The 102371-nt window shown below is 59.1% G+C and carries 99 protein-coding genes and 2 tRNA genes; 54 read left to right on the top strand and 47 right to left on the bottom strand.

Annotated elements, in window-relative coordinates; genetic code table 11:
- Positions 1-283 precede the first annotated feature (283 nt).
- The 7 genes from AC07VF_RS06445 to rfbB form a co-directional block, all read right to left on the bottom strand.
- Positions 284-751 (bottom strand): YiiD C-terminal domain-containing protein, encoded by a 468-nt coding sequence (locus tag AC07VF_RS06445; RefSeq protein WP_495008403.1) that lies wholly within the window; start codon positions 749-751, stop codon positions 284-286.
- Positions 744-2120 (bottom strand): sigma-54-dependent transcriptional regulator, encoded by a 1377-nt coding sequence (locus tag AC07VF_RS06440; protein ID WP_192171327.1) that lies wholly within the window; start codon positions 2118-2120, stop codon positions 744-746. Before AC07VF_RS06440 ends, AC07VF_RS06445 begins: the two co-directional genes overlap by 8 nt.
- Positions 2117-3931, bottom strand: coding sequence for a sensor histidine kinase (locus tag AC07VF_RS06435; RefSeq protein ID WP_495008404.1), 1815 nt, complete (start codon positions 3929-3931; stop codon positions 2117-2119). Before AC07VF_RS06435 ends, AC07VF_RS06440 begins: the two co-directional genes overlap by 4 nt.
- Positions 3932-4020: 89 nt before the next feature.
- A complete protein-coding gene (gene rfbD, locus AC07VF_RS06430) occupies positions 4021-4902 on the bottom strand; it encodes a dTDP-4-dehydrorhamnose reductase (protein ID WP_495008405.1) in 882 nt (293 codons plus the stop codon).
- Positions 4899-5444, bottom strand: a complete 546-nt coding sequence (gene rfbC, locus AC07VF_RS06425; protein ID WP_427683082.1) for a dTDP-4-dehydrorhamnose 3,5-epimerase — start codon at positions 5442-5444, stop codon at positions 4899-4901. Before rfbC ends, rfbD begins: the two co-directional genes overlap by 4 nt.
- A complete protein-coding gene (gene rfbA, locus AC07VF_RS06420; RefSeq protein ID WP_495008406.1) occupies positions 5441-6316 on the bottom strand; it encodes a glucose-1-phosphate thymidylyltransferase RfbA in 876 nt (291 codons plus the stop codon). Before rfbA ends, rfbC begins: the two co-directional genes overlap by 4 nt.
- Complete coding sequence (rfbB, locus tag AC07VF_RS06415; protein WP_192171322.1) at positions 6313-7392, bottom strand: dTDP-glucose 4,6-dehydratase; 1080 nt, start codon at positions 7390-7392, stop codon at positions 6313-6315. The genes rfbA and rfbB overlap by 4 nt, the downstream gene beginning before the upstream one ends.
- Before the next feature lie 294 nt (positions 7393-7686).
- On the opposite strand from rfbB, the gene AC07VF_RS06410 reads away from it, so the two are divergent.
- From AC07VF_RS06410 to AC07VF_RS06380, 7 genes are all read left to right on the top strand, one after another.
- Positions 7687-10605, top strand: a complete 2919-nt coding sequence (locus AC07VF_RS06410; protein ID WP_495008407.1) for an aminotransferase — start codon at positions 7687-7689, stop codon at positions 10603-10605.
- A gap of 162 nt (positions 10606-10767) precedes the next feature.
- Positions 10768-11874 (top strand): agmatine deiminase, encoded by a 1107-nt coding sequence (gene aguA, locus AC07VF_RS06405; RefSeq protein ID WP_346629470.1) that lies wholly within the window; start codon positions 10768-10770, stop codon positions 11872-11874.
- A 180-nt stretch (positions 11875-12054) separates the two neighbouring features.
- Positions 12055-12285, top strand: a complete 231-nt coding sequence (locus AC07VF_RS06400) for a hypothetical protein (RefSeq protein WP_192171319.1) — start codon at positions 12055-12057, stop codon at positions 12283-12285.
- A 243-nt stretch (positions 12286-12528) separates the two neighbouring features.
- Complete coding sequence (locus AC07VF_RS06395; RefSeq protein ID WP_192171318.1) at positions 12529-13797, top strand: OprD family porin; 1269 nt, start codon at positions 12529-12531, stop codon at positions 13795-13797.
- 295 nt (positions 13798-14092) lie between these two features.
- Positions 14093-14869 (top strand): AraC family transcriptional regulator, encoded by a 777-nt coding sequence (locus AC07VF_RS06390; protein WP_346629469.1) that lies wholly within the window; start codon positions 14093-14095, stop codon positions 14867-14869.
- Between the two features lie 133 nt (positions 14870-15002).
- Complete coding sequence (locus AC07VF_RS06385; RefSeq protein WP_133773621.1) at positions 15003-15176, top strand: DUF1427 family protein; 174 nt, start codon at positions 15003-15005, stop codon at positions 15174-15176.
- A 38-nt stretch (positions 15177-15214) separates the two neighbouring features.
- Positions 15215-16174, top strand: a complete 960-nt coding sequence (locus AC07VF_RS06380; protein ID WP_346629468.1) for a quinone oxidoreductase family protein — start codon at positions 15215-15217, stop codon at positions 16172-16174.
- 34 nt (positions 16175-16208) lie between these two features.
- Here AC07VF_RS06380 and AC07VF_RS06375 read toward each other — a convergent pair whose 3' ends face one another.
- The 3 genes from AC07VF_RS06375 to AC07VF_RS06365 all read right to left on the bottom strand — a co-directional run bounded on the left by AC07VF_RS06375 (position 16209) and on the right by AC07VF_RS06365 (position 18084).
- Positions 16209-16958, bottom strand: coding sequence for a substrate-binding periplasmic protein (locus AC07VF_RS06375; RefSeq protein WP_346629467.1), 750 nt, complete (start codon positions 16956-16958; stop codon positions 16209-16211).
- Positions 16959-17100: 142 nt separating this feature from the next.
- Positions 17101-17421 carry a hypothetical protein gene (locus tag AC07VF_RS06370; RefSeq protein ID WP_037016364.1) on the bottom strand — a complete coding sequence of 107 codons (321 nt, stop codon included), beginning with the start codon at positions 17419-17421 and terminating at the stop codon, positions 17101-17103.
- Between the two features lie 171 nt (positions 17422-17592).
- Positions 17593-18084: a P-loop nucleotide/nucleoside kinase family protein gene (locus AC07VF_RS06365; protein ID WP_495008408.1), complete on the bottom strand. Its 492-nt coding sequence runs from the start codon at positions 18082-18084 to the stop codon at positions 17593-17595.
- 420 nt (positions 18085-18504) lie between these two features.
- Here AC07VF_RS06365 and AC07VF_RS06360 point away from each other — a divergent pair, with 420 nt between their 5' ends.
- Genes AC07VF_RS06360 through acpS form a run of 7 tightly spaced genes read left to right on the top strand, consistent with a single transcriptional unit; the run spans position 18505 to position 23374 of the window.
- A complete protein-coding gene (locus AC07VF_RS06360) occupies positions 18505-18819 on the top strand; it encodes a hypothetical protein (RefSeq protein ID WP_495008409.1) in 315 nt (104 codons plus the stop codon).
- Positions 18816-19181: a helix-turn-helix domain-containing protein gene (locus AC07VF_RS06355; RefSeq protein ID WP_495008410.1), complete on the top strand. Its 366-nt coding sequence runs from the start codon at positions 18816-18818 to the stop codon at positions 19179-19181. Before AC07VF_RS06360 ends, AC07VF_RS06355 begins: the two co-directional genes overlap by 4 nt.
- Positions 19178-20068 (top strand): ImmA/IrrE family metallo-endopeptidase, encoded by an 891-nt coding sequence (locus AC07VF_RS06350; RefSeq protein WP_495008411.1) that lies wholly within the window; start codon positions 19178-19180, stop codon positions 20066-20068. The genes AC07VF_RS06355 and AC07VF_RS06350 overlap by 4 nt, the downstream gene beginning before the upstream one ends.
- On the top strand, positions 20061-20903 hold the full coding sequence (locus AC07VF_RS06345; RefSeq protein WP_495008412.1) for a hypothetical protein: 843 nt from the start codon (positions 20061-20063) through the stop codon (positions 20901-20903). The genes AC07VF_RS06350 and AC07VF_RS06345 overlap by 8 nt, the downstream gene beginning before the upstream one ends.
- On the top strand, positions 20900-22033 hold the full coding sequence (locus tag AC07VF_RS06340; RefSeq protein ID WP_495008413.1) for a nucleotide kinase domain-containing protein: 1134 nt from the start codon (positions 20900-20902) through the stop codon (positions 22031-22033). The genes AC07VF_RS06345 and AC07VF_RS06340 overlap by 4 nt, the downstream gene beginning before the upstream one ends.
- 9 nt (positions 22034-22042) lie before the next feature.
- The gene (locus AC07VF_RS06335; protein WP_495008414.1) at positions 22043-22930 is read left to right on the top strand and encodes a nucleoside triphosphate pyrophosphohydrolase family protein; all 888 of its coding nucleotides are present in this window, start codon (positions 22043-22045) and stop codon (positions 22928-22930) included.
- Positions 22931-22963: 33 nt separating this feature from the next.
- Complete coding sequence (gene acpS / locus AC07VF_RS06330; RefSeq protein ID WP_169868570.1) at positions 22964-23374, top strand: holo-ACP synthase; 411 nt, start codon at positions 22964-22966, stop codon at positions 23372-23374.
- A gap of 34 nt (positions 23375-23408) precedes the next feature.
- On the opposite strand, the gene AC07VF_RS06325 is transcribed toward acpS, so the two are convergent.
- The 11 genes from AC07VF_RS06325 to AC07VF_RS06275 form a co-directional block, all read right to left on the bottom strand.
- Entirely contained in the window at positions 23409-23969 is a 561-nt protein-coding gene (locus AC07VF_RS06325; RefSeq protein ID WP_169868569.1) for a primase 1D-like protein, read from the bottom strand.
- Complete coding sequence (gene dgt, locus AC07VF_RS06320) at positions 23966-25459, bottom strand: dGTPase (protein WP_495008415.1); 1494 nt, start codon at positions 25457-25459, stop codon at positions 23966-23968. Before dgt ends, AC07VF_RS06325 begins: the two co-directional genes overlap by 4 nt.
- A 129-nt stretch (positions 25460-25588) precedes the next feature.
- Positions 25589-25930: a hypothetical protein gene (locus AC07VF_RS06315; RefSeq protein WP_495008416.1), complete on the bottom strand. Its 342-nt coding sequence runs from the start codon at positions 25928-25930 to the stop codon at positions 25589-25591.
- Positions 25927-26907: an integrase domain-containing protein gene (locus tag AC07VF_RS06310; RefSeq protein ID WP_495008417.1), complete on the bottom strand. Its 981-nt coding sequence runs from the start codon at positions 26905-26907 to the stop codon at positions 25927-25929. The genes AC07VF_RS06315 and AC07VF_RS06310 overlap by 4 nt, the downstream gene beginning before the upstream one ends.
- 511 nt (positions 26908-27418) lie before the next feature.
- Positions 27419-27709: a DUF6124 family protein gene (locus AC07VF_RS06305; protein WP_495008418.1), complete on the bottom strand. Its 291-nt coding sequence runs from the start codon at positions 27707-27709 to the stop codon at positions 27419-27421.
- 446 nt (positions 27710-28155) lie between these two features.
- Positions 28156-28231: transfer RNA gene (locus AC07VF_RS06300), tRNA-Thr, on the bottom strand.
- A 295-nt stretch (positions 28232-28526) separates the two neighbouring features.
- Entirely contained in the window at positions 28527-29732 is a 1206-nt protein-coding gene (locus AC07VF_RS06295) for a methyltransferase (RefSeq protein WP_495008419.1), read from the bottom strand.
- Positions 29733-29927: 195 nt separating this feature from the next.
- Positions 29928-30617: an ABC transporter permease gene (locus AC07VF_RS06290; protein ID WP_192171307.1), complete on the bottom strand. Its 690-nt coding sequence runs from the start codon at positions 30615-30617 to the stop codon at positions 29928-29930.
- Positions 30614-31309 (bottom strand): ABC transporter permease, encoded by a 696-nt coding sequence (locus AC07VF_RS06285; protein ID WP_495008420.1) that lies wholly within the window; start codon positions 31307-31309, stop codon positions 30614-30616. The genes AC07VF_RS06290 and AC07VF_RS06285 overlap by 4 nt, the downstream gene beginning before the upstream one ends.
- 67 nt (positions 31310-31376) lie before the next feature.
- The gene (locus AC07VF_RS06280; protein WP_495008421.1) at positions 31377-32141 is read right to left on the bottom strand and encodes an ABC transporter substrate-binding protein; all 765 of its coding nucleotides are present in this window, start codon (positions 32139-32141) and stop codon (positions 31377-31379) included.
- Positions 32142-32154: 13 nt separating this feature from the next.
- Entirely contained in the window at positions 32155-32928 is a 774-nt protein-coding gene (locus AC07VF_RS06275) for an ABC transporter ATP-binding protein (RefSeq protein ID WP_192171304.1), read from the bottom strand.
- A 495-nt stretch (positions 32929-33423) separates the two neighbouring features.
- On the opposite strand from AC07VF_RS06275, the gene gabP reads away from it, so the two are divergent.
- Positions 33424-34815 (top strand): GABA permease, encoded by a 1392-nt coding sequence (gene gabP, locus AC07VF_RS06270; RefSeq protein ID WP_282365668.1) that lies wholly within the window; start codon positions 33424-33426, stop codon positions 34813-34815.
- Positions 34816-34922: 107 nt separating this feature from the next.
- On the opposite strand, the gene AC07VF_RS06265 is transcribed toward gabP, so the two are convergent.
- The 5 genes from AC07VF_RS06265 to AC07VF_RS06245 form a co-directional block, all read right to left on the bottom strand.
- Complete coding sequence (locus AC07VF_RS06265; protein ID WP_495008422.1) at positions 34923-35465, bottom strand: cytochrome b; 543 nt, start codon at positions 35463-35465, stop codon at positions 34923-34925.
- Positions 35466-35555: 90 nt separating this feature from the next.
- Positions 35556-36050 carry a hypothetical protein gene (locus AC07VF_RS06260; protein ID WP_346629455.1) on the bottom strand — a complete coding sequence of 165 codons (495 nt, stop codon included), beginning with the start codon at positions 36048-36050 and terminating at the stop codon, positions 35556-35558.
- A 63-nt stretch (positions 36051-36113) separates the two neighbouring features.
- Complete coding sequence (locus AC07VF_RS06255; RefSeq protein ID WP_495008423.1) at positions 36114-36773, bottom strand: hypothetical protein; 660 nt, start codon at positions 36771-36773, stop codon at positions 36114-36116.
- A 141-nt stretch (positions 36774-36914) separates the two neighbouring features.
- Entirely contained in the window at positions 36915-37322 is a 408-nt protein-coding gene (locus AC07VF_RS06250; protein ID WP_192171299.1) for a PIN-like domain-containing protein, read from the bottom strand.
- A complete protein-coding gene (locus AC07VF_RS06245) occupies positions 37319-38011 on the bottom strand; it encodes a DUF433 domain-containing protein (protein WP_495008424.1) in 693 nt (230 codons plus the stop codon). Before AC07VF_RS06245 ends, AC07VF_RS06250 begins: the two co-directional genes overlap by 4 nt.
- 329 nt (positions 38012-38340) lie before the next feature.
- Here AC07VF_RS06245 and AC07VF_RS06240 point away from each other — a divergent pair, with 329 nt between their 5' ends.
- Positions 38341-38760, top strand: a complete 420-nt coding sequence (locus AC07VF_RS06240) for a glycine zipper domain-containing protein (protein WP_346629453.1) — start codon at positions 38341-38343, stop codon at positions 38758-38760.
- A gap of 241 nt (positions 38761-39001) precedes the next feature.
- Here the strand turns inward: AC07VF_RS06240 and AC07VF_RS06235 are convergent.
- From AC07VF_RS06235 to AC07VF_RS06220, 4 genes are all read right to left on the bottom strand, one after another.
- Positions 39002-39077 (bottom strand) — tRNA-Phe (locus AC07VF_RS06235).
- Positions 39078-39179: 102 nt separating this feature from the next.
- A complete protein-coding gene (locus tag AC07VF_RS06230; RefSeq protein WP_192130801.1) occupies positions 39180-39452 on the bottom strand; it encodes an oxidative damage protection protein in 273 nt (90 codons plus the stop codon).
- Positions 39449-40516, bottom strand: coding sequence for an A/G-specific adenine glycosylase (gene mutY / locus AC07VF_RS06225; RefSeq protein WP_495008425.1), 1068 nt, complete (start codon positions 40514-40516; stop codon positions 39449-39451). Before mutY ends, AC07VF_RS06230 begins: the two co-directional genes overlap by 4 nt.
- A gap of 136 nt (positions 40517-40652) precedes the next feature.
- Positions 40653-42881, bottom strand: a complete 2229-nt coding sequence (locus tag AC07VF_RS06220; RefSeq protein ID WP_495008426.1) for an AsmA family protein — start codon at positions 42879-42881, stop codon at positions 40653-40655.
- A gap of 330 nt (positions 42882-43211) precedes the next feature.
- Between AC07VF_RS06220 and AC07VF_RS06215 the strand changes: the two genes are divergently transcribed.
- The 7 genes from AC07VF_RS06215 (at position 43212) to AC07VF_RS06185 (ending at position 49385) form a co-directional block, all read left to right on the top strand.
- Positions 43212-44873: an OFA family MFS transporter gene (locus AC07VF_RS06215; RefSeq protein ID WP_495008427.1), complete on the top strand. Its 1662-nt coding sequence runs from the start codon at positions 43212-43214 to the stop codon at positions 44871-44873.
- A 292-nt stretch (positions 44874-45165) separates the two neighbouring features.
- Positions 45166-45759, top strand: coding sequence for an imidazoleglycerol-phosphate dehydratase HisB (gene hisB / locus AC07VF_RS06210; protein WP_065987388.1), 594 nt, complete (start codon positions 45166-45168; stop codon positions 45757-45759).
- The gene (gene hisH / locus AC07VF_RS06205) at positions 45759-46397 is read left to right on the top strand and encodes an imidazole glycerol phosphate synthase subunit HisH (RefSeq protein WP_495008428.1); all 639 of its coding nucleotides are present in this window, start codon (positions 45759-45761) and stop codon (positions 46395-46397) included. The genes hisB and hisH overlap by 1 nt, the downstream gene beginning before the upstream one ends.
- The gene (locus AC07VF_RS06200; RefSeq protein WP_037016295.1) at positions 46397-46657 is read left to right on the top strand and encodes a DUF2164 domain-containing protein; all 261 of its coding nucleotides are present in this window, start codon (positions 46397-46399) and stop codon (positions 46655-46657) included. Before hisH ends, AC07VF_RS06200 begins: the two co-directional genes overlap by 1 nt.
- Before the next feature lie 92 nt (positions 46658-46749).
- On the top strand, positions 46750-47487 hold the full coding sequence (hisA, locus tag AC07VF_RS06195; RefSeq protein WP_282365563.1) for a 1-(5-phosphoribosyl)-5-[(5-phosphoribosylamino)methylideneamino]imidazole-4-carboxamide isomerase: 738 nt from the start codon (positions 46750-46752) through the stop codon (positions 47485-47487).
- A 170-nt stretch (positions 47488-47657) separates the two neighbouring features.
- Positions 47658-48428 carry an imidazole glycerol phosphate synthase subunit HisF gene (hisF, locus tag AC07VF_RS06190; protein WP_346629450.1) on the top strand — a complete coding sequence of 257 codons (771 nt, stop codon included), beginning with the start codon at positions 47658-47660 and terminating at the stop codon, positions 48426-48428.
- 201 nt (positions 48429-48629) lie between these two features.
- Positions 48630-49385 (top strand): substrate-binding periplasmic protein, encoded by a 756-nt coding sequence (locus AC07VF_RS06185; RefSeq protein WP_495008429.1) that lies wholly within the window; start codon positions 48630-48632, stop codon positions 49383-49385.
- A 36-nt stretch (positions 49386-49421) separates the two neighbouring features.
- Here the strand turns inward: AC07VF_RS06185 and AC07VF_RS06180 are convergent, their stop codons facing one another.
- The 4 genes from AC07VF_RS06180 to gpmI all read right to left on the bottom strand — a co-directional run bounded on the left by AC07VF_RS06180 (position 49422) and on the right by gpmI (position 54582).
- Positions 49422-50222, bottom strand: coding sequence for a divergent polysaccharide deacetylase family protein (locus AC07VF_RS06180; protein WP_495008430.1), 801 nt, complete (start codon positions 50220-50222; stop codon positions 49422-49424).
- A 1-nt stretch (position 50223) separates the two neighbouring features.
- Positions 50224-51555, bottom strand: coding sequence for a S41 family peptidase (locus AC07VF_RS06175; protein WP_423571067.1), 1332 nt, complete (start codon positions 51553-51555; stop codon positions 50224-50226).
- Between the two features lie 30 nt (positions 51556-51585).
- Positions 51586-52908, bottom strand: coding sequence for a murein hydrolase activator EnvC family protein (locus tag AC07VF_RS06170; protein ID WP_495008431.1), 1323 nt, complete (start codon positions 52906-52908; stop codon positions 51586-51588).
- Between the two features lie 138 nt (positions 52909-53046).
- Entirely contained in the window at positions 53047-54582 is a 1536-nt protein-coding gene (gene gpmI / locus AC07VF_RS06165; RefSeq protein ID WP_495008432.1) for a 2,3-bisphosphoglycerate-independent phosphoglycerate mutase, read from the bottom strand.
- A 161-nt stretch (positions 54583-54743) separates the two neighbouring features.
- On the opposite strand from gpmI, the gene AC07VF_RS06160 reads away from it, so the two are divergent.
- The 3 genes from AC07VF_RS06160 (at position 54744) to secB (ending at position 55984) form a co-directional block, all read left to right on the top strand.
- Positions 54744-55157, top strand: coding sequence for a rhodanese-like domain-containing protein (locus AC07VF_RS06160; protein WP_346629546.1), 414 nt, complete (start codon positions 54744-54746; stop codon positions 55155-55157).
- 1 nt (position 55158) lies between these two features.
- A complete protein-coding gene (gene grxC / locus AC07VF_RS06155) occupies positions 55159-55413 on the top strand; it encodes a glutaredoxin 3 (protein ID WP_192171286.1) in 255 nt (84 codons plus the stop codon).
- 76 nt (positions 55414-55489) lie between these two features.
- Positions 55490-55984 carry a protein-export chaperone SecB gene (gene secB / locus AC07VF_RS06150; protein WP_192171285.1) on the top strand — a complete coding sequence of 165 codons (495 nt, stop codon included), beginning with the start codon at positions 55490-55492 and terminating at the stop codon, positions 55982-55984.
- Between the two features lie 75 nt (positions 55985-56059).
- Here secB and trmL read toward each other — a convergent pair whose 3' ends face one another.
- Positions 56060-56515: a tRNA (uridine(34)/cytosine(34)/5-carboxymethylaminomethyluridine(34)-2'-O)-methyltransferase TrmL gene (trmL, locus tag AC07VF_RS06145; RefSeq protein ID WP_192171284.1), complete on the bottom strand. Its 456-nt coding sequence runs from the start codon at positions 56513-56515 to the stop codon at positions 56060-56062.
- Here trmL and AC07VF_RS06140 point away from each other — a divergent pair.
- Positions 56514-56954: a hypothetical protein gene (locus tag AC07VF_RS06140; protein WP_192171283.1), complete on the top strand. Its 441-nt coding sequence runs from the start codon at positions 56514-56516 to the stop codon at positions 56952-56954. The two genes, trmL and AC07VF_RS06140, sit on opposite strands and share 2 nt — an antisense overlap.
- Before the next feature lie 754 nt (positions 56955-57708).
- Here AC07VF_RS06140 and tauD read toward each other — a convergent pair.
- From tauD to tauA, 4 genes are all read right to left on the bottom strand, one after another.
- Positions 57709-58542, bottom strand: coding sequence for a taurine dioxygenase (gene tauD / locus AC07VF_RS06135; RefSeq protein ID WP_495008433.1), 834 nt, complete (start codon positions 58540-58542; stop codon positions 57709-57711).
- Between the two features lie 58 nt (positions 58543-58600).
- Positions 58601-59446: a taurine ABC transporter permease TauC gene (tauC, locus tag AC07VF_RS06130; protein WP_495008434.1), complete on the bottom strand. Its 846-nt coding sequence runs from the start codon at positions 59444-59446 to the stop codon at positions 58601-58603.
- Positions 59443-60234, bottom strand: a complete 792-nt coding sequence (gene tauB, locus AC07VF_RS06125; RefSeq protein ID WP_495008435.1) for a taurine ABC transporter ATP-binding subunit — start codon at positions 60232-60234, stop codon at positions 59443-59445. Before tauB ends, tauC begins: the two co-directional genes overlap by 4 nt.
- An 80-nt stretch (positions 60235-60314) precedes the next feature.
- A complete protein-coding gene (gene tauA / locus AC07VF_RS06120; RefSeq protein ID WP_192171279.1) occupies positions 60315-61292 on the bottom strand; it encodes a taurine ABC transporter substrate-binding protein in 978 nt (325 codons plus the stop codon).
- Positions 61293-62083: 791 nt separating this feature from the next.
- On the opposite strand from tauA, the gene AC07VF_RS06115 reads away from it, so the two are divergent.
- The 6 genes from AC07VF_RS06115 (at position 62084) to AC07VF_RS06090 (ending at position 67494) form a co-directional block, all read left to right on the top strand.
- Positions 62084-63469: an OprD family porin gene (locus AC07VF_RS06115; RefSeq protein ID WP_192171278.1), complete on the top strand. Its 1386-nt coding sequence runs from the start codon at positions 62084-62086 to the stop codon at positions 63467-63469.
- Between the two features lie 142 nt (positions 63470-63611).
- Positions 63612-64250, top strand: coding sequence for a peroxiredoxin (locus AC07VF_RS06110; protein ID WP_495008436.1), 639 nt, complete (start codon positions 63612-63614; stop codon positions 64248-64250).
- A 390-nt stretch (positions 64251-64640) separates the two neighbouring features.
- Positions 64641-65606 (top strand): sulfonate ABC transporter substrate-binding protein, encoded by a 966-nt coding sequence (locus AC07VF_RS06105; RefSeq protein ID WP_192171276.1) that lies wholly within the window; start codon positions 64641-64643, stop codon positions 65604-65606.
- Positions 65607-65632: 26 nt separating this feature from the next.
- Entirely contained in the window at positions 65633-66421 is a 789-nt protein-coding gene (gene ssuC, locus AC07VF_RS06100; protein ID WP_192171275.1) for an aliphatic sulfonate ABC transporter permease SsuC, read from the top strand.
- The gene (gene ssuB, locus AC07VF_RS06095) at positions 66418-67227 is read left to right on the top strand and encodes an aliphatic sulfonates ABC transporter ATP-binding protein (protein WP_495008437.1); all 810 of its coding nucleotides are present in this window, start codon (positions 66418-66420) and stop codon (positions 67225-67227) included. The genes ssuC and ssuB overlap by 4 nt, the downstream gene beginning before the upstream one ends.
- 51 nt (positions 67228-67278) lie before the next feature.
- Entirely contained in the window at positions 67279-67494 is a 216-nt protein-coding gene (locus AC07VF_RS06090) for a TOBE domain-containing protein (protein ID WP_037016233.1), read from the top strand.
- A 256-nt stretch (positions 67495-67750) separates the two neighbouring features.
- Here the strand turns inward: AC07VF_RS06090 and AC07VF_RS06085 are convergent, their stop codons facing one another.
- Together AC07VF_RS06085 and AC07VF_RS06080 are read right to left on the bottom strand one after the other, a co-directional pair.
- A complete protein-coding gene (locus AC07VF_RS06085) occupies positions 67751-68389 on the bottom strand; it encodes a TetR/AcrR family transcriptional regulator (protein WP_495008438.1) in 639 nt (212 codons plus the stop codon).
- Positions 68390-68497: 108 nt separating this feature from the next.
- A complete protein-coding gene (locus tag AC07VF_RS06080) occupies positions 68498-69874 on the bottom strand; it encodes a glutamine synthetase family protein (RefSeq protein ID WP_065987362.1) in 1377 nt (458 codons plus the stop codon).
- Between the two features lie 652 nt (positions 69875-70526).
- Between AC07VF_RS06080 and AC07VF_RS06075 the strand changes: the two genes are divergently transcribed.
- The 7 genes from AC07VF_RS06075 to AC07VF_RS06045 all read left to right on the top strand — a co-directional run bounded on the left by AC07VF_RS06075 (position 70527) and on the right by AC07VF_RS06045 (position 78865).
- On the top strand, positions 70527-71885 hold the full coding sequence (locus tag AC07VF_RS06075; RefSeq protein WP_037016227.1) for a glutamine synthetase family protein: 1359 nt from the start codon (positions 70527-70529) through the stop codon (positions 71883-71885).
- Positions 71886-71954: 69 nt separating this feature from the next.
- On the top strand, positions 71955-73319 hold the full coding sequence (locus AC07VF_RS06070) for an aspartate aminotransferase family protein (protein WP_495008439.1): 1365 nt from the start codon (positions 71955-71957) through the stop codon (positions 73317-73319).
- Positions 73320-73391: 72 nt separating this feature from the next.
- The gene (locus tag AC07VF_RS06065; RefSeq protein ID WP_282365509.1) at positions 73392-74489 is read left to right on the top strand and encodes a polyamine ABC transporter substrate-binding protein; all 1098 of its coding nucleotides are present in this window, start codon (positions 73392-73394) and stop codon (positions 74487-74489) included.
- Between the two features lie 278 nt (positions 74490-74767).
- Positions 74768-75862 carry a polyamine ABC transporter substrate-binding protein gene (locus AC07VF_RS06060; protein ID WP_192171270.1) on the top strand — a complete coding sequence of 365 codons (1095 nt, stop codon included), beginning with the start codon at positions 74768-74770 and terminating at the stop codon, positions 75860-75862.
- A 56-nt stretch (positions 75863-75918) separates the two neighbouring features.
- Positions 75919-77061 (top strand): polyamine ABC transporter ATP-binding protein, encoded by a 1143-nt coding sequence (potA, locus tag AC07VF_RS06055; RefSeq protein WP_282369842.1) that lies wholly within the window; start codon positions 75919-75921, stop codon positions 77059-77061.
- Positions 77058-77978: an ABC transporter permease subunit gene (locus AC07VF_RS06050; RefSeq protein ID WP_037016213.1), complete on the top strand. Its 921-nt coding sequence runs from the start codon at positions 77058-77060 to the stop codon at positions 77976-77978. Before potA ends, AC07VF_RS06050 begins: the two co-directional genes overlap by 4 nt.
- Positions 77975-78865 carry an ABC transporter permease subunit gene (locus tag AC07VF_RS06045; RefSeq protein WP_122622881.1) on the top strand — a complete coding sequence of 297 codons (891 nt, stop codon included), beginning with the start codon at positions 77975-77977 and terminating at the stop codon, positions 78863-78865. Before AC07VF_RS06050 ends, AC07VF_RS06045 begins: the two co-directional genes overlap by 4 nt.
- A gap of 181 nt (positions 78866-79046) precedes the next feature.
- On the opposite strand, the gene AC07VF_RS06040 is transcribed toward AC07VF_RS06045, so the two are convergent.
- On the bottom strand, positions 79047-81446 hold the full coding sequence (locus tag AC07VF_RS06040; RefSeq protein WP_495008440.1) for a penicillin acylase family protein: 2400 nt from the start codon (positions 81444-81446) through the stop codon (positions 79047-79049).
- Positions 81447-81613: 167 nt separating this feature from the next.
- Between AC07VF_RS06040 and bipL the strand changes: the two genes are divergently transcribed.
- The gene (gene bipL, locus AC07VF_RS06035; protein ID WP_495008441.1) at positions 81614-82555 is read left to right on the top strand and encodes a phospholipase BipL; all 942 of its coding nucleotides are present in this window, start codon (positions 81614-81616) and stop codon (positions 82553-82555) included.
- 44 nt (positions 82556-82599) lie between these two features.
- Here bipL and AC07VF_RS06030 read toward each other — a convergent pair whose 3' ends face one another.
- Complete coding sequence (locus tag AC07VF_RS06030; protein ID WP_282369833.1) at positions 82600-83340, bottom strand: DUF2059 domain-containing protein; 741 nt, start codon at positions 83338-83340, stop codon at positions 82600-82602.
- A 195-nt stretch (positions 83341-83535) separates the two neighbouring features.
- On the opposite strand from AC07VF_RS06030, the gene AC07VF_RS06025 reads away from it, so the two are divergent.
- Entirely contained in the window at positions 83536-84174 is a 639-nt protein-coding gene (locus AC07VF_RS06025) for a 2OG-Fe(II) oxygenase (RefSeq protein WP_065987352.1), read from the top strand.
- A gap of 647 nt (positions 84175-84821) precedes the next feature.
- Entirely contained in the window at positions 84822-85259 is a 438-nt protein-coding gene (locus tag AC07VF_RS06020; protein WP_495008442.1) for a DUF4399 domain-containing protein, read from the top strand.
- 104 nt (positions 85260-85363) lie between these two features.
- On the opposite strand, the gene serA is transcribed toward AC07VF_RS06020, so the two are convergent.
- Positions 85364-86593: a phosphoglycerate dehydrogenase gene (gene serA, locus AC07VF_RS06015; RefSeq protein ID WP_495008443.1), complete on the bottom strand. Its 1230-nt coding sequence runs from the start codon at positions 86591-86593 to the stop codon at positions 85364-85366.
- Between the two features lie 170 nt (positions 86594-86763).
- On the opposite strand from serA, the gene AC07VF_RS06010 reads away from it, so the two are divergent.
- The 4 genes from AC07VF_RS06010 to AC07VF_RS05995 all read left to right on the top strand — a co-directional run bounded on the left by AC07VF_RS06010 (position 86764) and on the right by AC07VF_RS05995 (position 90810).
- Positions 86764-88158, top strand: coding sequence for an FAD-binding oxidoreductase (locus AC07VF_RS06010; RefSeq protein WP_192171480.1), 1395 nt, complete (start codon positions 86764-86766; stop codon positions 88156-88158).
- Positions 88159-88194: 36 nt separating this feature from the next.
- On the top strand, positions 88195-88863 hold the full coding sequence (locus AC07VF_RS06005) for a fumarylacetoacetate hydrolase family protein (protein WP_065987348.1): 669 nt from the start codon (positions 88195-88197) through the stop codon (positions 88861-88863).
- Positions 88860-89759 carry an SdiA-regulated domain-containing protein gene (locus AC07VF_RS06000; RefSeq protein ID WP_346627993.1) on the top strand — a complete coding sequence of 300 codons (900 nt, stop codon included), beginning with the start codon at positions 88860-88862 and terminating at the stop codon, positions 89757-89759. Before AC07VF_RS06005 ends, AC07VF_RS06000 begins: the two co-directional genes overlap by 4 nt.
- 139 nt (positions 89760-89898) lie before the next feature.
- On the top strand, positions 89899-90810 hold the full coding sequence (locus AC07VF_RS05995) for an SdiA-regulated domain-containing protein (RefSeq protein ID WP_192171261.1): 912 nt from the start codon (positions 89899-89901) through the stop codon (positions 90808-90810).
- Positions 90811-91016: 206 nt separating this feature from the next.
- Here the strand turns inward: AC07VF_RS05995 and rpiA are convergent, their stop codons facing one another.
- Positions 91017-91688 carry a ribose-5-phosphate isomerase RpiA gene (gene rpiA / locus AC07VF_RS05990; RefSeq protein ID WP_495008444.1) on the bottom strand — a complete coding sequence of 224 codons (672 nt, stop codon included), beginning with the start codon at positions 91686-91688 and terminating at the stop codon, positions 91017-91019.
- 154 nt (positions 91689-91842) lie between these two features.
- Between rpiA and ilvA the strand changes: the two genes are divergently transcribed.
- Complete coding sequence (gene ilvA / locus AC07VF_RS05985) at positions 91843-93357, top strand: threonine ammonia-lyase, biosynthetic (RefSeq protein ID WP_495008445.1); 1515 nt, start codon at positions 91843-91845, stop codon at positions 93355-93357.
- 62 nt (positions 93358-93419) lie between these two features.
- Entirely contained in the window at positions 93420-93848 is a 429-nt protein-coding gene (locus AC07VF_RS05980) for a DUF2269 family protein (protein ID WP_495008446.1), read from the top strand.
- A gap of 81 nt (positions 93849-93929) precedes the next feature.
- Here AC07VF_RS05980 and AC07VF_RS05975 read toward each other — a convergent pair whose 3' ends face one another.
- Entirely contained in the window at positions 93930-94586 is a 657-nt protein-coding gene (locus AC07VF_RS05975) for a histidinol-phosphatase (RefSeq protein WP_495008447.1), read from the bottom strand.
- 166 nt (positions 94587-94752) lie between these two features.
- On the opposite strand from AC07VF_RS05975, the gene AC07VF_RS05970 reads away from it, so the two are divergent.
- Together AC07VF_RS05970 and ptsP are read left to right on the top strand one after the other, a co-directional pair.
- On the top strand, positions 94753-95232 hold the full coding sequence (locus AC07VF_RS05970) for an RNA pyrophosphohydrolase (protein ID WP_062379340.1): 480 nt from the start codon (positions 94753-94755) through the stop codon (positions 95230-95232).
- A 21-nt stretch (positions 95233-95253) separates the two neighbouring features.
- On the top strand, positions 95254-97533 hold the full coding sequence (gene ptsP, locus AC07VF_RS05965) for a phosphoenolpyruvate--protein phosphotransferase (protein WP_122533979.1): 2280 nt from the start codon (positions 95254-95256) through the stop codon (positions 97531-97533).
- A gap of 55 nt (positions 97534-97588) precedes the next feature.
- Here the strand turns inward: ptsP and AC07VF_RS05960 are convergent, their stop codons facing one another.
- Positions 97589-98335, bottom strand: coding sequence for an NRDE family protein (locus tag AC07VF_RS05960; protein WP_495008448.1), 747 nt, complete (start codon positions 98333-98335; stop codon positions 97589-97591).
- A gap of 266 nt (positions 98336-98601) precedes the next feature.
- Here AC07VF_RS05960 and lgt point away from each other — a divergent pair, with 266 nt between their 5' ends.
- The 3 genes from lgt (at position 98602) to AC07VF_RS05945 (ending at position 101947) form a co-directional block, all read left to right on the top strand.
- Positions 98602-99408 carry a prolipoprotein diacylglyceryl transferase gene (gene lgt, locus AC07VF_RS05955; RefSeq protein WP_495008449.1) on the top strand — a complete coding sequence of 269 codons (807 nt, stop codon included), beginning with the start codon at positions 98602-98604 and terminating at the stop codon, positions 99406-99408.
- A gap of 73 nt (positions 99409-99481) precedes the next feature.
- Positions 99482-100315 carry a thymidylate synthase gene (locus AC07VF_RS05950; RefSeq protein ID WP_495008450.1) on the top strand — a complete coding sequence of 278 codons (834 nt, stop codon included), beginning with the start codon at positions 99482-99484 and terminating at the stop codon, positions 100313-100315.
- Positions 100316-100498: 183 nt separating this feature from the next.
- Positions 100499-101947 (top strand): catalase, encoded by a 1449-nt coding sequence (locus AC07VF_RS05945; RefSeq protein ID WP_192171254.1) that lies wholly within the window; start codon positions 100499-100501, stop codon positions 101945-101947.
- The last annotated feature ends 424 nt before the right edge of the window (positions 101948-102371 follow it).

Genomic DNA, 102371 nt, shown 5'->3' with positions numbered 1-102371 from the left:
CGTGCTCGCGAATAGGCCGTTATATCCATGCAATGTTCAGCGGCTGGAATGCCGTCTTCGTGAGCAAGCTCACTCCCACAGGGGCTGTGTCTGCTGCGAGAAAGCGCGGTGTCAGAAGACGCTGCAGATGTCTCTGCTGAATACGGATTGTGGGAGCGAGCTTGCTCGCGAATAGGTTGGTATATCCACGCAATGTTCAGCGGCTGTAATGCCGTCTTCGTGAGCAAGGTGGAGCGCCACCCCGGTCACTCCCACATAGGCAAGGCGTGTCGGGCAGCTTTGTTCAGCGATGCAGCACGAACTGCCCGACGAATTCCACTGCCGTTTCTTCTGATCCATCAGCCACGATCCGGGTATGCAGCGTCAGGCGCGCACGGCCGCGTCGGTGGTAGAGCTTCAGGAATTTCTCCCAGCTCGCTTCATCCGGTGCGTCGCAAATGGCGACGCCGTCGCGGGTGACCGGCAGGGGATAACTGATCTGGCCGTCCTGAATCACAATGTGCCCGTCGTCGATCCCGGCTTCCTTGAGCCGCAAGTACAGCCAACCCCAGCCCGCCAGTACCGCGCCGCAGTACAGGCTGCCGCCGAACAAGGTGTTCTTGTGATTGACGTTGGGCGCCAACGGCAGGTGCAGGCGCAGTTGATGGTCTCGCCAGCCCAGCACCTTGACGCCCATCTCCCGGGTGAGGGGAATGTCCCGGTGCAGCACCGCTTCCAGGCCTTCAGCGGAAAGACAATCCCGATCAGTCATTGTCGTCGGACCCCGCGCCGTTGAAAGTCAGCCCGTGCTTGCGCAGTTTGTCGTGCAGGGTTTTGCGTGGCAGGCCCAAGGCTTCGGCGAGGCTGCGGACCGAGCTGTGCGGACGGGTCAGTTCGGCGGCAATCAACGCTCGCTCGAACGCCTCGACCTGCTCGCTCAGCCCGCCATTGGACGCCACCAGATCCGGCTGCGCCTCGCCTTCCAGTTCCAGCTCAAGGCCCAAGGCGAAACGCTCGGCGGCGTTCTGCAGTTCACGTACGTTGCCCGGCCAGGTGTGACGCAGCAGCAGCGCCCGATGCCCCGGCTGCAATTCATGGCGGGGCAGACCGTGGCGCAAACTGGCGGTATCGGCGAAATGCTGGAACAGCACCAACGCGTCTTCGCCACGCTCGCGCAGCGGAGGAATGCGCAACGGCGCGACATTGAGGCGGTAATACAAGTCGGGCCTGAAACGCCCTTGGTCCGCCGCCTGGCGCAGGTCTTCTTTGGTCGCCGCGATCACCCGGATGTCCAACGGGATCTGCTGATTCCCGCCCAGCCGCTCAACCACGCGCTCTTGCAGCAAACGCAGCAGCTTGACCTGAACGTCCATGCTCATGCTTTCGATTTCATCCAGAAACAGCGTGCCGCCGTTGGCGAATTCGAACTTGCCGATGCGGCGCTTCTGCGCACCCGTGAAGGCGCCCGACTCGTGGCCGAACAGCTCGCTTTCCACCACCGACTCCGCCAGCGCCCCGGCGTTGATCGCCACGAACGGACCGTTACGGCGATTGGACAAGTCATGCAGTGCGCGGGCGACCACTTCCTTGCCGGCGCCCGTTTCGCCAAGAATCAACACGTCAGCCTTGGTCGCGGCCAGCGCGCCGATCTGATCGCGCAGGCGCTGGATGGGGGCGGATAATCCCACCAGTCGCGTGCTCAGTTGCTGACGATCGCTGAGCTCGAGCCGCAGGCTTCGGTTGTCCAGCACCAGCCTGCGCAGCGCCAGGGCGCGCCGAACGCTGTCGAGCAGTGCGTCGCTGGCAAAGGGTTTTTCCAGAAAATCGTAGGCGCCGGCGCGCATGGCCTGCACCGCCAGCGGCACGTCGCCGTGGCCGGTGATCAGCAACACCGGCAACTCCGGATCCTGGGCGTGCAGCTGGTGGAGCAGTTCGAGGCCGTCGATGCCCGGCATGCGAATGTCACTGACGATCACTCCCGGCCAGTCACGCTCGATGCGCGCTTGCAGGCCTTTGGCGTCGCTCAGCGGCAGGATTTTCAGGCCGGCGAGATCGAGCGTCTGGCTCAGGGCCTGACGCAGGTGCGGGTCGTCGTCGATCAGCACCACCTGAATGCGGCTGTCGATGGCGTCGGTGCTCATGCAGATAAGTCCTCAGACGGTTGAAGGTTGACGCCCGAGGCGCCGGTGCGCATCCGCAACGTCAGCAGCGCACCGCCTTCCGGGTGATTGGCGAACAGCAGCTCGCCGCCCAGTGCGCGCATCAGCGTATCGCAGATCGCCAGGCCCAGGCCGAGACCCTGGGTGCGCGTCTTGGTGGTGAAAAACGGCTCGCGGGCGTGCTCCAGCGCCTCTTTGGAAAACCCCGGGCCGTTGTCGCGAATGTACAGATTGACGCCCTCGGCGTTGTACTCTGCGCTGATCCACAATTTGCGCGGCGGGCCTTTCTCGGTCAGGGCATCCAGCGCATTCGCCAGTAGATTCCCCAGCACCTGACGCAGCCGCGTCTCGCCGGCCTGCACCCACAAGGTCGCGGCGGGTAAATCGCGGATCAATTCCACTTCCATCGCGCGCCGACGCTTGGCGAGCAGGGCCAGCGCATCGTCCAGCGCTGGCTGCAGCGCCACGCTTTCAGGCGCATGCCGGTCACGCCGGGCGAAGGCGCGCAGGTGCGCAATAATCGACGCCATGCGCCCGGTGAGTTCGCTGATCAGCTTGAGGTTGCCGCGGGCGTCTTCGGTGCGCTGATGATCGAGCAGCACTTCGGCGTTCTCGGCGTAGCTGCGAATCGCCGCCAGCGGCTGGTTGAGTTCATGGCTGATGCTCGCCGACATCGTGCCCAGCGCTGACAGCTTGCCGGCCTGAACCAGTTCGTCCTGGGCGCGAAACAGTTCCTGCTGCGCCTGCTCGCGTTCGAGAACTTCCTGACGCAGTCGCTGGTTGACGCCTTCCAGATCGCAGGTCCGCTCGGCGACTCGCACTTCCAGCTCCCGGCGCGCCTTGGCCTCGAAGTTGATGCGATCCAGATAATGGCGGCGGCGCTGCATCATCAGCCCCAATAGAAGCATCAGCACCAGCAACGCACCACCGCCAATGGCAACCACCGTCCGCACCGGCCTCGACACCAGCATCTGGGGGGCGAGGATGTTCACGCTCCAGCCGGTCTCGTCGATCTGCTGGGTTTGCTTGAGCCAGCCGTTTTCATCCAGCTGCAGCGGGCGCGGATCGCGGGTCGGGTAGGGCTGGATGGCGACGATCGCCTGCTTTTCTTCCTCACTCAGCGGGCGCGTGGCGCGGAAACGCCAGGCCGGATTAGAGGTCAGGATCACCACGCCGTTGTGGTCGGTGACGAGCAACTGTTCCGGCGTTTTGCCCCACAAGGTTTCAGTGAGGTCCAGGTCGACCTTGACCACCAGCACACCGATCACAGTGTCGCCGTCGCGCACGGCGGCCGCGAAGAAGTAGCCGCGTTTGGCTGACGTTGTGCCCAGGCCGAAAAAGCGGCCGAGATTGCCAGCCATGGCATTGCTGAAATACGGGCGGAAGGCGAAGTTGCGGCCAACGAAGCTGTCGCGTTTGTCCCAGTTCGACGCGGCGAGGGTGTCGCCATTGGGCGCCATCAGGTAGATCACCTCGGCGCCGGTCTGCCGGGCGGTGTTCATCAGCAGCACGTTCGCCTGGGCTTGCGCCTGTTTGTCTTGGGGGTTCGCCAACATGGCGCGCAGCCCGGGCAGGTCGCCGAGAATCTGTGGCAGAACTTCATAGCGGTGCAACGTGCCCAGCAGGTTGGCGACGTACAGATCGAGGGTCTGGCGATTCTGGCTCAGCAGCTCATTGCGGTAATAGTGTTCGGCCAGGCGTTCGAGCGGCCACAGCAACGGGGCGAGGATCAGCGCCAGTAAGGCAAGGCTGCGCCAGCGAGGGCGGCGGGGAAGGGCGTTAGTGCTGATCATGAAATCGCCGGTGGGTTCGTTGCGGTGTAGAGCGGCTGCGGATGAATCATTATTCCGCAGCCGCTCAACATCGAGTCGGCCCATTATGCCTACCGCTGCTGCGCTAAGCACTCCAGCAACGCTTCGTGCCAGTCCGGCTGGCTGACGCCCCACTCGCGCTGCAATCGGCTGCAATCCAGACGCGAATTGAGCGGGCGTGCAGCCGGCGTCGGGTAAGCGCTGGAAGCAATCGGCTCAAGGGTCGCGCAGGGTTTGCCGCTGTTGATCAACTGCTGACCAATGGCTTCAGCGAACCCGAACCACGACGTTTCGCCGCTGGCCGTCAGGTGATAAACACCCCAGGCGCCTGGCGCACCGTCACGCCAGCGTTCGATCAGTGCACCGGTGCTGGCGGCGATGGTGCCGGCCCAGGTGGGCGCGCCGATCTGGTCGGCGACGATCGACAGCTTCTCGCGCTCCTGCAACAAGCGCTGCATGGTCAGCAGAAAGTTGCGCCCGGTCAGGGAGTACACCCAGCTCGTGCGCAAAATCAGGTGCTGCCCGCCCGCTGCGGCGATAGCCCGCTCGCCCGCCAGCTTGCTGCTGCCGTAGACGCCCAGCGGATTCGGCGCGTCGGACTCAACCCACGCGCCAGCCTTGCTGCCGTCGAACACGTAATCGGTGGAGTAGTGAATCAGCGGAATGCCCAGTGTCGCAGCTTCTTCAGCGAATACACCGGGGGACGTCGCGTTAATGGCGAAGGCCAGGTCCGGCTCGCTTTCGGCCTGATCCACTGCCGTGTGCGCGGCAGCGTTGATGATCAGGTCCGGTTTGATGTCGCGAACCACCGGGCGGATGGATTCCGGCTGACTCAAATCCAGCTGATCACGGCCCAGCACGATCAGCTCACCCGTGTTCTGCAGGCGTTGCTGCAGCGCATGGGAGACCTGGCCGTGTTGCCCGCTGATCAAAATGCGCAGCGGCGCACTCACGGGAACAGGTCCGCGTCTTTCAGGAGCTTGCCGACCTGATCCTTGGCCGACAATTGAGGTGCTTCGCTCAAGCCCCAGTCGATGCCCAGCTCAGGATCGTCCCAACGAATGCAGCGCTCGGCCGACGGCGTGTAGTAGTCGGTGGTCTTGTAGAGAAATTCTGCGTAGTCGCTCAACACCACGAAGCCGTGGGCGAAACCCTTGGGAATCCACAGCTGGCGAGCGTTTTCGGCAGACAGCTCCAGACCGAACCACTGGCCGAACTGTGGCGAACTGCGACGGATGTCGACAGCGATGTCCAGCACGCGACCGACGGTCACGCGCACCAGTTTGCCCTGTGGGTTGTCGATTTGGTAATGCAACCCGCGCAGGACACCTTTCTGCGAGCGCGAGTGATTGTCCTGAACGAACTGATCGGCGACGCCGGTGGCCTCGGCAAAGGCCCGGGCGTTGAAACTTTCGTAAAAGAAGCCACGCTCATCGCCGAACACCTTGGGTTCGATGATGAGGACTTCAGGCAACTTGCTGGCAACCACTTTCACTGACTTTCCCCTGCGATCTTGAACAGGTACTGACCGTAGCCGGTCTTGCCGAAATAGTCAGCCCTGTTCAACAGGTGGGCGCGGTCGATCCAGCCGTTCTGGTAGGCGATTTCTTCCAGGCACGCGACCTTCAGGCCCTGACGGTGCTCAATGGTTTGCACGTATTGCGACGCGTCCAGCAGGCTGTCGTGAGTACCCGTATCGAGCCAGGCGAAGCCGCGGCCAAAGCGCTCGACGCGCAGGTCGCCGCGCTTGAGGTAGGCGTTGTTGACGTCGGTAATCTCCAGCTCGCCGCGCGGGGACGGCTTGACGTCCTTGGCGATCTGAATGACTTCGTTGTCGTAAAAATACAGTCCGGTCACGGCATAGCTGGACTTCGGCGCCTTGGGCTTCTCTTCGATGGACAGCGCGTGGCCGTCCTCATCAAAGTCGATCACGCCGAAACGCTCCGGATCCTTGACCCAGTAGCCAAACACAGTCGCGCCGGAGGTGTTGTCCGCCGCACGCTTGAGCTGCTCGCTGAAGTGCTGACCGTGGAAGATGTTGTCGCCGAGAATCAGGCACACCGAGTCATCGCCGATGAACTCTTCGCCAATCAGGAATGCCTGCGCGAGGCCGTCCGGCTTGGGCTGCTCCTCGTAATGAAAGCGCACGCCGAACTGACTGCCGTCACCCAGCAGCGCCCGGTACTGCGGCAGGTCCAGCGGCGTCGAGATGACCAGGATGTCCTTGATCCCGGCCAGCATCAGCACCGAGATCGGGTAATAGATCATCGGTTTGTCATAGATCGGCAACAGCTGTTTTGAGACCCCGAGGGTGATCGGGTGCAGGCGTGTGCCCGAGCCGCCGGCCAGTACAATTCCTTTAGTCATGCGATCAGTTCCTTCACGTTGGTGCCCAGGCGTTCGCCCTTATAGCTGCCGTCTTGCACGTTGCGGCACCATTCAAGATTGTCGAGATACCACTGCACGGTTTTGCGCAGGCCGGATTCGAATGTCTCTTCCGGTGTCCAGCCCAGTTCGCGCTCGATCTTGCTGGCGTCGATGGCGTAACGCATGTCATGGCCCGGGCGGTCGGTCACGTAGGTGATCAGGTCCGCGTAGTGGTCCACGCCTTTGCGCTGTTCCGGCGCCAGCTCTTCGAGCAGCGCGCAGATGCCGCGCACGACGTCGATGTTCTTTTGTTCGTTATGGCCGCCGATGTTGTAGGTCTCGCCGACCTTGCCCTCAGTTACCACCTTAAGCAATGCGCGGGCGTGGTCTTCGACGAACAGCCAGTCACGCACCTGCAAGCCGTTGCCGTACACCGGCAGCGGCTTCCCGGCCAGGGCATTGAGAATCACCAGCGGGATGAGCTTCTCGGGGAAGTGGAACGGGCCGTAGTTGTTCGAGCAGTTGGTGACGACCACCGGCAGCCCGTAGGTGCGCTGCCAGGCGCGAACCAGATGATCCGATGCCGCTTTGCTGGCCGAATACGGCGAGCTTGGCGCGTAGGGCGTGGTTTCGGTGAACAGGTCGTCCACGCCATGCAGGTCGCCATACACTTCGTCAGTGGAGATGTGGTGGAAGCGAAAGGCGGCGCGCTCGGCCTCCGGCAAGGTCAGCCAGTAGCTGCGGGTCGCTTCCAGCAGGCTGTAAGTGCCGACGATGTTGGTCTGAATGAACTCCGACGGGCCGTCAATCGAACGGTCGACGTGGGACTCAGCCGCCAAGTGCATGATCGCGTCCGGCTTGAAGCGCGCGAGGACTTTGCTCACCGCAGCCTGATCAACGATGTCTTCTTGCACGAACTCATACCGAGTGTTGTTCGCAATGCCCTGCAGCGACTCAAGATTCCCGGCGTAGGTCAGCTTGTCGAAATTGAGGACGTCGTGATCGGTGTTGTTGATCAGATGACGGATCAGCGCAGAGCCGATGAAGCCGGCGCCACCGGTAACAAGTATTCGCATGGATAAACCTTCTTCCCTGGAAAGACGTAAGACGATAAAGGCGTAGGACGATGGAGCATAGCTTGTGGGGCCTTGCTGACTGACGCAAGGAGCAATCCGCCAACAAGCGATGAAATTAATTGATGGCCCATGGCAATCAGCGCCATTAAACCGCCGCGGGTGTTTCACGGGCTTAACGCCTGGCCTATCTATCGGTCCTTTAACGCATTTCTTTACTGGCAAAAGGCGCGGGGTTGATTAACGGTCGCGCAACTGGCGATATTGTTCGCGCCTTTCTCTCTCAGGACTCCTTTCATGTCGCTCGACACCTTGATTCGTCGTTCCAGCCTGCCATGCCCGGACGTCGACGCCGTGCAGGCCGGTGAATGGCTGGCGACGTATTACGGGCTGTCGGGAACATTAAAGGAGTTGGGCAGCCATCAAGACCGAAACTTCCTGCTGGACTGCGGTGACGGGCGCCGTTTCGTCCTGAAGATCTGCCATGGCGCTTACTCAACCACCGAGCTTGCCGCACAGCATGCCGCGTTGCGGCATCTGGGCGCACAGCCGCAGGTGCGCGTGCCGGCCGTGATGCCAGGGCTGAACGGTGAAGACTTGTTGTCTGTCGATCACAACGACAACGCCGTGCACCTGCGCGTTCTCGAGTTTATCGACGGACAATCACTGGCCCACGTCGCGCATCTGAACCGGCACGTCGTGACCGGATTGGCGCAGCTCTGCGCTCGTGTTGATGTCGCGCTGGCCGGTTTCGAGCACCCAGGTCTGGACCGTGTGTTGCAGTGGGACCCGCGGCACGCGTTTGCGTTGATTGAGCATCTGCTCCCGGTCATTGTCGATGCCGACAAGCGCGCCTGTATCGCCGAGGCCGCCGAGCAGGCCCAGGCCTATTTGCTGCCGCTGGTGGCGTCGCTGCCGGTGCAAGCCATTCACATGGACATCACCGAATACAACGTGGTCTGGGCCCGAGACGCCCACCGCCAGTGGCAGCTTCAAGGGCTGATCGACTTCGGTGATCTGGTGCGCACGTGGCGCATCGCCGACCTCTCGGTGACCTGCGCCGCGCTGCTGCACCATGCCGACGGCGAACCGTTTTTCATCCTGCCCGCCATTCAGGCTTACCACCAAATCAACCCGCTTCAGAGCGAGGAGCTGCTGGCGCTGTGGCCGTTGATCGTCGCGCGCTCGGCTGTTCTGGTCTTGAGCAGCGAGCAACAGGCGAGCATCGAGCCAGACAACGCTTACATCCAGGCCAATCTGGCCAGCGAGTGGAACATCTTCGACGTCGCCACCTCCGTGCCGATTGCGCTGATGGAAGCGGCGATTCTCGACGCGGTGGGTGAGTGGGAAGCGGACGAAGAGGCCGAGGCGTTTTCGCCGCTGTTGCCGAGCTTGAGCGGGCAGAGTTTTACCCTTATCGATCTGGGTGTGCTCAGCGAGCATTTCGTGGCGGGCAACTGGGAACACAGTGGCATCGATGAGCAACTGCTGAAAGACGCGGTTCAACACCACGGCCTGGCGGCCAGCCGCTATGGCGAATACCGGTTGTCCCGCACGCTGACAGACAGCGCGAAAGAGCCGGACACCTTCGCGCTGCATGCTGAATTGCAGATCCCCCATGGCACCGCTGTTCATGCGCCATTTGCCGGCAATTTGCGTCACACTGCCGACGGCGCGTTGCAGCTGGTGGGCGCCGAAGTGAGTCTGCGCCTGTGGGGCGTGCGTTCTGATTTCGACTCCGGCGTCGAGTTCGGCGCGGGCGACCTGATCGGGCAGGGCGGCGGCGCGTTGATCGTGCAGCGGTGTTCAGAGCCGGATGTGAGCCCGCCGCTGTTCACCACGCCTTCGCGGGCAGCCGCCTGGCGTGCGTTGTGTCCGTCCCCCAAAGGGCTGCTGGGTTTTGATTGCGATGCGCCTGCGCTGGCAGATTCCGCCGCGTTGCTCGCCCGTCGCGACGCCAGTTTTGCCCGTTCGCAAAAGCATTATTACCAGGCCCCGCCGCAGATCGAGCGTGGCTGGCGCAACCACCTGATCGACCTGCAGGGCCGTTCTTATCTGGACATGCTCAACAACGTCGCGGTGCTCGGTCATGGCCATCCACGCATGGCTGAGGTTGCGGCGCGGCAGTGGTCGCTGCTCAACACCAACTCACGCTTTCATTACGCGGCAATCGCCGAGTTTTCCGAGCGGCTGCTGAAGCTGGCGCCTGCGGGCATGGACCGGGTGTTTCTGGTGAACAGCGGCACCGAGGCGAATGATCTGGCGATTCGTCTGGCCTGGGCCTACAGCGGCGGGCGCGATGTCCTGAGCGTACTGGAGGCTTATCACGGCTGGTCGGTAGCGACCGATGCCATCTCGACATCCATCGCCGACAACCCGCAAGCGCTGAGCACGCGTCCCGACTGGGTCCATCCCGTGGTCGCGCCCAATACCTATCGTGGCGAGTTTCGTGGCGCGGACAGCACGCCGTTCTACCTGCGCAGCGTAGACGCGCACTTGACCGCGCTAAAGGAGCAAGGTCGGCAAGTGGCGGGCTTCATCTGCGAACCGGTATACGGCAACGCCGGCGGGATTTCGTTGCCGCCGGGTTATCTGCAGCAGGTGTACGACAAAGTCCGCGCCCAAGGCGGGGTGTGCATCGCCGATGAAGTGCAAGTGGGTTACGGCCGTCTCGGTCATTACTTCTGGGGCTTCGAAGAGCAGGGCGTGACGCCGGACATCATCACCATGGCCAAAGGCATGGGCAACGGTCATCCCCTCGGCGCCGTCATCACCCGTCGCGAGATCGCGGAGGCGCTAGAGGCCGAGGGCTATTTCTTTTCGTCGTCCGGCGGCAGCCCGGTGAGTTGCCGCATCGGCATGGCAGTACTCGACGTCATGGAGGAAGAAAAGCTGTGGGAAAACGCCCGCGTGGTGGGCGGCTATTTCAAGGAACGCCTGCTGGCGCTGATCGACAAACATCCGCTGGCCGGGGCTGTTCACGGCTCGGGGTTCTATCTGGGGTTGGAACTGGTACGCGACCGCGAGACGCTGGAGCCTGCAACCGAGGAAACGGCCTACTTGTGTGATCGTCTCCGTGAGCTGGGGATCTTCATGCAGCCTACGGGGGATCATCTGAACATCCTTAAGATCAAACCGCCAATGGTGACCAGCCGCCGGAGCGTGGACTTCTTTGTCGACAGCGTGTCGAAGGTGCTCAGTGAGCTGGAGAGTTGAGTGGGCTGTCCCAGCCTTGAATTGGCCGATATATATCGGTGTAAATTGCCACGGCAAGCGCAGGAAGCTTGATTAATGTTTTTAAATCCGATTTTTATCGTCTATAACGTCTCTCTTATTTTGCCGTAGACGCCCTCGTCGTTTCATGGAGTTCTGATTACTGTGACCACTCTCAACAGCACCCCCCGCGCCGATGGCTTCTACATGCCTGCCGAGTGGGCGCCGCAGACGCAAACCTGGATGATCTGGCCCGAGCGCCCTGACAACTGGCGTCTGGGCGGCAAGCCCGTGCAGAACGATCACGTCGCAGTGGCCAAGGCCATCGCCCGTTTCGAGCCCGTCACCGTTGGCGTCTCGGCCGCACAGTACGACAACGCCCGCGCGCGGCTGGACGTGCCCAACATTCGCGTGGTCGAGCTCAGCAGCAACGACGCCTGGGTACGCGACAGCGGCCCAACCTTCGTCATCAACGACGCGGGGGAGGTTCGCGGCGTCAATTGGGGCTTCAATGCCTGGGGCGGTTTCGACGGCGGGCTGTACGCACCGTGGAACCTGGACGAACAGGTCGCCAGCAAAGTGTTGGAAATCGAGCGCTGCCCGCGCTATGTCACCGAAGGTTTCGTGCTGGAAGGCGGTTCGATCCACGTCGATGGCGAGGGCACGCTGATCACCACCGAAGAGTGCCTGCTCAATCGCAACCGCAACCCGCACCTGTCTCGCGAAGACATTGAAGCGGTGCTGCGCGATCACCTGTCGGTCGAAAAAATCATCTGGCTGCCGGATGGTTTGTATAACGACGAGACCGACGGGCATGTGGATAACTTCTGCTGCTACGTACGCCCCGGTGAAGTGTTACTCGCCTGGACAGATGATCCGAAAGACCCCAATTTCCCGCGCTGCCAGGCAGCCATGAAGGTGCTGGAAAATGCCCGCGACGCCAAGGGACGTCCGTTTGTCGTACACAAGATGCCGATCCCGGGTCCGCTGTATGCCACCGAAGAAGAGTGCGCCGGGGTTGATCAGGTGCACGGCAGTCAGGAGCGCAACCCATCGGTGCGTCTGGCCGGCTCGTACGTGAATTTTCTGATCGTCAACGGCGGGATCATTGCCCCGTGTTTCGACGATCCGATGGATGACACGGCCCGCCAGATCCTCCAGCAGCTGTTCCCGGAACACGAGGTGGTCATGGTCCCTGGCCGCGAAATGCTACTGGGCGGAGGCAACATTCACTGCCTTACGCAGCAGCAACCGGCCCCCCACCGGGGCTGAGTTGGTTCGCTTCTTGCTGTCATCAAGCCCATCAGACGATGGGCTTTTTTATGGGCGGACGGTTTCCGGTCAGCCGTAGGAAGATGGGATCCCAGCGGTGCGTAAATGCCCCCGCAAGGTCGTCCGTCTGTAACAAAAGCTCCGTAGATTTCGCAGTCCACGACATAAGAGGTTGTCCTTATGAACGCAGGTCATGAGTTGCGAGTGACTCGAGGTTTTTCTGCGAGCAGTGAAGCACGGCAGATGATGGCGGACTGGTTACGGACGACCCGGATCCCGATGGTGCCCATGCACGACGAACAGGCGCTGAAACAACGGGGCGATTTTCGCAAGATGCTAACGAAGCGGTACCCCAGCGGGCTGATCAACGACGCCGAGATCGAAGCGTTGCTGGGCGTGCTCCACAGCTGACGAAGTTAGAGCAACAGGCATTACAGGGCCTCCGTTTGACTCCCATCAAATTGACACCCTCGGCAGACGGGGGATAGCATTCGCGCCTCCACCGCCTGTGGCCTAGCGCCATGTACGTGCATCAGTAGTCCACTGCGATGATTTCGTGCGGGCTTCCGGAACGGTTCCAGTCCCGGAAGACGCAACTGCCCACCCGGGGCATTTGCCACAGCGCGCGATTAATCCGCTCACAAGGACAACAAGATGAAACAGCGTATCGGTCTGCTCGCTCTGGGCATCCTCGCCGCCACTCACGCCATGGCGGACGGTCAGGCAGATTCCAAAGGATTTGTTGAAGACAGCAGCCTGAAGATCAACCTGCGCAACGCCTACATCAATCGCGATTACAAAAACGGACCGCAGGACCGCTCGGAATGGGGTCAGGCGTTCATGGCCGGCTACACATCCGGTTTCACCCAAGGCCTGGTGGGCGTTGGCGTTGACGCTTTCGGTCTGTACGCCGCGCGTCTGGACGGTGGCAAGGGCAAGAGCGGCGCGGGCGGTATCGACTTCTTCAAGCAGGGCGACAGCGGCAACGCGGCGGACGACCTGTCGCGCTTTGGCGGCGCGGTCAAATTCCGGGTGTCCAATACCGAACTGAAGTACGGCGACATGATGCCGGAGCTGCCGGTGCTCAATTACGACAACTCTCGCCTGCTGCCTGAGTCGTACACCGGCACTATGATCACCTCCAAAGAGATCAAGGGCCTCACGCTGGTGGCCGGCCGCTTTACCGCCGAAACCCGCAAGAGCGCCGAAGGCCGCGACAGCGGTGATCTGAAAAGCATCAACGTCTACGGCGGCAGCTACAAATTCACCGAGGCCCTCAGCGCCGCGTTTTACGCCTCCGACGACGAAGACGTGCTGAAGAAGCAGTACGTGAACCTGAACTACGTCTGGGCGATGCCGAAAGATCAGTCGCTGACCTTCGATTTCAACGGCTACAAGACCAAGCTGGACAAAGACTTCGCCGTCGACGACGCCCGCGACAACAAGATCTGGAGCCTGGCGGCGACCTGGGCGGTGGGCATCCACTCGTTCACGATCGCGCATCAGCGCAGCACCGGCGAGACCGGTTACACCTACGGCGGCTACCGCAACGCAGGCGGCACCGGCGATGGCGGCAATACCATCTACCTGGCGAACTCCTACTGGTCGGACTTCAACGGCAAGGACGAGCGTTCGTGGCAGGTGGGCTATGGCGTGAACCTGGGCACCGTTGTGACTCCAGGCCTGAGCTACCGCGTGGCCTACGTGCGCGGCGACAACATCGACGACGGCAGCGACCGTGGGCGTGGCGAAGAGCGCGAATTGTTCAGCCAGTTGACCTACGTGGTCCAGAGCGGCCCGGTCAAAGACCTGTCGGTGCGCCTGCGTAACTCGTTCTTGCGCGTCTCCAACGATGTGGATCAATACAACGTTGGCGGTAACGAAACCCGGATCTTCGTCGATTACCCGATCAACGTGTTCTGATGTGTGAAGTCTTCTGACCGACGTGAATCTGTAGGAGATTCATGTGGTCCAGACGTCGCGCTTTCGCAAGGCAAACACCGTCCCTGTGGGAGTGAGCTTGCTCGCGAAGACTGCATTACAGCCGCTGGAGATCTAGCGGCTGCACCCGTTTCTTCGCGAGCGAGGTGGATCGCCAGCCCGCTCGCTACCGCAGACTCAGCCGGTCCTCTGCAGCGGTAGCAAGGTGTTCACTGCACTGGCGATCCCTCCCGCTCTCCCGCTACCATCGCTGCATCCCACTCCAGCCGGTTTCATCATGGCAATCGCCGCGCCGCCCGACCTCTCCAACACCGCCGTCCCCGTGCAGCCTTTGTCGCGGACGTATCCGCGGGGCTTGTACATCGAGCCCCATGAGCATGAGTGGGGGCAGGTGCTGTACGCGATGTCTGGCGTGATGTGGGTCGAGACGCCCAACGAAGCGCTGGTCGTGCCGCCGCAGCGCGCGGTCTGGTTGCCGCCCGGCGTGCCCCATGGCATCCGCGTGGTGTCGGATCTGGAAATGCGCAACATCTACCTGCGCCCGGCGCTCGCCCGAACCCTCGACACCACGGTTCAGGTCCTGGAAGTCGGTCGCTTGTTGCGCGAGCTGATCGTCGGTCTGGTGGCCGAGCAGGACAAGGAATCGGACTACTACGACGCCGTGGTGAACCTGGCGTTGCTCGAACTCAAGCGCGCCCGGCGTTCGCTGCTGAAAGTGCCGATGCCCGATGACAGCGACCGCAGACTGATGAGCGTCTGTCAGGCGGTGATGATCGAGCCGTCCATCGACGTGTCGTTCGAGCAGCACGCGGAAAACGCCGGCGCCAGTGTGCGAACGTTGTCGCGGCTTTTCCAAGCAGTGCTCGGCATGGGCTTCGCCGAATGGCGGCGGCAGGTGCAACTGGCGACCTCGGTGGCGGAGATCATTCAGGGCGTGCCGGTCAACGCCATCGCCCGCTCCATGGGTTACTCGCCGAGCAGCTTCAGCGACATGTTCCGCCGCGAACTGGGCATGGCGCCTTCTCAGTACCCGGTCATTGATCCATCCCACTAGCGCCTGCGCCGACTCTGTCCGAAATTCAGAAGCACTTGGCCGGTAGCGTTCGCCGGCCCTGCTTACACTCTGGTCATCGCTTAACGCAGTCGCGCCGCCATCGAGCTGCGCGTCCCACGCACCGGAGTTTGTCATGAGCTACGTCATTTCCCTCGCAATCGGTATCGCCGTCGGCTTGCTGTATGGCCTGCTGGACTTCCGCTCACCGGCACCGCCTCTGGTCGCACTGGTTGGCTTGCTCGGCATGCAGGCTGGTGAATGGCTGTGGCCGGTGGGCAAGCAGTTCTTTTCCAACCTGGCGTCCTGAATCGACGACCTCCCTTTCCTACTCTGGATGAACCCATCATGAAAGCACTGCAATTCTCCCGCACCGGCGACCTGGCTGCGCTGGAAGTCGTCGATCTGCCCACGCCTGTCCCCGCGGCCGGCGAAGTTCTGGTGCAGATCAAAGCAGCGGGCCTGAACCCCAGCGACGTAAAAAACGTCCTGGGCCGCTTTCCCTACACCACGATGCCACGCATTCCGGGCCGTGACTTCGCGGGCGTTGTCGTCGAAGGCCCGCAAGAACTGATCGGCAAAGAAGTGTGGGGCACCGGCAAGGAGATCGGCTTTGTCCGCGACGGCTCCCACGCCGGCTACATCACGCTGTCGGCCAAGGGCGTGGCGATCAAGCCGGCGTCGCTGAGCTTCACTCAGGCCGCCAGTCTGGGCGTCCCGTACACCACGGCGTGGGACGCACTTGAGCGCAGCCTCGTGCAGGCCGGCACTCGGCTGCTGGTCATCGGTGCCAATGGCGCAGTGGGAAGCGCCGCCATCGCACTGGCGAAAGTGCGCGGCGCCCAGGTGCTGGCGGCGGTGCGTAAAACGGACCAACTGAAAGCGCTGCAAGAGCAAGGCTTCAACGCGATCCAGCTCGACAAGCCAGAAGACCTGGGTGCTCAAGTGAATGCCGTGTTTTCAGGCGGCGCTGATGTGATCTTCGACACCACCGGCTTCTGGCTGCCGGCGGCTGTGCCTGCATTGGCGCAATTCGGTCGCATCGCAATCATCGCCGCGCCGGTAGACGGCCACGTGCAATTGCCGGCGCTGGCGCTGTACCGCAAGGGCGGTTCGGTGGTTGGGATCAACTCGCTGCTGTACGGCGTTGAAGCCTGCGCGCGAATGCTTGAGCAATTCGGCAAACAGTTCGACGACGGCACCTTGCCGCTGCCTACCGGGCTGATTGAATCAACGCTGGAAGAAGGCCTGGCGCGTTACGCGGAAGTCAATCAGGGCGGCGCCGACAAGGTGATTCTGGTGCCATGACAGAGACACCTGCCTGCAGACAAGATTGCCCGGTTTACAAGCCGGGCAACCCTTTCAGATAGTCATGCTGAACGCGTTTGATCGACCCGTCTGCCTGAAGCGTGTCGATCGCTGCCTTCAGCTTCTCGACCATCTGGGGGTCGCAGTCCTTCGAGCACGCCAGATACAGATCGGCGGTCATCAACGCTCGGCTCATCATCAGCGGGCGATCGCTGATCTGCTTCCAGATGTAGAGCGTTTCCGGCACGCCGTTAAACCACGCATCTACCCGGCCCTTGAGCAGCATCAGTGCCGGGTTCTCGCCGATCTTCAGCGGATAAATCTGAGCCGCTGAAAAACCCTCCTCACGTAGACGCGTCTCCTGCGCCGAGCCACTGCCGACGGCGATCATCTTGAAGGTCTTGCGCGCCTCCTCAAAACTCTCGACGTGACGATCAAGGCTGAAAAACGCCCTGTCCATCGTCATCAGGGGAGCGATCCAGGTGAAGCTGTCTTCCCGGCTTTGAGTGCGGGTCAGCGGCGCAATGAGCTTGTTCGCCCCAAGCGCCACATCGCGTTGCGCGCGCGGCCACGGCGGCGACAGCAAGTGGGCGGAATACCCCGCCATCGCCATGGCCTGAAGGCTGATGTCGCCCGCGATCCCGTGCCGGTCGCCTTGACTGGCCATCGTCAGCGGCGGCGCTTCGGCCACGAACAGGTCGACGGTCGGCAGCGCAAACGCTGCTGACGAGCACGCCAACAGCGCGCTGGCCGCGCAATGGATACAGCGGGAAATCCATTTCATGGCAGTCATGCTCAAAGGGAATAGGGCGCCGGGACAGTCCTTGTGCCAGGTGTGTTATCCAGTCTGGCATCGGTTTGTCATCTCTGCCGGGCGCAGTGCGCATCCAGCGTCGATTCCGGGGGAATATTTGAGCGAAGGCGAATCAGGTCTTGTTGTGCTCATTGGTGTAGCGCCCGCTCAGCACCCAGCCACACTCCAGCAACGTCTCGATCCAGTCCTCATACGAGTCATCGACATCCAGCAAATTCATGAACTGGTCCTCGATATGGCAGCGGAAGGTCTGCTCCTCGACGTTCCACTCGACATCCCGAATCCGCCAGACGCGCTGCATCGGCAACTGAATGTTCAAGCCATGGAAGGGGACGAACGGCAGCTCCACTTCGTAGAGCAGCTTGGACCATTCGGACGAAATCTCCGGGGTCTGGTGGGTCCAGACGTACTTGATCAATCGGACTTTGTGCACGGTTGGGCCTTCTATCGTGTTTCTGATGGCGGGTCGCTGTCCTGACGCAGACGCGAGGGCCCGTTGGATGGGTATACGTTACTCGATGGGGGCGGGATGGGGGAGGGGGCGCTTTGAATCTAAGGGCGCCATTTGAACCTGGTGGTTTGGTTCTCTTCGGGTGGCAGCCGTTTAGGAGTGATCCCGGTGAATGACTATGTTGAGCCCTTCTTGCTCATATGGGGGCACGAAGTAGCTAGTGATCAGATCGAACTCAGCGTCAGTCGCTGCGAAGTCATGCTCGCCGCGTTGGTTTCTGAGGTGCAGTCGGGCTCGGCAGGTTTCGTCGTCGACGTCGAGGAAGTGAAGGCTGTGAGAGGCCTGGGCGGTATCTGCCAGACTGCGCAACCAGTGGCGGTCTGCGGGAGTGTTGGCGGGGAAATCAAGAACCACACTGATCCCGGCTTTTAGCATGTCGATGACCAAGGGGCCTACGACTTCTCTGAGTCTTCTTGAGAGTGTTACGTAGTCTGCGACCGAGTGGATCTGGTCTGGATAGAGTCTTGAGAGCCAATGGTCTTCGGTTAGCAGGATCGCTGCGTGGTCACGCTGTAGAGAGTTCGCCAGCGTTGATTTCCCGGATGCGATCTTGCCGCACAGGAGGTGGAGGGTGGGCTTGGCCATAGTGCCGCGTCCTTATGTCGACGCACGATGATGCCTGTGGATTCATGCTAGGACAATGAGGGGCTGTGTCGACTGAGGCCCTGTCATTTGGTTCTGGAACGCGCAAACAAAAAAGGCCTACCTTTCGGTGCGTCTCATTGCTGAATCTGGTGGTACCAGGAGTCGAATGAAACACATAACTTTTTGATAAATAGCAATTTTTAGTTTTTCCATCACATCGTCTACCCCTATTACTATCCCTGATAAGGAGCAAAAAAACATTGCTGTTACTACGGGTGGGTGAATTTCTGCGACGTTTCTTTGCGTCCTGTCACTGACCCTATGTCATCTAGCAAAAAAAGTACGAGAGAAGGATCTTGTGAATTCTCAAAATGGTGGTAAGATTTTCTTACTAGCGGTAAGAATTTTATGGGGGTCTATATGAATGCTGACTTTGTGCGGGAAAAGCTCGTAGAGGTTCTTCAGCTCATCCAAGCCACAAGCGGGCTTGATTGTCCAAAGCTGGAAGGTACGACGAAGCCAACGGAAGCACTAGCTGAGTTTGACAGTAAAATTTGGCCGGTCGCTATCGGCATACTTGCATCGAAGCTTGATATTTCGATTGCCGATGACGTGAATATTTTCGCCCAGGAGAAAAGTTGTATCGCTCTGACTATAGATGAAACTGTGGCAGTAGTGATGAAGCTTGCTGAGGAGCAGTCTGCAGAGATTGTTAAGCAGGTTAAATTGAAATGATGGATACGCAGCAGTCAAAGCGCGCTCTAATCGCAGATCGATTGCGGGAGGCCAGAAAAATGGCGGGCTTGTCGCAAGGGCAAGTCGCCAAATTGCTTAACATGCACAGGCCAACTGTATCTGAGATTGAAGCAGGTAATCGTAAGGTGTCTGCAGAAGAGTTAGGAGCGTTCGCCGAAACCTATGATGTAACTGTTCCGTGGCTGATGGGGGAGACACCTGACCAGCTAGACATTGATGATCCTCGCCTGCAGCTCGCGGCAAGAGAACTGAGCAAACTTAAATCTGAGGATTTAGATAAATTGCTTAGGCTTTTAGCTTCGATGAGGGATTCAGATGATAAAGCGGGAGACGCCGGATGAGTGCAGAGACAGGGCAAAAAAAATCGTCTACCGTACAGGCATTGGCAATGAAAGGTATGCAGGCATCTATTACTGCGAGAACTAAAGCAGGAATCGACCTAAAAAGTCCTATATGCATATATGACCTTTGTGAAAAATTAAAAGTAATAGTGCGCTTCAATGACATAAACATGGAAGGCATGTACGACCGAGAGCCAAAACCAAGAATTCACCTCTCATCCTTGAGGCCTCTAGCTCGCAGAGCGTTTACATGTGCGCATGAGCTTGGGCACCATATCTTTGGGCACGGTTCAACGATAGACGAGCTTAATGATAGCCAGTTGAGTAGTGCAAGCCGTCCACCAGAAGAAGTACTTGCAGATGCCTTCGGAGCATTTGTTCTGATGCCGACACTGGGGGTAAAAGAAGCATTTCATTTAAGAAACTTAGATCCTAATAAAGCTAGTCCTTTGGAGCTTTTTGCCATCGCATGTAGTTTTGGGGTGGGACAAGCAACACTTGTCAATCACTTAGCTTATGCGCTGAAATTGATAAACCCGGTTCGACGAGATCAATTGGGAAAAGTTACTCCTAAAGCAATCAGATCAGAAATAATGGGCGAAGTAGTATCTGAGCCTCTTACAATCGTGGATCACCATTGGCTTTCCCCGACGCTCGACATGGAAGAGGGTGCACTCGTTTTGTTACCGGCCGGGGTAGCATTAGATATCACCGTGTTGATGCCAGAGAAGGAACTCGCGAGTGGTAGGCTATTCAGAGCAACGAAAACTGGTATCACGAGAGTAGTACTTCCGGGTACATCTTGGGCGCTTTATGTAAGGGTGTCTCGCAAAAGATATGTTGGCTTAGCTCGGTTTCGCCATTTGGAGGATGCATCTGATGACTAAACGAATTGCTGTTGTGGACGGACCATTACTGATAAATGAGGGTAGCCTTTCAAAAGCTTGGGCCAAAGCCATCCTGCATGTAATTGGGCATACCGGTCATGAGATCGCACCTTTAGTACTAAGCTTCACTGGTTTCGATGAAACGGGTAAAGCGAACGAGCATGCTGGCGTAAGAGCTGCTCTGGATCAGTTGTTGAGGGCGAATGATCACAGATCTGTGTCTGATGTAGCTCATACTATTTTTCCACAGCGTATTTGGCAAATCGCGCAGGGTAATCGATCCTACTTTTACTCGTTGTATAAAGATGTGTTCCCCAGGTATCGAGCGATGAATGCAAAGGGGAATCGACGCGGTCTGTATTTTGAACGACTTATAGATTACAAGCGCGGTCCAAATGACGGCAATCAGTTGGAATGGATACTCTCTCAGTATAATGGCAGAGCTGGAGTGAGGAGGTCGATGTTTCAAGCCAGCATATTCGATCCTGAGAGAGACCATATAGCGGATGCACAGCTTCAGTTTCCATGCATGCAACAAATCAGCTTTGAGCCTACTAAAGATGGATTGGTTGTAAATGCTTTCTATGCAACGCAGCAGTTATTTGTCAAAGCGTATGGCAACTATTTGGGTATTGCTCAGCTAGGTGCGTTTATGGCTAATGAAATGAATATGAAGTTAAGTCGAGTAAATGTCATTGTCGGTGTGGCTAAGCTCGAGAGAATAACAAAGACCAATGAAGCGTTAGATCCGTTAATAGCGGAATGTGAGAAATGTATTGAGGGCGAACTATTAGAATTTGATGTGAGAGCTTCTGAAGTCGGAGCTGTGGCGTGAAGAAGGGGGAAAACGTTCGGTTGGACTTCGGTCCGGAAAAAGAAGCTAGTATTTCTGTACCGTCGAAAAAAGTGATTTCTCATCTGCTACCAATAAAAATAACAGAGGCATATGATACATATTGGAAATTTGCAGTTGAAAGACAGAATATTTTCTTTCGACGTTTAGAAGGTAGTCCCAAACCTTGGACAGAAGACCCTATTTTATCTGTTCATAAATTTACCAATGCGTATCGTGCATCCGATAGAGTAAGTCAATACTTAATAAGAAATGTTATCTATAGAAAGGATCTTCCGAATTCTGTAAATGAAGTTTTTTTTAGGGTGATGCTTTTTAAGATTTTCAACAAAATTGAAACCTGGCAGCTTTTAGAAAATGCCTTTGGTTTGATAACGTATGAGGATTACAGTTTTAATTCTTACGACCGTATTTTGAGTCAGGCGATGGCTTCTGGGAGGCGTATATACTCGGCCGCATATATTATGCCTCCGGGAAGTTCAGCTTTTGGGCATTCGGCGAAACATCAAAATCACCTGAAGTTATTAGAAATGATGATGTCCGATGAGTTGGCAAGTAAGCTTGCGAGCTTAAAAAAAATGCAGCCAGCCTTCGAACTTTTTAAAGGCTACCCTACGATTGGGGATTTTCTTGCCTATCAGTTTGTTACGGATGTCAACTACAGCAAAATAACTGATTTTACAGAGATGGATTTTGTTATACCTGGACCCGGCGCCCGAGACGGATTACGGAAGTGTTTTGAATACACGGCAGGACTCAATGAGGCTGAGTTGATCCGGCTAATGGTTGATAATCAAGAGCTTGAGTTTGAAAGATTGGGTCTAGAATTTAACTCTTTATGGGGAAGGCGATTGCAGTTAATTGATTGCCAGAACCTTTTTTGTGAAGTGGATAAGTATTCTCGAGTTGCTCATCCAGATATCAGTGGGATATCGGGGAGAACTAAGATCAAGCAGAAATTTACTCCAACAGGTCCTATAGAGTTTCCTTGGTATCCTCCAAAATGGAAGTTGAACAACAAAATTGCTGAAGATGCTGTGGCTCGCCACGGAGTTGATATTAAAGAGCTGTCTGAAGATGAAGAGTTTCGCCAAACCAAAATGATACTGTAGGAGCGTTTTATGAAACTTAATGCTTATCAGCAACAAGCGCAATTCACTGATCAAGTAGCTCTGCGAGATAATAGTGCACTTGATTCGAATGTTATTGTACCGCTTCTCGGTCTTGCTGGTGAGACTGGTGAGTTATTAAGTGAATATAAAAAGCATCTAAGGGATGGTAAGGCACACTTGCTATTCAAGGATCGGGTAGCTGAAGAGCTGGGGGACTTGCTTTGGTATGTTGCGAACGTCGCAGAAAAATTTGATCTTAAACTCGAAGAAATTGCTCAAAAAAACTTGCACAAAACTTTGGGCCGCTGGGGGGCGCCAGGTTCACTTTTGACTAATTTTGATTCTGGGTATGAACATGGTGAAAGCTTTCCTAGAAAATTTGAAGTCGAGCTTCGCGAAGTCTCCGCTGAGGGTGGCACTAAGATTCGTACTTTTATTGATGGGGTAAAAATCGGCGATGATTTAACTGATAATGCTGATGACGCTGACGGATACAGATTTCATGATGTCTTCCACTTGAGTTATGTTGCGATTCTTGGATGGTCTCCTGTGATTCGTAAACTGCTTGGACGGAAACGGAAGAGCGTTTCAAAGGTAGATGAAGTGCAAGATGGAGGGCGGGCTCAGGTTATTGATGAGGCCGTTGCTGCGTTGGTTTTCGATTATGCTAAGGAACATAATTGGCTTGAAGGAGTGGGTGATATTGACTACAAGTTGCTTCGCACTATTAAAGGTATTACTTCTCTGTTGGAAGTAAAACAACGGACGATGGGGGAGTGGCAGAGAGCTATCTTAACTGGATTTGATGTTTGGAGAAAGGTCTTGGCTAACTCCGGCGGCTTGATTGTTGTGGATCTAGATAGTAAGTTGTTGAGCTACGTTGAGGCTGATAAGTGATTGATTGTTAATTCGAATTCAAAGGAATGTCCGATGAAGATGCCAATGGCGGCAGGTCATCTAAAAGGTCACGGTGTCGATATAGTAGACATTGATCGTTTTTCAGTATTGCTAAATGCTGAATTCGAACCTTTTCTTAATCGATATTTTACAAGTATTGAATTGAATTCGATAATTGGAAGCTCTTCTCGTTTAGAAAAATTGGCTGGAAAATTTGCTGTAAAGGAATCCGTATTAAAAGCTCTGGGAGTAGGGTGGGGTAATGGAATCTCATTCGTAGATGTGGAAGTTTATAATCACGACAGCGGCGCTCCCGCCGTCAGGCTTTTCAGGCAGTTAGCGGAGCTAGAGACTGAAATGAATATCACGGGATGGCTCGTAAGCTGTACTCATACAAGGACTATCTCTATGGCTAGTGTTGTAGCTGTAGGAGCAAATCCTTAGTATGGATTTTAATTAACTTAGCGCTATGTGTTATTTATATTATTCGAGTTGGCGATTTCAGATATTGATGGGTATTTTTACTCCAGCGTAGTGCGGCATATCCAGCTATCAGGCGGTGCCCTATCCAGCGAGTATCTACTATTGAGATAGTCCCTGGAGCGCTGGCAAGGAGTAATAAGCCCATAAATTTTATCCACTCGTCCTGGGTGAGTAACTTTTCGCCATATCCGTGATATGAACGTCCACTTTCATAAATATTAAACTTTAGGTTTGAGTGTTTTTCAATCCAACTCAAGTCCTCTTCGGATGGTTTGGTTGGTTGAGAAAAGTCGATCATTGGTATATGCAGTTTTTTGTTCTTGCTTATTAGTTCGGAGTGTAATGCTAGCTCGGAGCCGCTAGGTAAAGCTTCGAGTTGTCTATTAAGCCAGTCTGGTGTTAACTCTTTAGCTCTAATGGGGATTATTATGCGCGCATCGTCTACCTGCTGTGGGCAATACTGATAAATTGACACGTGTGCGGTCCACTCCCCCTTCAGTTCATTAAGCCAAAGGGGTGTCATTTCAATTGGATGTGACTCCAGGATGGAACTCATATGTTGTTTGCTCCGCCGCCGTATAAGCGCCGATATGTTACTATTGCAAAATCATCCGTCATTCCTGACAAGTAATCCACAATTAAGTGCGCTCTTGCTGTCCATTCAAGTAGTTCGAATCGCTTTCTTGAATGTTTAGTTTTCCGTATTTCAAGCAACGTATGCTCGTATACTTTTATATGCTTGCGAGGTAGAAAACTTTGTAGCGTTGAGGCTAATGCCGAGCCTGTAGTCTTGGGTTGTACTTTCTTGATTAAAAGCTGTTCTGCATCATGACTAGATAGGTCAAGTAAAAGGCCAAATCTATCTAGGATGCCGGTAATTACTTGAAAGCCGACAAGCTCTCTTTCCCTGATGACGGCACTGGAATATAGATATTCTTTCGAGAACTTTCTGATGATATCTAGCAAAGCTTTAGCAGCTTTTGATTTATCAAGAAGTGAGAAATATTCACCCGCCTCTATTTTAGCATGATGTCTTATATATAGCTGGCATGAACGGTCAACCAAAACATTTGTCACAGTGGTTCGGAAAGAGGTAAACCATGCAGGATCTTCGGAGTGTTCCAGTGGCAATGAGTTGAGAATTTCCATTGCAATTCTATTTTTATTGAGCTTTCCTAAGCCGGTCCGTAACGCAAATACAACATCATAGCATCTGACAATGTTCTTTTCTAATGCATCCTCAATGTCGCTTAAGCAATACGATATGTCATCCGCAGCTTCCATTATGTATGATAACGGATGCCTGGACATCGTCTTCATATTTAATTTACTTTGTAGTTCTGAGAGTATTTTTTTCTCGCTATGGAATACTCCTGATTTTTTTACAGGTTTACCATTTTGGACCTCGCCAATACGTTCTGGGGTCCATGGGTACTTTAGTGTTGCAGATAATTGTGAGTAAGTTAGATTGTAGCCAAATTCATCTTTGTTCCATTGCAACCTTGTTGCCATCCGGAAACCTTGAGGGTTGCCGTCAAAATATGTAAAGTCCTGGTACAGTTGTGTGAATTCAGAATGATAATATTTAGCGAATTTTTCTTTGTGTTTTTCGATTCTTGCAGCAAACCACTCTTGGATTGACGCCTCTCCGAAGTGCCCAAACGGTGGGTTTCCCAAGTCGTGCATCAAGCATGAAACTTCGACAAACGAGATGAAGGCGTTGGTTCTATAAAGGGTCTCTATGCTATTTTGTTCTCCGAGCATTCCTTTTTCGAATAGCTGCTCTGAAATCTTTTCCGCTAGGTAACGTCCAATTGATGCTACCTCTAGGGAGTGTGTAAGTCTCGTTCGTACCGATGCGTTCCACTCTTGTGGAAAGGCTTGGGTTTTAGATTGAAGCCTGCGAAATGCTGCAGAAAATAATACTCGCCCCCGGTCACTCGCTGCCTGCATCGCGAGATTTCTACCAGAAGGGCCAGCAGAGTCGCGTCTGCGAATATCTGTAAGCATAGAGAGATAAAACTGAGATATTCCTGATTCGCTCATGACAATCCTTATCTGATATTCGCTGACGAGCCTTGCCACTGCTAAGTCGGTTTTGGGAGCTAGCCCCAAAGGTGGCCTTTGAGTTCACCTTATCCGTTTGATTTCAAGGACACAAAGGTTTCCGGGGGCTCATCTGTGGGTAATCGCCGTTGCCGTATTGTCTTGCCCGATGAGGTTAGCTCGGGTCTTTCTCAAAAAATGCTTCCATGATTCGTATTTCTGAATCCGCCTGCTGCTGATGCAAGCCGTCAGCGAATAATAGTACTGAGTGGAGGCGGACTTTTCCTGGAGAAATACCTCTAGAAACCAAAGGACGTGTTTCATCTGCCAGCTCCATGGCGTTTTGCGTCGCCAGCGCTGCTCGATGGCCATCTGCACTACTTGCGCTTGCCTGACGTGGCGACGTTGAGAGGCGGGGGCGCCTTTCAGGGTACAGCTCAGAAACAGCTCCATATCGAATACCTTACTCATGCTCGGCCACCAATGTAAGCCGACGCCACGTCGATACGACCGTGTCTCAGCTCATAGCCGATTTGTGCTCGGGCCTCCTGATCGAGGTGATGATCAAGTTGGTAGCAATTGCCACCGTTGATGGGCGCAGGATGCTGGGTGATTTGCTCATAGCGTTCGCACGCATAGGTCGCCCGCAATTCGTGGAAGCCCTTAAAGTTGTGCGTATGGAGAATCTCCCGTGCGGGGCGAACGATTACCTGTTGGAAATCGAGGTAGCGTTCATTTGCTGCAAGCAGATTGCGGCTACCATCAGGCGAGACTTGAAGGGCGAATGCCAGAGCGTCGTGGATGTGCTCATCCACCGTTATCCATCGAGGGGCCGAGGCTCCCGAGCGGCCACCTTTGGTGCCGTCTTGGATGTTGATCCTCCCGAGTTGCTCGGCTTCCCGTTGCAATCGAGGAAGGTCGGCCAAAATGGCCTCGCGCAAGCGAATTCCGGCGGCTCGCGCCAAGTACACGATGGCGGCAGCGCGTTGCATTTGGTGTTCGGAGAGTACGTCGACGATCCGTTTCACATGTTCGCGGTCTTGGCCTTGCGGCACCGATTGACGAACACTGATGCGCCGCATTCCCAACGCCTTGCTTGGACTCACGACCTTCACATACTGATCACCGCGAAGCGCGGCCATGGTCCGGTTCACGCTGGACAATCGGTTTTGCGCGGTGGCGATGCCTAGAGCGCTTTGTTCGACTTGCTGACGCAGATATCCGGCGTATTCCAGCAAGGTCTGCCGATCAATTTGCCGTGCATCGTTAAATCCTGGTCCATCCTCCGACCGACACCAACGAACAAACGCCTGCCAGCGATCACTGTGCGCTTTGACCGTGCCGTAATGTCCGCAGCCAAATAGATCTTTGAGCGCTTGCGGCCCGGCATAGCTCATTCGCCGGCCATAGCCAAAATTCCGCCCATCTCGTTTACCCACCAACGCCATGACCAAACTCCTCTCGTAGCCAAGCCCTTTCAAGCCTTTCCCCACGTCATCCCGCCAAGAGTGTTGAGTGTTATCAGGGATCAAGGCCCCTGCGACCTGTGAGGGTTGTCCACTAACGCGGGACTGGCGGCTTTTTACGACTGGGAGGTGGGCATCTCATGATCTGGCCTCCTGAACACTTCCGAGGAAGTGGGCGGGTGGTGGCTGCATTGGCTGACGAGACCAGCGCCGCGAGATCCTGAGCTAGGTAAAAGCAGCTATGCGATGACCAGGGCATGCCTGACTGTCAGTCAGGTGCAGTCCACTCCCTGGGCTGCGGGACCATCATCTGCGTCGCTGTTGCTGGTGACTTCGGTGTTTGTCACGCCGATTGTCACGAGGGGGAATGCCGCAAAGCCGTTTACGAGTTGGGCTGCAGCAGCGGTAGGAGCGCCCGTCTCTTTCCGCGAGAAAGAGACGGGCGCAGGTTGGCGCAAGGAAATGCCTACGGGAATAGATCGCAGCAGGGCAGCTACAAAGACGAACCCCCCACCTTGGCGATCGACACCTCAATCAACGCCCGCGCCGCATCAAGCTGATGCACCACCGAGCGCGCCAACGGGCGGAATTCCAGCGTGCAGTTATCTGCGACTTCGTAGGCGGTGGCTGCGGCGCAGGCGAGGTATTCGGAGACGGTGAGCAATGCGTCCTCAACTCTGACGCCGGGCTTGACCGAGAACAGGCTCAGGTTGCCGAGGTTGGCGTTGGTGCAGGGTGATTGTGGGGCGGGTGTTTCGGGTGGGTGAGGGGTGGATCTAATCATGGTGTCTCTCCTGACTTGGATGAGACCGACACCGTTCGCGACTAAACGAATAGGTGGCGGCTGTACGCGGGTTAGTCGACCGGGAAGTCAGGCACCCGGCGCACCCGAAGGTGCCCCTCGTACAGCCACCATAAAAGAACAGAACCGATGTCGATGACAGCGGCTCAGGTTATGGGGCGTTACGCGCCTGACGTGTTCGGGCGACTAAACCCGGTCGTTGTTTGCAACGACACGCGGGAAGGTAGTCGCCGGATCAGACACGTTCAAGCGGTCGAGAGGATATCGCTTAATTTCAGAAGCGTCCTACGGGATTTCGGACTTTTTGTGGGGGTTGGGCGGCGAGGTAGGACGGTAGTGCGGCGGAGTGCGCTTTCGCGGGGATTGGCGGTGTGGCATTTGGCACAAACAAAAAAGGCCCACCTTTCGGTGAGCCTTTTTGCTAAGTCTGGTGCCGGCACCAGGAGTCGAACCCGGGACCTACTGATTACAAGTCAGTTGCTCTACCAACTGAGCTATACCGGCGTTGTGGGCGCTGATTATAGGGATTTGATCTGGCGAGTAAAGCCCTAATTTCAGTTTTTTCGCCGCCCTTATGCCGGAAGGTGATTACCGTTATTCACAATCCGCACAAGCCGAAGGCGACGATCGGTCAGATTCAGGAACCATTCTCAATCGTTCGCAAGCTACTGTTTTAGCGCCAATTTTACGCTGGCCAAAAAATGAACAAATGGTTACATCCCCTCCAGCGCAGGATTTCCGGGCGTTGGCTGAAATTTCATCAACAGACTTATCCACAGGTTCGGGCGTCAAAAAATGCTCACCGTCGTTCGGCGAGAACCAGCAGATTGCGTGGGGTGACGTGGCTGTCGCAGAAGGTGCCGATCTGCACGTCGTACCCGCACTCAGTCAGATAAAGAGCTCGGTCGAGGATGAGCCATATTTCCAGGGGCCGGCGGAAGAGGTTGCGCAGCATTTCGAGGTTTCGCACTTCGGCAAGACGCGCCCAGCCCGCGGCTTCAAGGGCGGTCCAGTCTTGAGTGCCGGGCGAGGGCAGTTGTTTGAGTTCAGCCAGGTCGCGGCAATAGTCGGCGAAGGGTTTGTCGAGCCAGGCGCTGGGCAGCGAAGGCGTTGGCAGGTAGTCGTCGACGCCGCGTAGCTGTCGCTGCAGCAGGTCGAAGCCGAGGCGTCGGGCCATGGAGGTGTCGCGTTGGCGGCGTACGCGGGCGCCGGCGGTGACGGTTTCGCTGAGGGGCAGGCCGAGGTCGTCGATGGAGAGCGTAAGCGCGGACGCTTTGCCCAGCTGGGAGATCGGCACGTATTGCTCGCCTTCGATGCGGTTGTAGCAGCAGGGCGCAATGGCCAGTTGTTGGCAGCGCGCGTCGCTGGCGAGGTGCATGAGACGCACATGAAGGTCGCCGCAGGCGTGGAGGGCGACGGGCGTGTGATGCGCTTCGAGGCGCGCGCCGGCGTCGTCGGCCATGACGTCTTGATGCAGATGGTTCGCGGTGATGCCCAGTTTGCCGCTGAGTTGCCGTCCTGCTTCAACCAGTTGCGCATCGTGTTCCAGGCAGGTTAGGGCTTGGCCACCATGGGCGAGGCGCCGACCCAGGTGGCCTTTGCCAGAGCACCAATCAAGCCAGTGAGTTGGCTGCCGCTGAAAGCTCAAGCTGCTGGTGAAGGCTTCGATCTGTTGCCACTTGCGGCCGGGTACGTCGACGCTCATGCGCGATGACACGGCTTCCAGGCTAGCGAGCGGCAGGGCGTCGATCTCGCTTAATGCCGTCGACTCTAAAGCCAGCTGAATAAAGGGCTTTGGCGCATCAAGCTGTTCGGGGTGGTTGTGTGCAGCTTCTGCCTCTTCCAGGGAACGTTGTCGCAGCCAGCGGGACAGCTCCGGGTGCTGCGATTCCCACGGTAGATGGCGATGGGTGAAGGGGCGCGGGCGCCATAGGGCCTGATGCTCGAGCAGGAAGGCATCAAGCGCCGCGAATCGGGATTGGAGTTGCGGGGGTGTGAGTGGCATTGGTTTATGGCAGTTGAGCAATGATGTGCAGCATACGGTGATTCAGGGGCAGGGCGGCGCTCATCCGGCATGGAAATCTATGGCGGCTGAGCTGCCGCCTTCGTGAGCAAGCTCACTCCCACATGGACCGTGTTTAATGCGCGAAACCCCGGCGTCTGAACGACGGGGGATCTCCGCTAGGATGCGCCTCGGTCCTCATCGCCCTTGGCTGGCGTCTACCCGCAAATACCGCTCCAGCAGTTTGAAGCCTTGCACCAGCACGAACGACATCACCAGATAGATCAACCCGGCGATGAGGAAGGTCTGTTCCGGCATGTAGGTCCGCGCGTTGATGGTGCGGGCCATGCCGGTGATGTCGAGCAGGGTCACGGTGCTTGCCAGCGCGCTGGCCTTGAGCATCAGAATGACTTCGTTGCTGTACGCGGGCAGGCCGATGCGTGCGGCGCGGGGCAGGATGATGTACAGCAGCGCTTTGCCTTTGGACATGCCCAGTGCGCGCGCCGCTTCGATCTCGCCGGGCGGCACGGCCTGAATGGCGCCGCGCAGGATCTCGGCGATGTAGGCGGTCGTGTGCAGCGTCATGGTCAGCGCCGCGCAGAAGAACGGATCGCGCAGGTACGGCCACAGCGGCCCCTTGGTGACGACGTCGAACTGCGCCAGGCCGTAATAGACCAAAAACAGCTGCACCAGCAGGGGCGTGCCACGGAAAAAGAAGATGTAGGCGTAGGGCAGCGCCCGCACGTAGGCGTTACGCGAAGCGCGGGCGATGCCCAGCGGAATGGCGAGGATGAGGCCGGCAATCACCGCGACGGCGACCAGTTCCAGCGTGACGGTGGCGCCGTGCAGCAGTTTTGGCAGCCATTTGAGGACGAACTCCCAGCTCATGACGCGCTCCTCGCAAAGCCCACCGACGCGCGTTTTTCCAGCAACGCCAGGCCCATCATCGACAGCGCGGTCATGCACAGGTACATCAGCGCCGCGACCATATAAAAGGTGAAAGGCTGCTTGGTGGACGTAACGGCGATCTGCGCGTGACGCATGACCTCCTCAAGCCCGATGACCGAGACCAGCGCGGTGTCCTTCATCAGGATCATGAACAGATTGCCCAGCCCCGGCAGTGCAATGCGCCACATCTGCGGCATCACCAGCTTGAAGAAGATGCGCGAGCGCGACATGCCAAGCGCCAGCCCCGCCTCGCGGTGGCCTTTCGGGATCGAGAGCATGGCGCCGCGAAACACCTCGGTGGCATAAGCGCCGAAGCACAGACCGAGCGCGATAACGCCAGCCGCGAAAGCACTGAGCGATAGATTCGGGATGTCGAACAGCTTGCCGATCGCCCGCATCGAGCTGACCGTGCCGAAGTAGATCAGCAACACCCACAGCAATTCGGGGATGCCGCGCACCAGTGTGGAATAGGTGCCGCCCAGCCACTGCAAGGCACGATTCGGCGAAGTCTTCGCCAGCGCCCCGAGCAGGCCGAGGACCAGCCCCAGGCAGAGGGCCAACAGCGCAAGTTGGAGGGTCATCAGCATGCCGGCCGCCAGGGCCGGGCCGAATCCATAGAGATCGAAGTTCATGGCGTTGTTTGTCTAAAGGACAGACGCCGCCGTCTGCATGAGCAAACGGAGGCGATGGTCAGGCAGGTCAGAGGATGCTGAACGGGAAATACTTGTCGTTGATCTTCTTGTAGGTGCCGTCGGCGATGATTTCTTTCAGCGCTTCGTTGAGCTTGTCGCGCAGCGGATCGTCTTTGCGCACGGCGATGCCGATCTTGTCGTCAACCGGCAGCGCGTCACCCTTGAACTCGAAGCTCTGGCCTTCCTTGCCTTTCAGCCACTCGTAGCTCGCGTATTTGTCGCCGAGCAGTGCGTCGAGGCGGCCCGAAGCCAGGTCGAGAAAGGCGTTTTCCTGGGAGTCGTACAGCTTGACTGTCACGTCGTCGCCCCAGTTGTCTTCCAGCCACGTGCCGGACAAGGTCGCGCGTTGGGCACCGATGGTCTTGCCCTTCAACGTCTCCTTGATCGCGGCCAGGTCGCCGCTGAGGTTAGTGGTTTTGGGCGCGACAAATTGCAGCTTGTTGGAGTAGTACGGAATGGTGAAGTCGACCGCCTGCTTGCGTTCTTCGGTGATCGACATCGACGAGATCAGGAAGTCGAACTTCTGCGCGTTCAGCGCTGGAATGATGCCGTCCCAATCGGAGGTGACGATTTCACAGGTCACTTTCATCTTCGCGCACAGCGCGTTGCCGATCTCGACGTCGAAGCCCACGACCTGACCGCTGGCGTCCTTGTTGTTGAACGGCGGATAGGCGCCTTCGATGCCCATTTTCAAGGTGTCGGCAGCAAAGGCGCTGGATGCCATGGCCAGGGTGGCGGCAGCGGCCAACAGAATGTTTCTCAGGGTCTGCATCGATGTTGCTCCGTTAGCGATTGCTGGACATGAATTGTTTGCAGCGCGCCGACCGTGGGTCATCGAAGACCTGATCTGGCGAACCTTGTTCTTCTACCAGCCCTTGATGCAGGAAAACCACTTCGCTGGATACCTGCCGGGCGAAATTCATTTCGTGGGTCACCATCAACATGGTCCGGCCTTCTTCGGCCAGGCCACGAATAACACTAAGCACTTCCTGCACCATCTCGGGATCGAGGGCAGACGTGGGCTCATCGAACAGAATGACCTTGGGCTGCATCGCCAGCGTGCGTGCAATGGCGGCACGTTGTTGCTGGCCGCCCGACAACTGTGCCGGATAGGCATGACGCTTGTCGGCAATACCCACTTTGGCCAGCAGCGCTTCGGCAACTTCAGTGGCCTCGGCTTTGGTCTGCCCCAGCACGCGACGCGGCGCCTCGGTGATGTTATCGAGGACGGTCATGTGCGGCCAGAGATTGAAATTCTGAAAGACGAAGCCGATCTCGCTGCGCAGGCGGTTGATCTGACGGTTGTCGGCGGCGATCAGTTCACCCTTGCGGGTGGCTTTGAGCTTGAGTTCTTCGCCGGCAATGAGAATCTGCCCCTGATGGGGATTCTCCAGCAAATTGATGCAGCGCAGCAGCGTCGACTTGCCTGAGCCGGAGGAACCCAGAATCGAGATCACGTCGCCATCGCGCGCACTCAGCGAGATGCCCTTGAGCACGTCGAGTTCGCCATAGCGCTTGTGCAGATTGCGGATTTCCAGGGCGGGCGTGGCCTCGGCCATGTTCAGTCCTCGTGTGTTCGGTGGGCTCATCGGTTGACCCGTTACACGCTACTTGGCAGTTGCAACTGGCGCATCGCGCGAAGGCTTATGAAGATGAGCTTGATGGGCGCCGGCTCAGAATGCCTTTGCGCAAAAAGGGCGCGATGGTGCCAGCTTTAACCGCCGTGGGGAAGGGTGTTTCGGCCACGGGCGCGATCGGCGGCTGGTCTTGTGCGCTTATTTGGTGCCATTTCGTTTTAAATGTGTATTTTCGGTGCGGCCAATCGTCTCCCTCCTGTTGCGCTCGGTAACGTTTCCTACACGACTGGCGAATTGCTATTGCATTCATGGACTTGCGCAAATCGTCTGGAACGGCCGTATCCCGCTGCGACGTCGTATCTGAAACATCCTGGCGTAATTCTTGCGTAAAAAATAAATAACAGAGCTGTTGTGTTCTCTTTACGAAGAGCCGCCACACGTCCTGATCCGTACAAAAATCCTTCTAAGGTTGGTTCCATGAGCAGCACACCCAACGCTTCAAACCTTGAACAAGGGCTCAAACCGCGACACATCACCATGCTGTCGATCGCCGGCGTAATCGGCGCCGGCCTCTTCGTAGGCTCCGGCCACGCGATTGCCGAAGCCGGACCGGCCGTACTTCTGGCCTACGGCGCCGCAGGTACGCTGGTGGTGCTGGTGATGCGCATGCTGGCGGAAATGGCCGTCGCTTCGCCGGATACCGGTTCTTTCTCGACCTACGCCGATCGCGCAATCGGGCACTGGGCCGGCTTCACCATCGGCTGGTTGTACTGGTGGTTCTGGGTATTGGTCATTCCGCTGGAAGCCAACGCCGCCGCGACGATTCTCCACGCGTGGTTCCCGAACGTGGCGATCTGGGCGTTCACGCTGGTGATCACCCTGCTGCTGACCGCGACCAACCTGTTCAGCGTGAAGAACTACGGGGAGTTCGAGTTCTGGTTCGCGCTGATCAAGGTCATTGCGATCATTGGCTTCGTGCTGCTGGGCATTGCGGCGGTGTTTGGTCTGCTGCCTAACAGCCAGGTCAGCGGCGTCAGTCACTTGTATGACACGCAGGGCTTCCTGCCTAACGGCATGGGTGCGGTGCTGGCGGCGATGCTAACCACCATGTTCTCGTTCATGGGGACGGAGATTGTCACCATCGCGGCAGCTGAATCGAAGAATCCCGGTCAGCAAATCACCAAGGCCACTAACTCGGTGATCTGGCGGATCTGCCTGTTCTACCTGCTCTCGATCCTCCTCGTCGTCTCGCTGGTGCCGTGGAACGACAGCCGTCTGGCTGAAGTAGGCTCGTACCAGACCGTGCTTGATCTGATGGGCATTCCGAACGCCAAGCTGATTGTCGACATCGTCGTGCTGGTCGCCGTGACCAGTTGCCTGAACTCGGCGCTGTACACGGCTTCGCGCATGCTGTTTTCCCTCGGCAAACGTGGCGACGCGCCCGCTGTTTCCCAGCGCACCACCAAAGCCGGCACGCCTTATTGGGCGGTGCTGCTGTCGACCGGTGCCGCGTTTGCCGCCGTGTTCGCCAACTACGTCGCACCCGCAGCGGTGTTCGACTTCCTGCTGGCAAGCTCGGGCGCGATCGCGCTGCTGGTGTATCTGGTCATCGCCGTCTCCCAGCTGCGTATGCGCCGCAAGCGTGAAGCAGCAGGCCAGGCCATCGACTTCCGCATGTGGCTGTTCCCGGGCCTGACCTGGGCGGTGATCGTGTTCATCGTCGCCGTACTGACCATCATGCTGTTCCAGGAAGGCCACCGCATGGAAATCATCGCCACCGGGCTGCTGAGCATCCTGGTCGTGGCGGCCGGTTTGATCGTGTCGAACCGTCGCAAGGCGGGGAAGGCTGGAAAGGTTGTGCTGAATTGATGGGGGAGTGAGTCGGTTGTGACCGACCGCTGTCGAGAAGCCGCTATCAGGGATGATGGCGGTTTTTTTTGTCTCGACGGTTGGGTCACGGTGGGAGGTTCAGCGTCTTAGCTCATCCTGCCCAGCACCGATCTCCCCCGCACCTGATGCAGCACCACCGCCGCCAGATGCAGCGCCACCAATCCTGCCAACACGGCACACAGAACGTGATGCACCTGATGCAGCTCCAGCAGCATGATTTTCGAGTGGATGAGCTGTGGCAGCGGCACCAGCGCCAGCAGCATGACCGGATGGCTCATCATCAGCACCCCGGTAATCAATACGCCCGCCACCACCGCATAGATCGCCTTGTGCGCAGCGCTCGCCAGTCGCGCCTGAGCGTTTTTGGCGGAGTGCCGCGTTGGAGCTTTGACCGCCAGCCACAACCGCCAGACGAAAAACGGAATAAACAGGCTGGTCAGCTGCGGGTTGAACGACTCAACCCACTGCCGAAATGGCTCGTTCTGATCCAGCAATGCCACGCCGAAGCCGCTGAAGGTCGCCCACAGGATGACGGCCGCAGACAGCCAATGCAGGAAGATTCGGGTTCGGGAGTAAGGGCTCGTTCCGTCTGAAGCCGGTTCAGGCGAAGGAGTGATTGGGAGTGTCAAAACGGCCAGCCTTTAGTTGAGAAGGAGTTGCATTCTCGTAATGGCGCAAAGCTACCGTTTTGACCGGGGTCATGTAAATCAAAAAACGTTTTAAGAGCGCCCGCCTGCACCCTGCGCGTTCTTTTTCTGCAGGATCACCGACGCTTCGTTGTAGGCGGTCTGGAAGGCGTCGCTGCCGATCCATTCAACGGCCGAGTCTTCGTCTTCCTCATGGAAGAGCCCGCGGTAGGTGATCAGCAGGCCCATCATGAAGTCGGTCGCCGGCTCTTCATCTTCTTCAGCGATCACCAGCTCAAGCACCGGGTATTGCAGGAAGACTATGCACAGCGCCAGCAAACTTATCGATTCAGCCTGCTTCATCGCTTCGAACAGGTCGTCGAAATCCGCCGGGTCGAAGCCGTTCTCTTCGATGTCTTTGAAATCGAACGTGCTCAGGTCGATCTCGACGTCATCAAAGGGCTCGTTGACGAAGGCATGATTGAGCACTGGGTGAATGACGCTCGGCCGGGCCTTGCCGGAACGGTTCTGCTTGGCCTTGGCCTTTGCCCGTTGGGCGCGTTTTTGCTGTTTGTCGGGGGAGGCCATGACGGCGGTTCCTTGTGCGGTGCAGCCATTCGCATGGCCCAGATCATCGGGCGCGTATTGTATTCAGTCTTGTGCCGGTTCGTCGTACTTGTTGCGGTCGATCCCCAGCATCTCCATTGTGGATTCCATCTCTATCTCGCCGAGAACGGCGCGGAAGGCTTCATAGAAATCGTCGTCGTGAATGCGCGCCCGAACGGTCGCCTCATCCAGCCCGTGGGCCCACATCATGTAGGCGCCCAGCGTGTTCACCAGGACGTCGAGGTAGTTGTCGAAGTCGATGTCGTAGAAAGCGTGGGCCGCTATCGGACCTCTGGCGAAGGCATCGAGCAGATCGAGGAACCCTTGCTGCTCGGCACGCTTGAGCACTTCGTAGTGGCCGAGGCGTTGTTCCTGAGACGGCTCTGGCGCAGGGGACTGATAGACCTCCGTCAACAGCATTTCGTCCTCAGTGATCGACATCCCGATGTCCTCGCCCCTGATCACCGCCGCCATCGCCTCCCGCTCTTCCTCGTCCATGGTCTCGAGGATGTCGGGCTCTACGAAATTCTTGAGCAGGGTATCGTCGTCGAGCAACGATGCTTCGTCGTCCGAGAAGAAATCAGGCATGAAGTAATCCGGGACGATCGGGCTGGGCGTCTGCGGGTGCTGGCGAGCGACTCGCTGCTCTTTGGCTTTGGTCTTGGCGCGCTTGGCTCGTTTCTGTTGCTTGCTGACAGATGCCATCACGAAGTCCTCTAGTCGGCTCAAGCCTGCAATGTTAATAAATCACGCCCAATAAAAAACCCCTGAATATTTCGATGCAGGGGTTTTTCGGTATTCATGGTGCCCGGAGACGGAGTCGCAAGGGGTAGGTCTGATGCGGGGTTACATTTTCAATTGCTCAAACTTCCCCGGCGCTGAAAATTTCCAGGACACCTTGAATGCTGCACCGCCGGATATCAGTTCTGCCTGCCGGATGATGGCAGGCCACCATCGGACAAGATTTTCGGCCTTACTCCAGTAGGTCGTTTGACCCCATTGCCTCGCGAGACAGAAAACCGGTAGTCCGCATTCTCTGAAGGCCTGCCGCTCGGCGTTTCCCTTGGAGAACTTGTCTTGCGACACCACGGCCCATCCGCCTTCGGCAGTGAGGTCGGTAATCCAGTGGATGTCACTTGTGTCCGCTGGGAACCTGTCCCTGAGCGAGACGACGACATGGCCTTCGCCGCTGCAAAGCTCGTGCAAGGCTCTGGCAATGGACGGTGGAAGATTGTTATCGATCAGAAAATTCAAGCAGCAATCCTGTGCTCATAGGTCACCGCAGCGTCCACTGCCGCGGTGGGAATTTCGAAAATCACAGACACACGTTTTGCGTCCTGGCCTTCCGCCAGATAAGCCTGATAAATCGACGCCGTATCGACACCAGCGGAGGAGAGCACCGGTTTTCCAAAGTTACGGTTGGGGTCGAGCACAATTGCCTTGCTGCGCTTGACCGGATACCAACGCTGCGCCTTTCCCTCACCCGTATAGTCAATGCCCTCATACAGCGAAGGCGCGATTACCTGCCTGAATGCGTACTGACGTTTCGCCAGATCCAGGATCGCCTCGTCGCCAGTCTCGTCAAACACAGTGGCGAATATGCTCCTGCCGTCAGTCTGGAATCTTCTGCAGGTGAACGGATAGTGCTGGTGAAAAATTTCCTTGGCCTGTCTGGATGCTGCGCGAATAGCTTGAAGGCTTGCGCCGTGCTTTCGGAAGGCATCGACAAATCTGATCTCGAGCAGGTCGTGGAAGCCAAGCAGCTTCTCATCGTTGACGCCCAGCTCAGGTAGCCACAGACCGGAATGCTCCACGCCATCCGCTTTATAGCCGAAGAGCCATCTGCGAATATCCTTGGCGGGAATGCCCGTGTAGAGGGCTGCTTCTGATGGCGTGTATACGCCGACTCCAATGAGGCGGCTCGACGTTTCGATAGTCTTCATGCACACCTCCCGTGTCCGTGGTTGCTCAAGAAGTGCATTCTGAGGTTGATCAGGGTCTCGTTCAACTCATCTTGGGCGAGCGCTTAGGGGAAAATTGTAAAAAGCCGGTGCGTGGCGAATAGGAATTCCTTGTGGCTGTCCATCCCGGCGCCTGCCACCCGCCGGTAGTTCTACCTTATCAAGATTTATCCACGGCAGCCGATGTGTGGGTATGAGCATCCCGCTGGACATACTCTGAGTTGAATCTCCCTTGCCCAGTCCAGCACCGTTGTTTTAGTCCTGCTCGATGCTTCTCCGAGAGGCTACTTCACCCACTTGAGATTGAATCCATGCGAATCACTTTACCGGTACTACTTTTAGGAATGCTTGGCGCTCAATGCGCGCTGGCGGCTGGGGATGGAACATCCGCAGTGGGCGGAGGCATAGGCGGTGCGCTTGGGAATGTCATTGGACAGCAAATGGGTGGAAGCACCGGCGCGGCGGTTGGTGCTGGTGTGGGCGGAGCCGCTGGCGGGGCTTTGGGCGCCAAACGAGGAAGCAAGACCGAAGCGGCTATCGGCGGGGGGCTGGGATCAGCGGGTGGGTCTGTCATTGGTAACCAGTTGGGTGGCTCAACAGGGTCAACCATAGGTGCCGGCTTGGGCGGCGCTGCGGGAGGCGCAGTGGGTAGCAACTTGGCAGATGACGGCGGCGACAATCGATCTCACGGCAAGCGACATGGGCACAAGAAAAACAAGCATGATCGATAGCCCGGCGATCTGCTCCCATACCTCCAATCGCGCGATTTGAGCGACGACACAGCGCGATTGTCGGAGACGTCGGCCAGCACCTGGGCGTCTTCACGCAGATCCGGCTCTGAGCTCACGAATCCATTCACATCTATCCGGGATTACATGGAAACGGTGGGGAACCGTGAAAAGCAAAAAGCCCGCACGAGGCGGGCTTCTTGTGTGCTTTCAGGTGTGCTTGGCATCACCTGAAAACGGAAGGTGGTGCCCAGAGACGGAATCGAACCGCCGACACGGGGATTTTCAATCCCCTGCTCTACCGACTGAGCTATCTGGGCAACGGGGCGCATTAAACGTGTTTTTCAGGAGGTCGTCAAGCATGGTGTCGAAAAAAATCTGAATTATTTCCTCCGCTTACGACGACCACTGTCTGCAAAGGCTTATTCGGCAGGGGGAACGTAGCCGTCGGCCTTGGCGTATTCCTCGCCGGACAGGTATTTGTCCATCTCGGTCTGCAGGAATTTGCGATCTTCGGCGTTCATCATGTTCAGGCGGCGCTCGTTGATCAGCAGGGTCTGGTGTTTCTGCCAGTCGCCCCAGGCTTTCTGCGAGACATGGTTGTAGATGTCTTCACCTTTGGCGCCCGGATACGGCGGACGGTCCAGGCCAGGCAATTCTTCTTTGTATTTGCGGCACATCACGGTGCGGGTCATGAGGACTCTCCTGCATTCAATACGTCGGCTGCGTGTTTCAGCAGTTTCTTCACCGGGGCGGCAAGGCCCAGGCGCGGCGGGGTGGCGAGGTTATACCAGAGCCAGTCGTCCTCGGCCACGTGATGGGCGGACTCACGGACCCGGACCAGCCAGGGTTCGATGCTCAGCTGAAAGTGGCTGAACGTGTGGATCAGGCCCGGCAAGGCTTGATGCTCGCCCAGCTCAAGGGCGTGCTGATTGGCCAGATGCTGCATGTCGTTGAAGTCGTCCAGTTCCGGCAGGCTCCATAGTCCGCCCCACAGCCCTGTCGAAGGGCGGCGATAAAGCAGAATCGCGCCTTCCTGGTTGGCGAAGATGGGCATCAAGGTGCGTTTTTGCGGCACGGCCTTACGCGGTTTCGGTATTGGATAGCGGGTTTCCTGGCCGAGCATGTGCGCCTCGCAACCGCGCTCAAGGGGGCAGAGCAGGCAGCTGGGTTTGGTCCGGGTGCAGAGCGTGGCGCCCAGGTCCATCATCGCCTGGGTGTAGTGATTGACCCGGCTGTGCGGCGTGTAGCGCTCGGCCGTGGCCCACATCTGCTTCGCCACCTTGGGCTCGCCGGGATAGCCTTCCTGGGCGGTGAAGCGGGCGAGTACGCGCTTGACGTTGCCATCGAGGATCGGCGCGCGCAGGCCCATGCTGATACTGGCAATCGCGCCTGCCGTCGAGAGGCCGATACCGGGCAGCTCGACGAGCTTTTCCACGTCGCGGGGGAATTCACCGCCGTGCTCGGCCACCACGATTTTCGCGGCTTTCTGCAGGTTGCGCGCGCGGGTGTAGTAGCCCAGCCCGGTCCACAGATGCAGGACCTCATCTTCCGGTGCTTCGGCCAGAGCGTGCACCGTGGGCAGCGCTTCCATGAATGTGTCGAAATAGCCAAGCACCGTGCTGACCTGGGTTTGCTGCAGCATGATTTCCGACACCCACACCCGGTACGGGGTGATGTCGTGTTGCCAGGGAAGATCGTGACGGCCGTGGCGGTCGTACCAGTCGAGAACGGCGGAGGAAAACTGCTCGGGTTGCATCAAGGCTTCCGGTGATCAAAAGATGTTGGGTTGCTATATACGTCGCCAGACGCCGCGCTGTCGGAGGCCAGCCAAAAATGAATGTGGGAGTGAGCTCACTCCCACAACTGAACGGCGCGGCGCCTGTTAGTCAGGGTTAACGCTTGAACAATCCCTTGATCGCATCCTTGAGCTCGGGACTGACCTTGTCCCCCAGCTTTTCATCGATCTTGTCGCCAATCCGGTCGCCTGCCAGTTTCGCGGCGACTTTGCCCAAGCCGTCGTTATCCAGACGACAGGCCTTGGCGCCCATTTCGAGCGGGCCACGGCAGAGCACCGGCCATTCGATGCCGACAAAACGCGGGTTCACTTCGCAGGCCGGGTCCGGCATGTCGCTCTTGTCGCCTTCGATGATCACGCCGACGCGGTAATTCATGCCCATGACGCGCAAGTCGATGTCGCCATCGCCGTTGACGGTCAGGCCCGGCGTGCGGACCTTCAGGTCCGGGTTGCTGGCCACGCCGTTGCGGAACACCAGATTGCCATTCAGCTGCTGGAACGGCGTGTCCTTGCCGCGCGGTTCGCCACTCAAGCTCTTGCGGTTGAGCGTCGAGATGCCACGGCACAGCTGCTGCTCAAGGTTGGCATTGACTAGCACGCCGTCGTTCAGCGCAAAACTGGCGGTGCCGTTAAGGCTCTCGACCAATGCCTTCTCGCTGTTGCCTTTGGCGGTCACATCGCTGGTGAGGTTGAGCAGGCCGCGCAGAGGCGGCGTGGTGCCCTGGCTCTGAATGAAGTGCTCCACCGGCACCTTGGCGATATGCGTCTGCACGCTGGCCAAGGGCACTTCGGGACGCGCGTCGAGATTGCCTTTGACCTCGAAATTGCCGTTGTACAAATCGCCGCGCAGGCTGTCGACCGTGATCACGCCATCGAGCGCCGAAGTCTTCAGCGCCGCATTCTGGATCGGCAGTTTCTCCAGGGTCAGCTTGCCGAAGCTGAGGTCGGCGTCGACATCCAGTTTGCGCAGGCGCTCGAGGGGCAGCAGCTTCGCGTCGCTCCATGCACCTTGGGTCGGCTGGTTCGGCAGCGGCGAAGTGCCCGAGGCCACCATGGCTTCGGCCTCGGCACCTTGAACTTCTGCTCTGCGCGCGGCGCCGGCGCTCTTCGCCTGTTCGCCTTCGAGCACGCGGTAGCGGTCGGCGTTGAACGTATCGGCCTTGAGTTGCAGGCGCAGAGACTGTTTGGCGAAGTCTTCTACAGCGACGTGGCCGGTGATGGTGCTGTCGTCGAGTTTCACCGTGAGGTCATCCAGCGACACGCTGTTGGGCGTCGCCGCGATGCGGGTGACCAGTTCCAGTTTGTTCAGGCTGCCGTCACCAAGGGCTGGCGCAGGCTGGCCGATGTTGTCGAGGAAGTCGCGCAGGTTGAACTGGGCAATCGAAATGCCGCCTGTGAGCTGCGGCGTCTTGTCCAGGTCACGAACGTGCAGCTCGCCGATGGCGCGCAGTTGATTGGCGGACAGCTTCAGATTGGTCCATTCCGCCACGTTGGCGGACATGTCTGCCAGCAACTGGCCCTGGGCCGAGAACGTCAGCGTCTTGCCCTGGAGCGGATCGCCCGTCACATCGCCGGAGAAACGCATGTCGTCGAACTGGTAACGCTTGAGCACGCGATCGAAACGCAGCTTGCCGGTTAGTTCGGTTTTGGTGCGCACGACGGGTTGGTTGGTGCTGAGGAATGCGGTGAGTTTCAGCGGGATGTCAGTCGCGTTGTGGATCGGCCCCGTGCTCAACTGGATGCTCTCGGCGCTGAATTGCCGGGCTTTGGGAATATCGTTGAAATCGATGCGCGCGTTGTTCACGGTCAGGCTGTCGATGTCCAGCTTGAGCGGCTGCCACTGCTTGTCGGGCTTGGCCGACACGGTATCGGCTGGAGCGCCGGGTGTCGCGGGGGGCTGGGCTGGATTGGTCGCGGTGGCAGGCACTTTGCCGATGTCTTCCCAGTTGCCGTGGCCGTTTTCGTCGCGGGTCAGCGTCAGGTTGAGGCCCTCGACGCGCACGTCGCTCATCTGCACTTCCTTGCGCAGCAGCGGCAGCACACGCACCGACAGCCCGAGCATCTGCAAGTCGGCGAAGGGTTTGGTCGGCTCGCTCAAGGTGGCGACGCTGGCGTCGTGCAGCTCCAGGCCCAACCACGGAAACAGGCTCCAGCCAATATCGCCATTGAGCGTCAGCTCGACGTGGGCGCGATCGCGAACCAGTTTTCGAATCTCGTCTTTGTAGTCGTTGGGATCAAAAAAGTGGGTCAAGGCAAAGCCGAGAGCCACGATGATCAGCAACAGCCCGAGAAGGGTGAGCCCCAGGATTTTGCCGAACGCTTTCATGGGCGAGTCCTTGTGTCGAGTCGTTCAAAATTTAGCCCGCGAGTATAGCGTTCTCAGGCAAGCACCGGGTTTTGGATCGCCACCGACGCCGTCGTTCGAATTGGCAGCGCCCCGCACAGTGACAAACGGCGCGAAAAAGGTAATAGCAGAATGCTTTCTTTTGGGCTGCAAATGGTAATCTCGCGCCATTCGCCAGCCTTGCTGCGTCGAATTGTCACGTAAAGAGATGTCCTGCCGATAAACCACCGAGGCCTGCGTGCTTTAAGAGTGGTGGCGGAACTATGTCGCTGTTCTTGCGGGATACAACTATAAATTGGGGGCAACAATCAAATGACCACGAGCACTGCTCTGGGCGGTACTGCCGCTCAGCCTGCGTTCTTGTCCAAAGAGCGCATTATCGCCAAACGCGGTTTCAACCGTTGGCTGGTTCCGCCAGCTGCATTGGCAATCCACCTGTGTATCGGCATGGCCTACGGCTTCTCGGTGTTCTGGCTGCCGTTGTCCAAGGCAATCGGCATCAAGACCGCTGTTGCCTGCCCGGCTGACATGGGTTTCTTCGAGCAAGTCGTTTCGTCCAGCTGTGATTGGCCGATCTCCATGCTCGGCTGGATCTACACCCTGTTCTTCATTTTCCTGGGTTGCTCCGCAGCAATCTGGGGCGGCTGGCTGGAACACGCAGGCCCGCGCAAGGCGGGTGTCGTCTCGGCGCTGTGCTGGTGTGGCGGTCTGCTGATCTCGGCGCTGGGCGTTTATACGCACCAGATCTGGCTGATGTGGATCGGCTCGGGCGTGATCGGCGGTATCGGTCTGGGCCTGGGTTATATCTCGCCGGTTTCGACGCTGATCAAGTGGTTCCCGGACAAGCGCGGCATGGCGACCGGCATGGCGATCATGGGTTTCGGCGGTGGCGCGATGGTTGGCGCTCCGCTGGCAACCGCACTGATGAGCCACTTCGCCACGCCTGACAGCGTTGGCGTCTGGCAGAGCTTCGTGGTCATGGCGGTGATTTACTTCATCTTCATGATCGGCGGCGCACTGTCCTATCGCGTTCCGCCGACCGGCTGGAAACCTGAAGGCTGGACCGCTCCGGCGAAGAAAGCCAACAGCGCGATGATCACCAACCGCCATGTGCACGTCAGTGTTGCGTGGAAGACGCCTCAGTTCCGTCTGGTCTGGCTGGTGCTGTGCCTGAACGTTTCGGCAGGCATCGGCATCCTCGGCATGGCTTCGCCCCTGCTGCAGGAAGTGTTCGGCGGCAAGCTGCTGGGCACCGATCAGCCGTTCGGCCAACTGGATGCCTCGCAACTGGCGGCCATCGCGGCGATCGCGGCCGGCTTCACCGGTCTGCTGAGCCTGTTCAACATCGGCGGTCGTTTCTTCTGGGCTTCGTTCTCGGACTACATCGGCCGCAAAGCCACCTACTTCGTGTTCTTCGCGCTGGGCTTTTTGCTCTACGCGTCGGTGCCGACCCTGGGTCACCTGGGCAGCGTTGCCCTGTTCGTGGCGGCGTTCTGCGTCGTGCTTTCGATGTACGGCGGCGGTTTCGCGACCGTTCCGGCTTATCTGGCTGACCTGTTCGGTACGCAAATGGTCGGTGCGATCCACGGTCGTCTGCTGACCGCGTGGGCTGCCGCTGGCGTGCTCGGCCCTGTGCTGGTGAACTACCTGCGTGAGTATCAGTTGAGCCACGGCGTTGCACGGGCCGATGCTTACGACATCACCTTGTACATCCTTGCGGGTCTGCTGGTGCTGGGCTTTATCTGCAACCTGCTGGTGCGTCCGGTAGCCGACAAATACTTCATGACCGACGAGCAATTGAAGGCTGAACAAGCCATCGGCCACGATGCCGGCGCCGACCACAGCACTTCGCTGGAATGGAAAGCGGACCCGAGCACCAAGCCTTTGGCGATTCTGTCCTGGCTGGCAGTGGGCATTCCGTTGGCGTGGGGCGTGTGGATCACTCTGCAGAAAACTGCGGTGCTGTTTCACTAAAACCATGGCGGGATCGGTCTGAAGATTTCAGGCTGAACCCGTTAGTGTGAGGGTGGGGGCGAGCTTGCTCGCGAAGGCGGTCAGACAGTCGACAGATATGTCGAATGTAAGGACCTCGTCGCGAGCAACCTCGCTCCCACTTTTTTTGCCGAAATGTATTCGCTTGTACACACATGTCTATCGCATGCAGGCCGCATTCCCTCGGTCCGGCATTGCTCGCTTCATGTTTCTGTTTCCCTGCCACACGCCTATAATGGCCGCCTTTTCGCCCAATGATTTTGCGGAGCTGGTGATGGCCGAACGTATGGTGTTCGTCGAGCGCGACACTCTGGAAACCCAGATCAAAGCCTCGATCAACCTGGATGGCACAGGAAAGTCCCGATTCGACATCGGCGTTCCTTTTCTTGAACACATGCTCGACCAGATTGCCCGTCACGGGCTGATCGATCTGGACATCGAATGCAAAGGCGACCTGCATATCGACGATCACCACACCGTGGAAGATGTCGGCATCACGCTGGGTCAGGCGTTCAGCAAAGCCATCGGCGACAAAAAGGGCATCCGTCGCTACGGCCACGCCTACGTCCCCCTGGATGAAGCGCTGTCGCGCGTGGTCATCGACTTCTCCGGTCGGCCCGGCCTGCAAATGCACGTCCCGTACACCCGCGCCACCGTCGGCGGCTTCGATGTAGACCTGTTCCAGGAGTTTTTCCAGGGCTTCGTCAACCACGCCAACGTCACGCTGCACATTGATAACCTGCGCGGCCACAACACCCACCACCAGATCGAAACCGTCTTCAAGGCGTTCGGCCGTGCGTTGCGCATGGCGGTAGAACTGGACGACCGCATGGCTGGCCAGATGCCGTCGACCAAAGGCGTGCTGTAATGCAGACCGTTGCCGTTATCGACTATGGCATGGGCAATCTGCACTCGGTGGCCAAGGCGCTGGAGCACGTCGGCGCCGGTCGCGTGCTGATCACCAGCGATGCCGACGTCATCCGTGAAGCTGATCGAGTCGTGTTTCCCGGTGTTGGTGCGATTCGCGACTGCATGGCGGAAATTTGTCGCCTGGGCTTCGATGCTCTGGTGCGTGAAGTCAGCCAGGACCGTCCGTTTCTCGGGATCTGCGTCGGCATGCAGGCGCTGATGGAGCGTAGCGAAGAGAGCGGCGGCGTTGACTGCATCGGTACTTTCCCCGGTCAGGTGCGTTTCTTCGGCAAGGATCTCCACGAAGACGGCCAGCATCTGAAAGTCCCGCACATGGGCTGGAATGAAGTGGCGCAGGCCGTGGATCACCCGCTCTGGGCCAACATTCCGGACATGGCGCGGTTCTACTTCGTGCACAGCTACTACATCGAATCGCCGAACCCCCAGCAGATCGTTGGTCGTGGCCATTACGGTCACGACTTCGCCGCTGCATTGGCCGATGGCTCGCGCTTCGCCGTGCAATTCCACCCCGAGAAGAGCCATACCCATGGCCTGCAGTTGCTGCAGAACTTCGCGGCGTGGGACGGCCGCCGGTAATGAGCAAGAAGACCAAACCGCCGATTCTGACCCTCACTCCCGAACAGGAGAGCGAGGCGTGCCACACGATCAAGCGGTTCATGGAAGACCGTTTCGAACTGGACCTGGGTTCGTTTGAAGCGGCTGAAATTCTGGAATTGTTCACCCGCGAGATCGCACCGCATTACTACAACCGGGCGATCTTCGATGTTCAGACGCACCTCAAGGAGCGTTTCGAAAGCATCGAAAGCGACCTGTGGGCGTTGGAGAAAAGCAGCTAGAAGCGGCAAGTTTCAAGCTGCAAGAATGGTTAGATGCGCAGACTTGCAGCTTATAGCTCGCGGCTCGCAGCTCTTTTGACGAAGGAAAAAGAATGCTCATTATTCCCGCGATCGACCTTAAAGATGGCGCCTGTGTACGTCTGCGCCAGGGCCGGATGGAAGATTCCACGGTGTTCTCCGATGATCCGGTGAGCATGGCTGCCAAGTGGGTTGAAGGCGGTTGCCGTCGCTTGCACCTGGTGGACCTGAACGGTGCGTTCGAAGGCCAACCAGTCAATGGCGAGGTCGTGACGGCGATTGCGCGTCGTTACCCGAATCTGCCGATCCAGATCGGCGGCGGTATCCGCTCGCTGGACACCATCGAGCACTACGTCAAAGCCGGCGTGAGTTATGTGATCATCGGCACCAAGGCGGTCAAGGACCCTGACTTCGTCGCCGAAGCCTGCCGTGCGTTCCCGGGCAAAGTGATCGTGGGCCTGGACGCCAAAGACGGCTTTGTCGCCACCGACGGCTGGGCTGAAGTCAGCACCGTGCAGGTGATCGATCTGGCCAAGCGCTTCGAAGCCGACGGCGTCTCGGCCATCGTTTATACCGACATTGCCAAAGACGGCATGATGCAGGGTTGCAACGTCCCGTTCACCGCCGCGCTGGCCGCCGCGACCCGCATTCCGGTGATCGCCTCGGGCGGCATTCATAACCTGGGCGACATCAAAGCGCTGCTCGACGCCAAGGCACCGGGCATCATCGGCGCAATCACCGGCCGCGCGATCTATGAAGGCACGCTGGATGTGGCTGAAGCACAGGCGTTTTGTGATTCGTACAAAGGCTGACTGGCACGCCCCCGTGTAGGAGTGAGCTTGCTCGCGATAGCAGTGTGTCAGACGTATGTTTGCTGACTGACCCGGCGCATCGCGAGCAAGCTCACTCCTACAGGGACGTGCTTCAAATCAGAATGTTGTGATGTTGGGCAGATTCCCAACCGTTTTCGGAGAACCGGCCCATGGCCCTCGCCAAACGCATCATCCCTTGCCTCGACGTCGACAACGGCCGTGTGGTCAAGGGCGTGAAGTTCGAGAACATCCGCGACGCCGGTGATCCGGTCGAGATCGCCCGGCGTTATGACGAGCAGGGTGCCGACGAGATTACCTTCCTTGACATCACCGCCAGCGTTGATGGCCGCGACACCACGTTGCATACCGTCGAGCGCATGGCCAGTCAGGTGTTCATCCCGCTGACCGTGGGTGGCGGCGTGCGCACGGTGCAGGACATCCGCAACCTGCTCAACGCCGGTGCGGACAAGGTGTCGATCAATACCGCCGCGGTATTCAACCCCGAGTTCGTCGGTGAAGCCGCTGCGCGGTTTGGTTCGCAATGTATCGTCGTGGCCATCGACGCCAAGAAGGTCTCGCTGCCCGGCGAAACCCCACGCTGGGAAATCTTCACCCACGGCGGTCGCAAGCCGACTGGGCTGGACGCGGTGATGTGGGCGAAGAAGATGGAAGACCTGGGCGCTGGGGAAATCCTGCTGACCAGCATGGATCAGGACGGCATGAAGAACGGTTTCGACCTGGGCGTGACCCGGGCGATCAGCGATGCCCTTGGCATCCCGGTCATCGCATCGGGTGGCGTAGGCAATCTTGAGCATCTGGCCGCCGGCGTGCTGGAAGGCCACGCCAGTGCCGTGCTGGCAGCGAGTATTTTCCACTTCGGCGAATACACTGTGCCAGAAGCAAAGGCGTACATGGCGGCGCAAGGGATCGTGGTTCGCTGAGGCGCCTCCGGCCGTTCAGCCGCTGAATATCGGCGGCCGTCTAGCACTATTCGCGGGCAAGCTCGCTCCCACATTGGGGGCGTGCGCCGCGGTGGGGTCATGACCGACCTGCTCTGAAAACGACCATGCCTACCGCCGAACTGGACTTTGCAGATCGTTAACGGCACTCTCTTGCCGTCGTCAGGATCAGGTGCCAGGGATATGTTCAAAGGTGTTTTTCTTGCACTGATCAGCGTCGCGACGTTGCTGTCAGGAGCCGCCCGGGCCGACGATGCACCGGCCTATTCGATGGTCCTTCTGACCGAAAACTTCCCCCCTTACAACATGGCCACCGACGGCAAGAATTTCGCCCAGGAAGCCAACATCAAGGGCATCGCCGTCGAAGTGGTGCGCGAGACCTTCAAGCGCGCCGGTATCGGCTACAACATGACCCTGCGCTTCCCTTGGGATCGCATCTACAAACTGGCGATGGAAAATCCCGGCTATGGCGTCTTTGTGACTGCGCGATTGCCCGAGCGCGAAACGCTCTTCAAGTGGGTCGGCCCCATTGGCCCCGACGACTGGATTCTGCTGGCGCGGGCTGACAGCCCAATCCAGCTGAGTACGCTTGAGGCCGCGCGGTCTTACCGAATCGGGGCCTACAAGGGCGACGCCATCGCAGTGGAGCTTGCGCGTCAGGGCATGAAGCCGATCACCGTGCTCAGCGACAAAGACAACGCCAGGAAGCTGGTCGATGGTGAGCTCGATCTGTGGGCCACCGGCGATCCGGCGGGGCGGTACCTGGCGCGGCAGGAGGGCATTACGGGATTGAAGACCGTGCTGCGCTTCAACAGCGCCGAACTGTTTTTGGCGCTGAACAAAGACACCCCCGATGCCGTGGTCCAGCGGCTGCAAAGTGCGCTGGACCAACTGCGCAGAGAAGGCGTGGTCGATTCAATTTTCGCCAAATACCTCTGATTACTTCTGGCACCTCTGTGGCGAAGCGCCTTCGGTTTAGCGATAACGCCCGTTCTTGCCATGGCCGACCATCGCCTCATTTCCGCGCTCAGTGACCATGTGGCGGATCTCGATCAGCTCTATACCTTGGGATTTAAGCTTGGGCAGCTCGCGCTCAAGCACATCGAGCGTCACCGGATAGGGATGGCCGATCATCACGGCCGAGCCTTGCTTGTGAGCGAGCTTGATCGCCGTCTGAAGCTGGCCGCTGATGGCCTCTACGGTGCGCTCGTCGTCGAGAAAGACATCCCGGGACACGCTGGCCAGCCCAATCTTCTGGGCTTCAGCCGCCGCAACGGTTTTGGCGCTGGTGCGGCTGTCGACCAGAAACAGATGACGTCGCTGCAGCTCACCTACCAGCCAGCCCATGGCCACTGGCTCAGCGGTCATGCGGCTGCCCATGTGGTTATTGATGCCAGCGGCGTAGGGGACTTTCAGCAGCGCAGCGTTCAGGCGCGATTCGAGCTCGGGCAGCGGCAGTTCGGGATGCCAGGCGTAGGGCCCGGTCGCCGGATCCATGGGCATGTGCAGCATCACTGTCTTGCCAGCCTTGTGCGCTTGGCGGGCGAAGTCGGTGGCGTGGGGCGTGTCGGGCATGATCGCCAGCGTCACGGGGCCGGGAAGGGCCAGCGCGCGGCTGTCCCGTTCAGGGTTTTGCCCGAGGTCGTCGATGATCAGACTGAGATAGGCGACCTTCGGCGCTTTGCCGGCGGTCGCTGAGGATTCGGCGGGCGCGGCGTGTGCAGCACCCGTTGTGACGGCAAGGGCGCAAATGAGCCCGGCCAACCAGACGCGCATCTCAATTGCCGCGCGTGACACTCAAACCCTTGAGCAAGCTGAGGGCCTGGTTCATCTGATAGTCATCGTCCTGCGGACGCGCCTTGCCAGCCTTGGCCTTGGTGGTCGGTTTGTCCGCGCCGCCGTTGCCGTTGCCCAGGTGACCGAGCAAATCGGCCTCTTTGTAGTTGTCGCCATCGGCTTCGGCGGTGAGCTTGGCACGTTTGACTTCGATGTCCGGGTTGATGCCCTGAGCCTGAATCGAGCGGCCGTTCGGCGTGTAATACAGCGCCGTGGTGATCTTCAGCGCGCGGTCGTTGGCCAGCGGCAGAACAGTCTGCACCGAGCCTTTGCCGAACGTATCGGTGCCCATCAGGATGCCGCGCTTCTGGTCTTGCAAGGCACCGGCGACGATCTCCGACGCCGAGGCGCTGCCGCCGTTGATCAGCACAACCAGAGGCACGCCTTCGCTGGCGTCGGCCGGGTCTGCCGAGAAGCGCAGTTCGGAGTTGGCGATGCGGCCTTTGGTGTAAACGATCAGGCCCTTGGTCAGAAAGTGGTCAGCCACTTCGACTGCCGCCTGCAACACGCCACCCGGGTTGTTGCGCAGGTCGAGGATCAGGCCGCTCATCTTCTTGCCGTTGTCTTTGCGCAGCTTGGCCAGCGCCTTGCCCACTTCCTCACCGGTCTTGACCTGAAACTGGGTGATGCGGATGTAGCCGTAACCCGGCTCCAGCATCTGCGCCTTCACGCTCTTCACCTGAATGGTCGCACGCGCCAGCGTCACGTCGAACGGGGTGCCGCCGTCACGTACCAGCGTGAGGGTGATCTTCTCGCCGAGCTTGCCGCGCATCTTGTCCACGGCCTCCTGCATCGTCTGGCCCTGGGTCGGCGTGCCGTTGATCTTCACGATCAGGTCACCTGCCTCAATGCCGGCCTTGGACGCAGGGGTGTCATCGATGGGGGAGACGACTTTTACAAAGCCGTCTTCGACGCCCACTTCAATGCCCAGCCCGCCGAACTCGCCGCTGGTGCTTTCCTGCAGCTCCTGGAAGTCTTCCGGGCCCAGGTAAGCGGAGTGCGGATCGAGATTGCTGAGCATGCCCTTGATGGCGTTTTCCAGCAGGGTCTTGTCATCTACGGGTTCGACGTACGCGGCTTTGATCCGGTCCATGACCTCGGCGAAGGTGCGCAGCTCGTCGAGCGGCAGCGGCGCCTTGATGTTCGCGGCATTGGCGGGCGCATTGGCGGCTGGCGCAGCAGCAGGTGCGGCACCGGCAGCCTGGGCCAGAGGAGCACCGATAACGACGGCGATAGTCAGGGCCAGCGAGGTGAGGCGGGACGAAAACAGCATGTCTTACGAACTCCTGAGTGAGGTGTCGACTTATCCTTGAGTGCGACACCATTGGGCCGGATCACTAGGGCGACCCTGCTGACGAATAGCGAAATACAACGCTGGAGTGTCCTGACCGCCACCACTGTTACCGACAGTGGAGATCGCTTCTCCGGCTTTTACGACGTCACCGGCCTCTTTCAACAGGCTCTGGTTGTGACCGTACAGACTCAAATAACCATTGCCGTGGTCGAGAATGACCAGAAGCCCGGCGCCGCGCAACCAGTCGGCGAAGACCACCCGACCACCGTGCACCGCGCGGACCTGGCTGCCTGCAGCCGCACTGATCAACACACCGTCCCACTTGGTGCGCTCGTCATCGCCACGGCTTTCACCGAATCGCGCCAACAATCGACCATCGACGGGCCAAGGAAGTTTTCCCTTTGCTTGCTCAAAAGCGCCGCCGTACGACTGACCGGCACTGGAAACCATCGCGCCGGGCGCTTTGATCGGGCGACGCGGCGCTTCATCGCTGTCGTCCTTGCTGTTGTCTTTTTCACGGCTTTTCGCCAGCGCTTCCTGCTCGCGCTGCCGTTTCTCGGCCTCTTGCTGCGCGAGCAACGCCTTCTGGCGCGCCTCTTCGGCTTCGCGGGCCTGGCGGGCGAGGGTTTCTTCGATGGTCTTGAGGACCTTGGTCAGATCGGCTTGATCCTGCTGCCGCGACTGCAGCTTCTGGTCGCGAACCTTGTAGTCCTGATTCAACTTGGCCAGCGCTACCTGCCGTTCCTGGCGCACGGTATCGAGCTGGGCTTTCTGGTCATCCAGCGAGCTCTTCTGCACCAGGAGCTGCGCTTGCTGCAGGTCGATGTCTTTCTCGACGCCGGCCAGCTGGCGCAGGGTTTCATTGAAGTTGCGCAACTGCTCCAGGCGCGCCTGGCTCAGGTAATCGTAATAGGTGAGGGTGCGGGCGAATTTCTCTGGGTTCTGCTGATTGAGCAGCAGTTTGAGGTATTCCTGGCGGCCGCTCTGGTACGCAGCGCGGGCCTGAATGGCGATCAGTCGTTGTTGTTCAACGCGTGCGCTTTGGAGTTTTTTTTTCTCCTGGTCGAGCCGTTGCAGCTCGCTTTCAGTCTTTTTTAGTTCTTTTTGCAGGGCCTCCACCTGCTTTTCCAGCTTGCCCATCTCCGTTTCAGTGGAGCGCAGGTCTTTCTGAACGCCTGACTTTTCTTCCTGCAGCTGGCTCAGCGCTTTCTTCAGTTCGGTGATGTCCTGACGCGTGGCATCCAGCTGTTTCTGCGTTTGTGCGCGATCATCGTCGGCAAAGGCCGGATTGAGCATACAAATCAAAGCGAGGGTGATCAGGGCGCGAAGCATGAGGTTGGGCGATACCAGGAGTGAAGACGGGACTAGTATGCCCGGCGGTGGCTGCAAAAAAAACGCTCGGACGACTTGGCCGTCAGACATTTCATACAAAACCGGCCCGCCAGCGACTGGCGGACCGGTTCGAGAGGCTTACTTGGCGACCAGAATCGACGTGCCGGTCATTTCTTGCGGGATTTCCATGCCGAGCAGCGTCAGCATGGTGGGCGCGACGTCCGCCAATACGCCGCCATCGCGCACCTTCAGGTCACGCTTGCCGACATAAATGAACGGCACCGGCTCGGTGGTGTGAGCGGTGTGAGGCTGGTGGGTCTCCTCGTTGGTCATCTGTTCGACGTTGCCGTGGTCGGCCGTAATCAGCGCTTCTCCGCCGACCTTTTCCAGCGCCTGGGTGATGCGCCCGACGCAGACGTCCAGGCACTCAACGGCCTTGACGGCTGCTTCCATGATCCCGCTGTGGCCCACCATGTCGCCGTTGGCGTAGTTGACGACGATCACGTCATAACGCTGATGTTCGATGGCGTCGACGATTCGGTCGGTGACTTCCGGCGCGCTCATTTCTGGCTGCAGGTCGTAAGTCGCCACTTTGGGTGAAGGGATCAGGATGCGCTCTTCGCCAGGGAAGGGTTCTTCACGGCCACCGGAGAAGAAGAACGTCACGTGGGCGTACTTCTCGGTCTCGGCGATGCGCAGCTGAGTCTTGCCGTTGTTCGACAGGTATTCGCCGAGCACGTTGTGCAGGCCGGCCTTTTCGAACGCCGCGGGTGCGTCGATGTTGGCGGCGTACTTGGTCAGCGTGACGAAGCCGGCCAGCTTGGCCTGACGGCGACGGGCGAAGTCCGCGAAATCGTCTTCGACGAATACGCGGGTCAGTTCGCGGGCGCGGTCGGAACGGAAGTTCATGAACACCACCGCGTCGCCGTCTTCGACTGTCACCGGCGCGCCGATGCTGGTGGCTTTAACGAATTCGTCGTTCTCGCCTCGCTCATAAGCGGCGTCCAGCGCGGCCTTGGCGTTGTCGGCGTGGAACTCCGAAGTGCCGTCGACGATCAGGTTGTAGGCAGCTTCGACACGGTCCCAGCGATTGTCGCGGTCCATGGCGAAGTAACGGCCGATGATCGTGGCGGTGCGACCTTTGCCCAGGCGCGCGTAGGCTGCTTCCATGGTCTGCAGGTATTGATGGGCACTGCGCGGTGGCGTGTCGCGACCATCGAGGAAGGCGTGCAGGTAGATCTTGTCGGCGCCGCGCTTGGCGGCCAGCTCGACCATCGCCACCAGGTGATCTTCATGGCTGTGAACGCCGCCGTCGGACAACAGGCCGAGGATGTGCACGGCCTTGCGGGCGCTGACCGCTTGATCGACCGCTTTGCAGATGGCGGGATTTTCGAAGAACTCGCCGTCGCGGATCGCTTTGGTCACGCGGGTGAAGTCCTGATACACCACGCGGCCGGCGCCCAGGTTCATGTGGCCGACTTCGGAGTTGCCCATCTGCCCGTCAGGCAGACCGACATCCATGCCGGACCCGGAGATCAAGCCGTTTGGCATGGTCTGGTACAAGCGATCGAAGACCGGCATCTTCGCTGCGTAGACCGCATTGCCGTGGTGGCTGTCGCTGTGACCGAAGCCGTCCAGGATGATCAGAACCAAAGGTTTAGGCGTGGTAGTCATGAATCCCACTCTTGGCTAATAGGTGAAGTAGAAAAAAGATCGACAGTTTAGGGACAAGTTCAAATCGGCAACAAGCTAAACGACGTCACTGCCGTACGGGCTTTGGCCGACCTTGGGTGCTGTGTATACTGGCCGACATTTTAACGCCCTGGAACCTGATGATGGTTGCTCACCTGATTGAATTTGCCACGAATCACTATTTGCTGACGGGTGCTTTCGTCATCCTGCTGGGCCTGCTGATCGCAACCGAGCTTAGCAAAGGCGGCCGCAGCCTGAGCACCGGCGAATTGACCGCTCTGGTCAACCGCGACGAAGCCGTTGTCATCGACGTCCGCGCCAAGAAAGACTTCACTGCCGGCCACATCGTCGGCGCGGTGAATTTCCCCCAGGACAAAATCCTGACTCGCACTTCGGAGCTGGAGAAATTCAAGCCTAAAACCCTGATCATCGTCGACGCCGCTGGCCAGCACGCCGGCCATACCGCACGCGAACTGCTAAAAGCGGGCTTCAACGCCGCCAAGCTGTCCGGTGGTATTTCGTCATGGCGCGGTGACAACCTGCCGCTGGTGAAGTGAAATGACCGACGTCGTCGTCTACTCCAGCGATTACTGCCCTTATTGCTCCCGCGCCAAGTCGTTGCTGGCGGGCAAGGGTGTCGGCTTCCAAGAGATCAAGGTCGACGGCAAGCCACAGATTCGCGCTGAAATGACCAAGAAATCCGGGCGTACCTCGGTTCCGCAGATCTGGATCGGCCCGGTCCATGTTGGCGGTTGCGATGACCTGTTCGCGCTGGAGCGCGCCGGCAAGCTGGATAAGCTGCTGAGCGCCTGAATTCGAACCGGGATGTGGAAACGATGGTTTTTTGCACAGCCCGGAAGCCTACAAGACCCCAATGTAAGGATCTGAGATGACTGATCAACCGAATAACGGCGCCACTTCCAACGAAGAAGAAGCACCGCAGTTTTCCCTGCAACGCATCTACGTCCGCGACCTGTCGTTCGAAGCGCCAAAAAGCCCGGCGATCTTCCGTCAAGAATGGACCCCGAGCGTCAGCCTGGACCTGAACACCCGTCAGAAGCAGCTGGAAAATGACTTCTACGAAGTCGTGCTGACCCTGTCGGTCGAAGTGAAGAACGGCGACGAAATCGCCTTCATCGCTGAAGTCCAGCAAGCCGGTATCTTCCTGATCAAGGGCCTGGATGCCAGCTCGATGAGCCACACCCTGGGCGCGTTCTGCCCGAACATTCTTTTCCCGTACGCTCGCGAAACCATCGACAGCCTGGTTGTCCGTGGTTCGTTCCCTGCGCTGATGCTGGCCCCGGTGAACTTCGACGCCCTGTACGCGCAAGAACTGCAACGCATGCAGGAAAGCGGCGAAACGCCAACGCCTACCGTTCAGTAAGCGTTGTCGCCGCAATAAAAAAGCGCCTGTGAGGGCGCTTTTTTGTGGGCGGCATTCGGCGGTGCTGCGGGTGGGTTACTTGAACCCCAACTGCCGCCAGCCTTCATACACCGCCACTGCGACAGTATTCGACAGATTCAAACTGCGGCAACCTTCGCGCATCGGCAGGCGCAGGCGTTGGTCGCTCGACAGCGGATCCAGCACCTCCGGCGGCAGCCCTCGGCTTTCCGGGCCGAATAGGAAAGCATCGCCTTCCTGGAATTGCGCATCGTGGAAAACCCGCGAGCCCTTTGTGGTAAAAGCAAACAGCCGCGGGTGGCCGATGCTTTCAAGGCAGCTCGGCAGGTCGGCGTGACGATGCAGCGTGGCGTATTCGTGGTAATCAAGGCCGGCTCGACGCAGGCGTTTGTCATCCAGCTCGAAGCCCAGCGGCTCGATCAAATGCAGGCTGCAGCCGCTGTTGGCGCAGAGCCTGATGATGTTGCCGGTATTCGGCGGAATTTCTGGTTGAAAAAGGATCACGTGAAACATGCACGGCTCCGAACGAAAGGACGGGATGCATTCTACCCCTGAAGAAGACCCCAGGCCGAAGCTATGGCCCAAGTTTCTGGGCTCGGTGGCGATCGTTGGTGTGATGGTCGGGCTGATGATCGGCCGCGTGACGACCCCGGACCCCATCCAGCTGCAAACCGTCGAAGTGCTGCCGAACGGCGTTGCCGTGTGGTTTAACCGCGAGCCGCAGCTTCATGGTGAACACATCGACGGTGCTGTGGCGCTGCTGTTCAACGCCCAGGGTCAGGCGCAGAAAGGCGAACTGAAGCTCAACGGCAAAGACGTGCGCTGGAGAGTGCAACGAAGTGATAAAGGGCTGTTGCTGAACCTGCTGGCGGCCCGTCCTCTGCACGGCGACTGGCGCGGTGCAACCCAGGACGGGCGCTGGAGACTGGAGGTCAGTCTCCGGGAGGAATAAAAGAGGGGAATCCCCGGCCTGCCTGTACCAAGGTCCCCAAAACTGGTGATGTATAACCTATTGCAGCGTGCGTGCCAGTTTTAAGAAATTTCTGTAGGAATATTCGTAATGTCCTGCAGGCGACGGGTTTAGGGCCTTTCAGCCCGCGCCTTTTATAGACGGGTATAGGGACGAGGTTCGAATCGACTTTCGGAGTTGGATATTTGGTGAGCGTTTTTGCACGCTATTCGCGCATTTACCCGTACCGAGTGACCAAAGTGATGCACGCCAAAGCGGAGCGGCAAGGTTGCGCATCAACTATCGGCCTCCATTACATCTGGGTACCTGGATGGTCTTTGAGCTCGCTGACCCTCAAATTTGGGGCACCGGCTTTAGCCGGGAAGGCGTCAGGCGTTACGCCGCAAATCCATAGCGCACGTGGTGGCCTCTTCCCGGCTGAAGCCGGTCCCCCTAAAAGCATCGCGTGCATGCAGTGGGCTCGCTGAACCCTAAATTATGGGACCGGCTTTAGCCGGGAAGGCGTCAGGCGTTACGCCGCAAATCTACAGCGCACCTGGCGGCCTCTTCCCGGCTGAAGCCGGTCCCACTAAAAGCATCGCGTGCATGCAGTGGGCTCGCTGAACCCTAAATTGTGGGACCGGCTTTAGCCGGGAAGGCGTCAGGCGTTACGCCGCAAATCCATAGCGCACCTGGCGGCCTCTTCCCGGCTGAAGCCGGTCCCACTAAACGCATCAGCGCGCCTGCCGGCCTATTATCAAAACGGCGCATCACCCAGAATCGTTGCGCGGTGCATCACGCGGCGCTGCGGACGGTAATCGTCGACTGCGTAATGCTGGGTTACGCGGTTGTCCCACATCGCCACGTCGTTTGCCTGCCAGCGCCAGCGCAGGGTGAATTCCGGACGCGTACCGTGGGCGAACAGTAATTTCAGGATGGCCTCACTCTCGGCGGCTTCCAATTCATTGATCCGGGTAGTGAAGCCGTCGTTCACGAACAATGCTTTACGACCGCTCACCGGGTGCGTGCGAATGACCGGGTGCGACAGCGGCGGGTTCTTGTGGCGGGTCTCCTCCCAACGCGCGAGGTCTTCAGCCGTATTGCCAAAGCGCTCCAGCGGGAATGACCGGGTGAAGTCATGGGTCGCGGTGAGACCATCGAGCAACATCTGCATCGGCCGGGACAGCGCCTCGAACGCAGCGATGCCGCTCGCCCACAACGTATCCCCACCGTAAGCCGGCGCCTGCTTGGCGCTGAGCACCGCGCCCAGCGCAGGGGTCGGCAGAAAGGTGACGTCGGTGTGCCAGATGGCGTTGTCGCGCACGTCAGTGACCGCGGTATCGAGGATCAGCACTTCAGGCTGTTCCGGCACGTTGGGGTAGATCGGATGGATGTGCAGGTCACCAAAGTTGGCGGCGAATCGCGCTTGTTGTTGCGGCGTGATCGGCTGATCCCGGAAGAACAGCACCTGATGATCAAGCAGCGCTTGCTCGATGGCGTTGCGTTGTTCATCGGTCAGGTCGCGGCTGAGGTCAATGCCGCTGATCTGTGCGCCCAACGCCGGGCTGAGCGGGTGGATGTCAATGCTCATGGTGTTCTCGTGTGTTCGGCGCCGAAGTGTCGGCGTAGTCAGTAATAAGGTCTTGGATTCAGTGATTCTGGCCGTGCCAGGGCACGAGCTTGCGTTGCAGTGCGCGCAGGCCCATTTCCAGCGCGAAGGCGATCAGCGCGATGACCAGAATTCCCAGCACTACTACATCGGTCACCAGAAACTGCGCGGCGGACTGGACCATGAAGCCGAGGCCACTGGTGGCGGCGATCAACTCGGCCGCCACCAGCGTCGACCAACCCACGCCGAGGCCGATGCGCACGCCGGTCAGGATGTCGGGCAGGGCGCTGGGCAGGATGACGTGACGGATGAGCTGCCAGCGGCTGGCGCCCAGAGACTGAGCCGCGCGCAGTTTTGCGCTGTCGACCGTGCGCACACCGGTCGCGGTGGCGATGGCGATCGGCGCGAAGATCGCCAGATAAATCAGCAGGACCTTGGAGAATTCGCCAATGCCGCACCAGATCACGATCAACGGCAGGTAGGCCAGGGGCGGCACCGGGCGGTAGAACTCGATCAGCGGGTCGAAAATCCCACGCGCGATTCGGTTATGACCAATGGCGATGCCGACGGGAATGGCCGTCAGCACGGCGAAGAACAGCGCCAGTCCGATGCGTTGCAGGCTCGCCCCCAAGTGCTGCCACAGCGTGGAGTCCATGTAACCTTTGGTCATCAACAGCCAGGCTTTTTCCAGCACAGCGGCAGGCGGCGGAAGAAACAGCGGTTCGACCCACTCAAGGGCTGTGACCAACCACCAGCCGCCCAGCAGGAAAGCGAGGGTCAGCACGCTGATGGCGCGCGTGCTCACATAGAAAGAAGAGGGCTGGCGCGGTGCTGTTTGCACCGGCGCGCGAGTGAGGGCGGGCTCCGGCGATTGATAAATACTCATGCCCGTTGCTCCCGAATGCTTTGCCGCTGGGAAAATACCCGCGCGAGCACGTGCTCACGGGTTTCGATGAAGCGAGGGTCGGACTTGATGGCGCGGGCCGATTCACCTGCGCTGTAGCGCTGACCGAAGTCCAGCTTCAGGTGCTCGACAATGTGACCGGGGTTGGGCGCAAGCAGAATCAGATCGGTCGACAGGAACACCGCTTCTTCAATGTCGTGGGTGATAAGGAAGACCGGTTTGGCGCTGCGTTGCCAGACCTCCAGCAGCAGTTCTTGCATCTGTTCGCGGGTGAAGGCGTCGAGGGCGCCGAAAGGCTCGTCCATCAGCAGCACGCGCGGATCGGCCGCCAATGCGCGGGCAAGGCCCACACGTTGTTTCTGCCCGCCGGACAACTCCCAGATACGACGCTTCTCGAAGCCGGCCAGATCAACCAGTGCCAGCATGTCCCGCGCTTTGCTCTCGCGTTTTTCACGGGGGATGCCCGTCAGCTCCAGCCCGAATGCAACGTTTGCCAGTACATCCTGCCAAGGCAGCAGAGCGTCATCCTGAAACACGACGCCGCGCTCGGCGCCGGGGCCGTTCACCGGGACGCCATCAAGGGTGATGCGGCCTGCGCTTGGCGCGACGAACCCGGCAATCAGGTTCAACAACGAAGTCTTGCCGCTGCCGGATGGGCCCAGGGCAACCAGCAGTTGCTGCGGACCAAGGGTCAGGGAAATATCCGACAGCACCGGCTCGGCCGCACCGGGATACTGTGCGCTCATGCGCTCCAGCTGTAACAGGGCCATGGCATGGACTCCGCTTCTAATAGATGTGCGTCAACGGCATGGCTGTCGAAGCCGGCTCGGTATCGGGTGGACGCCTTCGCTTACTGGGTGACGAACTTCGCGCTCACGTAAGGGGTGTAATCGGCCAGGACGGCGTCGACCTTGCCTTGTTCCTTGAGGAACGCTGCGGTCTTGGTGATGGCGTCGGTGGTTGGCGCGCCCAGTTCAGTTACCTGATCAGCCGCCAGCGGGTAGACGTTGCCCTGCAACAGGCCCGGGATGTCGCCAGGTTTGGCGCCGGAGAGTTTCACCAGCTTGTCGACGTTGCTGGCATCGGCCAGCCAAGCGGCGGGGTCCTTGCGATAGGCGGCGTAGGCTTCCAGGGTGGTTTTGGCGAAGGCTTTGACGACCTCAGGATGCTTGTCGGCGAAGTCCTTGCGCACGATCCACGCATCAAAGGTCGGCGCGCCGACTTTCGCCAGCTCGCCCGAGGTGATCAGCACTTTGCCTGTCTCCTTGGCCACGCCGAGCGCCGGATCCCAGACGTATGTGGCGTCGATGTCACCGCGCTTCCATGCCGCCGCAATGGCCGGTGGGGCGAGATTGAGGATGGTCACTTTCGCCGGGTCGATTTTCCAGTACTTCAGGGCAGCGAGCAGGCTGTAGTGCCCGGTCGAAACGAATGGCACGGCGATCTTCTTCCCTATCAAATCCTGTGGGCCGTTGATGCCGGAGCCATTACGCGCAACCAGCGCCTCGGCAGCGCCGATCTGGGTGGCAATAAGGAACGTTTCCACCGGCACTTTGCGCGTTGCCGCCGCAGTGAGAGGGCTGGAGCCGAGGTAGCCGATCTGGACATCACCCGACGCGATCGCCGTGATCACGTCCGCGCCATTATCGAATTTGCGCCATGAAATCTTCGAACCCGTCGCCTTTTCATAGGCGCCATCAGCCTGAGCGACCTTCGCCGGATCCACGGTGGTCTGGTAGGCGACGGTGAAGTCAGCGGCCTGGGCGAAGAGTGCCGAGCCGGCAAGCGACAAGGCGGCCAGGACGCGTAGGGGTTTGAGCAGTTTCATGGTGACGCTCCGTAGAAAGGCACACCGCCTTCGAATGCCGCAGAGCGTAAATGATCTAAGAAAGTCGAAATAAATAACCTTTTGGAATTTGCTTAGTGTTAATTCCTATACGCGCGGGCTTGATGGGTGAGCATCGCGAGAGGAAAAACCCGAGCTCATGGACGATTCATCGAATCGTCACAACTTGTAAATATGATCGCGACGCCTGTTCAGCGATGTACCTGCAAGGATGGGGCGTTTCTCACGGACTGATCTGGATGGATGCACGATACGGCGCCGAGTTTTGCCGTGGTTTTCTCCCCGATGAGGTTTTTTCTGGCTTCGTCAGAAAACAGACGGGGAGCAGGGTGACAACTGCAACGTTTGCGACTACCGGAAAAGAAATTCCATGTATTTCAGTCGGTTGGAGAGGCAATTCTCACCCGATTTCGCAGGACGACCGTGACTTACCGGTCAAGTTCCGGTCGTACGTCGCCGCTAAACATATCGATCTGACGAACGGCATCGAAATATGTTTTGGGAATTAGGGATTAGGGCCGATACACTCCGCAACGGACGGCTGAAACGGCTTGTGACATATAACTGCTTGGCATAAAAGCAGGTCTAACAAGTCTTTTTAGGTTTAAAGGATTTCCCTTACCTTGCAGCCAGCTGTACCGCGGTCTAGTCAATTAGTCTTGGGGCCATTGACTCGCCGAGTCAGGTCCGGCGCTAATCGCGCATCCTCGGTTTTGAGCCTTAGGCTCTAGCCCGGGAACTACAAAAATTAGATTCATGAGGAGCGATACACAATGAAGAAGTCCACCCTGGCCTTGGCCGTATACGCAGGTGTCTTGGCTACTCAGGCCGGTGCAGCTGGTTTCCTGGATGACAGCAAAGCGACACTCAGTTCCCGTACTTTGTATTTCGAAGGTGATCCGCGCGAGCCGTCGTCGACTGGCGCCAAAGGGCAAGACCAGCGTCAGACCACTCAGGGTTTCCTGTTCAACTTTATCTCGGGTTACACCCCGGGTACTGTTGGGTTCGGCCTCGACGTTCAGGGCATGTACGGCATCAACCTGAGCGGCGGTATCGACAACCGTGCCGCTAACGGCAGTACTGCGAACACCGTTTCCCCTACAACTTCCGACGGTACGCCGGTGGCTGACTGGGCTCGCGCTGGGGCCAACGCCAAGGTCAAAGTCTCGAAGACCGAGTTGAAAGTCGGTAACGCTCTGCAGCCTAACCTGCCGATCCTCGTATCGAACGACGGTCGTCTGCTGCCGCAGACCTTCCAAGGTGGCATCGTCACTTCCAAGGAACTCGACGGTCTGACACTGACCGCCGGTAAGCTGACCCAAGCTGCCGGTCGTGCTTCCAGTAACTACGCTGACATGTCCTTGGCCGGTGGTTACAAAGGTTCGAACAATTTCCAGTTCGCAGGCGGCGACTACAAAGTCACCAAAGACCTGACCGTTCAGTACTACTACGCGAACCTGGAAGACTACTACAAGCAGCACTTCCTGGGCCTGGTCCACATCCTGCCGATCGCAGAGGACCAGTCGTTCAAGACCGACCTGCGTTACTTCCACAGCACCTCCGATGGCAAGAACGCCCATCAGGAAGTCAACACCGGCTATCGCTTCTCCAACGGCTACAGCAAAGACGGCCAGGGCGAAGTTGACAACGACACCTGGACTGCCATGTTCACCTACACCCTGGGTGGCAATGCATTCCTCTTGGGTTACCAGTCGGTGAGCGATGACGGCGGCATGCCGGTCATGAGCAACGGCAACGTTACCCGCAACAACCTCTCCAATGGTCGTAACGAAGGTGAAGGCGGTAACAGCGTTTACTTGTTCACCGACAGCATGATCACCAACTTCACCCGCGCCGGTGAGCAGACCAAGTTCGGTCAGTACTCGTATGACTTCGCACGCCTGGGCGTCCCTGGTCTGAAAGCTGCCATCGCTTACCTGTATGGCGATCAGATTCGTCTGCAGAACGCATCACTGGGTCGTGGTTCGGAGTGGGAACGTGACATGCGCATCGACTACGTGTTCCAGGACGGCTTCATGAAAGGCTTCGGCGTTACAGTTCGTCGCGCGAACCTGCGCTCCGATACCGATCTGTACGCTTCGCAGCAGAATACCGACCAGACTCGTGTGGTCCTCAACTACACCTACGCCTTCAAGTAAGCGTGATGTGTTGAAAAGAGCCCCGCTTCGGCGGGGCTTTTTTATGCCTGAAACAATGTCATCCAGCACCAATCGTTCCTTTTGTTTTCAGATGCTGGCATGCACAGTGATTCATACCTCACCATCCAAGGAGCACGACTGAATGGGCCTCAAACTCGGCGACATCGCACCCGACTTCGAACAGAACTCCAGCGAAGGACCGATCAAGTTTCACGAATGGCTGGACGATAAATGGGCGGTATTGTTCTCTCATCCTGCCGACTTCACCCCGGTATGCACCACCGAGCTGGGCTTCACCGCAAAACTCAAAGACGAATTCGACAAGCGCAACGTCAAGGCGATTGCCCTGTCCGTGGACTCGGCCGAATCCCACACCCAGTGGATTGGCGACATCAACACCACGCAGAACACCCTTGTGAACTTCCCGATCCTGGCGGACGAAGATCGCAAGGTTTCCGAGCTCTACGACCTGATCCACCCCAATGCCAGCGAAACCCTGACGGTGCGTTCGCTGTTCGTGATCGATCCGAACAAGAAGGTGCGCCTAACCATCACCTACCCGGCCAGCACCGGTCGCAACTTCCACGAGATCCTGCGGGTAATCGATTCGCTGCAGCTGACCGACAACTACAAAGTCGCCACGCCGGCAAACTGGAAGGATGGTGAAGACGTTGTCATCGTGCCGTCGATCAAGGATGAAGCAGAGATCAAGGAACGCTTCCCTAAAGGCTATACCGCCGTTACCCCTTACCTGCGCCTGACGCCACAGCCGAATCGCTGATACACCGGTTTCAACCATGACATTCGGGCCGATTTATCGGCCCTTTTTTTCTGCTGAAAACGCCATCCACGAAGAAATCCCCACCTATGTGGCAGTGAGCTTTCTCACGAAGGGGCCGGGGCATGCAGCCACTTGCTTTGGAGAATGAAAGTCAGTCTTCGCGAGCAAGCTCGCTCCCACGAGTTCGCGTAATGCCAAGAAGCACGGCAGAAGTTATATATTCTTTTTGGTGCTAACCAAATGAATAAATATGATTTTAGAGAATAACTATCCCCTGTTATGGTCTCTCCGTCCTGGCGAGATCGCCGGCAATGAATCCCTTTCCGCCTTACTGGTCCGCCATCGGACGAGCAGGTGCCACCTGTTAGCTACACACCAAAGGAGCGTGCCATGGGCACCGTTATTTTGCGTCGAAGCCTGGTCGCTCTGTTTGTTGCGGCGGTTTCCTTCGGCGTCCTTACTCAGGCCCAGGCCGATACCTTGCGCATCGGTTACCAGAAATACGGCACGCTGGTATTGCTCAAGGCCAAAGGGTCGCTCGAGAAAAAACTCGCCGACCAAGGCGTGCAGGTTCAGTGGACCGAGTTCCCCGGTGGTCCGCAGTTGCTTGAAGGCCTGAACGTGGGTTCGATCGACTTCGGCGTGACGGGCGAAACACCGCCTGTCTTTGCCCAGGCCGCTGGCGCTGATCTGCTGTACGTCGCCTCTGAGCCGCCGGCGCCCACCAGCGAAGCGATTCTGGTGCCCAAGGATTCGCCGATTACCTCGGTCAAAGACCTCAAAGGCAAGAAAGTCGTCCTCAACAAGGGCTCCAACGTGCACTACCTGTTGGTGCGCGCGCTGGAAGACGCCGGCCTGAAGTACACCGATATCCAGACCGTTTTCCTGCCGCCCGCCGATGCGCGTGCGGCCTTCGAGCGCGGCAGCGTCGATGCCTGGGTGATCTGGGATCCGTACCAGGCTGCCGCCGAGCAGCAGCTTCAAGCCAAGACACTGCGCGACGGCAAAGGCATCGTCGACAACAACCAGTTCTACCTGGCGACCAAACCCTATGCGCAGCAGCATCCCAAGGTGATTCAGACCCTGGTTGAAGAAGTGCGCGCGGTCGGCGAATGGTCCAAGGCCAACCCGGAAGAGGTGACCAAACAGGTTGCGCCACTGCTCGGCCTGCCGGAAGACATCACCCGCACGTCGGTGAAGCGTCAGGGCTACGGCGCCTCGTTCATCACGCCTGAAACCGTCGCCGCGCAACAGAAAATCGCCGACACCTTCTACCAGCTCAAGCTGATCCCTAAACCGTTGCGTATCGCTGATGTGATCTGGACGCCACCCGCTGCTGTCGCGAAAGCCCAGTAAGCCCGGCATTGGAAGGAGACAACTCCATGAGCGTGGAAAAAATCACCCACAGACTGGCGCCCTGGTTGCTACCGGTCCTGTTGTTGGCGATATGGCAACTGGCGGTCACCGCGGGCTGGCTGTCGACCCGCATTCTGCCGGCGCCGAGCGCCGTAATTGAGGCCGGCGTCACGCTGGTGCGCAGCGGGGAAATCTGGACTCATCTGGCGATCAGTGGCTGGCGTGCCGGGATCGGCTTTGCCATTGGCGGCGGGATCGGCCTGGCCCTGGGCTTCATCACCGGGTTGTCGAAATGGGGCGAACGCCTGCTGGACAGCTCCGTACAGATGATCCGCAACGTGCCCCACCTGGCGCTGATTCCGCTGGTCATCCTGTGGTTCGGCATCGACGAGACAGCGAAGATATTTCTGGTCGCGCTCGGCACGCTGTTCCCGATTTACCTGAACACGTACCACGGCATTCGTAACATCGATCCGGCGCTGGTGGAGATGTCCCGCAGCTACGGTTTGAGCGGCTTCGGACTGTTCCGCCATGTGATTCTGCCGGGCGCGATGCCTTCGATTCTGGTCGGCGTGCGGTTCGCGCTGGGCTTCATGTGGCTGACGCTGATCGTCGCGGAAACCATTTCGGCCAGCTCCGGCATCGGCTATCTGGCGATGAACGCCCGAGAGTTTCTGCAGACCGACGTGGTGGTGCTGGCGATCGTGCTTTACGCCGTACTCGGCAAATTGGCAGACCTCGCCGCGCGGGGTCTGGAACGGGTCTGCCTACGTTGGCACCCGGCGTATCAAGTGGCTAAAGGTGGCGCGCAATGAGCAATCTCCAACAACCGGCAAACCTGTTGCGCGGGATTCCCTTGCAGGTCCGCAAGCTGAAAAAAACCTTCGGCTCGCGGGAAGTACTGAAAGACATCGATCTGCACATCCCGGCCGGCCAGTTCGTCGCGGTCGTGGGCCGAAGCGGCTGCGGCAAGAGCACTTTGTTGCGTCTGCTGGCAGGACTCGATCAACCGTCGAGCGGCCAACTGCTGGCGGGTAATGGCTCGTTGGCGGATGCGCGGGAAGACACGCGACTGATGTTCCAGGAAGCGCGTTTGCTGCCCTGGAAAAAGATCATCGACAACGTCGGCCTTGGTCTCAGCGGCGACTGGGGTGGCAAAGCGCTGGAAGCGCTGGAAGCCGTTGGTTTGGCCGAGCGCGCCAATGAATGGCCGGCTGCGTTATCAGGTGGGCAAAAACAACGGGTGGCGCTGGCCCGTGCGCTGATTCACCAGCCGCGCTTGTTGTTGCTCGATGAACCCCTTGGCGCGCTGGATGCCCTGACACGAATCGAGATGCAGCAACTGATCGAAAACCTGTGGAAGAAGCATGGCTTTACCGTGTTGCTGGTGACCCACGACGTCAGCGAAGCGGTCGCCATTGCCGACCGGGTCTTGCTGATTGAAGAGGGCCGCATCGGTCTTGACCTGCAGGTTGATCTGGCCCGTCCGAGGGCGCGCGGCTCTTACCGACTGGCCGCGCTGGAAACCGAAGTGCTCAACCGCGTGTTGTCGCTACCAGGCAAACCACCCGACCCCGAACCGACTTCACCGCTGCCCACGCAACTGCGTTGGGCCAATTAACTCCAGAGGCAATCCTGCCCCCGGAACTGATCTCACAAAGGAAGCCTTACCATGACTATCAAAGCCATTAACGTGCGTAACCAGTTCAAAGGCACCATCAAGGAAATCGTCACCGGTGACGTGCTGTCCGAGATCGACGTGCAGACCGCGTCGGGCGTCGTCACTTCCGTTATCACCACCCGCTCCGTCAAAGAGCTGGAGCTGGTGGTCGGCAGCGAAGTGATCGCGTTCGTGAAGTCCACCGAGGTGTCGATCGCCAAGTTGTGATCGATGCTGGATCCCAAGCGATCTCCCACAGGTTTAGCGTCTGACTCAGGCTTCGGGCTGGTCGAGGACTTGTGGGAGTGAGCTTGCTCACGAACGCGGTGGGTCAGTAATAGTTAGGCTGTCTGACAGAATGCTTTCGCGAGCAAGGTGGAGCGCCACCCCGGTCGCTCCCACAGGTTTAGCGTCTGACTCGGGCTTCGGGCTGGTCGAGGACGTGTGGGCGTGATCGGGGTGGCGCCCCCACAACTGACCTGCGTTATTGCTCGATTGAACGCTTCGGCAAATACGGCGGCAGGTACAACCCCAGATACGCATCAAACACCCGCAATCCTTCCTCGGCCATGCGCGGGGTAATCGCGTTGTGCAGTTGCACCGAGCGCGCATAGACCCGGTCGGCCAGTTCCAGCGCCAGGGCAAATACCTCTACATCATCGGGCAGTATCGGCAGTTGGAAATGCCGGGCGAACAGCGCGTGCATGAGGTTGCCCAGTTCAATGTCGTGCTGACGATCCGCCTGAGTGACTTCGGTCAAACCGTGCTGGGCGAGGATCAGCTGTCGCGCGGCAGCGTCGTCGCTGTAAATCGCGAGCATGCGTGACTCCACCACATGGGACAGGTCACGCCACTGGTTCAGCTGATCGTGATCAATGGGCTGCTGCAGGCTTTCGCGAAACGCCTCGTGGACATCAGCCGTCAGCGCTTCCAGCAACGCCGGAACGCTGGCGAAGAAGTGATACACGGAGGAGGGCGGGATCTCGGCCCGCTCGGCGACGCTGTAGATGGAAAGGCTCGCCACGCCGTCCGAGGCCAGCAGCGCACGTGCGGCATCGAGGATCGAGTCGATCCGCGCCTGACTCCGTGCACGAGGTTTGCGAGGTGGGGCAAGGCGGGTCATCGGCGCTCTCTCGGTCGGTGGCGCGGGCATTCTACAGTGCCAGCCGGGAGAATGAAAAACGCCACCGATTCTCTCGAAAAGGTGGCGTTTTCGTAACTCGTGCAGCCATCAAACCGTGTGCAGATACCAATTGTATTCAAGGTCGGAGATGGAGTGCTCGAACTCCTCCAGCTCACTTTCCTTGCACGCAACGAAGATATCGATGTACTTCGGATCGATGTACTTGGCCATCACTTCGCTGTCGTCCAGCTCGCGCAGTGCATCACGCAGGTTGTTCGGCAAGCTCTGCTCGTTCTGCTCGTAGGAGTTGCCTTCTACGGGCGGACCGGGCTCGATCTGGTTGGTCAGGCCATGGTGAATGCCTGCCAGCACCGATGCCATCAGCAGATACGGGTTGGCATCCGCCCCGGCAACCCGGTGCTCGATACGTACCGAGTCGGCCGTCCCGGTAGGCACGCGCACGGCCACGGTCCGGTTATCCAGACCCCAGCACGGCGAGTTTGGAACATAGAACTGAGCACCAAACCTGCGATAAGAATTGACGTTCGGGCAAAGGAACGCCATCTGCGCGGGTAGGGTCTCGAGCACACCGCCGATCGCATGACGCAATGCGGCGTTCTGCTCGGGATCCTCGCTGGTGAAGATGTTTTTGCCATCGCGATCAAGGATCGAAATGTGCACGTGCAGACCGTTACCCGCCTGGCCTGGATACGGCTTGGCCATGAAGGTGGTGTCCATCTCATGGTCGTAGGCGATGTTCTTGATCAGGCGTTTGAGCAGTACCGCGTAATCACATGCTTTCAGCGCGTCTGCAGTGTGGTGCAGGTTCACTTCGAACTGCGCCGGAGCACTTTCCTTGACGATCGCGTCGGCCGGAATGCCTTGCTCTTTTGCACCTTCCAGAATGTCCTGGAGGCAGTCGACGTACTCGTCCAAGTCATCGATCAGGTAGACCTGTGTCGAGTGCGGACGTTTGCCTGAGATCGGTGAGCGCGGCGGTTGTGGTCGGCCGTTTACGTTTTCCTGATCGATCAGGTAGAACTCAAGCTCGAATGCAGCGCAGATGGTCAGGCCCATCTCGTCGAACTTGCTGACAACCTGGCGCAGCACTTCGCGCGGATCGGCGAAGAAGGGCGTGCCTTCCAGCTCGTGCATGGTCATCAGGAGTTGTGCGGTAGGACGCTTCTGCCAGGGCTCATTGCAGAGAGTGTCGGGGATTGGATAGCAGATTCGGTCAGCGTCACCGATGTCCAGACCCAGACCGGTGCTTTCCACCGTCGAGCCGTTGATATCCAGTGCGAATAGGGAAGCTGGGAGGTTGATGCCTTTTTCGTAAACCTTATGAAGGCTGGTGCGTTCGATGCGCTTGCCGCGCACCACTCCATTCATATCTGCAATCAGAAGGTCAACGTATAGAACCTCAGGATGTTCCTTAAGGAACGCGTTCGCTTCGTTGAGCTGAACGGCACGCGGGGGTACCGACATGATGCAACACCTTTGTTGTTGAAAATATCAATCATCGAGCATTACGGGTTTCAGTCAATCCGAAAGGCCAGACGAAGTCAAGGGAGCCCTGATTTGCCCTAAAAGGGCGCCAAAGAGCTATTTTCGCCGCACTTTAGGGCAAATGTTGTGCGCCAAAGGTCATGCAAACTGCGGGTTTGAGCAGGGCGTGTTTTATTTTTTACGGGTGTGTTGTGGAAAAAAATGAACAACGCTAAGCTCGATTGCAACCCATAACAGCAATAATACCGGGGGTCTCATGCTTCGCCTTCCGCTGATCGGCCTCACCGCCTGCACTCAGCCATTCGGGCACCTGCTTTTTCACATCACATGCTTTCAGTGTAGCGGCCCATTCAGCGCGCCGGGCACTGCGCATGCCTCTGTGCGGCACCTCGACACCTTACTCTTTATCCGCGCAGCGGTTCCAGCGGGCGCGTCTTTTGCTTCCGCTGACGTATCCGGCCCTGACTTTCCGCGGCATCCGCCGCCGCGCTTTTTGCACAAGCACGACTATCTTTGAGTCTTCCAGGCAATTGGCGATGCCTGTGGAAAACGAGCAGCACCGTAACGCCAGCGCTTCAAAGAACGCCTGACCGCCATGACGGCGACCAGGAATTAAAACCCTGAGGTATTTATGAGTACCAACCTCGACCAGCTCACCGATTGGTTGAAAGAACACAGGATTACCGAAGTCGAATGCATGATCGCCGACCTCACCGGTATCACACGGGGCAAGATTTCACCGACCAACAAGTTCATTGCTGAAAAGGGCATGCGCTTGCCGGAAAGCGTACTGCTCCAGACCGTGACGGGCGATTACGTCGAAGACGACATCTACTACGAATTGCTGGACCCCGCAGACATCGACATGTTCTGCCGTCCTGACCAGAGCGCGGTGTTTCTGGTGCCCTGGGCCATCGAGCCGACTGCGCAGGTGATTCACGACACCTACGACAAGCAAGGCAACCCCATCGAGCTGTCCCCGCGCAACGTCCTCAAGAAAGTCCTCAAGCTCTATGCCGATCAAGGCTGGCAGCCCATTGTGGCGCCGGAGATGGAGTTCTACCTGACCAAGCGCAGCGACGACCCCGACTACCCGCTGCAGCCACCGGTGGGTCGCTCGGGTCGTCCGGAAACCGGTCGTCAGTCGTTCTCCATCGAAGCCGCCAACGAATTCGACCCGCTATTCGAAGACGTCTACGACTGGTGCGAACTGCAAAACCTCGACCTGGACACGCTGATTCACGAAGACGGCACCGCGCAGATGGAGATCAACTTCCGTCACGGCGACGCGCTGTCTCTGGCCGACCAGATCCTGGTGTTCAAGCGCACCATGCGCGAAGCCGCGCTCAAGCACGATGTGGCCGCGACCTTCATGGCCAAGCCCATGACCGGCGAGCCCGGCAGCGCGATGCACCTGCACCAGAGCATCATCGACATCGAGACCGGCAAGAACATCTTCTCCAATGAAGACGGCACGATGAGTCAGCTGTTCCTGCAACACATCGGTGGCTTGCAGAAGCTGATCCCCGAGCTGTTGCCGCTGTTTGCGCCCAACGTCAACTCGTTCCGCCGCTTCCTGCCGGACACCTCCGCGCCGGTGAACGTGGAGTGGGGCGAAGAAAACCGCACCGTTGGCCTGCGCGTTCCGGATGCCGGCCCGCAGAACCGTCGCGTGGAAAACCGTCTGCCCGGCGCCGATGCCAACCCGTATCTGGCCATCGCCGCCAGCCTGTTATGCGGTTTCATCGGCATGGTCGAGGGCCTCAACCCCAGCGCCCCCGTCGTCGGCCGTGGTTACGAACGCCGCAACCTGCGCCTGCCGTTGACCATCGAAGACGCGCTGGAGCGCATGGAAAACAGCAAGACGGTCGAAAAGTACCTCGGCAAGAAATTCATCACCGGCTACGTCGCGGTCAAGCGTGCCGAGCACGAGAACTTCAAGCGTGTGATCAGTTCGTGGGAGCGGGAATTCCTGCTCTTTGCCGTCTGACGTTCCGGGGCGTCGTGGATTCCAGTGGATCCACGGCGCCCCACACGCGATACCTGACTGGAGTGATTCATGAGTTCCAACAACCCGCAAACCCGCGAATGGCAAGCCCTCAGCAGTGATCATCACTTGGCGCCGTTCAGCGATTTCAAGCAGTTGAAAGAGAAAGGCCCGCGCATCATCACCAACGCCAAGGGCGTTTACCTCTGGGACAGCGAAGGCAACAAGATCCTCGACGGCATGGCCGGGCTCTGGTGTGTCGCCATTGGTTATGGTCGAGAAGAACTGGCGGACGCGGCCAGCAAGCAGATGCGCGAGCTGCCTTACTACAACCTGTTCTTCCAGACCGCTCACCCGCCGGCACTGCAACTGGCGAAGGCCATTTCCGACATCGCCCCCGAGGGCATGAACCACGTGTTCTTCACCGGTTCCGGCTCAGAAGGCAACGACACGGTGCTGCGCCTGGTTCGCCATTACTGGGCGATCAAAGGCCAGCCGAGCAAGAAAGTCATCATCAGCCGCGTCAACGGTTACCACGGTTCGACCGTCGCCGGCGCCAGCCTGGGCGGCATGACCTACATGCACGAACAGGGCGATTTGCCGATTCCGGGCATCGTGCACATTCCGCAGCCTTACTGGTTCGGTGAAGGCGGCGACATGACGCCCGACGAGTTCGGCGTCTGGGCGGCTGAACAACTGGAGAAGAAGATTCTCGAACTGGGCGTAGACAACGTCGGCGCGTTCATTGCCGAGCCGATTCAAGGCGCCGGCGGCGTTATCGTTCCGCCCGACACCTACTGGCCGAAGATCAAAGAGATCCTCGCCAAATACGACATCCTCTTCGTGGCCGACGAAGTGATCTGTGGCTTTGGCCGCACCGGGGAATGGTTCGGCAGCGATTTCTACGACCTCAAGCCGGATTTGATGACCATCGCCAAGGGCCTGACCTCGGGCTACATCCCCATGGGTGGCGTCATCGTGCGCGATGAAGTGGTCAAGGTCCTGAACGAGGGCGGCGACTTCAACCACGGCTTCACCTACTCCGGTCACCCGGTGGCGGCGGCAGTGGGCCTGGAGAACATTCGCATTCTGAGTGAAGAAAAGATCGTCGAACGGGTGAAGTCCGAAACGGCACCCTATTTGCAAAAGCGTCTGCGCGAGCTGAGCGATCACCCGCTGGTGGGTGAAGTGCGGGGCGTCGGCATGCTGGGCGCAATCGAACTGGTGAAGGACAAGGCCACTCGCGAGCGTTATGTCGGCAAAGGCGCAGGCATGATTTGCCGCACTTTTTGCTTCAATAACGGCCTGATCATGCGGGCCGTGGGCGACACCATGATTATCTCGCCGCCGCTGGTGATTACCTTCGCCGAGATCGACGAGTTGATCGAAAAGGCGCGCAAGTGCCTGGACCTGACGCTTGAGTCATTGCAAGGCTGAATTTTTTTCCGGAAATTGCCAGACTGTCCGCCGTCTAGACGCCGCTTACATAAAAACACTGGAGCCGTACGCATGAAGAAATTTGGCAAAACCCTCCTGGCATTGTCCCTCATGGGCGCAGTGGCCGCTGCTGCACACGCCGATGACAAAGTCCTCCACGTCTATAACTGGTCCGATTACATCGCACCGAACACCATCGCCGACTTCGAAAAAGAGTCGGGCATCAAAGTGGTGTACGACGTGTTCGACAGCAACGAGACCCTGGAAGCCAAGTTGCTGGCCGGTAAATCGGGCTACGACGTCGTCGTTCCGTCGAACAACTTCCTGGCCAAGCAGATCAAGGCCGGCGTCTACCAGGAGCTGGACAAGTCCAAGCTGCCAAATTACAAAAACCTCGACCCTGCCTTGTTGAAAGCCGTGTCCATTAGCGACCCGGACAACAAGCACGCGTTCCCGTACATGTGGGGCTCGATCGGCATCGGCTACAACGCTGAAAAAGTCAAAGCCGCTTTGGGCGCTGACGCACCGGTCAACTCGTGGGACCTGCTGTTCAAGCCGGAAAACGCTGCCAAGCTGAAAGGCTGCGGGATCAGCTTCCTCGACTCGCCGACCGAAATGCTGCCAGTGGCGCTGCATTACCTGGGCCTGCCGACCGACAGCCAGAAGAAGGAAGACATTCAGAAGGCCGAGGATCTGTTCAAGAAGATTCGTCCTTCGATCACCTACTTCCACTCGTCCAAGTACATCTCGGACCTGGCCAACGGCAACATCTGCGTAGCCGTGGGTTACTCGGGTGACGTCTACCAGGCCAAGGCGCGCGCTGAAGAAGCAGGCGGCAAGGTCAAAGTCAGCTACAACATTCCGAAAGAAGGTGCAGGCAGCTTCTACGACATGGTCGCCATCCCTAAAGATGCCGAAAACGTCGAAGGCGCTTATAAGTTCATGAACTTCATCCTGCAACCGAAGGTGATGGCCGAAATCACCAACTCCGTTCACTTCCCGAACGGCAACAAGGCAGCAACCGAGTTCGTCGACAAGGACATCACCTCTGATCCAGGCGTCTATCCGCCGGCAGACGTGCTGGCCAAATTGTATGCGATCGCCGACTTGCCAGCGGCGACTCAACGCCTGATGACCCGCAGCTGGACCAACATCAAATCGGGTAAATAAGCCTGACCGGGTGGGGCAAGTGCCCCACCCAAACTGTGGGAGTGAGCTTGCTCGCGATGACGGCAGTGCATACGACGTTAATGTCTGCTGACACCCCCTGATCGCGAGCAAGCTCACTCCTACAGGTTTTGCGTCACCCGTCATGACACCCGCGTCACAAAAAGTTTTTTTGCGAGAAGGGTTTATCGAAGGTAAGTTGCGCGCCGGATGGGTCACAGGCAGTCGTTACTGTCATCGGTACGGGCAACAGGCCCACCTACTAAAAAAGGACTGCACACGTGTCTATTTCTTTATTTTCAAAAGGCTTGCTGCTCGGCGCCGGGCTCACGCTCGCCGCCGGTGCCTACGCGGATTCCACCGTTCGCATTTATAACTGGTCCGATTACATCGGCACCACAACGCTGGAGGACTTCACGTCCACCACCGGCATCAAGACCAAATACGACGTCTTCGACTCCAACGAAACCCTGGAAGGCAAGCTGCTGGCCGGCCACACCGGTTATGACGTGGTCGTCCCGTCCAACCACTTCCTGGGCAAGCAGATCAAGGCGGGGGCGTTTCAGAAGCTCGACAAATCACAGCTGCCGAATTACTCCAACCTCGACCCCGAACTGCTCAAGCGCCTGGAAAAGAACGACCCGGGCAACCAGTACGCCGTGCCGTATCTGTGGGGCACCAACGGCATCGGCTACAACGTCGACAAGATCAAGGAAGTGCTGGGTGTCGACACCATCGACTCCTGGGCCACGCTGTTCGAGCCCGAGAATATCAAGAAGCTGCAGAAGTGCGGCGTCGCGTTCCTCGACTCGGCTGACGAGATGCTGCCCGCAGTTCTTAACTACATGGGCAAAAACCCGAATAGCACCGACGAGAAAGACTACAAAGCCGCTGAAGCCAAGCTGCTCAAAGTCCGCCCGTACGTGACCTATTTCAACTCGTCCAAATACATCACTGACCTGGCCAACGGCGACATCTGCATCGCAGCCGGTTTCTCCGGTGACGTCTTCCAGGCCAAGGCCCGTGCCGCAGAAGCCGGCAAGGGCGTCAACATCGCTTACTCGATCCCGAAAGAGGGCGGCAATCTGTGGTTCGACATGCTCGCCATCCCGTCGGATGCGCCGGACGTGAAGGCCGCGCACGCGTTCATCAACTACATCCTCAAGCCTGACGTAATCGCCAAGGTCAGTGACCAGGTGGGTTATGCCAACCCGAACCCGGCTTCGGGCGAGCTGATGGATCAGGAAATTCGCAACGACGAGGCGGTTTACCCGTCGAAGGAGATACAGGAGCGCCTGTACGTCAACTCCGAGCTGCCGCCGAAGATCCAGCGCGTCATGACGCGCAGCTGGACGAAGATCAAAACCGGTAAATAAAGACCTTGGCGCCCGACCCCATTGGCCGGGCGCAAAAACAGTTGGGAGTTTCACCCATGGCAGTTGCCTCCGGCGCCTACAAGAAATCCCTTGAGGGTGGTCAGCAACCGAAACAGGTGCTGGTCAAAATCGATCGGGTCACGAAAAAGTTCGATGAGACGATTGCTGTGGACGACGTGTCTCTGCAGATCAACAAGGGTGAAATCTTTGCCCTGCTCGGCGGCTCCGGCTCGGGGAAATCCACCCTGCTGCGCATGCTTGCCGGCTTCGAGCGCCCGACCGAAGGGCGCATTTACCTCGACGGCGTCGACATCACCGATATGCCGCCGTACGAACGTCCGATCAACATGATGTTCCAGTCCTACGCGCTGTTTCCGCACATGACCGTGGCGGACAACATCGCTTTTGGCCTCAAGCAGGACAAGCTGCCCAAGGCCGAAGTCGAGGCCCGCGTGGCCGAGATGCTCAAGCTGGTGCAGATGACCCAGTACGCCAAGCGCAAACCGCACCAGTTGTCCGGCGGTCAGCGGCAGCGTGTGGCGCTGGCACGTTCGCTGGCGAAGAAGCCGAAGCTGCTGCTGCTCGACGAACCCATGGGCGCACTGGATAAAAAGCTGCGTTCGCAGATGCAACTGGAGCTGGTGGAAATCATCGAGCGCGTCGGCGTGACCTGCGTGATGGTGACCCACGACCAAGAAGAGGCCATGACCATGGCCGAGCGCATCGCGATCATGCACCTGGGCTGGATCGCGCAGATCGGCAGCCCGATCGATATCTACGAGACGCCGACCAGCCGCCTGGTCTGTGAGTTCATCGGCAACGTCAATCTGTTCGATGGCGAAGTCATCGAAGACATGGAAGGCCACGCGCTGATCAGCAGCCCTGAGCTGGAACGCAAAATCTATGTCGGCCACGGCGTCACCACGTCGGTGGAAGACAAGCGGATTACCTACGCGCTGCGTCCTGAAAAGCTGCTGGTGACCACCGAACAGCCGACGTTCGAGCACAACTGGTCGCGGGGCAAGGTTCACGACATCGCCTATCTGGGCGGTCACTCGGTGTTCTACGTGAAACTGCCGTCGGGCAAGCTGGTGCAGTCGTTTGTCGCCAACGCCGAACGTCAGGGCACACGACCGACCTGGGACGATGAAGTCTTCGTCTGGTGGGAAGACGACAGCGGCGTGGTATTGCGCTCATGAAAATCCGAAAAATAAAACGGGCTTTCAATCGAATAAAACCCACCGGGCGCCAGGCCGTTATTGGCGTGCCGTTCCTGTGGCTGTTCCTGTTTTTCGCGCTGCCGTTTCTGATCGTCATCAAGATCAGCTTCGCTGAAGCGGACGTGGCGATTCCGCCGTATACCGAGATCTTCACCTACGTCGAGCAGAAGCTCGACATCGTGCTCAACTTCGCCAACTACGCCCTGCTGACCAGTGACGACCTGTACATCTCGGCGTATCTGGGCTCGTTGAAGATGGCGTTCATCAGCACCGTGCTGTGCCTGTTGATCGGCTATCCGATGGCCTATGGCATCTCCATCGCCCGCAAAGAAATGCAGACGGTGCTGTTGCTGCTGATCATGATGCCGACCTGGACTGCGATCCTGATCCGCGTGTACGCGTGGATGGGCATCCTCAGCAACAACGGTCTGCTCAACGCGTTTCTGATGTGGTTGGGCGTGATCAGCGAGCCATTGCAGATACTCAACACCAACCTCGCGGTGTACATCGGCGTGGTCTATTCGTATCTGCCGTTCATGATTCTGCCGCTGTACGCGAATCTGGTGAAGCACGATCAGAGCCTGCTGGAAGCCGCATCGGACCTGGGTTCGAGCACTTTCAACAGCTTCTGGAAAATCACCGTACCGCTGTCCAAGAACGGCATCATCGCCGGCTGCATGCTGGTGTTCATTCCGGTGGTGGGCGAGTTCGTCATCCCGGAACTGCTGGGCGGCCCCGAGACGCTGATGATCGGTAAAGTGCTGTGGCAGGAATTCTTCAACAACCGTGACTGGCCGGTAGCGTCGTCGCTGGCAGTGGTGATGCTGTTGATCCTCATCGTGCCGATCATTCTGTTCAACCGCAGTCAGGCCAAAGAGCTGGAGGGCAAGGCATGAGAGGCTTCCGATTCTCGAACCTGATGTTGGTGCTGGGCCTGATCTTCATCTACGCGCCCATGGTCATTCTGGTGATCTACTCGTTCAACGCCTCCAAGCTGGTAACGGTCTGGGGCGGCTGGTCGGTGAAGTGGTACGTCGGGCTGCTCGACAACACCCAACTGATGAGCGCGGTCATGCGCTCGCTGGAAATCGCGCTGTATACGTCGATTGCGGCGGTGGCACTGGGCACCATGGCGGCGTTCGTATTGACCCGCATCACCCGCTTCAAGGGCAAGACCTTCTTCGGCGGTCTGGTCACCGCGCCTCTGGTGATGCCGGAAGTGATCACCGGCCTGTCGCTGTTGCTGCTGTTCGTGGCGATGGCGCAGTTGCTCGGCTGGCCCGAGGAGCGTGGGATCGTCACCATCTGGATCGCTCACACGACGTTCTGTGCGGCGTATGTGGCGGTGGTGGTGTCGGCGCGTCTGCGTGAGCTGGACATGTCCATCGAAGAGGCGGCAATGGACCTGGGTGCGCGGCCGTGGAAGGTGTTCTTCCTGATCACCATCCCGATGATCGCGCCATCGCTGGCGGCGGGGGCGATGATGTCCTTCGCGCTGTCGCTGGACGATCTGGTGCTGGCGAGCTTCGTCTCCGGCCCGGGGTCGACCACCCTGCCGATGGAAGTGTTCTCGGCGGTGCGCCTGGGCGTGAAGCCTGAGATCAACGCGATTGCCAGCCTGATTCTGCTGGCGGTGTCGATTGCGACCTTCCTGGTCTGGTTCTTCAGCCGCCGCGCGGAAAACAACCGCAAACGCGCCATCCAGCAAGCCATCGAAGAAGCTGCGGCAGACGGTTGGAAACAGCCGGACCTGCGTCGTGCAAAGGTGGTTGAGTCGGTTTGATCCCGATCACTGCTCCAGTGAGGTGTTCCCACTGGATGCACGCGATGCTGTTAGTGGGACCGGCTTCAGCCGGGAAGAGACCGGTATGTACGCTATAGATTTGCGTTGTAACGTCCGACGCCTTCCCGGCTAAAGCCGGTCCCACAAGTTGGGGCTCCAGCTAGACCCACCGTTCATACGGTTATCGCCCCGGCACCAACCTCAACACCTCTTTGCTGTTCCCCGCCACATCTCCTTCGCTGAACCGCTCCGGCGCGTACTCGCCGTTGACGTAGCGCTGCGCCTGATCGGCGTAGTGCTTGTCGAACAGCACGCCGCTCTGGCCCACCGGGTTGATCCCCAGAGCGTGGGCCGGGTCGGCGAAATCGATGAGGCGGCGCGTCGATGGTCCGTAAGTCACCGGCCACGGCGCGGGGCCCATGCTCGCTGACAGGTTGTTCGGCACCTCATGGGTACCGGGCGCCGCGAACGGCCCGACGTTGAACAGCATGTCCAGCGGCGGTTGTTTGCCCAGCGGATGCTCGTGGGTCAGCGTGTGCGCCTTGCCCCATGTCCACTCATCCGGGTTCTGCCCGTACAGCGATTTCAAATGTGCGACCGCTGCGTGCCAGGCGACCTTCACCGTGTTGTCGCGGCTCTCGGGCTCTCGAGAATGGCGATTGTTCCACCACGGCGAATCGGCGTCGGCCGCCAGTCGCGGCAGGGCCAGGTCAATGAGTCGTGTCGACAGCAGCGTCGTGAACATCCCGTCGCTGAGCTCGTCATGGAACACCTGATCGGTCAGATTGAACAGGAACTGATTGAACAGCGTCGCCCCCACCGAATCGACGGAGTACTCACCGTTCCACGCCGCCAGTCGCTCCAGCAGATCGTGCTCCTCTGGCTCGCTGACCACGCGGCGCAGCACCGGAATCAGCGGCCTCAGAATCTGCGCGGCATAATCCGTCCGCGTGCCGAGCTGCAGCGCCTTGCTGTTCTCCAGATTCCATTTCACCTTGTCGTCGCTCAACTGGTTATTCAACTGGCGACCGCGCTCGGGAAGATTGTAGTAACCCGGAATCTCCATCCCCGTCGGCGACACCGGCTGGAAGTTCGCCGAGACGATATAACCCCGCGCCGGATTTTCTTCCTGCGGGTTGGCGCTGAAGGGGTAGAAACCGTTCTTGTCGGCCTGCTCCGAGCTGCCATCGAGAATAAACGTCGGATTCACCCCCGCAGGTCGCTTCGGCAACTGCGCCGCCGCCCACCAGCCGATATCGCCGCGAGCGTTGGCGTAGACGATGTTCAGGCCCGGCGACTGGATCTTCTCGGCGGCGCTGCGCATCTTCTCCAGCGTGTCGGCGCGGTTGGCTTCGTAGAAGCCCTGCAGGATCGGGTTGTCCGACTCAAGGAACGACCACCACATCGCAATCGGCGTACCGCTCGGCTGTTGCGCAGCAGGGGCGCCCAGCGCGTCATTGACGATCGGGCCATGGGGAGACTGCCGAAGCGTGAGGGTCACGGGAGATTCGCCCTTCACCTCGATCTGCTCGGTACGAGACGTCATTTCCACCCAGGCGCCGTGGTACCAGACTTGATTGGGATTGTCGGGGTTGGTCTTCTCGGCGATCAGGTCCAGATCATCGTTCTGGAACATGGTCAGGCTCCAGCCGAAATCCAGATTATGGCCGAGCAGCGCGAAGGGGTTGAGCGCCTGAAAATGCCCGTACAGCTCGAAACCTGGCGCGGTCAGCTGGGCTTCGTACCAGACCGCCGGCACCGAGAAACGAATGTGCGGATCACCCGCCAGCAACGGTTTGCCACTCTCGGTGCGGCTGCCGGACACCGCCCAGGCATTGCTGCCCTCGAACTGCGGCAGGCCGGCTTTCTCAAGCGCCTGCTGGCTGAGCAGCGCCAGGTCATTGAGGCCTTTCCAGTCGTTGCTCGTCAATGCAGGGGACTGGCCAAGGCCCCCTTGCGGCCGCCAGCCCATGTCGAAGACTTTCAGATACTCTGGGCCCAGTTGATCCCGCACATAGGTCATCAACGGCTCGGTGCGAAACGCCGCCGCAAAGCTGTAGGCCAGATAACCGCCGACGCTGAGGGTGTCTTGCGCCGTGAACGGCCGCTCGCGAATGCCCAGCACGTCGAACTCGACCGGTTTGGGATGCGTCGCCTGATATTGATTAATGCCGTCCAGATACGCTTGAAGCGCCTTCCACGCCGGCGTGTTCTTGTCCTGGCGCGCCACGTAGGCATCGGCGTGCTCGCGGATGCGCAGGCTGCGGAACAGCTTGTCGGTGTTGACCAGCTTGGGGCCGAGGACTTCAGCCAGCTCGCCGCGCGCCAGCCTGCGCAGGATTTCCATCTGGAACAGGCGGTCCTGAGCGTGGACATAGCCCAGAGCGCGGTACAAATCATCTTGGTTGTCGGCACGAATATGCGGCACGCCGCGCTCGTCGTAACGCACGGTGACCGGGGCCTGCAGCCCTGCGAGTTTGATCTCGCCATCGCGGACCGGCTGCTTGCCGTGGATGTACCAGGCGCCCGCGCCCCCGATGAGCACCAACACTGCGACGACGACATAAAGGCTGCGTTTCATCCGGGGGCTCAAATGAGAATCGTGAAGGTTTTGCAGGCTACAGATTTGTCTCGCGACTGGGTAGACGGACCGCCTATGGATTTAGGCCGCGTAACTTGCCACGCCGCAGCGGACAGATGACACTTCCGTGCGGCCGCTTCCCACACACACCCTCATCTGGAATTCCGATGTCTGACACGTTCGATCCCGATCACCTGCGTGCTGAGCTGTTGCCGCTGAGCGTGTCCCAAGCGCCATCTGAAGAAGCGCAGGCTTATCAGCGTTTCTACGGCCTGAACGCGCTTGGCCCGAATGGTTTGATCAGCAGCCGAATCGGGCGCTTTGAAGTGGGCGGTTACGACATTGTCACGCAGCTGTGGATGCCCGAACAGCCGGTCGGCACGCTGGTGCTGATGCATGGGTTTTACGATCACATCGGCTTGTATCGTCACGTCATCGACTGGGCATTGGGGCTTGGGCTGGCGGTGATTGCCTGCGACCTGCCGGGCCATGGATTGTCCAGTGGGGCGCGGGCAAGCATTACCGACTTCGCGGAGTATCAGGCGGTGCTGGATCGGCTTTTTGTCGAAGCCGAAAGCCTCAACCTGCCGCAGCCGTGGCACCTGTGTGGGCAAAGCACCGGCGGCGCGATTGTCATCGACCACTTGCTGCATCACGGCGACGCCAGCCCGGTGCAAGGTCAGGCCATCTTGCTGGCGCCGCTGGTGCGGCCGCGTGGCTGGGCCTTGTCGAAACTCAGCTATTACCTGCTGCGCGGCTTCGTCAAAGCCATCGACCGGCGCTTCAGCGAAAACTCCAACGCCCCGACCTTTCTGCCGTTCCTGCTGGCGGATCCGTTGCAGCCGCGGCGCCTGCCGACCGTCTGGGTGGGCGCGCTGGCCAAATGGATCGAGCGCATCGAACGCGCGCCCCGCAGCCGCCGCAGCCCGCTCATCGTGCAGGGCGAGTCGGACATGACCGTGGACTGGAGACATAATCTGCCAGTGCTCAAGGACAAGTTCGCCGAGCCGCAGATTTTCATGCTGCACGAAGCGCGGCATCACCTGGTGAACGAGTCACCCGAGCTGCGGGCGCGGTTTTTTGAGTTTCTGACGCAGCGGATGGGGTAGGGCTCGGAGGGCGGGCTTCCCGACTGGAGTCGATCCCACTGATGTTATTTGACAGTCTGCCCCACCGCCAATCCCGCGCGAACGGCGGCCAGCGCGGCGTTGTAATAGGCCTTGCCCTCGTTGGACTCGGCGAAGGTCGCGAACTCGTCCAGCTCCCCGTCCGACAGGTCGCGGTACACGTAAAGCAGCGTGTTGTTCACGTCCTTGCCGATCTGCCCCATGAGCCGCTGACGCTGACTGTCGAGCATCGCCTGGGTCGTGCCGCCGCCCATCAGGCCCGGAATCATCGAACTCAGGCTGTCGGCAGCGACGCCCGCAATCGCCATGCTGACCTCGGCGCCGGCTTCCTTGGCGGGGAGCGCGTTGGCCAGGTGGCCGATAATCAGCAGACGGTTGTCGTCCGCCTGGATGTGCGGCAGACCTTGAGCGTTTTTGGCCAGTTGATCCGGACGCGTCGCGGTGAGTTCTGCGTTGACGATCTTGCGGCCCAGGGGCGACTGGAAAAACTGCAGCGCCGGGTTCGGGTCCTGCAGCGTCTGGCGCAGCATTTGCTCCCCGCGCTGGTCCATCGCCTGGGGCGCGAAACGCTGATTGCTGTTGCTCACCAGAGCGTCGAACACGGCCGGCGGAAGGCTGTTGCGGTAACGCTGCTGAGCGGCTTTCAAGGCATCGACAAAATGAGCGCGTTGTTCCGGCCAGCCGGCGAGCTTGTACAGCTGATCGTGGCCGTCTGCCCAGGCGGGCAAAGTGCAGAACATCAACAGCAGGAAAAACAGACGGCGCATTAGAGACTCCTGTCGGCAGGCCGCCATTCTCGGTGGGGCAGCGGGGATTTGTCGAGTTAACACTTGCCAGACCCCGCTAAAAACCGTGGGTTCGATCAGTGGTCGGGCAAAACCGCCGGGCGTATTCAAACCCGCAAAAATATTCCTCATTCGTCGGACTGCAGGCCCTGTCGGATTAATCGGCGTATGGATACTATGCGCGCCATGCGCATATCCCCTGATCACCCGCTGCTGTTGCGAATCGTCGACGACCTGGCCGAGCGTGGCTGGTCGCAGCAGAACATCTTCCTGCCCGACACTCTGACCCGAGAGCTGGCGCTTGAATGCCGCACGCGTGCCGTTCAGGGCGAGCTCGCACCTGCTGCGGTGGGGCGCGGGCCGGCGCAGGAGGTTCGAGAGGGGATTCGCGGCGATCACATTCAGTGGCTGGAAGCGGGGCAGGCCGAACCGTGCGATCGCTATCTGGATCTGATGGAGAGCCTGCGTCAGGCGCTGAACCGAGGCCTGTTTCTGGGCCTTGAGGACTACGAAAGCCACTTCGCGCTCTATCCGCCAGGGGCCTTCTACCTCAAGCACGTGGACCGTTTTCGTGATGACGACAAACGCATGGTCTCGGCGGTCGTCTACCTCAATGACGGCTGGTTGCCAGAACACGGCGGCCAGCTGCGGATGTACCTCAAAGACGGTGTCGAGTATGACGTGCAACCCACCGGCGGCTGCCTGGTGGTGTTCCTTTCGGGCGACATGCCCCACGAAGTCATGCCCTCGACCCGCGAGCGACTGTCACTGACCGGCTGGTTCAGGCGGCGCGGGAACGAGCCGTTTGAGCTGTAGCAGGCACACCCCCACAAGTCCTGCAGCAGCCGGAGATTACAAGCCGACCCCGAGCCCGTGGGAGCAAGCTTGCTCGCGAAGGCTTACTTTCCGTCTACAGAGAAAGTAGCTGAATGTGCTGGCCTATTCGTGAGCAAGCTCACTCCCACAAGTCCTGCGGTAGCCGGAGATTGCAAGCCGACCCGCGATCCCGTGGGAGCGAGCTTGCTCGCGAAGGCATAGGTTCATTCCCCAGAGAAAGCGGCTGAATGAGCTGGCCTCTTCGTGAGCAAGCTCACTCATACAAGTCCTGCGGCAGCCGGAGATTACAAGCCGACCCCCGATCCCGTGGGAGCGAGCTTGCTCGCGAAGAGGCCCAGACATCCGCTACATATTGAGCGCCTGAAATGCCGCCTTCGTGAGCAAGCTCACTCCCACATGGACGGTGTTTGCTGCGCAACAGCGGCATGACGGCTCCTACAGGATTTGTGGTTTCTGCCCGACACCGCTCGGTCCAACATGAAATCTTCTACATCCAGCCACTCGGCGAAATACTTCGCGGCCAACCGCAGCTAAGGTAAAGGTCGTTCCTGAGCGGTTGTCTGTCGGGGTGAAGAGACTTTGACTCCCGAACCCGCCAGCCGCACATCGATAAAAACGGAGAGATCATGAAGACGTTATTCGCTAGAACTGCCCTTGCCGGACTGCTGCTGGGGGCTAGTGTCCTGGCCCAGGCCGCCGACATCCCTCGCACGGCATCGCCTGCAGGCGCCGAGGTTTACATTATCTCGCCGAAGGACGGCGCGACGGTCAATGGCGCCTTCAAGGTGCAGTTCGGCCTTAAGGGCATGGGCGTCGCCCCGGCCGGCGTTGACGTCCCGGACACCGGCCATCATCACCTGCTGATCGACGTCAAGGATCAGCCCGACATGACCGCGCCGCTGCCGACCACCGACAACATCCGCCACTTCGGCAAGGGCCAGACCGAAACCGAGCTGAACCTGGCGCCGGGTCAGCACACCCTGCAACTGCTGGTCGGCGACAAGAACCACGTCCCGCTGAACCCGCCGGTCGAGTCGCAGAAGATCACCATTACGGTGAAATGACTCACCGCAGATGGGTCGTCTCACGTACAGCCCGCGTGTTGCGTGATTTGCGCAAAAAAAGGAGACCCTAAGGTCTCCTTTTTTATCATCTCGAAACCACCGCTTTAGAACAGAACACGGCTACGAATGGTGCCTTTGATGTGCTGCAGTTTCTCTTGCGCCAGATCGGAGTACTCGGCGTCGACATCGATCACCACGTAACCGACTTTCTCGTTGGTTTGCAGGAACTGACCCGAGATGTTGATGCCGTTTTCGGCGAAGACCTTGTTGATCTCCATCAGCACGCCCGGGATGTTCTCGTGGATGTGCAGCAGGCGGTGCTTGCCAGGGTGAGCCGGCAGGGCGACTTCCGGGAAGTTGACGGAAGAAACCGACGTACCGTTGTCGCTGTACTTGACCAGCTTCTCTGCCACTTCCAGACCGATGTTGGCCTGGGCCTCGGCAGTCGAACCGCCGATGTGCGGGGTCAGGATCACGTTGTCCAGGCCGCGCAGCGGGCTTTCGAACACGTCGTCGTTGGAGCGTGGCTCGACCGGGAACACGTCGATGGCCGCGCCGATGAGGTGCTGATCCTTGATCGCGTCAGCCAGGGCGTCGAGCTCGACCACCGTGCCGCGCGCCGCGTTGATCAGGATGGCGCCCTTCTTCATCGTGCGAATTTCTTTCTCGCCGATCATCCACTGGGTTTCGTTGGTTTCCGGAACGTGCAGGGTGACGATGTCGGCCATGCCCAGCAGCTCGTTCAGGCTGGCAACCTGAGTGGCGTTGCCCAGCGGCAGCTTGGTCAGGGTGTCGTAGAAGTACACCTGCATGCCCAGGCCTTCAGCCAGGACCGACAACTGAGTACCGATCGAGCCGTAGCCGATGATGCCGAGCTTCTTGCCACGAATTTCGAACGAGTTGGCCGCGCTCTTGATCCAGCCACCGCGATGGCAGGAAGCGTTCTTCTCCGGGATACCGCGCAGCAGCAGGATGGCCTCGGCCAGCACCAGCTCCGCCACCGAACGGGTGTTGGAGTAGGGGGCGTTGAACACAGCGATGCCGCGTTCGCGGGCTGCGTTCAGGTCAACCTGATTGGTACCGATGCAGAAGCAGCCGACCGCGACCAGTTTCTTGGCGCTGTCGAACAGTTCTTCAGTCAGTTGGGTGCGGGAACGAATACCGATGAAATGAGCGTCGGCAATCTTTTCCTTCAGTTCGGCTTCCGGCAGAGACTTGGTGTGGTACTCAATGCTGGTGTAACCGGCGGCCTTGAGGACGTCGACCGCGGACTGGTGGACGCCTTCGAGAAGAAGGAACTTGATCTTGCTCTTGTCGAGGGAAGTCTTGCTCATCTGCGTAAACCTGTGTCCCGGAGAGAAATGGCAGTAAGTGAAGCGCGCGCAAATCGGCCGAAAGCTCGATTGGCGGGGGGCGTATGCTAGCATATGCACCCCGCGAAACACCCCATTCCTGGACGTGAGCCGTTCTCAGGATGACCATGAATTGTTCGAGAGTTCTGTTGATGACCCATCCTGCGCTGATAGATGAGCTGAAGACCCTGGTTGAGCCCGGCAAGGTCCTGACCGACGCCGATTCCCTCGAAGCCTACGGCAAGGACTGGACCAAACATTTCGCCCCGGCGCCCACCGCCATCGTCTTTCCCAAGACCACCGAACAGGTGCAGGCCATCGTCCGCTGGGCCAACGAACGCAAGGTGGCGCTGGTCCCGTCGGGCGGCCGCACCGGGTTGTCCGCCGCCGCCGTTGCCGCCAATGGTGAGGTGGTCGTCAACTTCGATTACATGAATCAGGTGCTCGAACTCAACCTGACGGATCGTACTGCCATCTGCCAGCCGGGCGTTGTCACCAAGCAACTGCAGAATCTCGCGGAAGAGAACGGCCTGTATTACCCGGTCGACTTCGCGTCTTCAGGCTCCAGCAATATCGGCGGCAACATCGGCACCAACGCCGGCGGGATCAAAGTGATCCGCTACGGCATGACCCGCAACTGGGTCGCGGGCCTCAAGGTGGTCACCGGCAAGGGCGACCTTCTCGAACTGAACAAAGACCTCATCAAAAACGCCACCGGCTACGACATGCGTCAGCTGTTCATTGGCGCTGAAGGCACGCTGGGCTTTGTGGTCGAAGCCACCATGCGCCTGGACCGCGCGCCGAAAAACCTCACCGCAATGGTCCTCGGGACCACGGATTTCAACGCGATCATGCCGGTGCTCCACGCGTTCCAGAGCAAGCTCGACCTCACCGCCTTCGAGTTCTTCTCGGACAAGGCGCTGGCCAAGGTCATGGCGCGCGGCGACGTGCCGTCCCCGTTCGACACCGAATGCCCGTTCTACGCGCTGCTGGAATTCGAAGCGACCACCGAAGAAGTGGCCAACCACGCGCTGGAAACTTTCGAGCACTGTGTAGAGCAGGGCTGGGTGCTGGATGGCGTGATGAGCCAGAGCGAACAGCAACTGCAGAACCTGTGGAAACTGCGCGAATACATTTCTGAAACCATCTCCCACTTCACGCCGTACAAAAACGACATCTCGGTCACCGTTTCGAAGGTCCCGGCGTTTCTCGCTGAAGTGGACGCGATCGTTGGGCAGCATTACCCGGATTTCGAAATCGTCTGGTTCGGTCACATTGGCGACGGCAACCTGCACCTGAACATCCTCAAGCCGGAAAACCTGAGCAAGGACGAGTTCTTCGCCAAGTGCGCGACGGTGAACAAGTGGGTGTTCGAGATCGTCCAGAAGTACAACGGCTCGATCTCCGCGGAACACGGCGTCGGCATGACCAAGCGTGACTACCTGCACTACAGCCGGTCGCCGGTGGAAATCGAATACATGAAGGCCGTCAAGGCGGTGTTCGACCCGAACGGCATCATGAACCCTGGCAAAATTTTCGCGGTGTAAGCGGTTCCCCATTACAACAAGTTCTCAGGAGCGCTCATGAGCTATCAGCACAAGTACGTCGACGGCACCAAGGTTCACTTTCCGCTCGGTAAAGTCGTCTGCATCGGCCGCAATTACGCCGAGCACGCCAAGGAGCTGGACAACCCGGTCCCCACCGAGCCGCTGCTGTTCATCAAACCGGGCAGCTGCGTGGTCGGAATCGAGGGTGGCTTCAGCATTCCTCAGGACCGGGGTTCGGTGCACTACGAAGCCGAGATCGTCGTGCTGATCGGCAAGCCGCTGAGCAAGAACCCGAGTCGTGAAGAAGTCCTCGATGCGATCTCCGGCTTCGCCCCGGGCCTGGACCTGACGCTGCGCGACGTGCAGTCGAAGCTGAAAGAGAAAGGCCTGCCTTGGGAAATCGCCAAGTCCTTCGATGGCGCGGCCGTCATCGCGCCGTTCGTATCCGCTGACGCTTACCCCGATCTGACCGACATCGCCATCCGCCTGACCATCAACGGCGAAGTCCGCCAGGACGGCAACAGCAGCCACATGCTCAACCCGATCGTGCCGATGATCCAGCACATGGCCTCGCAGTTCTCTCTGCAGGCCGGTGACCTGATCATGACCGGCACGCCGGCCGGCGTAGGGCCGTTCACTGTTGGCGATGAGATCGTGCTGGAGCTCACCGGCCAGAGCCGCTTCGAAAGCGACGTACGCGGATGACACAGCGTAAAAGCCGTCTGCGTTTCCGTTGGTGGTGGTTGCTCGTTGCAGCGCTGGTGATTTTGGCCGGTCTGTCCCTGGCCTGGCACTGGGACGATCGCGGTTTGTTGTGGCTGCGCGAGCGCAACGTCACGCCGGCCGAGCGCGCAGCGGGCATCTGGCTGCCGGATTACAAGGTCGACATCGACGCCAAGCCGTTGGCCGGCATGGAAAAGGACGAGGCCTCAGACCTGTCTTACGACCCGTCGACCAAAACCCTGTATTCGGTGATGGGCAAAAACCCCTTTCTTTCCGAGATCACCCTGACCGGCGACGTCATTCGCAAGATCCCGCTTCAGGGGTGGGGCAACCCCGAGGGGGTTGCCGTTCTGGGCGACGGGCAGATTGCCATCGTTGATGAGCGTCAGCACCTGATGACCATCGTCCACGTCACGCCCGAAACCAAAACCCTGAACATCGCCGACTTCCCCAAGTACGATCTCGGTCCGTCGAAGGACCAGAACAAAGCCTTCGAAGGCATCGCCTGGGACCCGCGTGATCAGCAGTTCCTGTTTGGCGAAGAGCGTCCGCCGGCGCTGTACAGCTGGAAGGCCGATGGCAGCAGCGAGGTGAAGGGCGAGAAGCGCAAGCTGATCAATGACAACCTGATCGTGCGCAATCTGTCGTCCCTGTACGCGGACCAGAAGACCGGGCATTTGCTGGTGCTGTCCGCCGAGTCGCATATGCTGCTGGAGCTGGACGGCAAGGGAAATCAGGTCAGCTTCATGACCCTGCTGCACGGCTTCAATGGCCTGAGCGAGACCATCCCGCGCGCCGAAGGGGTGGCGATGGACGAAAACGGCACCATTTACATGGTCAGCGAGCCCAACCTGTTTTACACCTTCAAGCGGCAGTGACGCCGGGCCGGTATCGGCCTGATCGTCTGCCCGCTCGCGCTTGAGCTCTGAAAAGCCGAAACGAGAGGTCACATGGCTTTCAGTTTGGCTTCAGAATACGGTGCTATTAAAACCGCCCCACTGAAGTCGAGCCCCCTGCATGCGTCGTGTTTCCCCGTTCCAGAGCGTTGTGCTCACGTTACTTGTCCTGTTGCTACTGACCGCGTCGTTCTTCGTGGCGCGCGAGTACCGGGTCATCGAGCGGCTCTGGTTCAACTGGTACGTGTTCTGGCAGTCCAGCGACGCCCAGGCGCTGGGGCTCGACGCTTACGACGTCGAGATTGAGGCGCGGGTCATCGACGGCCTGAAGGCTAACGTCTCGGCCCTCAGCTTCGATCCGCAGCGCAAAACCCTCTTCACCGTGACCAACAAAAACCCCGAGTTGGTCGAGTTGAGCCTGGAAGGGCGGATTCTCAGACGAATTCCCCTGACCGGGTTTGGGGACGCCGAAGCAGTCGAGTACATCAGCCCCGGAATTTACGTCATCAGTGACGAGCACAGTCAGCGGCTGATCAAGGTTCACGTGGATGACGACACGACATTCCTCGACGCGGCCGATGCCGAGCAGCTGACGCTTGGCATCGACGCCGGCGGCAACAACGGTTTTGAAGGCCTGGCCTACGATAATCAGGGCCGTCGGCTGTTCGTCGCCAAAGAGCGGCGGCCGGTGCAGATTATTGAGGTGCGCGGCTTTCCTGACGCCGGAACCCATTCCCCAAACATCCTGGAAGTGACGTCCAGCAAGCAGCGGGATGCGGGCCTGTTCGTGCGCGACCTGTCCAGCCTGCAATTCGATGAGCGAAGCGGGCATTTGCTGGCGCTGTCGGATGAGTCGCGGCAGATTCTCGAACTGGACACCGAGGGCAAGCCGGTCGCCAATGTGTCACTGACCAAGGGCAGCATGGGCCTGAGCAAAAGCGTGCCCCAGGCCGAAGGCATCGCCATGGGGGACGACGGCACCTTGTACGTCGTGAGCGAGCCGAACCTGTTTTATGTATTCAAGAAGCGCTAATCCGGCCGGATCTGGCGAGGATCGAGCGAGCGACGAATAACTTGTGGGAGCGAGCTTGCTCGCGAAGGGGTGGTACATCCGCTGAATTTTCAGCGGCTGCACTGCAGTCTTCGTGAGCAAGCTCACTCCCACAGTGACGAGCACGGCAGGGTTATCTCGGTGGTCGGGAAGTCCTCTTCAACCGGATCAGCCTTGCCCCGCAACCATTAGCGCTTGAGGGTTTTCACGCCTTCCTGGGTACCCATCAGCAGCAAATCCGCCGGGCGCGCGGCGAACAGGCCGTTGGTGACGACGCCGACGATGTTATTGATCTGCGCTTCCACTTCCGCCGGATTGGTGATGTTCATGTTGTGCACATCGAGGATGATATTGCCGTTGTCCGTCAGCACGCCGTCGCGGTAAACCGGGTCGCCGCCCAGCTTCACCAGTTCGCGGGCTACGTGGCTGCGGGCCATCGGGATCACTTCGACCGGCAGAGGAAATGCGCCCAACACCGGCACCAACTTGCTGGCGTCAGCGATGCAGATGAAGGTTTTGGCCACGGCGGCCACGATCTTCTCGCGGGTCAGGGCTGCGCCGCCGCCTTTGATCAGGTTCAGGTGCTCGTCGCTTTCATCGGCGCCGTCGACGTAAAACTCCAGATCGCTGACCGTGTTCAGCTCATACACCGGAATCCCGTGGCCCTTGAGGCGCGCAGCCGTTGCGTCGGAGCTTGCGACTGCGCCGTCGAACGCGCCTTTGTGCAGGGCCAGTGCGTCGATGAAGCAATTGGCGGTAGAGCCGGTGCCCACGCCCACGATGCTTTTGTCGTCGAGTTTCGGAAGGATGAAATCGACAGCGGCCTGGGCAACGGCCTGTTTGAGTTGATCCTGGGTCATGCGAGGTGGGCTCCGGTTACAGGGAATAGCGATAGGTCCGAGGGCCGGCAGTATAACGACATGCCGTCGTCAAAGCCTGAGTCTTGATATGGTCGTGCGCCGGGGCGAGGGGTAGACTTCCGGGTCTTGCCCCTTCGCCAGCGATTCTTCCCCGATGCTCGAGCACTACGTCAAAAAAATCCTCAATTCCCGTGTCTACGACGTCGCCGTGGAAACCCCGCTGCACGCCGCCCGCCAGCTGTCTGCGCGCCTGGGCAATAACGTGCTGCTCAAGCGCGAAGACCTGCAGCCGGTGTACTCCTTCAAGATTCGCGGCGCCTACAACAAGCTGGCGCAGTTGAGTCCGGAAGAACTGGCGCGGGGCGTGGTGACGGCGTCGGCGGGCAATCATGCCCAAGGCCTGGCGCTGGCGGCGAAGACGCTGAACGTGTCGGCGACCATCGTGATGCCGAAGACCACCCCGGAGATCAAGGTCGAAGGCGTGCGCTCTCGGGGCGGAAAAGTCGTACTGCACGGTGACTCGTTTCCCGAAGCGTTGGCGTATTCGCTGAAGCTGGTTGAGGAACATGGCTACGTCTATGTCCACCCGTATGACGATCCCGACACCATTGCCGGGCAAGGCACGGTGGCGATGGAAATCCTGCGTCAGCATCAGGGCCCGCTGGACGCGATCTTCGTCCCGGTGGGTGGCGGCGGGTTGATTGCCGGTATCGCGGCGTACGTGAAATACCTGCGCCCGGAGATCAAGGTGATTGGCGTCGAGCCCGATGACTCCAATTGCCTGCAACAGGCCATGGCCTACGGCGAGCGCGTGGTGCTTCAGCAAGTCGGGCTGTTCGCCGATGGCGTCGCGGTGGCGCAGATCGGGCAGTACACCTTCGAGATCTGCAAGGATTACGTCGACGAAGTGATCACGGTCAGCACCGATGAAATCTGCGCGGCGATCAAGGACATCTACGACGACACCCGCTCGATCACCGAGCCCGCCGGCGCCCTGGGCGTGGCCGGGATCAAGAAGTACACCGAGCAATACGAAGTCACCGGGCAGACCTTCGTCGCCATCGATTCCGGCGCCAACGTCAACTTCGACCGCCTGCGCCATGTGGCCGAGCGCGCTGAGCTGGGCGAAGGCCGTGAAGCGATCATTGCGGTGACCATTCCGGAACAGCCGGGCAGCTTCAAGGCGTTCTGCGAGGCGATTGGCAAGCGGCAGATCACCGAATTCAACTACCGCTACCACACCGACCGAGAGGCGCACATCTTCGTCGGTGTGCAAACCCACCCCGACACCGATCCGCGCAAAGCCCTGATCGCAAGCCTGACGGAGCAGGGTTTCCCGGTGCTCGACCTGACCGACAACGAACTGGCCAAACTGCACCTGCGGCACATGGTCGGCGGGCATTCGGAACGGGTCAGCGATGAGGTGGTGCTGCGCTTTGAATTCCCCGAGCGGCCGGGTGCGCTATTCAACTTTCTGAACAAGCTGGGCGGGAAATGGAATATTTCGATGTTCCACTACCGCAATCACGGCGCCGCGGATGGCCGAGTGGTGGCGGGGTTGGTGGTGCCGGAGGATGAAAGGCATCTGGTGCCGCAGGCGCTGGCGGAGATTGGGTATCCGTATTGGGACGAGACCAAGAACCCGGCTTACAAGCTGTTTTTGGGATAACGGCAGCGGCATGCGACCCGCTGCTACGCTTCAAACACAGCCATACACAGGGACACGAACACATGGAACACTTCGCTGCACTGAAAATCCTGCACGTCGTCAGCACGGTGCTGCTGTTCTTCTGCGCGCTGGGGTTGATCGTGTGGATCGTGCGCGGCCGTCGGGCCGGCGATGCGACGGTGCAGAACCGCGCCATGCAACGACCATGGGCATTTGCCTGGGTGCTGATGGGCGTGTGTTTACTGACCCTGCCAATCAGCGGCTGGTGGCTTGTCCACTACGCCGGCTGGCCGCTGGGACAGACCTGGCTGCTGGCGGCGAGTGTGCTGTATCTCTTCGGCGCCTTGAGCTGGGCCTGGCTGGCGGTGCGAGTCAATCGCCTGCGCCGGCCAGTCATCGTGGGTAATTCCCGCTTCACCCTGGCGCTGGCCATCTTCAGCGTCGTCTGCTTCGTGGCGATTGCCGGTCTCATGGGCGCCAAACCGGTCTAAACCTCAGTCATCCAAATTGACGCTACGGCAGGTGTTCCTGCCGATAAAGACCGGTGGGAGCGAGCTTGTTTGCGAAGGCTTTCAATCGCGCAGTGAAATCGCCGGCCAGCCGCGACGGGTGGCCTCGGCGCGCAGCTTTTCATCAGGATCGACTGCGACCGGATTAGCCACCTGCTCCAGCAAAGGCAAATCGTTCATCGAATCGCTGTAGAACCAGCTGTCATCGAGATTGAAGCCATTCTCTTCGATCCAGCGATTCAGGCGGGTCACTTTGCCCTCGCGGAAGCACGGCACGTCAGTGGTGCGCCCGGTGTAGCGGCCGTCGACGATCTCGCATTCGGTCGCCAGCAAGGTGTCGATGCCCAGTCGGGCCACGATCGGCGCGGTGACGAAACGGTTGGTCGCCGTGATCACCACCAGCTTGTCGCCGGCTTCGCGGTGTTTGGCGATGAGGGCCATGGCCTTTGGCAGGATCAGCGGCTCGATGCAGTCGCGCATGAATTCCCGGTGCCATTCGTCGAGCTGCGCCATTTCAGTGCGGCCCAGAATCTCCAGGCTGAAGTTCAGGTAGTCGGTCAGGTTCAGGGTGCCGGCCAGATAGTCCTGATAGAAAGCATCGTTGCGTGCCTTATAGGCAGCGCCGTCCAGGATGCCGCGTTCGCACAGGTAATCGCCCCAGGCGTGATCGCTGTCGCCGCCGAGAAGGGTGTTGTCGAGGTCGAACAGGGCCAGGCGCATGGGCTTTACTCGCTGAATTATCAGAAAAAAGAGCACAAGAATACGAGGTTTGCCCGAGAGATCGCATCTATTAATGCAGTTGTCACGATAAGCTGTCCCAGCCTCGTTGCTGCCTTCACGATCTTTGTGGAACAATGCGGCGACATGCGTTTGCGAGGTTGTAGCCGTGATCGACCCCGATGGTTTTCGCCCTAATGTCGGGATAATTCTGACAAATGATGCTGGCCAGGTCTTATGGGCTCGGCGCATCAATCAAGACGCCTGGCAGTTTCCGCAGGGGGGTATCAACCCTCAGGAGACCCCGGAAGACGCGCTTTACCGTGAATTGAATGAAGAAGTCGGGCTGGAACGGCATGATGTTGAAATTCTTGCCTGCACCCGGGGTTGGTTGCGCTATCGTCTGCCGCAACGATTGGTCCGTACCCACAGCCAGCCGCTGTGCATCGGCCAGAAGCAAAAATGGTTTCTCCTGCGCCTGATCTCCAATGAGCAGCGGGTGCGGATGGATTTGACCGGCAAACCGGAGTTCGATGGCTGGCGTTGGGTCAGTTATTGGTACCCGTTGGGCCAGGTGGTGACATTCAAGCGCGAGGTATATCGCCGCGCACTCAAAGAGCTTGCCCCGCGCCTGTTGGCGCGCGACTGACACGGAGTTCGACCCCGAGCCATGCTCAATACGCTGCGCAAGATCGTCCAGGAAGTTAACTCCGCCAAGGATCTCAAGGCGGCGTTGGGCATTATTGTGTTACGCGTCAAAGAGGCCATGAGCAGCCAGGTCTGCTCGGTCTATTTGCTCGATCCTGAAGCGAACCGCTTCGTGCTGATGGCCACCGAAGGCCTGAATAAGCGCTCGATCGGCAAGGTGAGCATGGCCCCGAACGAGGGCCTCGTGGGTCTGGTCGGTACGCGTGAGGAACCGCTGAACCTCGAAAATGCTGCCGATCACCCTCGCTATCGTTACTTTGCTGAAACCGGCGAAGAGCGTTATGCGTCGTTCCTCGGCGCGCCGATCATCCACCACCGCCGGGTTGTGGGCGTTCTGGTCATCCAGCAAAAGGAGCGCCGCCAGTTCGACGAGGGCGAAGAAGCCTTCCTCGTGACGATGAGCGCGCAACTCGCAGGCGTCATCGCCCATGCGGAGGCTACCGGCTCCATCCGCGGGCTGGGCCGGCAGGGCAAGGGCATTCAGGAAGCCCGATTCGTCGGTGTGCCGGGTTCGCCGGGCGCTGCGGTCGGTACTGCGCTGGTCATGTTGCCGCCGGCTGACCTCGAAGTCGTGCCGGACAAAACCGTCTCTGATATCACTGCTGAACTCAAACTGTTCCAGACTGCGCTTGAAGGTGTACGCAACGACATGCGTACCCTTTCGGCGAAGTTGGCGACGCAATTGCGTCCTGAAGAGCGCGCGTTGTTCGATGTGTACCTGATGATGCTCGACGATGCGTCGCTGGGCAGTGAAGTCACCAACGTCATCAAGACCGGCCAGTGGGCCCAGGGCGCCTTACGCTCGGTGGTCAACGAGCACGTCAAACGCTTCGAGCTGATGGATGACGCTTATCTGCGTGAGCGCGCATCGGACGTCAAAGACCTCGGTCGCCGCCTGCTCGCCTACCTTCAGGAAGCGCGTCAACAAACCCTGGTCTACCCCGACAACACCATTCTGGTCAGCGAAGAGCTGTCGCCCGCCATGCTCGGCGAGGTGCCGGAAGGCAAGTTGGTGGGTCTGATTTCGGTACTCGGCTCGGGTAACTCCCACGTCGCGATTCTGGCCCGGGCCATGGGCATTCCCACGGTCATGGGCGTGGTGGACCTGCCGTACTCGAAAGTCGACGGCATCCAGCTGATCGTCGACGGCTACCACGGCGAGGTCTTCACCAACCCGTCCGAGATCCTGATCAAGCAGTACTCCGTCGTCGTCGAAGAGGAGCGTCAGCTTTCTCAAGGCCTCGACGCGCTGCGTGAATTGCCCTGCGTGACCCTCGACGGCCACCGCATGCCGCTGTGGGTTAACACCGGTCTACTGGCAGACGTGGCCCGCGCGCAACAGCGAGGCGCGGAAGGCGTTGGCCTGTACCGCACCGAAGTGCCGTTCATGATTCAGCAGCGGTTCCCGAGCGAGAAGGAACAGCTCGCCATCTACCGTGAGCAACTGGCGGCTTTCCATCCGCTACCGGTGACGATGCGAACGCTGGACATCGGCGGTGACAAGTCGCTGTCGTATTTCCCGATCAAGGAAGACAACCCGTTCCTCGGCTGGCGTGGCATTCGCGTCACGCTGGATCATCCTGAAATCTTCCTGGTGCAGACCCGCGCCATGCTCAAGGCCAGTGAAGGCCTGAACAACCTGCGGATTCTGCTGCCGATGATTTCCGGCACCCACGAAACCGAAGAGGCGCTGCACCTGATCCACCGGGCGTGGGGCGAAGTCCGCGATGAAGGCACCGACGTCCCGATGCCGCCGGTGGGCGTGATGATCGAAGTCCCGGCGGCGGTCTATCAGACCCGAGAGCTGGCGCGTCAAGTGGATTTCCTGTCTGTCGGTTCCAACGACCTGACCCAGTATCTGCTGGCGGTCGACCGTAACAACCCGCGGGTGGCGGATTTGTACGACTATCTGCACCCGGCTGTGCTCCAGGCCTTGCAGAGCGTGGTGCGCGATGCCCATGCCGAAGGCAAGCCGGTGAGCATCTGCGGCGAAATGGCCGGTGATCCTGCGGCGGCGGTGCTGCTGATGGCGATGGGCTTCGACAGCCTGTCGATGAACGCCACCAACCTGCCAAAAGTGAAGTGGATGCTGCGTCAGATCAACCTGAGCATGGCCAAGGACCTGCTGGCCCAGCTGATGAAGAACGACAACCCGCAAGTGATCAGCAGCTCGTTGCAGCTGGCGCTGAGAAATCTGGGCCTGTCGCGGATGATCAATCCGGGGTCTGTGAAGGGGCATTGACGGCTGGCGCTGCGCTGCTCTTAGTGGGACCGGCTTCAGCCGGGAAGAGGTGGAGTCAAATCTCCAGGTCCACCTCACCCAATCTCCCGCCATACGGCCCGAAGCTGCGCTCGATCAGGCGCCGGCTGCCGTCCGCATTGACCAGTAACACCGTGCTCGCCCGCGTGCCGTAATTGGGGCTGGCAATGAACACGCTCGACAATAACTTTTCCGTCGCAAGGCCTACGCCGGTGCTCGGCAGTTCAGCCTCTGGCGCAGGCGCATGATCGATGAGAAAGCCAAACAGCGCTTCAGGCTCTGGATTCTCCAAATGTTCAGACAGCGCCGCTTTGGCTTTCACCAGTTTCGGCCACGGCGTATCGATCCCTGCGTTGGACACCCCGTAAACGCCCGCTTCCAGACGGCGGGGTACCGGATCGTTCGCGTTGAGAAAGTGCAATTGCTGACGATCACCCACCAGCAGGTTGAACCCACCGTACTCAGACGACCGCGTCGCGATCTCACTCAAATACTCATCCATGGAGACATCGCTGGTCAAAAAACGAGCAACCAAGTCGCCCCGCGAACGGCGGCCAGACGGTTTGCCCGGCTCGCGGATATTGGTCAGAGCGGCAAAGCGTCCGTCAGCATTGATCCCCAGCCATGTCCCGCCCGCTTCAAGATCGCGCCCGGCGTAGACCTGCGGCGCGTCTTCCCACTGCGCCAGCGGCAGAGTAGGGCGGGCGTAGAACTCGTCACGATTGGCCGCCAGAATCAGCGGCTGAGCGTGAGATGGCCGCCAGGCGAAGACGATAAGGCACATGGATGACTCCTTTTTGCGCCACTTTACCCACCCCGCACGCCGACATCCATCGCACGCTGCTAGAGCGGATTGGCGCGGTCCGGTAACATGCCGCACTGTTTTTGAGAGATGTCCGCGCCATGCGTGGCGACATCGTCGGCGTGCGAGACTTTCATCGCGGTCGCTCTTGCATCAGATTTCATCATTATTGGGTGGCACTACCTGCTACCGCCGCCGCATAGTTCTGCTTCGTCGCTCAATGAGCGCTTCTATTTCAAGGAGTCGCAATGCTGCCTTACCCGCAGATTGACCCGGTAGCCGTGGCCATCGGTCCGCTGCAAATTCACTGGTATGGCCTGATGTACCTGGTCGGTATTGGCAGTGCCTGGTACCTGGCATCCCGTCGCTTGAATCGCTTTGACCCGACGTGGACCAAAGAAAAGCTCTCGGACATGATTTTCTGGGTCGCCATGGGCGTCATCGTCGGTGGCCGTCTCGGCTACGTGCTGTTCTACGACCTGCCCAACTACATCGCCAACCCGCTGCTGATTTTTGAGGTGTGGAAGGGCGGCATGGCGTTTCACGGTGGCTTCATCGGCGTGATGATCGCGACGTACTGGTTCGGCAAGCGCAACGGCAAGTCATTCTTCCAGCTCATGGACTTCATCGCCCCCATGGTGCCGATTGGTCTGGGTGCCGGGCGCATCGGCAACTTCATCAACGCCGAGCTGTGGGGCAAGCCGACTGATCTGGCCTGGGCCATGGTGTTTCCCACCGACCCTGCGCAACTGCCGCGCCACCCGTCACAGCTCTACCAGTTCGCGCTGGAAGGCGTGGCCCTGTTCGTCATTCTTTATTTCTACTCCCGCAAGCCGCGTCCGACCATGGCCGTTTCCGGCATGTTCGCGCTGTTCTACGGCATCTTCCGCTTCGTGGTGGAGTTCGTTCGCGTACCGGACGCCCAACTGGGTTATCTGGCCTGGGGCTGGCTCACCATGGGGCAGATCCTCAGCCTGCCGATGATCATCGGCGGCCTGGTGCTGATCTGGCTTGCCTACCACCGCGCGCCCGCTGCCAACAACGCTGCGGCGTGACGCGCCGGGTACATTTGCTGAACGCCGGGCCCGAAGGGTTCGGCGGATTCACCGAAACAGAGGGCCTCTGGTCATGAAGCAATACCTTGAACTGCTGCAGGACGTCATCAACAACGGAACCCGCAAGGGCGACCGCACCGGGACCGGCACCACTGCCGTGTTCGGTCGGCAGATTCGCCACAACCTGGCCGATGGCTTCCCGCTGCTGACCACCAAAAAGCTGCACTTCAAGAGCATCGCCAACGAGCTGATCTGGATGCTCAGCGGCAACACCAACACCAAATGGCTCAACGAGAACGGCGTGACCATCTGGGACGAGTGGGCCACTGAAGACGGCGACCTAGGCCCGGTATACGGCGCGCAGTGGACTGGCTGGCCGACCAAGGATGGCGGCAAGATCAACCAGATCGACTACATGGTCGACTGCCTGAAGAACAACCCGAACAGCCGCCGCATCCTGTTCCATGGCTGGAATACCGAATACCTGCCGGACGAGAAGCTGTCGCCGCAGGAGAACGTCAAGGCCGGGCGCCAGGCGCTTGCGGTGTGCCATTTGCTGTACCAGGCCTTCGTGGCCGACGGCAAGCTGTCGATGCAGTTGTATATTCGCAGTTCCGACGTCTTCCTCGGCCTGCCGTACAACATCGCCGCGCTGGCGCTGCTGACCCACATGCTGGCTCAGCAATGCGACCTGATCCCCCACGAGATCATCGTTAGTCTGGGCGACACCCACGCTTACTCCAACCACGAAGAGCAGATCGCGACGCAGCTGACCCGCACGCCTCGACAGTTGCCGCAGCTGAACATCAAGCGCCGCCCGGGGAGCATCTACGACTATCGCTTCGAAGACTTCGAGATCGTGGGTTATGACGCGGATCCGAGCATCAAGGCGCCGGTAGCGGTGTAATCCTGCTGCGCTCATGAGCGGAGGCTATTGATCAATCGGCAATCGATTGAAATCCCCTATCCGCCCAGTGCGCAGTGACAATGAGCTTAAACGCGTCGATTTCCCTATCGTTCTCCCCATCGGACAGACACAGGGCGGCCTTAACAGAGGTCGCCCGCCAGTATCCTTGGTGGAGAAACACGCATGAGCAACAAACTGACGACCGCTTTCGGCGCCCCTGTAGTCGATAACCAGAATATCCAGACCGCCGGCCCTCACGGCCCCGCGCTGCTGCAGGATGTCTGGTTCCTCGAGAAGCTCGCCCATTTCGATCGTGAAGTCATCCCCGAGCGTCGCATGCACGCCAAGGGTTCCGGCGCCTTTGGCACCTTCACCGTCACCCACGACATCACTCGCTACACCCGTGCAAAAATCTTCTCTGAGATCGGCAAGTCCACTGAAATGTTCGCCCGTTTCTCCACCGTTGCCGGTGAGCGTGGTGCCGCCGATGCCGAGCGCGACATTCGCGGTTTCGCGTTCAAGTTCTATACCGAGGAAGGCAACTGGGACATGGTCGGCAACAACACGCCGGTGTTCTTCCTGCGCGACCCGATGAAGTTTCCCGACCTGAATCACGCTGTCAAACGCGACCCACGCACCGGCATGCGCAGTGCCGAGAACAACTGGGATTTCTGGACTCAACTGCCGGAAGCGCTGCACCAAGTGACTGTCGTGATGAGCGAGCGCGGCATTCCCCGCAGCTATCGCGAGATGCACGGTTTCGGCAGCCACACCTACAGCTTCCTCAACGCGCAACACGAGCGGTTCTGGGTGAAATTCCACTTCGTCTCGCAACAAGGCATCGCCAACCTGACCGACGCCGAAGCGCAGGAACTGGTCGGCCGTGACCGTGAGTCCCATCACCGTGACCTGTACGAAAATATCGAGCAGGGCAACTTCCCGCGCTGGAAGCTGTTCGTGCAGATCATGCCGGAGAAGGAGGCAGGCTCGTACCCTATCAACCCGTTCGACCTGACCAAGGTCTGGCCGAAGGGCGATTACCCGCTGATCGAAGTGGGCGTGGTCGAGCTGAACCGTAACCCGGAGAACAACTTCGCTGACGTCGAGCAGGCGGCATTTGCGCCTTCCAACGTGGTGCCTGGCATCAGCTTCTCGCCGGACAAAATGCTGCAGGGTCGGCTGTTTTCCTACGGCGATGCCCAGCGCTACCGCTTGAGCGTCAACCACCACCAGATCCCGGTGAATTCGCCACGGGCGGCGCTGCACGTGAACAGCTACCACCGCGACGGCTTGATGCGCATTGACGGTAATCGTGGCGGCATGACTTCTTATGAGCCCAACACCAAGGGTGCGTTTCAGGAGCAGCCGGATTTCAGAGAGCCGCCGTTGTCGATCGAAGGCGCCGCCGCTCACTGGAACCACCGCGTGGATGGCGACTACTACTCGCAGCCAGGCAATCTGTTCCGTCTGATGAACGCACGGGAGAAACAGTCGTTGTTCGACAACACCGCACGCTCGCTGCGCGGCGTGTCGGCACCGATCATCCAGCTGCACATCGAGCATTGCTCGATGGCTGATCCCGAGTACGGGATTGGGGTCGCCGCGGCGGTTGAGCGTATTCACAACGCTTGATCCCTGTGGGACCGGCTTTAGCCGGGAAAGCGTCGGATGCCACACCGCGAAAGCGATGTTGCCCCCAATGGCCTCTTCCCGGCTAAAGCCGGTCCCACTAAAGCATTCGCGTGCACTCAACGGGACCGGCTGGAACGCCGACTTGTAGGACCGGCTTTAGCCGGGAAGGCGTCGGATGCCACACCGCGAAAGTGATGTTGCCCCCAATGGCCTCTTTCCGGCTAAGGCCGGTCCCACTAAAGCATTCGCGTGCATTCAGTGGGACTGGCTGAAACGCCGACTTGTAGGACCGGCTTTAGCCGGGAAGGCGTCGGATGCCTCACCGCAAAAGTGATGATGCGCAGACTTGCAGTGGTCTAATTTCCCCGGACACCTCGATAAGTGGAAAATACATTTATCGAGGAGTTCTACATGACCAGAAAGC

This window comes from Pseudomonas sp. GW821-FHT02H06 (genome assembly GCF_059421525.1).
Note: the sequence above shows the minus strand (reverse complement) of the source record. Positions and strands in the feature narration are given on the sequence as shown.

Excerpts from the sequence above, each read along its gene's own strand:
- AC07VF_RS06445 (WP_495008403.1), bottom strand. The coding sequence starts at position 751 with ATGACTGATCGGGATTGTCTTTCCGCTGAAGGCCTGGAAGCGGTGCTG.
- AC07VF_RS06440 (WP_192171327.1), bottom strand. The coding sequence starts at position 2,120 with ATGAGCACCGACGCCATCGACAGCCGCATTCAGGTGGTGCTGATCGAC.
- AC07VF_RS06435 (WP_495008404.1), bottom strand. The coding sequence starts at position 3,931 with ATGATCAGCACTAACGCCCTTCCCCGCCGCCCTCGCTGGCGCAGCCTT.
- rfbA (WP_495008406.1), bottom strand. The coding sequence starts at position 6,316 with ATGACTAAAGGAATTGTACTGGCCGGCGGCTCGGGCACACGCCTGCAC.
- rfbB (WP_192171322.1), bottom strand. The coding sequence starts at position 7,392 with ATGCGAATACTTGTTACCGGTGGCGCCGGCTTCATCGGCTCTGCGCTG.
- AC07VF_RS06410 (WP_495008407.1), top strand. The coding sequence starts at position 7,687 with ATGTCGCTCGACACCTTGATTCGTCGTTCCAGCCTGCCATGCCCGGAC.
- AC07VF_RS06400 (WP_192171319.1), top strand. The coding sequence starts at position 12,055 with ATGAACGCAGGTCATGAGTTGCGAGTGACTCGAGGTTTTTCTGCGAGC.
- AC07VF_RS06395 (WP_192171318.1), top strand. The coding sequence starts at position 12,529 with ATGAAACAGCGTATCGGTCTGCTCGCTCTGGGCATCCTCGCCGCCACT.
- AC07VF_RS06390 (WP_346629469.1), top strand. The coding sequence starts at position 14,093 with ATGGCAATCGCCGCGCCGCCCGACCTCTCCAACACCGCCGTCCCCGTG.
- AC07VF_RS06385 (WP_133773621.1), top strand. The coding sequence starts at position 15,003 with ATGAGCTACGTCATTTCCCTCGCAATCGGTATCGCCGTCGGCTTGCTG.
- AC07VF_RS06380 (WP_346629468.1), top strand. The coding sequence starts at position 15,215 with ATGAAAGCACTGCAATTCTCCCGCACCGGCGACCTGGCTGCGCTGGAA.
- AC07VF_RS06375 (WP_346629467.1), bottom strand. The coding sequence starts at position 16,958 with ATGAAATGGATTTCCCGCTGTATCCATTGCGCGGCCAGCGCGCTGTTG.
- AC07VF_RS06365 (WP_495008408.1), bottom strand. The coding sequence starts at position 18,084 with ATGGCCAAGCCCACCCTCCACCTCCTGTGCGGCAAGATCGCATCCGGG.
- AC07VF_RS06360 (WP_495008409.1), top strand. The coding sequence starts at position 18,505 with ATGAATGCTGACTTTGTGCGGGAAAAGCTCGTAGAGGTTCTTCAGCTC.
- AC07VF_RS06355 (WP_495008410.1), top strand. The coding sequence starts at position 18,816 with ATGATGGATACGCAGCAGTCAAAGCGCGCTCTAATCGCAGATCGATTG.
- AC07VF_RS06350 (WP_495008411.1), top strand. The coding sequence starts at position 19,178 with ATGAGTGCAGAGACAGGGCAAAAAAAATCGTCTACCGTACAGGCATTG.
- AC07VF_RS06345 (WP_495008412.1), top strand. The coding sequence starts at position 20,061 with ATGACTAAACGAATTGCTGTTGTGGACGGACCATTACTGATAAATGAG.
- AC07VF_RS06335 (WP_495008414.1), top strand. The coding sequence starts at position 22,043 with ATGAAACTTAATGCTTATCAGCAACAAGCGCAATTCACTGATCAAGTA.
- acpS (WP_169868570.1), top strand. The coding sequence starts at position 22,964 with ATGAAGATGCCAATGGCGGCAGGTCATCTAAAAGGTCACGGTGTCGAT.
- AC07VF_RS06325 (WP_169868569.1), bottom strand. The coding sequence starts at position 23,969 with ATGAGTTCCATCCTGGAGTCACATCCAATTGAAATGACACCCCTTTGG.
- dgt (WP_495008415.1), bottom strand. The coding sequence starts at position 25,459 with ATGAGCGAATCAGGAATATCTCAGTTTTATCTCTCTATGCTTACAGAT.
- AC07VF_RS06315 (WP_495008416.1), bottom strand. The coding sequence starts at position 25,930 with ATGAGTAAGGTATTCGATATGGAGCTGTTTCTGAGCTGTACCCTGAAA.
- AC07VF_RS06310 (WP_495008417.1), bottom strand. The coding sequence starts at position 26,907 with ATGGCGTTGGTGGGTAAACGAGATGGGCGGAATTTTGGCTATGGCCGG.
- AC07VF_RS06305 (WP_495008418.1), bottom strand. The coding sequence starts at position 27,709 with ATGATTAGATCCACCCCTCACCCACCCGAAACACCCGCCCCACAATCA.
- AC07VF_RS06295 (WP_495008419.1), bottom strand. The coding sequence starts at position 29,732 with ATGCCACTCACACCCCCGCAACTCCAATCCCGATTCGCGGCGCTTGAT.
- AC07VF_RS06290 (WP_192171307.1), bottom strand. The coding sequence starts at position 30,617 with ATGAGCTGGGAGTTCGTCCTCAAATGGCTGCCAAAACTGCTGCACGGC.
- AC07VF_RS06285 (WP_495008420.1), bottom strand. The coding sequence starts at position 31,309 with ATGAACTTCGATCTCTATGGATTCGGCCCGGCCCTGGCGGCCGGCATG.
- AC07VF_RS06280 (WP_495008421.1), bottom strand. The coding sequence starts at position 32,141 with ATGCAGACCCTGAGAAACATTCTGTTGGCCGCTGCCGCCACCCTGGCC.
- AC07VF_RS06275 (WP_192171304.1), bottom strand. The coding sequence starts at position 32,928 with ATGGCCGAGGCCACGCCCGCCCTGGAAATCCGCAATCTGCACAAGCGC.
- gabP (WP_282365668.1), top strand. The coding sequence starts at position 33,424 with ATGAGCAGCACACCCAACGCTTCAAACCTTGAACAAGGGCTCAAACCG.
- AC07VF_RS06260 (WP_346629455.1), bottom strand. The coding sequence starts at position 36,050 with ATGGCCTCCCCCGACAAACAGCAAAAACGCGCCCAACGGGCAAAGGCC.
- AC07VF_RS06255 (WP_495008423.1), bottom strand. The coding sequence starts at position 36,773 with ATGGCATCTGTCAGCAAGCAACAGAAACGAGCCAAGCGCGCCAAGACC.
- AC07VF_RS06245 (WP_495008424.1), bottom strand. The coding sequence starts at position 38,011 with ATGAAGACTATCGAAACGTCGAGCCGCCTCATTGGAGTCGGCGTATAC.
- AC07VF_RS06240 (WP_346629453.1), top strand. The coding sequence starts at position 38,341 with ATGCGAATCACTTTACCGGTACTACTTTTAGGAATGCTTGGCGCTCAA.
- AC07VF_RS06230 (WP_192130801.1), bottom strand. The coding sequence starts at position 39,452 with ATGACCCGCACCGTGATGTGCCGCAAATACAAAGAAGAATTGCCTGGC.
- mutY (WP_495008425.1), bottom strand. The coding sequence starts at position 40,516 with ATGCAACCCGAGCAGTTTTCCTCCGCCGTTCTCGACTGGTACGACCGC.
- AC07VF_RS06220 (WP_495008426.1), bottom strand. The coding sequence starts at position 42,881 with ATGAAAGCGTTCGGCAAAATCCTGGGGCTCACCCTTCTCGGGCTGTTG.
- AC07VF_RS06215 (WP_495008427.1), top strand. The coding sequence starts at position 43,212 with ATGACCACGAGCACTGCTCTGGGCGGTACTGCCGCTCAGCCTGCGTTC.
- hisB (WP_065987388.1), top strand. The coding sequence starts at position 45,166 with ATGGCCGAACGTATGGTGTTCGTCGAGCGCGACACTCTGGAAACCCAG.
- hisH (WP_495008428.1), top strand. The coding sequence starts at position 45,759 with ATGCAGACCGTTGCCGTTATCGACTATGGCATGGGCAATCTGCACTCG.
- AC07VF_RS06200 (WP_037016295.1), top strand. The coding sequence starts at position 46,397 with ATGAGCAAGAAGACCAAACCGCCGATTCTGACCCTCACTCCCGAACAG.
- hisA (WP_282365563.1), top strand. The coding sequence starts at position 46,750 with ATGCTCATTATTCCCGCGATCGACCTTAAAGATGGCGCCTGTGTACGT.
- hisF (WP_346629450.1), top strand. The coding sequence starts at position 47,658 with ATGGCCCTCGCCAAACGCATCATCCCTTGCCTCGACGTCGACAACGGC.
- AC07VF_RS06185 (WP_495008429.1), top strand. The coding sequence starts at position 48,630 with ATGTTCAAAGGTGTTTTTCTTGCACTGATCAGCGTCGCGACGTTGCTG.
- AC07VF_RS06180 (WP_495008430.1), bottom strand. The coding sequence starts at position 50,222 with ATGCGCGTCTGGTTGGCCGGGCTCATTTGCGCCCTTGCCGTCACAACG.
- AC07VF_RS06175 (WP_423571067.1), bottom strand. The coding sequence starts at position 51,555 with ATGCTGTTTTCGTCCCGCCTCACCTCGCTGGCCCTGACTATCGCCGTC.
- AC07VF_RS06170 (WP_495008431.1), bottom strand. The coding sequence starts at position 52,908 with ATGCTTCGCGCCCTGATCACCCTCGCTTTGATTTGTATGCTCAATCCG.
- gpmI (WP_495008432.1), bottom strand. The coding sequence starts at position 54,582 with ATGACTACCACGCCTAAACCTTTGGTTCTGATCATCCTGGACGGCTTC.
- AC07VF_RS06160 (WP_346629546.1), top strand. The coding sequence starts at position 54,744 with ATGGTTGCTCACCTGATTGAATTTGCCACGAATCACTATTTGCTGACG.
- grxC (WP_192171286.1), top strand. The coding sequence starts at position 55,159 with ATGACCGACGTCGTCGTCTACTCCAGCGATTACTGCCCTTATTGCTCC.
- secB (WP_192171285.1), top strand. The coding sequence starts at position 55,490 with ATGACTGATCAACCGAATAACGGCGCCACTTCCAACGAAGAAGAAGCA.
- AC07VF_RS06140 (WP_192171283.1), top strand. The coding sequence starts at position 56,514 with ATGCACGGCTCCGAACGAAAGGACGGGATGCATTCTACCCCTGAAGAA.
- trmL (WP_192171284.1), bottom strand. The coding sequence starts at position 56,515 with ATGTTTCACGTGATCCTTTTTCAACCAGAAATTCCGCCGAATACCGGC.
- tauD (WP_495008433.1), bottom strand. The coding sequence starts at position 58,542 with ATGAGCATTGACATCCACCCGCTCAGCCCGGCGTTGGGCGCACAGATC.
- tauC (WP_495008434.1), bottom strand. The coding sequence starts at position 59,446 with ATGAGTATTTATCAATCGCCGGAGCCCGCCCTCACTCGCGCGCCGGTG.
- tauB (WP_495008435.1), bottom strand. The coding sequence starts at position 60,234 with ATGGCCCTGTTACAGCTGGAGCGCATGAGCGCACAGTATCCCGGTGCG.
- tauA (WP_192171279.1), bottom strand. The coding sequence starts at position 61,292 with ATGAAACTGCTCAAACCCCTACGCGTCCTGGCCGCCTTGTCGCTTGCC.
- AC07VF_RS06115 (WP_192171278.1), top strand. The coding sequence starts at position 62,084 with ATGAAGAAGTCCACCCTGGCCTTGGCCGTATACGCAGGTGTCTTGGCT.
- AC07VF_RS06110 (WP_495008436.1), top strand. The coding sequence starts at position 63,612 with ATGGGCCTCAAACTCGGCGACATCGCACCCGACTTCGAACAGAACTCC.
- AC07VF_RS06105 (WP_192171276.1), top strand. The coding sequence starts at position 64,641 with ATGGGCACCGTTATTTTGCGTCGAAGCCTGGTCGCTCTGTTTGTTGCG.
- ssuC (WP_192171275.1), top strand. The coding sequence starts at position 65,633 with ATGAGCGTGGAAAAAATCACCCACAGACTGGCGCCCTGGTTGCTACCG.
- ssuB (WP_495008437.1), top strand. The coding sequence starts at position 66,418 with ATGAGCAATCTCCAACAACCGGCAAACCTGTTGCGCGGGATTCCCTTG.
- AC07VF_RS06090 (WP_037016233.1), top strand. The coding sequence starts at position 67,279 with ATGACTATCAAAGCCATTAACGTGCGTAACCAGTTCAAAGGCACCATC.
- AC07VF_RS06085 (WP_495008438.1), bottom strand. The coding sequence starts at position 68,389 with ATGACCCGCCTTGCCCCACCTCGCAAACCTCGTGCACGGAGTCAGGCG.
- AC07VF_RS06080 (WP_065987362.1), bottom strand. The coding sequence starts at position 69,874 with ATGTCGGTACCCCCGCGTGCCGTTCAGCTCAACGAAGCGAACGCGTTC.
- AC07VF_RS06075 (WP_037016227.1), top strand. The coding sequence starts at position 70,527 with ATGAGTACCAACCTCGACCAGCTCACCGATTGGTTGAAAGAACACAGG.
- AC07VF_RS06070 (WP_495008439.1), top strand. The coding sequence starts at position 71,955 with ATGAGTTCCAACAACCCGCAAACCCGCGAATGGCAAGCCCTCAGCAGT.
- AC07VF_RS06065 (WP_282365509.1), top strand. The coding sequence starts at position 73,392 with ATGAAGAAATTTGGCAAAACCCTCCTGGCATTGTCCCTCATGGGCGCA.
- potA (WP_282369842.1), top strand. The coding sequence starts at position 75,919 with ATGGCAGTTGCCTCCGGCGCCTACAAGAAATCCCTTGAGGGTGGTCAG.
- AC07VF_RS06050 (WP_037016213.1), top strand. The coding sequence starts at position 77,058 with ATGAAAATCCGAAAAATAAAACGGGCTTTCAATCGAATAAAACCCACC.
- AC07VF_RS06045 (WP_122622881.1), top strand. The coding sequence starts at position 77,975 with ATGAGAGGCTTCCGATTCTCGAACCTGATGTTGGTGCTGGGCCTGATC.
- AC07VF_RS06040 (WP_495008440.1), bottom strand. The coding sequence starts at position 81,446 with ATGAAACGCAGCCTTTATGTCGTCGTCGCAGTGTTGGTGCTCATCGGG.
- bipL (WP_495008441.1), top strand. The coding sequence starts at position 81,614 with ATGTCTGACACGTTCGATCCCGATCACCTGCGTGCTGAGCTGTTGCCG.
- AC07VF_RS06030 (WP_282369833.1), bottom strand. The coding sequence starts at position 83,340 with ATGCGCCGTCTGTTTTTCCTGCTGTTGATGTTCTGCACTTTGCCCGCC.
- AC07VF_RS06025 (WP_065987352.1), top strand. The coding sequence starts at position 83,536 with ATGCGCGCCATGCGCATATCCCCTGATCACCCGCTGCTGTTGCGAATC.
- AC07VF_RS06020 (WP_495008442.1), top strand. The coding sequence starts at position 84,822 with ATGAAGACGTTATTCGCTAGAACTGCCCTTGCCGGACTGCTGCTGGGG.
- serA (WP_495008443.1), bottom strand. The coding sequence starts at position 86,593 with ATGAGCAAGACTTCCCTCGACAAGAGCAAGATCAAGTTCCTTCTTCTC.
- AC07VF_RS06010 (WP_192171480.1), top strand. The coding sequence starts at position 86,764 with ATGACCCATCCTGCGCTGATAGATGAGCTGAAGACCCTGGTTGAGCCC.
- AC07VF_RS06005 (WP_065987348.1), top strand. The coding sequence starts at position 88,195 with ATGAGCTATCAGCACAAGTACGTCGACGGCACCAAGGTTCACTTTCCG.
- AC07VF_RS06000 (WP_346627993.1), top strand. The coding sequence starts at position 88,860 with ATGACACAGCGTAAAAGCCGTCTGCGTTTCCGTTGGTGGTGGTTGCTC.
- AC07VF_RS05995 (WP_192171261.1), top strand. The coding sequence starts at position 89,899 with ATGCGTCGTGTTTCCCCGTTCCAGAGCGTTGTGCTCACGTTACTTGTC.
- rpiA (WP_495008444.1), bottom strand. The coding sequence starts at position 91,688 with ATGACCCAGGATCAACTCAAACAGGCCGTTGCCCAGGCCGCTGTCGAT.
- ilvA (WP_495008445.1), top strand. The coding sequence starts at position 91,843 with ATGCTCGAGCACTACGTCAAAAAAATCCTCAATTCCCGTGTCTACGAC.
- AC07VF_RS05980 (WP_495008446.1), top strand. The coding sequence starts at position 93,420 with ATGGAACACTTCGCTGCACTGAAAATCCTGCACGTCGTCAGCACGGTG.
- AC07VF_RS05975 (WP_495008447.1), bottom strand. The coding sequence starts at position 94,586 with ATGCGCCTGGCCCTGTTCGACCTCGACAACACCCTTCTCGGCGGCGAC.
- ptsP (WP_122533979.1), top strand. The coding sequence starts at position 95,254 with ATGCTCAATACGCTGCGCAAGATCGTCCAGGAAGTTAACTCCGCCAAG.
- AC07VF_RS05960 (WP_495008448.1), bottom strand. The coding sequence starts at position 98,335 with ATGTGCCTTATCGTCTTCGCCTGGCGGCCATCTCACGCTCAGCCGCTG.
- lgt (WP_495008449.1), top strand. The coding sequence starts at position 98,602 with ATGCTGCCTTACCCGCAGATTGACCCGGTAGCCGTGGCCATCGGTCCG.
- AC07VF_RS05950 (WP_495008450.1), top strand. The coding sequence starts at position 99,482 with ATGAAGCAATACCTTGAACTGCTGCAGGACGTCATCAACAACGGAACC.
- AC07VF_RS05945 (WP_192171254.1), top strand. The coding sequence starts at position 100,499 with ATGAGCAACAAACTGACGACCGCTTTCGGCGCCCCTGTAGTCGATAAC.